Origin of the sequence: Winogradskyella sp. 3972H.M.0a.05, assembly GCF_040493455.1 — a bacterium.
Taxonomy (GTDB): Bacteria; Bacteroidota; Bacteroidia; order Flavobacteriales; family Flavobacteriaceae; genus Microcosmobacter.
Map to the genome: position 1 here is coordinate 1 of NZ_JANFDA010000002.1, position 115,343 is coordinate 115,343.

General features: G+C 35.5%; 102 protein-coding genes (1 of these 102 running past the window's edge). 40 read left to right on the forward strand and 62 right to left on the reverse strand.

Going from position 1 to position 115,343, the window contains the following annotated elements:
* Both NCE97_RS03465 and NCE97_RS03470 read left to right on the forward strand, forming a co-directional pair.
* Positions 1-134 (forward strand): T9SS type B sorting domain-containing protein (locus NCE97_RS03465; protein WP_353778257.1); only part of this gene is annotated, 134 nt, incomplete at its 5' end.
* Between the two features lie 175 nt (positions 135-309).
* Positions 310-2,439, forward strand: coding sequence for a tetratricopeptide repeat protein (locus tag NCE97_RS03470; protein ID WP_353777487.1), 2,130 nt, complete (start codon positions 310-312; stop codon positions 2,437-2,439).
* Between the two features lie 33 nt (positions 2,440-2,472).
* On the opposite strand, the gene NCE97_RS03475 is transcribed toward NCE97_RS03470, so the two are convergent.
* The 19 genes from NCE97_RS03475 to NCE97_RS03565 all read right to left on the reverse strand — a co-directional run bounded on the left by NCE97_RS03475 (position 2,473) and on the right by NCE97_RS03565 (position 28,533).
* A complete protein-coding gene (locus NCE97_RS03475) occupies positions 2,473-3,114 on the reverse strand; it encodes a CAP domain-containing protein (protein WP_353777488.1) in 642 nt (213 codons plus the stop codon).
* Between the two features lie 89 nt (positions 3,115-3,203).
* Positions 3,204-4,742 carry a YifB family Mg chelatase-like AAA ATPase gene (locus NCE97_RS03480; RefSeq protein WP_353777489.1) on the reverse strand — a complete coding sequence of 513 codons (1,539 nt, stop codon included), beginning with the start codon at positions 4,740-4,742 and terminating at the stop codon, positions 3,204-3,206.
* Between the two features lie 67 nt (positions 4,743-4,809).
* Complete coding sequence (locus NCE97_RS03485; protein ID WP_353777490.1) at positions 4,810-5,493, reverse strand: alpha/beta fold hydrolase; 684 nt, start codon at positions 5,491-5,493, stop codon at positions 4,810-4,812.
* Positions 5,494-5,533: 40 nt separating this feature from the next.
* Positions 5,534-9,106 (reverse strand): T9SS type A sorting domain-containing protein, encoded by a 3,573-nt coding sequence (locus NCE97_RS03490; RefSeq protein WP_353777491.1) that lies wholly within the window; start codon positions 9,104-9,106, stop codon positions 5,534-5,536.
* Between the two features lie 36 nt (positions 9,107-9,142).
* The gene (locus NCE97_RS03495) at positions 9,143-10,105 is read right to left on the reverse strand and encodes a YheT family hydrolase (protein ID WP_353777492.1); all 963 of its coding nucleotides are present in this window, start codon (positions 10,103-10,105) and stop codon (positions 9,143-9,145) included.
* Positions 10,105-11,439 carry an NAD-dependent dihydropyrimidine dehydrogenase subunit PreA gene (gene preA / locus NCE97_RS03500; RefSeq protein ID WP_353777493.1) on the reverse strand — a complete coding sequence of 445 codons (1,335 nt, stop codon included), beginning with the start codon at positions 11,437-11,439 and terminating at the stop codon, positions 10,105-10,107. Before preA ends, NCE97_RS03495 begins: the two co-directional genes overlap by 1 nt.
* A 105-nt stretch (positions 11,440-11,544) precedes the next feature.
* Positions 11,545-12,867: an FAD-dependent oxidoreductase gene (locus tag NCE97_RS03505; RefSeq protein ID WP_353777494.1), complete on the reverse strand. Its 1,323-nt coding sequence runs from the start codon at positions 12,865-12,867 to the stop codon at positions 11,545-11,547.
* 1 nt (position 12,868) lies between these two features.
* Positions 12,869-13,735 carry a nitrilase-related carbon-nitrogen hydrolase gene (locus tag NCE97_RS03510; protein ID WP_353777495.1) on the reverse strand — a complete coding sequence of 289 codons (867 nt, stop codon included), beginning with the start codon at positions 13,733-13,735 and terminating at the stop codon, positions 12,869-12,871.
* Positions 13,736-13,842: 107 nt separating this feature from the next.
* Positions 13,843-15,228: a dihydropyrimidinase gene (gene hydA / locus NCE97_RS03515; protein WP_353777496.1), complete on the reverse strand. Its 1,386-nt coding sequence runs from the start codon at positions 15,226-15,228 to the stop codon at positions 13,843-13,845.
* Between the two features lie 38 nt (positions 15,229-15,266).
* Positions 15,267-16,763: a sodium/proline symporter gene (locus NCE97_RS03520; protein ID WP_353777497.1), complete on the reverse strand. Its 1,497-nt coding sequence runs from the start codon at positions 16,761-16,763 to the stop codon at positions 15,267-15,269.
* Between the two features lies 1 nt (position 16,764).
* Positions 16,765-18,438 carry an NCS1 family nucleobase:cation symporter-1 gene (locus NCE97_RS03525; protein ID WP_353777498.1) on the reverse strand — a complete coding sequence of 558 codons (1,674 nt, stop codon included), beginning with the start codon at positions 18,436-18,438 and terminating at the stop codon, positions 16,765-16,767.
* A gap of 19 nt (positions 18,439-18,457) precedes the next feature.
* Entirely contained in the window at positions 18,458-20,419 is a 1,962-nt protein-coding gene (locus tag NCE97_RS03530; RefSeq protein WP_353777499.1) for a serine hydrolase domain-containing protein, read from the reverse strand.
* A 39-nt stretch (positions 20,420-20,458) separates the two neighbouring features.
* Complete coding sequence (locus NCE97_RS03535; RefSeq protein WP_353777500.1) at positions 20,459-21,790, reverse strand: aminotransferase class III-fold pyridoxal phosphate-dependent enzyme; 1,332 nt, start codon at positions 21,788-21,790, stop codon at positions 20,459-20,461.
* 1 nt (position 21,791) lies between these two features.
* Positions 21,792-22,190, reverse strand: a complete 399-nt coding sequence (locus tag NCE97_RS03540) for a four helix bundle protein (RefSeq protein WP_353777501.1) — start codon at positions 22,188-22,190, stop codon at positions 21,792-21,794.
* A gap of 48 nt (positions 22,191-22,238) precedes the next feature.
* Complete coding sequence (locus tag NCE97_RS03545; RefSeq protein WP_353777502.1) at positions 22,239-23,708, reverse strand: CoA-acylating methylmalonate-semialdehyde dehydrogenase; 1,470 nt, start codon at positions 23,706-23,708, stop codon at positions 22,239-22,241.
* 177 nt (positions 23,709-23,885) lie between these two features.
* On the reverse strand, positions 23,886-25,502 hold the full coding sequence (gene ade, locus NCE97_RS03550) for an adenine deaminase (protein WP_353777503.1): 1,617 nt from the start codon (positions 25,500-25,502) through the stop codon (positions 23,886-23,888).
* Positions 25,499-26,812, reverse strand: coding sequence for a tRNA lysidine(34) synthetase TilS (gene tilS / locus NCE97_RS03555; protein WP_353777504.1), 1,314 nt, complete (start codon positions 26,810-26,812; stop codon positions 25,499-25,501). The genes ade and tilS overlap by 4 nt, the downstream gene beginning before the upstream one ends.
* A gap of 18 nt (positions 26,813-26,830) precedes the next feature.
* A complete protein-coding gene (locus NCE97_RS03560; protein ID WP_353777505.1) occupies positions 26,831-27,190 on the reverse strand; it encodes a four helix bundle protein in 360 nt (119 codons plus the stop codon).
* A gap of 53 nt (positions 27,191-27,243) precedes the next feature.
* Positions 27,244-28,533, reverse strand: coding sequence for an anthranilate synthase component I family protein (locus tag NCE97_RS03565; RefSeq protein WP_353777506.1), 1,290 nt, complete (start codon positions 28,531-28,533; stop codon positions 27,244-27,246).
* A gap of 65 nt (positions 28,534-28,598) precedes the next feature.
* Between NCE97_RS03565 and NCE97_RS03570 the strand changes: the two genes are divergently transcribed.
* The gene (locus NCE97_RS03570; RefSeq protein WP_353777507.1) at positions 28,599-29,948 is read left to right on the forward strand and encodes a DEAD/DEAH box helicase; all 1,350 of its coding nucleotides are present in this window, start codon (positions 28,599-28,601) and stop codon (positions 29,946-29,948) included.
* A 140-nt stretch (positions 29,949-30,088) separates the two neighbouring features.
* Here NCE97_RS03570 and NCE97_RS03575 read toward each other — a convergent pair whose 3' ends face one another.
* The 8 genes from NCE97_RS03575 to NCE97_RS03610 form a co-directional block, all read right to left on the reverse strand.
* Positions 30,089-30,916, reverse strand: coding sequence for a mechanosensitive ion channel family protein (locus NCE97_RS03575; protein WP_353777509.1), 828 nt, complete (start codon positions 30,914-30,916; stop codon positions 30,089-30,091).
* A 22-nt stretch (positions 30,917-30,938) separates the two neighbouring features.
* Entirely contained in the window at positions 30,939-31,118 is a 180-nt protein-coding gene (locus NCE97_RS03580; protein ID WP_353777510.1) for a hypothetical protein, read from the reverse strand.
* The gene (locus NCE97_RS03585) at positions 31,102-31,692 is read right to left on the reverse strand and encodes an RNA polymerase sigma factor (protein ID WP_353777511.1); all 591 of its coding nucleotides are present in this window, start codon (positions 31,690-31,692) and stop codon (positions 31,102-31,104) included. Before NCE97_RS03585 ends, NCE97_RS03580 begins: the two co-directional genes overlap by 17 nt.
* Positions 31,693-31,873: 181 nt before the next feature.
* Entirely contained in the window at positions 31,874-32,725 is an 852-nt protein-coding gene (locus NCE97_RS03590; RefSeq protein WP_353777512.1) for a hypothetical protein, read from the reverse strand.
* 140 nt (positions 32,726-32,865) lie between these two features.
* The gene (lpdA, locus tag NCE97_RS03595) at positions 32,866-34,266 is read right to left on the reverse strand and encodes a dihydrolipoyl dehydrogenase (RefSeq protein ID WP_353777513.1); all 1,401 of its coding nucleotides are present in this window, start codon (positions 34,264-34,266) and stop codon (positions 32,866-32,868) included.
* Positions 34,267-34,369: 103 nt separating this feature from the next.
* A complete protein-coding gene (locus tag NCE97_RS03600; RefSeq protein ID WP_353777514.1) occupies positions 34,370-35,230 on the reverse strand; it encodes a hypothetical protein in 861 nt (286 codons plus the stop codon).
* A gap of 75 nt (positions 35,231-35,305) precedes the next feature.
* A complete protein-coding gene (locus NCE97_RS03605) occupies positions 35,306-35,932 on the reverse strand; it encodes a CPBP family intramembrane glutamic endopeptidase (RefSeq protein WP_353777515.1) in 627 nt (208 codons plus the stop codon).
* Positions 35,932-36,393 carry an Lrp/AsnC family transcriptional regulator gene (locus NCE97_RS03610; RefSeq protein ID WP_353777516.1) on the reverse strand — a complete coding sequence of 154 codons (462 nt, stop codon included), beginning with the start codon at positions 36,391-36,393 and terminating at the stop codon, positions 35,932-35,934. The genes NCE97_RS03605 and NCE97_RS03610 overlap by 1 nt, the downstream gene beginning before the upstream one ends.
* A 160-nt stretch (positions 36,394-36,553) precedes the next feature.
* Here NCE97_RS03610 and NCE97_RS03615 point away from each other — a divergent pair, with 160 nt between their 5' ends.
* Complete coding sequence (locus tag NCE97_RS03615; RefSeq protein WP_353777517.1) at positions 36,554-37,780, forward strand: aminotransferase class I/II-fold pyridoxal phosphate-dependent enzyme; 1,227 nt, start codon at positions 36,554-36,556, stop codon at positions 37,778-37,780.
* Here NCE97_RS03615 and NCE97_RS03620 read toward each other — a convergent pair.
* Complete coding sequence (locus NCE97_RS03620) at positions 37,777-38,796, reverse strand: metal-dependent hydrolase (protein ID WP_353777518.1); 1,020 nt, start codon at positions 38,794-38,796, stop codon at positions 37,777-37,779. The two genes, NCE97_RS03615 and NCE97_RS03620, sit on opposite strands and share 4 nt — an antisense overlap.
* Before the next feature lie 84 nt (positions 38,797-38,880).
* Between NCE97_RS03620 and nhaC the strand changes: the two genes are divergently transcribed.
* The gene (gene nhaC, locus NCE97_RS03625) at positions 38,881-40,368 is read left to right on the forward strand and encodes a Na+/H+ antiporter NhaC (RefSeq protein ID WP_353777520.1); all 1,488 of its coding nucleotides are present in this window, start codon (positions 38,881-38,883) and stop codon (positions 40,366-40,368) included.
* Between the two features lie 106 nt (positions 40,369-40,474).
* Complete coding sequence (locus NCE97_RS03630) at positions 40,475-41,113, forward strand: peroxiredoxin (protein WP_353777521.1); 639 nt, start codon at positions 40,475-40,477, stop codon at positions 41,111-41,113.
* 68 nt (positions 41,114-41,181) lie between these two features.
* Here the strand turns inward: NCE97_RS03630 and katG are convergent, their stop codons facing one another.
* Positions 41,182-43,380, reverse strand: coding sequence for a catalase/peroxidase HPI (gene katG / locus NCE97_RS03635; RefSeq protein WP_353777522.1), 2,199 nt, complete (start codon positions 43,378-43,380; stop codon positions 41,182-41,184).
* A 133-nt stretch (positions 43,381-43,513) separates the two neighbouring features.
* On the reverse strand, positions 43,514-44,461 hold the full coding sequence (locus tag NCE97_RS03640; RefSeq protein WP_353777523.1) for an NAD(P)H-dependent flavin oxidoreductase: 948 nt from the start codon (positions 44,459-44,461) through the stop codon (positions 43,514-43,516).
* A 215-nt stretch (positions 44,462-44,676) separates the two neighbouring features.
* Here NCE97_RS03640 and NCE97_RS03645 point away from each other — a divergent pair, with 215 nt between their 5' ends.
* Complete coding sequence (locus NCE97_RS03645) at positions 44,677-46,329, forward strand: HYR domain-containing protein (protein WP_353777524.1); 1,653 nt, start codon at positions 44,677-44,679, stop codon at positions 46,327-46,329.
* A 105-nt stretch (positions 46,330-46,434) separates the two neighbouring features.
* Here the strand turns inward: NCE97_RS03645 and NCE97_RS03650 are convergent, their stop codons facing one another.
* Both NCE97_RS03650 and dnaK read right to left on the reverse strand, forming a co-directional pair.
* Positions 46,435-49,164 (reverse strand): DUF7619 domain-containing protein, encoded by a 2,730-nt coding sequence (locus NCE97_RS03650; RefSeq protein ID WP_353777525.1) that lies wholly within the window; start codon positions 49,162-49,164, stop codon positions 46,435-46,437.
* Positions 49,165-49,384: 220 nt separating this feature from the next.
* Positions 49,385-51,289 (reverse strand): molecular chaperone DnaK, encoded by a 1,905-nt coding sequence (gene dnaK / locus NCE97_RS03655; RefSeq protein ID WP_353777526.1) that lies wholly within the window; start codon positions 51,287-51,289, stop codon positions 49,385-49,387.
* Between the two features lie 168 nt (positions 51,290-51,457).
* On the opposite strand from dnaK, the gene NCE97_RS03660 reads away from it, so the two are divergent.
* Together NCE97_RS03660 and NCE97_RS03665 are read left to right on the forward strand one after the other, a co-directional pair.
* A complete protein-coding gene (locus NCE97_RS03660; RefSeq protein ID WP_353777527.1) occupies positions 51,458-52,879 on the forward strand; it encodes an L-serine ammonia-lyase in 1,422 nt (473 codons plus the stop codon).
* Between the two features lie 143 nt (positions 52,880-53,022).
* On the forward strand, positions 53,023-53,652 hold the full coding sequence (locus NCE97_RS03665; protein WP_353777528.1) for a hypothetical protein: 630 nt from the start codon (positions 53,023-53,025) through the stop codon (positions 53,650-53,652).
* On the opposite strand, the gene NCE97_RS03670 is transcribed toward NCE97_RS03665, so the two are convergent.
* Together NCE97_RS03670 and NCE97_RS03675 are read right to left on the reverse strand one after the other, a co-directional pair.
* Positions 53,649-54,122, reverse strand: coding sequence for a nuclear transport factor 2 family protein (locus NCE97_RS03670; RefSeq protein WP_353777529.1), 474 nt, complete (start codon positions 54,120-54,122; stop codon positions 53,649-53,651). The genes NCE97_RS03665 and NCE97_RS03670 overlap by 4 nt on opposite strands.
* Positions 54,123-54,221: 99 nt before the next feature.
* Complete coding sequence (locus NCE97_RS03675) at positions 54,222-58,298, reverse strand: T9SS type A sorting domain-containing protein (protein WP_353777530.1); 4,077 nt, start codon at positions 58,296-58,298, stop codon at positions 54,222-54,224.
* Between the two features lie 266 nt (positions 58,299-58,564).
* Between NCE97_RS03675 and NCE97_RS03680 the strand changes: the two genes are divergently transcribed.
* The 7 genes from NCE97_RS03680 (at position 58,565) to NCE97_RS03710 (ending at position 65,572) form a co-directional block, all read left to right on the forward strand.
* Positions 58,565-59,800, forward strand: a complete 1,236-nt coding sequence (locus tag NCE97_RS03680) for an oligosaccharide flippase family protein (protein WP_353777531.1) — start codon at positions 58,565-58,567, stop codon at positions 59,798-59,800.
* Positions 59,790-60,881: an O-antigen ligase family protein gene (locus NCE97_RS03685; RefSeq protein ID WP_353777532.1), complete on the forward strand. Its 1,092-nt coding sequence runs from the start codon at positions 59,790-59,792 to the stop codon at positions 60,879-60,881. The genes NCE97_RS03680 and NCE97_RS03685 overlap by 11 nt, the downstream gene beginning before the upstream one ends.
* Entirely contained in the window at positions 60,882-61,976 is a 1,095-nt protein-coding gene (locus tag NCE97_RS03690; protein WP_353777533.1) for a glycosyltransferase family 4 protein, read from the forward strand.
* 5 nt (positions 61,977-61,981) lie between these two features.
* Positions 61,982-63,187, forward strand: coding sequence for a DegT/DnrJ/EryC1/StrS family aminotransferase (locus NCE97_RS03695; RefSeq protein ID WP_353777534.1), 1,206 nt, complete (start codon positions 61,982-61,984; stop codon positions 63,185-63,187).
* On the forward strand, positions 63,187-63,774 hold the full coding sequence (locus NCE97_RS03700) for a sugar transferase (RefSeq protein WP_353777535.1): 588 nt from the start codon (positions 63,187-63,189) through the stop codon (positions 63,772-63,774). Before NCE97_RS03695 ends, NCE97_RS03700 begins: the two co-directional genes overlap by 1 nt.
* 13 nt (positions 63,775-63,787) lie before the next feature.
* A complete protein-coding gene (locus NCE97_RS03705) occupies positions 63,788-64,765 on the forward strand; it encodes a polysaccharide deacetylase family protein (RefSeq protein WP_353777536.1) in 978 nt (325 codons plus the stop codon).
* Between the two features lie 105 nt (positions 64,766-64,870).
* Positions 64,871-65,572: a hypothetical protein gene (locus NCE97_RS03710; RefSeq protein ID WP_353777537.1), complete on the forward strand. Its 702-nt coding sequence runs from the start codon at positions 64,871-64,873 to the stop codon at positions 65,570-65,572.
* Positions 65,573-65,574: 2 nt separating this feature from the next.
* Here the strand turns inward: NCE97_RS03710 and NCE97_RS03715 are convergent, their stop codons facing one another.
* Entirely contained in the window at positions 65,575-66,795 is a 1,221-nt protein-coding gene (locus tag NCE97_RS03715; RefSeq protein ID WP_353777538.1) for a GNAT family N-acetyltransferase, read from the reverse strand.
* A gap of 189 nt (positions 66,796-66,984) precedes the next feature.
* Between NCE97_RS03715 and NCE97_RS03720 the strand changes: the two genes are divergently transcribed.
* The 4 genes from NCE97_RS03720 to NCE97_RS03735 are packed head-to-tail and all read left to right on the forward strand — an operon-like array spanning position 66,985 to position 73,193.
* The gene (locus tag NCE97_RS03720) at positions 66,985-68,112 is read left to right on the forward strand and encodes a DegT/DnrJ/EryC1/StrS family aminotransferase (protein ID WP_353777540.1); all 1,128 of its coding nucleotides are present in this window, start codon (positions 66,985-66,987) and stop codon (positions 68,110-68,112) included.
* Positions 68,106-70,019 carry a polysaccharide biosynthesis protein gene (locus tag NCE97_RS03725; protein ID WP_353777541.1) on the forward strand — a complete coding sequence of 638 codons (1,914 nt, stop codon included), beginning with the start codon at positions 68,106-68,108 and terminating at the stop codon, positions 70,017-70,019. Before NCE97_RS03720 ends, NCE97_RS03725 begins: the two co-directional genes overlap by 7 nt.
* A gap of 11 nt (positions 70,020-70,030) precedes the next feature.
* Positions 70,031-70,810, forward strand: a complete 780-nt coding sequence (locus NCE97_RS03730) for a polysaccharide biosynthesis/export family protein (RefSeq protein WP_353777542.1) — start codon at positions 70,031-70,033, stop codon at positions 70,808-70,810.
* Positions 70,811-70,826: 16 nt separating this feature from the next.
* Positions 70,827-73,193: a GumC family protein gene (locus NCE97_RS03735; protein ID WP_353777543.1), complete on the forward strand. Its 2,367-nt coding sequence runs from the start codon at positions 70,827-70,829 to the stop codon at positions 73,191-73,193.
* Between the two features lie 3 nt (positions 73,194-73,196).
* Here NCE97_RS03735 and NCE97_RS03740 read toward each other — a convergent pair whose 3' ends face one another.
* Positions 73,197-74,366 (reverse strand): proline dehydrogenase family protein, encoded by a 1,170-nt coding sequence (locus NCE97_RS03740; RefSeq protein ID WP_353777544.1) that lies wholly within the window; start codon positions 74,364-74,366, stop codon positions 73,197-73,199.
* Between the two features lie 94 nt (positions 74,367-74,460).
* Here NCE97_RS03740 and aroB point away from each other — a divergent pair, with 94 nt between their 5' ends.
* Both aroB and NCE97_RS03750 read left to right on the forward strand, forming a co-directional pair.
* Complete coding sequence (gene aroB / locus NCE97_RS03745) at positions 74,461-75,528, forward strand: 3-dehydroquinate synthase (RefSeq protein WP_353777545.1); 1,068 nt, start codon at positions 74,461-74,463, stop codon at positions 75,526-75,528.
* A gap of 8 nt (positions 75,529-75,536) precedes the next feature.
* Positions 75,537-75,881, forward strand: coding sequence for a hypothetical protein (locus tag NCE97_RS03750; RefSeq protein ID WP_353777546.1), 345 nt, complete (start codon positions 75,537-75,539; stop codon positions 75,879-75,881).
* Here NCE97_RS03750 and NCE97_RS03755 read toward each other — a convergent pair whose 3' ends face one another.
* The 3 genes from NCE97_RS03755 to NCE97_RS03765 all read right to left on the reverse strand — a co-directional run bounded on the left by NCE97_RS03755 (position 75,882) and on the right by NCE97_RS03765 (position 78,131).
* Complete coding sequence (locus NCE97_RS03755) at positions 75,882-76,397, reverse strand: DinB family protein (protein WP_353777547.1); 516 nt, start codon at positions 76,395-76,397, stop codon at positions 75,882-75,884. It lies immediately after the preceding gene.
* 88 nt (positions 76,398-76,485) lie between these two features.
* Entirely contained in the window at positions 76,486-76,965 is a 480-nt protein-coding gene (locus NCE97_RS03760; protein WP_353777548.1) for an Lrp/AsnC family transcriptional regulator, read from the reverse strand.
* Between the two features lie 74 nt (positions 76,966-77,039).
* Positions 77,040-78,131: a M14 family metallopeptidase gene (locus tag NCE97_RS03765; RefSeq protein WP_353777549.1), complete on the reverse strand. Its 1,092-nt coding sequence runs from the start codon at positions 78,129-78,131 to the stop codon at positions 77,040-77,042.
* A 353-nt stretch (positions 78,132-78,484) separates the two neighbouring features.
* Here NCE97_RS03765 and NCE97_RS03770 point away from each other — a divergent pair, with 353 nt between their 5' ends.
* Positions 78,485-78,871 (forward strand): helix-turn-helix domain-containing protein, encoded by a 387-nt coding sequence (locus tag NCE97_RS03770; protein WP_353777551.1) that lies wholly within the window; start codon positions 78,485-78,487, stop codon positions 78,869-78,871.
* Here NCE97_RS03770 and NCE97_RS03775 read toward each other — a convergent pair whose 3' ends face one another.
* Positions 78,872-80,059, reverse strand: a complete 1,188-nt coding sequence (locus tag NCE97_RS03775; RefSeq protein ID WP_353777552.1) for an NAD-dependent epimerase/dehydratase family protein — start codon at positions 80,057-80,059, stop codon at positions 78,872-78,874. It lies immediately after the preceding gene.
* 29 nt (positions 80,060-80,088) lie between these two features.
* Entirely contained in the window at positions 80,089-81,414 is a 1,326-nt protein-coding gene (locus tag NCE97_RS03780; RefSeq protein WP_353777553.1) for a hypothetical protein, read from the reverse strand.
* A gap of 133 nt (positions 81,415-81,547) precedes the next feature.
* Between NCE97_RS03780 and NCE97_RS03785 the strand changes: the two genes are divergently transcribed.
* Entirely contained in the window at positions 81,548-82,321 is a 774-nt protein-coding gene (locus NCE97_RS03785; protein WP_353777554.1) for a TIGR02757 family protein, read from the forward strand.
* 54 nt (positions 82,322-82,375) lie between these two features.
* Here NCE97_RS03785 and NCE97_RS03790 read toward each other — a convergent pair whose 3' ends face one another.
* On the reverse strand, positions 82,376-84,265 hold the full coding sequence (locus NCE97_RS03790) for a M61 family metallopeptidase (RefSeq protein WP_353777555.1): 1,890 nt from the start codon (positions 84,263-84,265) through the stop codon (positions 82,376-82,378).
* A 98-nt stretch (positions 84,266-84,363) separates the two neighbouring features.
* Between NCE97_RS03790 and NCE97_RS03795 the strand changes: the two genes are divergently transcribed.
* The 5 genes from NCE97_RS03795 to NCE97_RS03815 all read left to right on the forward strand — a co-directional run bounded on the left by NCE97_RS03795 (position 84,364) and on the right by NCE97_RS03815 (position 89,610).
* Positions 84,364-85,371 carry a glycosyltransferase family 2 protein gene (locus NCE97_RS03795; RefSeq protein ID WP_353777556.1) on the forward strand — a complete coding sequence of 336 codons (1,008 nt, stop codon included), beginning with the start codon at positions 84,364-84,366 and terminating at the stop codon, positions 85,369-85,371.
* A 79-nt stretch (positions 85,372-85,450) separates the two neighbouring features.
* Positions 85,451-87,376 carry a BatA domain-containing protein gene (locus tag NCE97_RS03800; RefSeq protein ID WP_353777557.1) on the forward strand — a complete coding sequence of 642 codons (1,926 nt, stop codon included), beginning with the start codon at positions 85,451-85,453 and terminating at the stop codon, positions 87,374-87,376.
* Complete coding sequence (locus NCE97_RS03805) at positions 87,373-88,626, forward strand: dihydroorotase (protein ID WP_353777558.1); 1,254 nt, start codon at positions 87,373-87,375, stop codon at positions 88,624-88,626. Before NCE97_RS03800 ends, NCE97_RS03805 begins: the two co-directional genes overlap by 4 nt.
* A complete protein-coding gene (locus NCE97_RS03810; RefSeq protein WP_353777559.1) occupies positions 88,589-88,960 on the forward strand; it encodes a hypothetical protein in 372 nt (123 codons plus the stop codon). The genes NCE97_RS03805 and NCE97_RS03810 overlap by 38 nt, the downstream gene beginning before the upstream one ends.
* Entirely contained in the window at positions 88,957-89,610 is a 654-nt protein-coding gene (locus NCE97_RS03815; protein WP_353777561.1) for an alpha/beta hydrolase, read from the forward strand. The genes NCE97_RS03810 and NCE97_RS03815 overlap by 4 nt, the downstream gene beginning before the upstream one ends.
* Before the next feature lie 62 nt (positions 89,611-89,672).
* Here NCE97_RS03815 and NCE97_RS03820 read toward each other — a convergent pair whose 3' ends face one another.
* From NCE97_RS03820 to NCE97_RS03830, 3 genes are read right to left on the reverse strand one after another with little or no spacing between them, the layout of a single operon-like run.
* Entirely contained in the window at positions 89,673-90,305 is a 633-nt protein-coding gene (locus NCE97_RS03820) for a hypothetical protein (protein ID WP_353777562.1), read from the reverse strand.
* A 44-nt stretch (positions 90,306-90,349) separates the two neighbouring features.
* On the reverse strand, positions 90,350-90,859 hold the full coding sequence (locus NCE97_RS03825; protein ID WP_353777564.1) for a hydrolase: 510 nt from the start codon (positions 90,857-90,859) through the stop codon (positions 90,350-90,352).
* A gap of 10 nt (positions 90,860-90,869) precedes the next feature.
* Entirely contained in the window at positions 90,870-91,631 is a 762-nt protein-coding gene (locus tag NCE97_RS03830) for an MBL fold metallo-hydrolase (RefSeq protein WP_353777565.1), read from the reverse strand.
* Between the two features lie 94 nt (positions 91,632-91,725).
* On the opposite strand from NCE97_RS03830, the gene NCE97_RS03835 reads away from it, so the two are divergent.
* A complete protein-coding gene (locus tag NCE97_RS03835) occupies positions 91,726-93,177 on the forward strand; it encodes a TonB-dependent receptor (RefSeq protein WP_353777566.1) in 1,452 nt (483 codons plus the stop codon).
* A gap of 31 nt (positions 93,178-93,208) precedes the next feature.
* Here NCE97_RS03835 and bcp read toward each other — a convergent pair whose 3' ends face one another.
* Positions 93,209-93,667, reverse strand: coding sequence for a thioredoxin-dependent thiol peroxidase (bcp, locus tag NCE97_RS03840; protein WP_353777567.1), 459 nt, complete (start codon positions 93,665-93,667; stop codon positions 93,209-93,211).
* 34 nt (positions 93,668-93,701) lie between these two features.
* On the opposite strand from bcp, the gene NCE97_RS03845 reads away from it, so the two are divergent.
* From NCE97_RS03845 to NCE97_RS03855, 3 genes are all read left to right on the forward strand, one after another.
* A complete protein-coding gene (locus tag NCE97_RS03845; protein ID WP_353777568.1) occupies positions 93,702-94,361 on the forward strand; it encodes an endonuclease III domain-containing protein in 660 nt (219 codons plus the stop codon).
* A 110-nt stretch (positions 94,362-94,471) separates the two neighbouring features.
* Positions 94,472-95,230 (forward strand): DUF481 domain-containing protein, encoded by a 759-nt coding sequence (locus NCE97_RS03850; RefSeq protein WP_353777569.1) that lies wholly within the window; start codon positions 94,472-94,474, stop codon positions 95,228-95,230.
* Positions 95,231-95,233: 3 nt separating this feature from the next.
* Positions 95,234-95,536 (forward strand): hypothetical protein, encoded by a 303-nt coding sequence (locus tag NCE97_RS03855; protein ID WP_353777570.1) that lies wholly within the window; start codon positions 95,234-95,236, stop codon positions 95,534-95,536.
* A gap of 241 nt (positions 95,537-95,777) precedes the next feature.
* Here the strand turns inward: NCE97_RS03855 and NCE97_RS03860 are convergent, their stop codons facing one another.
* The gene (locus NCE97_RS03860) at positions 95,778-96,362 is read right to left on the reverse strand and encodes an RNA polymerase sigma factor (protein WP_353777572.1); all 585 of its coding nucleotides are present in this window, start codon (positions 96,360-96,362) and stop codon (positions 95,778-95,780) included.
* A gap of 226 nt (positions 96,363-96,588) precedes the next feature.
* Here NCE97_RS03860 and uvrA point away from each other — a divergent pair, with 226 nt between their 5' ends.
* Entirely contained in the window at positions 96,589-99,384 is a 2,796-nt protein-coding gene (uvrA, locus tag NCE97_RS03865; RefSeq protein ID WP_353777573.1) for an excinuclease ABC subunit UvrA, read from the forward strand.
* On the opposite strand, the gene NCE97_RS03870 is transcribed toward uvrA, so the two are convergent.
* Positions 99,367-99,762 carry an acyl-CoA thioesterase gene (locus tag NCE97_RS03870; protein ID WP_353777574.1) on the reverse strand — a complete coding sequence of 132 codons (396 nt, stop codon included), beginning with the start codon at positions 99,760-99,762 and terminating at the stop codon, positions 99,367-99,369. The two genes, uvrA and NCE97_RS03870, sit on opposite strands and share 18 nt — an antisense overlap.
* Before the next feature lie 142 nt (positions 99,763-99,904).
* On the opposite strand from NCE97_RS03870, the gene NCE97_RS03875 reads away from it, so the two are divergent.
* Positions 99,905-100,534 (forward strand): dioxygenase family protein, encoded by a 630-nt coding sequence (locus tag NCE97_RS03875; protein ID WP_353777575.1) that lies wholly within the window; start codon positions 99,905-99,907, stop codon positions 100,532-100,534.
* Here the strand turns inward: NCE97_RS03875 and NCE97_RS03880 are convergent.
* A complete protein-coding gene (locus NCE97_RS03880; RefSeq protein ID WP_353777576.1) occupies positions 100,531-101,424 on the reverse strand; it encodes a DUF72 domain-containing protein in 894 nt (297 codons plus the stop codon). The genes NCE97_RS03875 and NCE97_RS03880 overlap by 4 nt on opposite strands.
* A gap of 122 nt (positions 101,425-101,546) precedes the next feature.
* Here NCE97_RS03880 and NCE97_RS03885 point away from each other — a divergent pair, with 122 nt between their 5' ends.
* The 3 genes from NCE97_RS03885 (at position 101,547) to NCE97_RS03895 (ending at position 103,412) form a co-directional block, all read left to right on the forward strand.
* Complete coding sequence (locus NCE97_RS03885) at positions 101,547-101,960, forward strand: glyoxalase (protein ID WP_353777577.1); 414 nt, start codon at positions 101,547-101,549, stop codon at positions 101,958-101,960.
* Between the two features lie 68 nt (positions 101,961-102,028).
* Entirely contained in the window at positions 102,029-102,610 is a 582-nt protein-coding gene (locus NCE97_RS03890) for a TetR/AcrR family transcriptional regulator (protein WP_353777578.1), read from the forward strand.
* 52 nt (positions 102,611-102,662) lie between these two features.
* Positions 102,663-103,412: an SDR family NAD(P)-dependent oxidoreductase gene (locus NCE97_RS03895; RefSeq protein ID WP_353777579.1), complete on the forward strand. Its 750-nt coding sequence runs from the start codon at positions 102,663-102,665 to the stop codon at positions 103,410-103,412.
* Between the two features lie 19 nt (positions 103,413-103,431).
* Here NCE97_RS03895 and NCE97_RS03900 read toward each other — a convergent pair whose 3' ends face one another.
* The 3 genes from NCE97_RS03900 to NCE97_RS03910 are packed head-to-tail and all read right to left on the reverse strand — an operon-like array spanning position 103,432 to position 105,400.
* Entirely contained in the window at positions 103,432-103,908 is a 477-nt protein-coding gene (locus tag NCE97_RS03900; protein ID WP_353777580.1) for a DinB family protein, read from the reverse strand.
* Between the two features lie 21 nt (positions 103,909-103,929).
* A complete protein-coding gene (locus NCE97_RS03905; RefSeq protein WP_353777581.1) occupies positions 103,930-104,697 on the reverse strand; it encodes a YwqG family protein in 768 nt (255 codons plus the stop codon).
* Between the two features lie 25 nt (positions 104,698-104,722).
* On the reverse strand, positions 104,723-105,400 hold the full coding sequence (locus tag NCE97_RS03910) for a DUF2461 domain-containing protein (RefSeq protein ID WP_353777582.1): 678 nt from the start codon (positions 105,398-105,400) through the stop codon (positions 104,723-104,725).
* Between the two features lie 99 nt (positions 105,401-105,499).
* On the opposite strand from NCE97_RS03910, the gene NCE97_RS03915 reads away from it, so the two are divergent.
* Positions 105,500-105,724, forward strand: a complete 225-nt coding sequence (locus tag NCE97_RS03915; protein WP_353777583.1) for a hypothetical protein — start codon at positions 105,500-105,502, stop codon at positions 105,722-105,724.
* Positions 105,725-105,783: 59 nt separating this feature from the next.
* Here the strand turns inward: NCE97_RS03915 and NCE97_RS03920 are convergent, their stop codons facing one another.
* Complete coding sequence (locus NCE97_RS03920) at positions 105,784-106,563, reverse strand: tRNA pseudouridine synthase A (protein ID WP_353777584.1); 780 nt, start codon at positions 106,561-106,563, stop codon at positions 105,784-105,786.
* Between the two features lie 91 nt (positions 106,564-106,654).
* On the opposite strand from NCE97_RS03920, the gene NCE97_RS03925 reads away from it, so the two are divergent.
* The gene (locus tag NCE97_RS03925; RefSeq protein ID WP_353777585.1) at positions 106,655-107,086 is read left to right on the forward strand and encodes a hypothetical protein; all 432 of its coding nucleotides are present in this window, start codon (positions 106,655-106,657) and stop codon (positions 107,084-107,086) included.
* Positions 107,087-107,135: 49 nt separating this feature from the next.
* Here NCE97_RS03925 and hisIE read toward each other — a convergent pair whose 3' ends face one another.
* The 9 genes from hisIE to NCE97_RS03970 form a co-directional block, all read right to left on the reverse strand.
* Positions 107,136-107,732 carry a bifunctional phosphoribosyl-AMP cyclohydrolase/phosphoribosyl-ATP diphosphatase HisIE gene (hisIE, locus tag NCE97_RS03930; RefSeq protein ID WP_353777586.1) on the reverse strand — a complete coding sequence of 199 codons (597 nt, stop codon included), beginning with the start codon at positions 107,730-107,732 and terminating at the stop codon, positions 107,136-107,138.
* A gap of 85 nt (positions 107,733-107,817) precedes the next feature.
* Positions 107,818-108,573: an imidazole glycerol phosphate synthase subunit HisF gene (gene hisF, locus NCE97_RS03935; RefSeq protein WP_353777588.1), complete on the reverse strand. Its 756-nt coding sequence runs from the start codon at positions 108,571-108,573 to the stop codon at positions 107,818-107,820.
* A gap of 1 nt (position 108,574) precedes the next feature.
* Entirely contained in the window at positions 108,575-109,318 is a 744-nt protein-coding gene (gene hisA / locus NCE97_RS03940; protein WP_353777589.1) for a 1-(5-phosphoribosyl)-5-[(5-phosphoribosylamino)methylideneamino]imidazole-4-carboxamide isomerase, read from the reverse strand.
* Positions 109,319-109,335: 17 nt separating this feature from the next.
* Entirely contained in the window at positions 109,336-109,929 is a 594-nt protein-coding gene (hisH, locus tag NCE97_RS03945; protein WP_353778258.1) for an imidazole glycerol phosphate synthase subunit HisH, read from the reverse strand.
* Between the two features lie 86 nt (positions 109,930-110,015).
* Positions 110,016-111,149: a bifunctional histidinol-phosphatase/imidazoleglycerol-phosphate dehydratase HisB gene (gene hisB / locus NCE97_RS03950; RefSeq protein ID WP_353777590.1), complete on the reverse strand. Its 1,134-nt coding sequence runs from the start codon at positions 111,147-111,149 to the stop codon at positions 110,016-110,018.
* Complete coding sequence (gene hisC / locus NCE97_RS03955) at positions 111,146-112,183, reverse strand: histidinol-phosphate transaminase (RefSeq protein WP_353777591.1); 1,038 nt, start codon at positions 112,181-112,183, stop codon at positions 111,146-111,148. The genes hisB and hisC overlap by 4 nt, the downstream gene beginning before the upstream one ends.
* Entirely contained in the window at positions 112,180-113,466 is a 1,287-nt protein-coding gene (hisD, locus tag NCE97_RS03960; RefSeq protein WP_353777592.1) for a histidinol dehydrogenase, read from the reverse strand. The genes hisC and hisD overlap by 4 nt, the downstream gene beginning before the upstream one ends.
* On the reverse strand, positions 113,466-114,323 hold the full coding sequence (gene hisG / locus NCE97_RS03965) for an ATP phosphoribosyltransferase (RefSeq protein ID WP_353777593.1): 858 nt from the start codon (positions 114,321-114,323) through the stop codon (positions 113,466-113,468). Before hisG ends, hisD begins: the two co-directional genes overlap by 1 nt.
* A gap of 242 nt (positions 114,324-114,565) precedes the next feature.
* Positions 114,566-115,343, reverse strand: the 3' portion of a protein-coding gene (locus NCE97_RS03970; protein WP_353777594.1) for a prohibitin family protein. It continues 38 nt past the right edge of the window; only the last 778 of its 816 coding nucleotides appear in the window; its start codon lies beyond the right edge, outside the window; its stop codon occupies positions 114,566-114,568.

Consider the following 115,343-nt stretch of genomic DNA (forward strand, 5'->3'; position numbering starts at 1 on the left):
AGGGGTCTGGCTGGGACGGTACCTACAATGGGGAGTTGATGCCCACCAATGACTATTGGTTCCTGGTGGAGTACGACGACCCCAACTCAGAGCAAAGAACAGAATTTAAAGCCCATTTTGCACTCAAACGATAATGGTGCTGAACATATACAAACAAAAAGTCCTTCAATAGTGAAGGACTTTTTTATTGCTTCTTATATAATTCACAAGTAACTTTAATTATGCAATAGCTACAAATATTTAAATAGTATTATATTCGTATGACATTCGAAAAGGCTATTATTTAATCACAAAGTCCTCTTATTTTAGATGAACAAGAAAAAATGGATCAAAACCTTTCAGTTTCTAGCTGCTTATTTGGTAGCAGCATGGACTTTTTTGCAGTTCATTGATTGGATTCTTAACCGTTATGGAATTTCTCCTTATTGGGTAGATATATTACTTTGGGCTTTTATTGGAATTATTCCATCGCTTCTGATTTACCTGTATCATCAGGATCGTATAAATAAGCGCATATTTAAGCTGAGAGAAAAAATCATTATTCCTCTAAACTTTATCGTATTGGCTGTTGCACTCTATTTTGGCTTTGGAAATAGCGATCTTGGTGCTACAACAAAAGAGGTTGAATTCACTAATGAAGAAGGTCTACTTGAACGCAAATTGATTACAAAAGAGGAGTTTAGAGTTGGTGTACCTATTTATGGTTTCAAACAGCTCAATACAGATAGCACTACTACATGGATGCAGTATGGCATTGGCGCTTTATTGGCTTATGACCTTAGCCAAAATAAGAGTCTAAGTCCAGATTTTACGGATATACATTCAACTTCAGATAAAATTAGAGAGGCTTCATTATTCAACGATTTTTATATTGATGGCTCCTACAAGAAAGATAATGGTGTTTATGAAGTAGTTGCAACCAAAAGAAAAGCTAGTAATGGAAAGATTACCGACACACGGACTTTCACAGGGCCAGATATTTTAGACCTTATAGATGAAGTAAGTGTGTTTGTCACTTCTAAAGCTGGATTTACTGAAGGAAATGAGATTCATTATATAGATTTACCTGTTAAGGAGTTTACCAGTAACAACCTTGAAGCATTGAAATATTTTGTTCAAGGTAAATATAGAAAAGCTATTGAGTTAGATTCTACATTTGCTTTAGCGTTTTTGCGCCAAGCAAAAAAATCTATTGGTTATAATGTTAGCAAGCTTCAGGAGCAAGATGACATAAACAATGCTTTTTCATACAAGAAAAAATTGCCGAGTCAATTACAGGTAGATGTACTAATTCAGAGGAATCTAGCTTACGATCAATTAGAGGAAGCCGAAAAACTAGTCAAGCAACAGCTAGAAATCGATCCCAACAATGGTTATTACAACAATGTTTTGTACAGCATATATGGTGAAACCAAACAGGTACAGCCATATTTTAATGAAACTAAGCGCATATTTGAGAATGATCCAAACCCAGATAATGGGATAAAGTTTGCAGATGCTTCTTTGGTTATTGGTGCTGAGGACAAAATTCTCAAAACAATGAACAAACTAGAAGTGATCAATCCCATAATCACGACCTACAAGATTGAACCTTTATTGTTTAAAGGAGATATCGTTGAAGCTGAGAAAGTTCTTGAAGAAATAAAGCTTCAATATCCTGATAATGACAATAGAAACAAAGTCTATGAGGATGCCATCAACTACTTAATGAATCATAAGGCAACTACAAAAGAATTAGAAGATTTTGTTGGAACCTACCGAGCCACCAGAAATGAGCAAACGTTTACGTATTGGATTGAAAATGACAGGTTAATAAAGCATGTAAAGAGCCAAAGGATGCGTGCTTATATTCTATCTGGTCCAAGCTCATCATCTAGCGGTCATATTTTAAGTAGAACATTCAAGGATTCTCTGGTAAGAAATAAAGACGAAAAAGTAATAGGTATTTATCTTGGGCAGTATGATAAGTATTCTACATACAGAGAATTATACTGGAAATTAGATGAAAGTATCACAGCAGCCAATGCTGCTTTTAACAATGGAAATTTAGATGAAGCTGAACAACTATATATTGAAGCTATTTCAAAAAACCCTGAACACCATTATCTCAAAAATATCTTATCCCATATTCAATACATAAAGGATAAGGAAGAATCTCAACTAATAGAAGAATTCAATGAGGTTTCGGGAAATTATGGTCCAAGATTATTCTGGGTTGAAAACGGTAAATTTTATTATAAAAGAGATACTTTAAATAAGGTTGAACTTCTACCTTTAGGTAATAATAAATTTATGGATCTTACTAGATTGAGTACTGTAATGTCTTTTGAACTTGATAAAACTGGGAAAATGGCTTCCCTAAGTTATTCATACGATATCTTCAAAGATGAATGGGCAAGAGCAACAGACAGTACTAATTACTTACTAAAGAGTGATTGATTTGTAAGCTCTCGAGCATTCTTGTTTGACAACTCAAAGTTCATTATAATAATTAATTATTATCCCATGACTGTCACGGTCAATGGCATAGTAACCACAAGTTACGAATCGACTATTTTCTTGCATCATAGCCTGATAGTGTCCACCGTTAGGTCCTTCTTCATAAAATAGCTTAGGTACCCACCATACTGACTTTTCAACTGTTCCGTCTGAATCATCTCCTCCTCGACCACCACCTGCAGCTCCTTGTGATACCCATCCACATCCATCATTCCAATGGAATGTTCCGTTTTCTAATGCTAATCGAGCTTCTCGAGCTGCACATAATTCATATTCAACAGCTCTTACATAAGGTGGTAAACCATGCATTGCTCTATACATATTGATTTGATTAACACAATACTCTCCTACATCGACATATCCACAATACGGATCGTCTGACATTAGCTGCATTTCTCCATTTGCACATAAGTCTTCTGGATTTCCTGGACCATCTGGAAGTTCTCCAACAAGCGATGTAGTTAACCTAATCTCAACTTCTTCTGGACTTAATCCCAAATCTACAAGAGGACCATACAAAGCTTCATCAGATTTTGAACAAGTAGATAGCAGAAATAAATAGGAAAACAAAAAGGCACGAATTGAAATATCAAATTTGGGGCTTCGATTTTTCATGATTAGAATGTTTTAGTGGGCAAATTTATAACGTCTTTATTGCTTTTCTTATTGCTTAAATACTTTTCCTCTAACTTATTCTAACGCTTTTAGCCCAGCCATCCTTCTCTATCTAAACTTCTATATTGAATGGCTTCACTAATATGATTACCTTCTACTTGAGATGAATTATCTAAATCTGCAATAGTTCTGGCTACTTTTAAAATGCGATCATAAGCTCTAGCTGATAAATTAAGACGCTCCATAGCTGACTTTAGTAAATCTAGTGACGCATTATCTAGTTGACAATATTCACGAATTTGCTTCGTGTTCATTTGCACATTATAATGAACATTTTCAAGTTCTTTGAAACGTTCTGTTTGAATTTCCCTAGCAACAGTCACGCGTTTTCTAATATCTATTGAAGATTCACCTTTATGATTATCCGCAAGCTTTTCAAAAGGCACTGGGGTCACTTCTATATGAATATCAATCCTATCCAGAAGTGGTCCAGAAATTTTACTTAGATAACGCTGCATTTCTGCAGGTGAAGATGTCACTGGCGCATTAGGGTCATTAAAATAGCCTCCTGGACTTGGGTTCATGCTCGCAACCAGCATAAAAGACGAAGGATAGGTTACGGTGAATTTTGCTCGAGATATTGTGACTTCTCTATCTTCCAGTGGTTGGCGCATTACTTCTAAGACACTACGCTTAAACTCTGGTAATTCATCTAAAAACAAAACACCGTTATGTGACAACGAAATTTCCCCTGGCTGTGGATAGGCTCCTCCTCCAACCAATGCGACATCACTAATGGTATGGTGCGGACTCCTGAAAGGGCGTTGTGCCATGAGTCCAGCATGTTCTTTTATTCGTCCAACAACGGAATGGATTTTAGTCGTTTCTAAAGCTTCGTGCAAGGTCATTGGTGGTAATATGCTTGGTAATCGTTTTGCCAGCATTGTTTTACCTGAACCTGGTGGACCAATAAGAATAATGTTGTGTCCTCCTGCTGCGGCAATTTCCATGCAACGTTTTATACTCTCCTGACCTTTTACATCTGCAAAATCGAACTCAGGGAAATCTAGATTTTTATAAAACTCTTCTCTGGTATCCAATATTGTTTGCTCTAGAGCTTCTCCTTTATCAAAATAGTTAATGACCTGCTTTATGTTATCAATACCATAAACTTTCAAATCATTGACTATTGCAGCTTCTTTGGCGTTCTGACTTGGCAACATAAATCCTTTATAGCCTTCTTCCCTAGCCTTTATAGCTATAGGTAAGGCACCTTTTATAGGTTGCAAACTTCCATCTAAAGATAGCTCTCCCATGATCAAAAAATCATCAAGATTTTCGGCTTGTATTTGTTTGGATGCTGCTAAGATTCCAACTGCCAAAGTGAGGTCATAAGCACTTCCCTCCTTTCGTAAATCGGCTGGTGCCATATTGATAGTAATCTTCTTACCAGGGATTTTATAACCGTTATTCTGGAGTGCTGCTGCGATTCGGTAATTACTCTCCTTTATTGCATTATCGGGAAGACCAACAAGATGATATCCTATTCCATTATCAACATTAACTTCCACAGTAATGGTAGTGGCTTCAACGCCAAAGACAGCGCTGCCATAAACTTTTTTGAGCATAGGTAGATTTGTTTGAGTAAATGTAGGAAAATTCTACTTAAAACAAATCTTTATTTTCTTTTGAAGACTATAAATTAGAAATTATATAATCTACTATTGTTTGAGACTCAATTTTATTAATTGGATGCTCTACTCCCTCGAGTGTGATTAATTTTGAATTGGGTAAAAGCTCTGAAACAATCTCAGATTCTTCGTAGCTTACCATAGTATCCAAACTCCCAACTCCTATAACTACGTTTTGATTAATTCTTCCGAAGTCATTATCATTAAGTTTAGCGCCTTTTCCCATGTCGAGCATCATTGCTGCCGTTTTCTCCATAATAATCTTCCAATCTAGAGGGTAATGCTCTTTCTCCAACATTTTAGCAAAGTGAGGAACTTTTTCTTCAATCTTTAATGGGTTTAGCATTCTTGTTTCTTTTTCTGCTGAATCTAAATCCCATTCGAATTTGGTGCCTAATGTGATTATTTTTTTGATCTTATATGGAACCTTTAATGCTGTGTGTAATGCTACATAGCCTCCCATACTATATCCAAAAATGTTGATTTGATTAATTGAATTTGTCTCTAAAAAATCAATCACATTCTCACTAAAAACCTCAATAGAATAATCTCTCTGTGATTCAGCACCTCCATGTCCTTCAAAGTTCATATCATATACATCATATGTATTTCCAAGAACCTCTTTAATAGAATCAAATTGTTTTTTGCTTCCTAAGGCGCCGTGTAATAGTAAAAGTTTTTCTTTCATTCTATTAGTTTACTAATATATTGGCCTTAGTCCTACGGTATTAGTCCTTAAGGAACTTTACATTTTGTTGATAGTTACCGGCTTCAATGTTTAAAAAATACATACCATCTTGTAGATAAGAGACATCTAACTTTATAGTATTATCAGTAATGTTTTCTATTGTTTTTAAGACTCTTCCATTGATGTCTATAATTTTTAGTTCTGATATGATAACGTTTCCTGATATCGTCAACTCAGAATCTGTAGGATTTGGATAGACTGAAAAAATATTACTTTCAAACTCCCCTATACCAAGCACATCAACTATTTCAGTAGCAACAGTATTTGTAGTTATTGGCGGATTGAAATCAAAATAGATATCAGCAGTATTATAGAATATGTTTCCAACTACAACATTATCCTTGGGTTTTATCTTATAGGCTATATAGCCATGCGAATTAGGTTCGTCATTTGTACTATCTGGTAGGTAGATATTATTAAAAATAAATTCAACTTGATTTCCATTTTCAATTTCTACTCTACCATCATGGCTCAAGCTTTCTAATTGCATTGTAGTCCAATCCAATTTATCGTCTAAAACATTTTCTACTCTGACATTTATGGCACTTGCAGTTCCTGTATTCTGAAATCTTATGATGTAGTGCAAGTATTCATTTGCTTCTTCTAATATGATTTCTTCTCCTTCCAACACCTGAATATCATTGGGATCATAAGATCCTATAACCACTTGTTGGAACTCAAAAGTATTATCAACCTCGGTTTCATCTCCCGTAACTGGATTAATTGTTGCAGAGAAATTTAGAATGTCATCAATATTTGTCGTTGGTGGTGGGTACACATTGAAGTACAAATTAATAGTTCTTACTTCAAAAGGATGTAAGTCTTCATAATCAAAAGTTATCGTATTACTAGTTTGGGAGCTAACTGTTTCATCAGCATTAAGAAACTGCAACTTGTTTTCATCAAACTCAAAGGAAACATTTCCGCTCAGTTGTACTGTTCCCACATTTCTATAAACTAACTGATAATTTGCATCGAAGCCAGGCCTAGCTTCATTGATAGGATAAACACTCACATTTAAATCATTTATTTCTATTGAGGGCTCTAGACAAAAGTCAGCTACATTTGTATTTCCTAGTCCAAAAAAATCTGCAGAATAAGATTCGGGGCTAGGTTGGTAATAATTTGGTAAGTTAGAAATAGAAACAACAAAGTTTCCTTCATTCACAGGTAACTGATAATTACCGTTTTGTAACGTAAAAGTTGAAAAGCTATCTGCACCATTGTCTGCCACAACCATAATATTACTTGCAGCTATATCGGTATTAGTACATCCATCAGAGTTAGAATCTATTCTAATTGTACCAGTTATTTCATTACCAAGAACCCCTAAGTTTTTGTACCAAGCAATTTCATCAGCAATACTAGACGAAGAAAATATATCAATATCTCCATCATTATTTATATCTGCTATTTTCAAATCATTAAAAACTTCAGATCCAACTCTAATTACTTGCTGAGTTCCAAAGTTTCCTTGCCCATCCAAGTTTTCAAACCAAATTACCTTATTGGAAATGGAAATAATATCTTTGTCCCCATCATTATCCAAATCAGCAGCATAAACTTTCTCGGCTGAATCTACATTCTCAGCAACAACTTGTTTCTCGCCAAATGTACCCATACCATCTATATTTTCAAACCAAGAAACTTGAGCATCACCAAATGAATCAGCTACAAGTATGTCTAAATCTCCATCCGTATCCATATCTCCAGCTTGCACCCATTGCGGACTATTTAAATCGGCATTAGTAATAAAAAAACCATTACTAAAATTACCTAGTCCATCCATATTTTTGAACCATTTAATATTATCGTTAAAAAAATCTGACACTAGAACATCATTATCCCCATCTCCATCAATATCGCTTACATCAATTGAAATAGAAAGTACGAGATTACCAGCAATAAGCTGTTTAGGGCTGTATGTTCCTTCTCCATCTACATTTTCGTACCAAACCAACTGATCATCTTCTGCTGTAGTCATAAGTAAGTCCATATCATCATCACCATCTACATCTGCAGCAACAACCGCAGAAATATGTTCTACAGTATCAATAATAATAGGAGAACTAAAATCACCTACTCCATTTACATTCTCATACCAAACTATCCTATCATCAGTATTATTATTTTCAATACTTACTGCAGAAAGTAAGTCCATATCTCCATCTCCATCTATATCTACAGCGCTTATTGAATATGCTTCATCAATATCATTGACTATATGAGGCAAACAAAAATTGCATTGCTGATCTTGAATATTCTCAAACCATATTATCCTTCCTCTATCATCAGAACCAAAGTTGTTGGAGGCAGAAATAATATCCATATCACCATCTCCATCCAGATCAGCTATGTCAATCGAATTGACATCACGTGTACTAATCGAAACTACTTTTTTGTCATCAAACTCCCCTGATCCATCATTGTTTTTGTACCAACTTACTTCTGCTAAATGCTCCATTGAAGAAACAACATCCATATAACCATCATTATCAATGTCAGCTGCTATTGCAGAAATTGCTGTATCTGCTGTGGTTGAAATAGTTTGTTGTGTTCCAAAATCACCAAGTCCATTGGTGTTTTCATACCAAGCAATTTTATCATCAGTATATGATGAAGACAAAACATCCATATCTCCATCATTATCAAAATCTGCAGCGTAAATTGAATTCACTCCTACAACATTATTTGCAATAAGTTGCTCAGTTCCAAAACTTCCTAATCCATTGGTGTTTTCAAACCAAGTAATTCTATTATAGTTAGATGAAGCAGATAATACATCCATATCATTATCCCCATCTATATCTACCGTATAAATGTATCGAGCGCCAATTGTATGATTAGAAATAAATTGTTGCTGAGGACCAAAATTACCAAGTCCATCAGTATTTTCATACCAAACAATATTACACCCATTGTATGATGAGGATAAAACATCTATATCGCCATCGCCATCTACATCTGCTGTCTTTACATCATTTGCGTCAACAAAATTGTTATCAATGGTCAATATAGAACTAAATGTACCTTGACCATCAGTATTTTCAAACCAAGCTACTATATTTTGTCCAAGAGAAGTCATGAGCACATCCATATCTCCATCGTTATCTAAATCATCCGCAAACACGTTTCTTGTACCCTGAACAGTAACAAGAACTTGTTGCCCTCCAAAATTTCCCTGACCATCCAAATTCTCATACCAAGCTATTTTGCCATCTATACCAGAAGCAGAGAGTACATCTAAATCACCATCACTATCTAAATCGGCTGTAAAAACAGAGTGAGGTCCGTTTACCGAAGTACTTATGTTCTTCATTATACTAAAGGTTCCCTGACCGTCTAAATTTTCTTGCCAACCTATAATATCAGTAGTGTATGATGTAGATATAACATCCATATCACCATCACCATCTATGTCAGCTGAGTGAATCAATCTTGCTTGATAGATAAAATTACTTCTACCAATAATAATATCTTCTTGGAAGCTAATTTGAGCAAAAGTTGTACTGAAAAACAATAAGGCTAGAACTAGTAAATAATTCTTTTTCATAGGAGTTTAATTTATAGTCCAAATGTAAGAAAAACTTTAGCTATGTAAATCATTAAGAAAATGCAAACTTCTCTTTTCATTATAATACACATTATCGCCTTCAAAGAAACCAACATGACCTCCATACTTAGGCATTTCTAGAAAAAAATTATCATTCTCTTTAGCTTCTTTAATTGGGAAACATTCAGGGCCTAAAAACGAATCATTTAATGCATTAATAACTAAGGTCGGAATTTTAATATTTGGAAGAAATTGAAGACTGCTGCTCTTTTCATAATAATCCATAGCATCTATAAATCCATGAGCTTTGGATGTATAAGCATCATCAAATTCTTTTAAGGTTTTAATGGCATTGATTTCTTTAATCGAAATATTTTCAGGAAAAAGCTTTTGTTTCAATCTCAAACGTCCAATAAGATGTCTTTTGAAACGATCTGCATACAACACATTTTTCATCTTATGCAATTCAACACATGAGCTATACAAACTACATGGTACCGAAATCGCCACAGCACCTTTAATCTCTGAGGGCAATTGCCGTTCTTCTCCTAGATACTTTAGTGTTACATTTCCGCCTAAGCTAAAGCCTTTGATATAAACTTCAGAATAGCCCTTGTCAATACAAAGCTTGACAACAGCATCCAAATCATTAGTTTCACCAGAATGATAACTACGCCACAAACGATTTTCTTCGCCACTACAGCCTCTAAAATTTACGCTACAGGTATCATAGCCATCACTATTAAATAATTTTGCTGTTCCTGTTATGTAAGGTCGTTGTGCATTGCCTTCTAACCCGTGAAGAATAATAATTACCTTCTCTGCTTTCTGTACAGAGTAACTCCAATCCAAATCTATAAAGTCTCCATCATCTAATTCTAAGCGTTCACGTTTTTGAACGACTCCTTTTACGCTTCTGAATAACCCTGAATATACTGTAGAGAAGTGTCCTTTCTTAAAGAGAAATTTTGGTTGGTAGGTCGATTCTATTAGCGGCATTATTTTCTGTGCTTCAAAGCGTCTGAAGGTGAAGGTACATAATGGTGCTTCCCTCCAGCTAAATCATCATCAAAAGTTGTTGGAATAGTTCCTGCTTGACTGCGTTCATCCCAAGTCACATGCTGAGTACCATCATCACGTTTTACCATGGTTATACAATCTTCAACAGGACAGACTAGAGAACATAAATTGCAGCCTACACAGTTTTCTTCAATGATACTTGGAATTCTATTGACAGGGTCATCAGATAAGGCAATAGCTTGATGTGCTCCATCATCACAAGCAATGTAACACAATTCACAACCCACACATTTGCCCGAATTGATTTCAGCGACAACTTTATGTTTTAGGTTAAGATGCTTCCATTCGGTAACATTTGGCAATGCCTTTCCAGCAAAATCGTAAATACTAGTATATCCTTTTTCTTGCATAAACTGACGCAAGCCTGCTTCCATTTCGCGAACAATTCCAAAGCCATAATGCATCACAGCAGTACATACCTGAACTGAAGTTGCTCCTAAAAGAATAAACTCTACTACATCTCTCCAAGTTTCAACACCTCCAATACCAGAAATTGGAACTTTAGAAATTTCTGGGTGCTGTGCTAATTCTCTAATCATGTGCATCGCAATAGGCTTCACTGCTGGTCCGCAGTAACCTCCATTAGTGCCTTTTCCATCTACAATTGGTAGTGGTGCATAGGTGTCTAAATCGATACCAACAATACTCTTGATAGTGTTTATCAATGAAATAGCATCAGTACCACCTTGATAAGCAGCTAATCCTGGTTCAGTGATTTCAGAGATATTTGGTGTGAGTTTAGTAATCACAGGAATATTTGCAGCGTCCATGACCCAGCCTACAATAGTCTTTAACACTTCTGGTTCTTGCCCTACAGCTGAACCCATTCCGCGTTCGCACATGCCATGAGGACAACCAAAATTGAGCTCTATACCATCTGCTCCCGCGTTTTCTACATCTTTAATAATTTGCTCCCATTCTGCCTTGCTTTCAACCATCAAGGAAGCAATCACTGCATGATTTGGAAAGTATTTCTTTACTTCTTCAATTTCACGAAGGTTATCAGCCAGTGGCCTATCTGTGATAAGTTCGATGTTATTGAAACCCATCATTCGGGTGTTTCTATAGTTAACCGAACCATAACGACTCGATACGTTAACTACCGGAACTCCAAGTGTTTTCCAAACAGCGCCTCCCCAACCTGCATCAAATGCTTTCATGATTTGATAACCTGAATTGGTTGGTGGTGCTGATGCCAACCAAAACGGATTTGGTGCTTTTATACCTGCAAAATCTATGGATAAATCTATCATTTCTTTATGTTTTGTCATTCCGTACTTGATACGGAATCCATTACTTTTAAATCTATATTATGAGATCCTGAATCAACCCTTCGACTGCGCTCAGGGAGACACATACTAACTCAATAACCAATTATGAATTCCTCTTGCCGCCATCTTTCCATCGTAAGCTGCATTTACGACCTCTGCGCCTCCATTAATAGCGTCGCCTCCAGCAAAGTATTTAGGGTTAGATGTTTGGAATTCAGTATTAGTCTTAATTCTTGTTTTATTATCTAAGTCTAAATTGTCAATCAACTTATAAAATTCTCCTTGCTTGGCTTGACCAGTAGCTTTAATCACCATCTCACAAGCAACAGTGAACTCACTGCCTTCAATTGTTTTTAATTGATCATCTACGACTTCAGTCTTCAAAAATTTCACACCTTCTACTTTGCCATTCCCAATGATTTCAATAGGTGTGGCATTGAACAAACTATCTACTCCAGAGCTAATGGCAAGATCGTATTCAAAGCCATAGGCTCCCATTTTTTCTTTGGAGTTTCTATAGGCCAAAACAGTCTTCTTCGCTCCCATTCTTGCCGATTCTGAAGCGGCATCCATAGCAGTGTTTCCACCTCCGATCACAACTACATTATCTGGAACAGAAATCTCATGTTGCTTCATGCGTAACTCTTCAATAAACTCTACTGCACCGACAACACCTTCTTTATCTTCTCCCTCTAAGCCAAGTACTCGTGTTTGTCCTAGACCAACTCCGATAAAAATCGCATCGTATTTGTTTTCAATGTCTTTGAGTTGTTCTTTAGTGTTGATTGCTGAATTATATATGATATTGAATTGAAGTTGTTTCTGAAGATATTCTATTTCATCCAGAACTTCTTCATTTGTTATTTTATAAGGTGCAATACCATATACCGTTAATCCTGAAGGCTTGTCTTTTGCTTCATATATATCAACTTCAAAACCTAGCGTTCTAGCTTCACAAGCGCAAGCAATTCCTGCTGGACCAGCACCAATGACTGCAATCTTCTTACCATTAGGCTCTCCAATTGTAAATAGCTTTTTATCGGCAGCTATAGTTTTATTTGTAGCATAATTTTGAAGGCGACCGATTTGAATAGGTGTTACATCTTGATGATTATACACACAAGCGCCTTCACACAAAACTCCTGTTGGACAAACGACACCACATGCATTTCCAAGCCAATTGGAATCGAAAATAGTTTTTGAAGCTCCAGTAACATTATCTGTATGAATTTGTTTTATGAATAACGGAATGTCTATGTGAGTAGGACATGCCTGAACACACGGTGCATCATAGCAAAACAAACAGCGTGAACTTTCGTAATACGCTTCCGTATCATTCATCAATGGTTTTTTCTGCTTGAAATTCTTTTCAAATTCTTCAGCAGTTGTTGGTCTTTTGTATTCTGCCATACTATAATTCTGTTAATCTACCATAAGTTTCTGGTCGTCTATCTCTGAAGAACTGCCACGTAGAACGTACTTCTTCAATTAAATCTAAATCGAATTCAGCCACTAATAATTCATCATCATCTCTTGAAGCTTGCGCAAATATTTGCCCTCTAGGATCTACAAAGTAAGATTGTCCGTAGAATTTGCCTAAGTTCCATGGCTTCTCCTCGCCTACGCGGTTAATACAGCCCATAAAATAACCATTCGCTGCTGCATGTGCTGGTTGTTCTAGCTTCCATAAGTATTCGCTCAATCCAGCTACTGTAGCTGAAGGGTTGTAAACGATTTCGGCGCCATTCAAGCCTAATGCTCTTGCGCCATCTGGGAAATGCCTATCGTAACAGATGTAAACACCTACTTTGGCATATTTAGTTTGAAATACTGGATAGCCTAAATTCCCTGGCTTGAAGAAGAATTTTTCCCAAAACCCTGTGGTATGTGGAATGTGATTCTTTCTATACTTTCCAAGATAAGTACCATCGGCATCTATAACTGCTGCAGTATTGTACAAAACTCCTGGTTGTTCTTTCTCATAAACTGGAACGATAATAACCATATCATATTTCTTAGCCAGAACTTGTAACTTCTCAGTAGTTGGCCCTGGAACACTTTCAGCAGAAGCATACCATTTTCTATCTTGACCTGGACAGAAATAAGGTGTATTGAATATTTCTTGTAAACAAAGAATTTGCACGCCTTGCTTTCCTGCTTCTTCTATATATGGAATATGTTTATCATACATCGCATCCATAATCTCCTGGATGGTGCCCTCTCCTTCTGTCATTGGAAGGCTCATTTGTATCAATCCTGATTTTACTTTTCTTGGCATATATTTTAGTTTTTATGTCATTCTGAGCTTAGCGAAGAATCTCTAAGCTTTTATCAGATTCCTCATCGTTCGTTCCTCACTCCCTCGGAATGACAAATTATTAATATTTATATAACTGTTTTACTTGTTTTTCCTCTCTTTATGAATTGTCCGTAACCAGCATCTAGCTTGCATTCCTCATTTTCAATAGCTATCTGCCCTCTTAATATTACGGTTTCTGTTTTTCCTGTTACTTTTTGTCCTTCATATGCTGAATAATCGCAATTCATATGATGGGTTTCTACTGAAATTGTATGCTCCTTATTAGGATCAAAAATTACTATATCGGCATCACTCCCAACGGCCAGCGTTCCTTTTCTCGGATACATTCCGAAAATCTTAGCTGCATTGGTGCACGCAACTTCAACATACTTGGTCAATGAAATCTTTCCTGTATGAACACCTTCAGAATACAATAACTCCATACGATGCTCAATACCTGGATGACCATTTGGAATTTTTGAGAAATCATCCTTTCCCATTTTCTTCTGTTCCCACATAAACGGACAATGGTCTGTACCCACTACTTGCACCAATCCTTGATTGATACCAGACCATAATGCGTCTTGATCTTTAGGTTCTCTTAGGGGTGGACTCATAACCCATTTTGCTCCATCAAAGTCTTTTTCATAAAGTGATGCATCTAGCATTAAATACTGAGTACATGTTTCTACAAATACTTTTTGGTTACGTTGAGTCGCCTTTCTAACTGCATTTAAAGCGCCTTCACAAGTCATGTGTACAATATAACCTGGGCAATCTGTATAATGCAACATATCTGCAAAACGAGCAGATGCCTCAGCTTCCGTAACTTCAGGTTGGGATAGATAATGATATAAAGGTGATAGATTTCCTTTTGCTCTATTCTTGGCAATTAGTGAATCTATCATATCACCATTTGTAGCATGAACAGTGACCAAACCACCATGCTTCTTTACAACTTTCATGAGTTGAACCATTTGACCATCATCAATCATTAAAGCACCTTTATACGCCATAAATGTTTTGAATGATGAAATGCCTTCTTCTTCAATCATCTCTATGACTTCTTTGGCAACTTCATTATTAAAATCTGTTACTGCCATGTGATATGAATAATCACCTATGGCTTTACCTCTTGACTTTTCTTGCCAAGTCTTTAATGCATTATGTAGCGTATCACCTTGGGTTTGCAATATGAAATCGATAACCATCGTGGTTCCGCCATGAAGCGCAGCTCGTGTTCCAGTTTCATAGTCATCACTAGAATAAGTCCCCATAAAAGGCATATCTAGATGCACATGAGGATCTATGCCTCCAGGAAAAACTAATCGCCCTGTAGCATCTATTACCTTATCAGCTTTATAATCCAAGTCTTTTCCAATGGCTACTATCTTATCGCCTTCAGTATAGACATCCGCTATATAGCTTTCTGAAGCTGTAACTACATGACCGTTTTTTATTAAGATTGACATTTTATTTAAAGTTTTATCTCTTTTAAATTTACAAGATTTTATTCAGAATCAATTACTACTGATTTTCTATACATCTTACTCACAATAACGCCTACTATAATTGCCATAGCAAAGGATGGCCCCAACTCTCCAAGTTTTTCAAAATAAATACCATATCCTTCTATTGCTGTAAATCCAAATTTGAACAATGGAACTGATAAGAAGCCTGTAATCATAGATGCTATGGCTCCTTTTTCGTTGAAACCTTTCCAGAATAATGACAAGATTATCGTTGGACAAAAGGTTGCCGCAATACCTGACCACCCAAAGATCACAAACCAGAAAATAGTTCGCTCAGGAGTCGTTACAGCAACAATCATAGCAATGGCTAAAGCAAAGATTGCTAGTACTACTGTAATAACTCTAGAAATCCTAGCCATGTCTTTTTCAGACTTGTTTGGATTATAGATTTGCTGATAAAAATCTCTGGATATTGCACTAGACGCAACTACCAATAGCGAATCTATTGTGGACATTATCGCTGCTAAAACGGCTGCTATATAAAGCCCAACTAAGGTAAGCGGCATCACTCTTTCCACTAGTAAAGGCAATACATTTTGAGCTCCATTACCTAATACTGTTTCTGGGTCTACATCCATTGATGTCAATAAATAGCGTCCAAATATTCCTATCAATACAGCACAAGAATCTGTGAGTATTGTAAATACAAAAGCTACCCAACGTCCTTTTTTAATTTCGGAAGTGTCTTTTATAGACATAAAGCGTACAAAGAGTTGTGGTGAGCCCATAAATCCTAATCCGATAAACACAAAGCCTAAAATGGTAAACAGGTTAATGGTATTGAAACCGCCTTCTCCCCAAATATTAAGGAAATAGGGATCGATCTTGGTTAATTCATCGGAAACTGATACGTTAGAGCTTATTGCGAAATAGGCTACTATAGGCAATCCTACTAAGCCGATGAGCATGATTAGTCCTTGAAATAAATCTGACCATGCTACAGCCACAAAACCTCCAGAAAATATATATGCCAATACGATAAAGAAGCCTACTAGTGCGCCTGTGTAATAGTTCCAGCCCAAAAATGATTCGAAGGCAGAACCTGTGGCATCGATCTGTGCACTAACATAAATGACTACAAACAGCGACAATGCTGTTGCTGCAATAATTCTTAAGGTGTGCGTTGACGACCTGAAGCGACTTACCAAGTAATCTGGAATGGTAATGGAATTATATTTATCTGAAAGTTGTTTAAACTTTTCAGCCATAAAAAACCAGGACACACTAACACCTATGACTTCTCCTAAAACGACCCAAAATGCTGATGCACCAACCATTGCCCCTAGACCTGTAAGTCCCAATAGCAACCATGCTGATTCGCCTGTGGCTCTTGCTGAAAATGCTACTACCCAAAAGTTGAGTTTCTTTCCTCCTACATAATAGTCCTTAATATTTTTGATACGCTTTGAAGCGAAATACCCAATTAGAAAAAGGATAGAAAAATAAAGTACTAATATGATGTATTTGGTAATCATATTAGCTTGGTTTTTTCATTAGAAGACAATACAATACGAATGATATAATGAATCCTGTAAACCATGACAAGGAATACAAGAAGCTTACGGCTGATACCCAATAACCTATCAGTGCTGTAGCTACTCCTACAAATAATGAAATCATTGCGGCTCTATTAAAACCTGTCTTACCATATGAATACTCTCCATCTACTTTGAATAACTCCGCAAGATTCATTTGCTTTTTCCTAATTAAAAAGTAGTCAGCAATCATAATACCTAAAACTGGTCCAAGCAAACCACTAACAATAATCAGAAAGGTAGAAATGATATCTAGCAGCCACCATGGCATAATAATGATACCTATAATACCTGTAATTGTTCCACCCATTTTGAAGTTTATTTTCTTTGGCCATAAGTTTGAAAAGGCGTTTGATGGTGCTATAACATTGGCAGCAATGTTTGTACTCAACGTTGCAATAATCATAAATACTTGAGCAATGACCACCACTACTGGATTCTGAAACTTTGCAATTAATGATACTGGATCCCAAGGTGCATCATCAGCAATTAAAACATCTTTGAAATTAATTACTGCTGCACATGTCACGAAGATTCCGACAAAGGAATAGAGCATCATCGTGAGTGGTAATCCTGTAAACTGTCCGACGACTTGATCTTTTTGAGTTGCAGCATATCGCGTAATATCTGCAATACTAATTGACATTGTTGCCCAGAAGCCTACCATGGCTGTAAGCCATAGTAAATAGCTCCACAACTTACTTCCTGAGCTTTCAGTTTCAACAACACTTGCAGTAACTACACTCGATAACACTTCTTTACCTTCATCTGTATTTCTAAATTGCACCTGAACATTTTCTGTATTTGCGATTAGAATTGGTGCTTCTGTATAAGTTTGCCAAGTTGTATTGTCATCAGAAACTATATTGTATTCCATGACTTTGACATTTCCTTCCTTATCTTTTAGAGAATTCAAATTGAGATAATAATCACCTTCTTTTGAAGTAATGGTTGCAGCAGTTTTTTCTAATTGGACACTCTGATCCAACACTACTGAAAAGCCATCAGCTTTGGCATAACTCCAATAAATCAAGATGAGTCCAATGATAATTAATATTGGTGCTGAATAGGTTTCGAGCCACTTAATGCTTTCAGTACCTTTCCATATGAAATACATATTGATAAACCAGAAAATAACGAAGCCAACAAACTTACCGAAGGAAAGCCCTAACTCTCCTGTAGAACCTGTAACTGCATTAAAAATCGCATAAATCGCTAAACCACCAATCCACGTTTGAACACCAAACCAACCACAAGCAATGATACCTCTAGTTACTGAGGCTAAGTGCACACCTTTGGTACCAAATGCTGCACGACCAATGACTGGAAATGGAATGCCATATTTTACACCAGCATGTCCATTGAGCACCATAGGTACAGTGATGATTAAATTGGCTAAGCCAATAATGATTAAGGCTTCATACCAATTCAATCCGGTTTTAATCATGTAAGATGCTAGAAGATACGTAGGGATGCAAACAGCCATTCCAACCCAAATTGCAGCCAAATGCCATTTACTCCAAGTCCGTTGACTTGGTGGCACAGGTGCTAAATCTTCACTATAAAGGGGAGAATCTGATACATCTTCGTATAACTCTACTATATCTTTACTCATCTAAAAATGAAATTTGTTTTTAATATTCTTTCTTAAACCAAAGGTTTCTAACACGACCATTGGTTACAAAGAATCCTTCAATATTATCCTGAGAATTTCGCTTTAATTTTATAACAACTCCAGGTATCATTTGCAAAATATCTTTTCCAATAAATTGAACTGGGAATTCACCATGTCGAATATGCCTCCACTTAAGCTGATCTCCTTCTACATAAAATCGATATTGGGTTTCTAATTCAGGACTGAAATAAGTCCCTACATACTTATTGTAATCATTTACAGAGGGAGTGAAAGCTTCAAAAGCATCCATAACTATAGGAGCGTCATCGTTAATCTTCACCAACATTCTTTCAGGCTTGTTATTCTTGAATTCAAATTCTGTTACCAGATCGACTTGAACATCTATCATTTTAAATTTAGACTTTCCTATAGGAACTAGCTTGCTTACATTACCAGGAGTGCGATGGTACCTAAGTGTATCATTTTCAACATAAATTTTTCTAGCATAGCTTTCTTTGTTGTTCCAAAATTGACCTTCGAATTTTTTTAAATCTTTCGAGCTAAGAGAAATAGCATCGGGAAGCTTAGATGTAAATTCCGTATTCTGATTCCCATCATCTTTTATTAATAATCGAGTTACTGCATTGTTTTTCTGACCTACATTGGCAGCAGAAAAATTTGAAAGAATCACAATACTTAACTTTTCTTCTGGAAACGTTACAGCTGAAGCTCTAAATCCGCCAACTGCACCATTATGCTGTATTCTTTTCTTGCCATTAAACTCATCTACTATAACACCAAAAGCATAACTGTTATGGCTTCCATCGTTAAAGGTGTCTAGGGTTTCTAACATTTTAAAGGCGTTTTCCCAACCCTCTTTAGGTGCGTAAAAATTAGTCAGCCAGTTTAGAAGTTCGCTAATATTTGAATGCACATTTCCAGAACCTACATATCCCCAATATTCTACAGCACGTTCAAAAGTTCCTGCATTATAATGATACGATGTTGCATTATTAGGTACGATTCTGTTGTACTTATCTTCTGCATAAGAATTGGTCATTCCTAAAGGATCAAAAACCGACTTTTTCATCCAATCGGTAAATTTCTCTCCAGTGACTTTCTCAATAATATCAGCCATAAACATGTAGCCAGTATTACAATACAAATACTCTTCTCCAGGTTTAAAGTTGAGATCTTTTTGATACTTCATTACGCGTCTCAAATCTGCATTTGTTCTAGTATCATCACCACGCCAACCAGCTATACCAAAAAGTGCATGTAAGCTCCTTAAACCACTAGTATGGTGTAATAAATGCCTAATGGTGATTTCATGTCCAAAGTCAGGTAAATCGGTTAAATACTTTCTAATATCATCATCTACTGATAATTTACCCTGCTCATGTAATAGGACAATACCCATTGCTGTAAATTGCTTGGATACTGAACCAATATTGAATATGGTCTCGGTTGCGTTAGGAACATCATATTCTAAGCTAGCCATACCAAATGCTTTAGAATAGATTACTTCTCCATTTTTCATCACGCCAATAGTACCTCCTGGTGTTTTTGGATTATCCCAAGACGCAAAAATCTCATCTATCTTTCCCTCAATTGTTTCAGGTGATTGTTTTACTTTTTCTGACCTCCTAAAGATTAATGGTAAGTTATTTCTTGATTGAGTGAATGTTCCATGTATTTCTTTGTCCTTTAATTCTCCTTTGTAAGCAGCTCCAAGACTAGAAATTTCAATTGTTATATTGGGAGCTTCAAAAGAAAATTTAGATGCATCAATTACTGTATTGCCTTGATCAGGGCTCAATAATTTGGCTGAATATTCGCCATCATTTTCAGTAATTGTAAGATGTATCCTTAGTGAATTACCCGGTATTTCTAAAACACCATACCACTTACCTGTAATTTCTTGAGCCTGTAGTGTGGTAACAATGAACAAAAAGATCAGGGCGTTGATTAGTGTTTTCATAATTATTACTTTTTACTTTTAATATTATCTGAATATCATTTAAATACAATATTCGTCAGCAATTGCAATAGCCTGAGATACAATCTCTAAACCTTGATCTACTTCAGTTTTACTTATATTTAAAGGTGGGGCAATAAAAATCCAATTCCAACGCACAAAAGTGAACATTCCAAGTTCTCTAATCTTAGCAGCCATTCTAACTGTGGCTTCCATTTCGGATGGCTTTGCATTCCAAGGAACGGTTGGTTCTTTAGTCTTTCTATTCTTGACTAATTCAATGCATCCTAGTAAACCAGTATTTCTAAAATCTCCTATAGATGGATGCTTTGCTTTTAGTTTTTCGACTTCAGCTTCAATATACTGACCCATTTCTGCTGCTCGTTCAACCAAGTTATCTTCTTCAATAATCTTGATATTCTCTAAGGCTGCTGCACATAGTGTTGGATGCGCAGAATAGGTTAATCCTATGGTCATGGGATTATCGTTAAAGTATTCTGCAATTTCATCTGTTACTACTACGCCTCCAAGAGGTAAATATCCAGAAGTCAAGCCTTTTGCAAGGCACATAATATCTGGCGTAACGTCGTGATGATCTACTCCAAACATTTTACCTGTACGTCCAAAACCACTCATAACTTCATCTACAATCATCATGATGCCATACTTATCACATAGCGCTCTTACATGCTTTAGATACATTGGTGGATACTTAATACACCCTGATGAACCCGATTCGCCTTCAAACAAAATAGCAGCGACACTATCAGAGTTTTCGAACTTAATGACGCGTTCTAAATGTGCCAATGCTAATTCTCCACATTCTTCAATAGACGAAGAATTCCAAGGGCAACGATATGCATACGGATTTTCAACATGCACTACATTTGGCATTGCCTGACTATCTACAGGAAAGCGTCTTGGATCTCCACCTGCAGTTATGGCGCCATAGGTAGCACCATGATAGGCTCTGTAATGGGTTATAATTTTGTGACGCCCAGTATACATTCTTGCTAGTTTAATGCCATTTTCAATAGCTTCTGCACCTCCGAGTGTAAAGAATGTTTTAGTTAAATTTCCTGGTGTAATTTCTGCAAGCTTTTTTCCTAATCGGCCTCTGACATCTGTTGCCATTCCTGGATAAGCGTAACTCATCTCTTTCATCTGTCTTGCAACTGCTTCAGTAATGCGCTGATTTCCATGACCAATATTCACGTTCATTAATTGTGAAGAGAAGTCTAAATATTGTTTACCATCTCTGTCATAGAAATAGGAACCTTCGGCATATGATGCATTAATTGGGTTTAATCCGCCTTGTTTACCCCAAGAAAACAGTGTGTAATCGAGGTTATTTTTTATGATTTCATCATTCATATTAATTGTTTGATGCTTGGTGTTTGATGTCTGAGGATTGATTGATTTTGTTTCTAAAAGCTATCATCATATTCATTAAATGAAATGATTCATCATAGAATACTTTGAAGTCTTGTTGTGTTATATATTTTCGCCTTATTGCTTTATGTAAACAAGTCACAACTTCAGCTAAAGATCTAATTGCATAGCCAATGAATTTATTAAACTCAGAAATAGATTGACCTATTGAACCTTCAGAAATATTCAAAGCAATAGAATCAACCGCTCTCAACATTTGCGATGATAAATTATAATTTTCTTTTTTAGGAAAATTATCTATTAAAGCATTTACATCTTCTCCCAAATCCATTGCTTTACTCCAAATGTGTAAATTCTCAAACTTAAATCGACTTTCTTTCATTAATATTTTTTAAATAATGTACTTCATTCATCTAGCATCAAACACCTATTAACTCATCCAATTTGTTCTAGCTTCAGGATTCCATTTGATGGTTGTTTTTTTGTTTTGTGTCCAGAATTCAATAGAGCTTCTTCCCGTAATATCTCCTACTCCAAACTTGGATTCGTTCCAACCACCAAAAGAAAAAGGTTCTCTCGGTACAGGAACTCCAATATTTACACCTATCATTCCTGCACTAGCACGTTCCATTACTTGTTTAGCTAAGCCCCCACTTTGTGTAAAGACTGCTGCTGCATTACCATAGTTTGATCCATTCTCAATATTTATAGCTTCATCCAAATCTTTGGCTCTGATGATTGAAATTACTGGTCCAAAAATCTCTTCTCTAGCTACCGACATATCTGTAGTGACATAATCTATAATTGTTGGTCCGACATAGTATCCATCTTCTTTGCCTGGAACTGTCGCATTTCGTCCATCAACTAAAATTTTTGCGCCATTGCGTTCTGCTTCATCAATATAACCTTCTATACGTGCTTTGGCTTCAGCGGTAATTACTGATCCAAGATTATCTCCAGGAACTATGCTTTTGGCTTCTTCTACCATACGATCTATAATATGTTGTACTTTATCGACACCTACCATTACTGAAGCTGCCATACAACGTTGACCAGCACAGCCAGACATTGATGCCACAACATTAGATGCAGTCATTTCTGGATTAGCATCTGGTAGCACTAACAAATGGTTTTTTGCACCACCTAAAGCCACACAGCGCTTCAAACTTGCTGTAGCTCTTTGATATACGATTTTGGCAACCTTGGTAGAGCCAACAAACGACACAGCTTCAATACCTGGATGATCGCATATGGCTTCTACTACTTCTTTGCCTCCATTGACAATATTGAAAACGCCATCTGGTAGTCCAGCTTCTTTGAGCAATTCTGCCATACGTACTGTACTCAATGGCACGACTTCTGAAGGTTTCATAACCATAGTGTTTCCTAAGACCAGTGCATTTGGCATTGTCCAATGCGGAACCATATTTGGGAAGTTGAAAGGTGTTATTGATGCAACTACTCCAAGAGGTTTGCGCTCAATTCTACATTCTACACCTTTACTCACTTCTTGTACTTCATTAACAATAATTTGTGGCATGGATACCGCAAATTCGCAGAGTTCCATACTCTTTTCTACTTCGGCTTTTGCTTCACCATATGTTTTGCCATTTTCTATATGCACAAGGTTTGTAAGTTCTTCTATGTGTTTCTCGAGTAATGATCTGTATCTAAAAAATATTTGAACTCGCTCTTTAAAGGTCATTGCTGACCAGGTTGGAAAGGCTTTTTTTGCGGCTTGTACGGCACTATCAACATCGTTGTGTGTAGACAAAGGCAAAGAGGATATCTTACTACCATCTAATGGACTGTAAACATCCATAGTCTCTTGACCATTTTTTTCGAATTTGCCGTCTATATAATTTTTTACTTCGGAAAGTGTATCACTAGCATTCATCATCAAAATCGTTTATTAACATTTGAACAAAAAATAAGAATGCTTTAGAAGTTTTGTCACAAGTATTGACTAATTCTAATCGCACTCTAATCAAATATAAGAAATATATATATAAACGATGTTATTATTGAGAAATCAATAATAGAAATAATAAAATATTGAATGATTCTTAATAAAGAATTAAACCTCTAATGATGTAAACTTAAAGCTGGTTCCGTCAAACAATCCTTTATCACTAAGTTTTAAGGATGGTATTACTAACAAAGCCATAAAGGATAGGGTCATATATGGTGCATGCAATTGGCTTCCGAATTGTTTTGCCATGGTGTCGAGTTCTGCGTATGCCCTACCAATGGTTTCACCATCCTGATGACTCATAATGCCTGCTACTGGTAGCGGTACAACTTTTTCTTCTGATTCGGACACAGCACAAATTCCTCCTTTATGCTCTATAAGCAGGTTTACTGCTTTGCAGATCATTTCATCTGAAACGCCAACAGCGATTATATTGTGGGAGTCATGCCCTACTGAGGAAGCAATTGCACCTTCCTTTAATCCAAAGTTGTTTATAAATGCTATAGATGGTTTTTGATCTTGGTAGCGGTTAACTACTGTCATTTTCAAAATATCTTTATCGACATTAGATACTAGGTTACCATCGGCAATTAAAGACTCTGAAATAATTTCATTAGTAACCAATTCGCCATCTAGAGCTTCAATGACTCTTATGCTTTCAGCTTCAGAATTAAACCTAAAATCATTTACTGATTTTGGTTCACAATTAAAATTATTTAAAACCTCAAATGGTACTGATTGTATCTTGGATTGACTATCGAAAACAACTTCTCCATCTATAACTGTTTTTAGGGTTTTGAAATGTTTTAAGTCTTCTACGACTATAAAATCTGCTGCATCACCAATATTGAGTTGCCCAACATCCAAGTTATAATGCGCTACAGGATTTACACATGCTGCTTGTAAAACTTTAAAAACATCAATGCCTTTTGTAACTGCTCTTTCACAGAGTTCATTAATGTGACCAACTATTAAATCGTCTGGATGTTTATCATCACTACAGAACATCATATTTTCGTAATGCTCAGGAAGCAAATCTATTAAGGCTTCAAAATTTTTGGCAGCACTACCTTCTCGTATAATCACCTTCATACCTTTTTGAAGTTTCTCCAGACCTTCTTCAAAGGTGAAACATTCATGATCTGTGGATATCCCAGCAGAGATATATTTTGAAAGGTCATCTCCTCTGAGCCCTGGAGCATGACCATCTACAGGTTTATTGTAATGTTGAGCCCAAGCGATTTTTTTCATGACTTCTTCATCATCGAAAAGCACACCTGGATAGTTCATCATCTCAGCTAAATACTTTATTTCAGGTTTTTGTAAGAGTTGCTTAATTCCCTCAGAATCAATCACAGCTCCTGCGGATTCGAAAGTTGTTGCTGGCACACAAGATGGCGCTCCAAAATTGAACTTAAGTGGTACCTTATTACCGTTTTCAATCATAAACTCTACACCTTCTACTCCGAGCACATTGGCTATTTCGTGCGGATCTGAAACTGTTGCTACAGTCCCATGACATACTGCTAATCTTGCAAACTCACTTGGTACTAACATGGAGCTTTCAATATGTATATGTGCGTCTACAAAGCCAGGTAAAATGTAGTGGTTTATATCATGCTCTTTTTGTATAATAGATTTTATCTTTCCATGTTCTACATGAACTTCACCTTTGTATATGCGCTTATTTTGAATATCTACGATTTGGCCTCTTACTATCATTTTTGAAGTTCAATTTTTAAAATTACTGAAGTATTAGTAGTAACTCCATAACGATTATCTAATCGTCTACCGATAACCCAAACAATATCATCTCCTGAGCATAATACTAGCTGCTTCTCTTTATCCAATAGTGACAGCTTTTCATCTTTAAAATATTTACTCAATTTTTTCTTACCAGTCATTCCGAATGGATAAAACCAGTTACCTTCTCTCCAATGACGAATCTCCAATGGGTATTGCAGCTTACTTTTATCAACATATACCAATGTCTCTGAATGATCTTTGACTGCATCAGCTTCATCAAAAAACAGAATACCAGATGGCGTGTCTATTTTGACACTTTCAGCGTTAACTAAAACAGAAAAGTTATTGTCTGATTCTCTTTCAGCTAAAAGCAAGAATTCTCTATGCTTTATAAGTCGGTGTGTTTCTGAAACTACTTGCTTGCCAGATTGCGCTTCGAGTAAATGCAATACGTCATTCCACTCGGAGAATCCATATTTCTTGAATATCTCGAATAAGTATGCTTGTGGATTATTTACATTCTTAAATTCTGAGATATGATACGCTGTTTCATTTTCATTGCTATAAGCAACCGCAGTATCTTTAAAAGCATTGAGTCTATCTTCAGTTATACTTGAAATATCCTTAAGATTAGACAATGTTTTCTTGAAGGTCTCTAAGAGCTCAGGATTAATTTCTTTAAGAATAGGAACTAGGTCGTGTCTCAATTTATTTCTCAAATACTTTCGAGAACTATTACTACTGTCTTCTCGCCATTGAATGGCATTCGCTTTTGCATATTGTTCAATCTCCTTTCTTGAGAATTCTAACAAAGGGCGAACATATTTACCTTGGATCTTAGGAATTCCTGTAAGTCCATTAAGTCCTGTCCCTCGTAAAAAGTTAATAAGAAATGTCTCTAAATTATCATCAGCATGATGAGCCGTTAGAATATAATCGTAATCTAATTGCTCAGCCAAGTCTTGGAACCAGTTGTAACGTAGTTCGCGCGCTGCCATTTGAATCGACAGTTTATTCTTTTTGGCGTAAGCTTTAGTATCAAAACTTTGCGTAAAGATTTCTAGTTGTAATGTTTTAGCCAACTCTTCTACAAAAGCTTCATCTAGGTCGCTCTCTTCTTCTCTAAGCTTAAAGTTGCAATGTGCCAAAGCTACATTTAAACCAACCTCATGACTAAGGTATGTCAATACCACACTATCTACACCTCCAGAAATAGCAATGAGGAGTTTTTTCTCTTTTAAGAAAGAGAGTTCATTATCAATTATTGTTTTAAATATATCTTGCAAGGCAATAGATAAAAGGGATTAGTTACTAGGTATTAGCTTCTTAATTAATGTATTAAGCATTTTTTCAATTTCTATAGAAATATTTTTTATTTCAAGAACATCCTTTTCATTGGCAAACTTCAAATTTACAGCTATTTGTAATTGTGTTTGAAGTTCAAACAATGATCCTCTAGCTACCTGCAAAAACCTATTATATTCTTTAGTATATTTTCTCCCATAGCCTTCAGCTATATTAGATGGAATTGATATTGAACTCCTTTTTATTTGAGAGGTTAAACCAAATTTTTCATCATCAGGAAATTGCTTAAGCAAAGTATAAACTAAAGTAACCATCAGCATTGACTTCTGCCAAACAATTAAATCGCGATAACTCTTCATGAAACAAACATACAATATTTAACTTTTCATTTCCTATGCCTTATTACTTATCCCTAATTTTCCAATACAGTTCGCATAGCTTTTGCTTTAATTAAGCATTCTTCATACTCCTTGAAAGGATCACTCTTTGCTGTAATCGCGCCTCCAACCGAATACGACACATACTTTTTACTTTCGCTATATAGGATACTTCTAATGACTACATTAAAATCAAAATCGCCTTCTGGAGAAAAATAACCCACTGCTCCAGAATACAAACCTCGTTTTGCATCTTCTAATTCTTCTATGATTTTCATAGCAGAAATTTTAGGTGCTCCTGTCATACTTCCCATAGGAAATGTTGTTTTAATCACATCTATAGGATGTGTAGTTATATCAACTTCAGAAGTAACTGTAGAAATCATTTGATGGACTTGCGGAAATGAATACACTCTGCATAGCTCCTTTACTTCTACACTACCCTTTAGGGCCGTTTGTGACAAATCATTTCTTACCAAATCAACAATCATAATGTTTTCACTTCGTTCCTTTTCGTCGGAGGCTAAGTGTGCTTTTAGCTGATCGTCTTCAATTTTATTCTCAGAACGCTTGGCTGTTCCTTTGATGGGTTGAGATATGATCGTAGTTCCCGTCTTCTTTAAATAGCGCTCTGGTGACGCTGACAACAAATAATTATCTTCTAATTTTAAGAATGTAGCGAACGGTGGCTTAGAAATGGCATTTAGTTTTTCGTAAGTCTCCAAGGGATCTATGGTAGTGTCTTCAGCATAAAACTCCTGGCAAAAATTAGCTTCATAGATATCTCCTCTATGAATGTGTGCTAACATGTGATTCACCTTTTCGAAATAAGCATCTTTATGAGTACGCAGCTTTATTTTTATGGATTCCTTCTCAATTAACTTATAGTCTTCTATAGCTTCAATCTCACATAAATCTTGCTCCACTTCATCATCAACTAGCTTTAAATAGTGTAATTCGACTTTATCGTCTTTTATTAAGAATAATTTTTTTGGTTGAAAAAAGTAAAGCTCCGGGAACTGTAAACCGTCATGATTATTAGATTCCAAGCTTTCTACTGCATTTTTAAGATCGTAAGTAAGATATCCAAACAACCAATCTTGTGTTGCAGACTGATATTCCTTTAACTTCTCAAATGCATCGACATAATCTGTTTTAATTAAAGTAATTGCATCTACAGCTAATACAGCATCAAAATTTGAAAAACTTTGTGGGTAATCATTAGAATCGAGCCACACAACATCATCAAATTGCTGAGCCCAAACTAGCAATTGCTTTTTGAAGTCTTTAGGATGCTTTATATGATGCGAATGATGTGTTCTCAAAAGGATTGCAAATTACTGAATTTTAAATATGTTAAAAAACTATCTTTGCCACAGAATTTAATAATGTGACTTTTCAAGATCTCAACTTAAACACGCCTTTACGTAATGCCCTAGACGACTTAGGGTTTACGCATCCTACTCCAATACAAGAACAATCGTTTAATGTCGTAAGTTCTGGTAAAGATGTTGTAGGTATTGCGCAAACTGGTACGGGGAAAACTTTTGCGTATATGCTACCAATACTGAAGAATCTTGCATACTCCCGACAAGAAAACCCTCGTGTTTTGGTTTTGGTACCTACAAGAGAGCTTGTTGTACAAGTAGTTGAAGAAATAGAAAAGCTTTCTAAGTATATAAATAATAGAGTCTTGGGTGTTTATGGTGGTACTAATATTAATACTCAAAAACAAGCTGTTGCTCAAGGAATAGATATTTTAGTAGCTACTCCAGGACGTCTTTACGATTTAGCCATGAGTCGTGTTTTACAGCTAAAGTCGATACAGAAGTTGGTTATTGATGAAGTCGACGTTATGTTAGACTTAGGTTTTAGACATCAACTGATGAATATATTTGACATTCTTCCAGAGCGTAGACAAAATATTATGTTCTCTGCTACGATGACTGAAGATGTTGATGCTTTGATTACGGATTTCTTCATCAATCCAACAAAGATCTCAATTGCTGTTTCTGGTACACCGTTAGACAATATCAAACAGGCACATTATGATGTTCCTAATTTTTATTCTAAAGTTAACCTACTAGAGCATTTATTAAGTGGCAGAGACATTTTTAATAAGGTCTTGATTTTTGTAGCTTATAAGCGTATGGCTGATCGCTTGTTTGAACAACTTGAGGAACGTTTTTATGGTGAGAGTTGTGTAATTCATTCTAATAAAACTCAAAACTACAGGCTAAGAAGTATAGAACAGTTTGTAAGTGGTGAGCAGCGCATAATGATTGCTACAGATGTTATGGCACGCGGATTGGATATTGATGATATCTCGCATGTTATTAATTTTGATACACCAATCTATCCTGAAAACTATATGCACAGAATAGGAAGAACTGGTCGTGCAGAAAAAGAAGGTGTTGCTTTAGTGTTTTCTACTGAAAAAGAGCAGGAAGCTATTGAACGCATAGAGGCATTAATGCAGATGCAAATTCCTATGCTAGAATTACCAGAATCTGTTGAAATCTCTAAAGAACTTATCGAAGAGGAACGCCCACAAATAAAGGAGCGACACAACCCTCTAAAGCAACATGATGATAGTGCTGGTGAGGCATTTCATGAAAAGAAGGACAAGAATAAGAAAACCAATCAAGGAGGTTCTTATCGACGTACTATGGCTAAAAAGTACAAGAAACCTAAAACGCGTGGTGATAAAAAGGCCAATCGCAGGAAGAGACGCAGATAGCCCTTCATTAACCAGTTAGAGTTTATTTATCAAAAAAACCCTTCTCAAATACATGAGAAGGGCAAGCAGAAATCAGTAATACTTGGTTACGAACTTGGGTATAGCCCAAATCCCTATAAATCTATAACCCTAAATTTTAGTTAACCCTGTATCTTAACCTGACTTTCTACTAAATCTTTAATAGGGACTACTAATTTTCCGTTATCGGTTTTAATAACTATTGATATGTTATCGATAGCTTCAACTTCGCCTTTTATATCATTGAACTCTATCTTTTGTCCAATTTCATATGTTTTTCTAGCGTAAAATGTACGAAGTAAATCGCCAACTACCTTTTGGGCTCCAAACCCGAAGGCTAAGGCAAAAGCCAATAAAAAGGCAGCGAGAATCATTGTGATATTACTCGTGATAATATCTGTGTCCACTCCTGCTTGATTCAACGCCGTAATGGAGATGAATATCAATAGTAACATAAATACTATCTGGCTGATAATTTTTGCACCAGATAGCTCCATGGATTCAAAAAAGGACTTTATCGCATTCTTTACAGCATTGGCTAATAACAAACCAAGTGTAAAGATGACTAACGCAGTAAATAGTTTTGGTAAGTAGCGTAAGATGTTTGAAATCTCTTCAGAGATAATCGTGAGACCCAATATATCTGAAACCATTATAATAATGATGATATACATGATCCACTTTACAAACTTTGTAACGATCTTTATAATATTGAAATTAAGCTTCTTATCGCCAAAAAGTTCAATCTCATTGATCTTGTCATCTAGCTTATCTGCTTTTGCTAATTTTAAAGCTTTTCGCAAAATACCAACGATAATTTTGGTTAATAACCAACCTATTATGAGTATGGCTATAGCGCCCAAAATATTGGGAACAATATTACCGACTTCGGTACTAATTGCATTTAGAGAATCTGACATCATTTGTGTCCATTTATTTATCTTTTCCATTGTATATGAGGGTTATAGAATTCTAATTTTTATCTTTTCGTTTGCTAATCGTTGTCTCTATGACTTTAACTACGTCTATAGAGAATAAGGCTGCTAATTCCATCAACAGTTTTGCTGTGGCTATATCGCTCATTACCTTTGCCTTCAACTCTTCAGGCACTGGTTTCAAAGGCTTGTCTATATGCTTAAAAGGATTCTCCATTGGCGTATTTTTCAGTATAAACAGTAATGAGTTTTTCTTTAGCACGTTTAAGTCTCATCTTAACAGCGCTTTCACCTAAATCTAAAGCTTCGGCTATTTCCTTAATAGATAAATAATCCTGATACTTTAGTAATAAAATCATTTTCTCGTTTGGAGAAATAAGGTTCAACACAGACTTAAGTTTTTCAACTTTCATCTGATGGATACTGTAATCCGTTTCTTCGGTATCTGAAATGCTTTCTATTTCTTTAACCTCTATGGATTGTTTTTGTATCTTTTTTTCTTTGTTTCGCGTTACGTAATTAACACAGTGGTTATACGTGAATGCATACAACCAAGTGGAGAATTTGGATCTACCTTTGAAGCTTGCAAGTTTTACAAAAAGCTTCAAAAATACATCCTGAGTAAGATCTTTGGCCTCATCATGGTCTTTAGCAAACCCAAGGCATTTATTAAATACCATGAGTGCATACCGATCGTATAAAACCTCGAACAACAGTGTGTCATTGGTCTTAACAATCCGGGATACCAAATCTTCGTCAGATAGCTTACTTGTCTTTGTTTTGGTTTCCAATTAGTGTTAGTTAGTAGCGGTTGTTACTGTTTTGACACTATTCTAAAAATAAAGTCACATTTTTTTCTACTTTTTAAGATACAAATTAATTTTTGTCAAAATTGAAATCACTTAACAAGAAATTATTGCATTAAAAAAGCAGCCGTTATAGAGGCTGCTTTTAATATTTTATGAGGTATATCTATTCAGATTTTTTTGATTTCTTTTTATCAAAATTCCTGAATCTTACTTTTAAATATCTTGAGTTACTGTTTTTATTTTGAATCCTGATATCGTCAGCTTTTGTAGGCTTTACTTCATAGCACTTATCGAAATAAGGAGACGATCTTAGTAAAAAACATTCATATTTGTCTTCAAAAGTGAGGCAAACTTTAGTATCGCTATTCGTAGGAATCTCCAATTCTACTTTTTCATTTGGACCCAGTTGCAATTCTTTATTTCTGAACTCGATCAATACTTTCGACGCATTTGAGTTTTCTTTATCCCTAAAAAGTATTAGCTTTTTAACTTTCCCGTTTTCAAATGGACTATCGATATGATGCTTCAAATTATAGTCACTAACTACTTTAAAGATATTTTTCAAATTATACCTTTCCTCTTCAAAAATAGAATCATAAACTTTGTCATCTTTCGTGAAAAGTGATTTAAAATTTTCTTTCCCTTTTCTTCTTCCAAAGCGTATAACTCTTCCATTGGAAAATATCTCAACGAAATTGTCTTCGTTTTCTGCAAACCATGTATAAACACTACTTATGTTTGCAGTAATTGTCCCAGTAGTGCCATTTAGCATTTCGTCTGAACTAGAATGGTGATCTACATAAATTTTTATTTCTCCCTCTAACTCCCTGAAATAAAATCCATACTTCGCTTTAGACAAAGAGTCTTCTTTTACTTTTTTCAAGTAGTAAAAACGATTTTTATCTAATGAATAATACCCTATAACCTCATTTGCATTGATCCTGATTTTTTTCTTCTTACCCTTAACCTTAAGAAAAACACTGTCGTTTTTAATGCTATACCAATCATACAGCATCTCTTCACCATTGTGTTTAACTAGGTAAGTTTGAGTATGGGAAAGATTATAGCACAAAAAAGCGAACAAGAGTAACGCAATAGAGTAAGGCGCTTTTTCAGAAGTTCGCTTAAGCATATTTAGAAAATCTTTTCTAGTTTTTAAACATGTAATGCAATGTCATCAGTAGCCGCTAAGGCAGCTTCTTTGATAGCCTCGGTAAATGTTGGATGTGCATGAGACATACGTGCTATGTCCTCTGCGGATGCTCTGTATTCCATAGCAACTACAGCTTCAGCAATCATATCTGCAGCTCTTGCTCCTATCATGTGGACACCTAGAATTTCATCTGTATTTTTGTCTGCCAATATTTTTACAAAACCATCTATATCCATACTCGCACGGCTACGTCCAAGAGCACGCATTGGGAATTGTCCTGATTTGTACTCAACACCAGCTTCTTTAAGTTCTTCTTCGGTTTTACCAACTGCAGCAACTTCAGGCCAAGTATACACTACTCCTGGGATTAAGTTATAATCGATGTGTGGCTTTTGTCCAGCAATAGTTTCAGCAACTAACACACCTTCTTCAGATGCTTTGTGAGCTAACATTGCACCTTTTACAACATCTCCAATAGCATAGATATTTGAAACACTAGTCTGTAAATGATCATTAACTTCTACTCTACCTCTTTCATCTATTTTCACACCTGCAGCTTCAGCATTTAACCCATCAGTATATGGACGACGCCCAACAGAAACTAAACAATAATCACCTCTAAATTCTACTTCTTCTCCTTTCTTGTTATTTGCCTTTACAACGACTTCATCACCTTCGCGCTCAACAGATTTAACTTGGTGAGACGTGTTCACTTTGAATTTAGCTTTCTTGAAAACTTTAGTCAACTCTTTAGACAATCCAGCATCCATAGTTGGAATAAGACGGTCCATATATTCTACTATAGTTACTTCTGAACCTAGTCTTCTATATACTTGTCCAAGTTCCAAACCAATAACACCACCACCAATAACAATCATATGTTTTGGCACTTCTTTCAATTCTAAAGCTTCGGTAGATGTTATAATACGTTCTTTGTCAAGATTGATGAACGGTAAGTTGGATGGCTTACTCCCAGTTGCAATAATGGTATACTTTGCTTCAATCTCAGTCTTATCTTTTCCTTCAACTAAGATATGTGTTGCATCTTTAAAACTACCTACACCTTCATACACATCGATCTTATTCTTTTTCATTAAGAAATCAATACCTCCAGTAGTTTGGTCTACAACTGCTTGCTTACGCGCAATCATCTTTTCTAAATTCACTTTTACTTCACCAGGAACCTCAATACCATGGTCTTCAAAATGCTTTACGGCATGCTCATAATGATGCGAAGAATCTAGTAATGCCTTACTTGGAATACAGCCCACATTGAGGCATGTCCCACCAAGTGTTGAATATTTTTCAATGATAGCTGTTTTCATGCCTAATTGTGCACAGCGAATAGCTGCTACATATCCTCCAGGGCCTGAACCTATAACTGCAACGTCGTATGTACTCATAATGTAGTTTTAGTCGTAATTTTTATTAAAAATTGACTACAAAAGTACAAATGTTTTATGGGAAGACAATGGTAATTTGAAACTCTTAATATTGAGGTAATTTCTACACTTTTTTTGCGGTTAGAATGAGGTCTGGCTCCTCAACTGTAAGTGATTTAACAATATTGTTTTCAACCTGAAAGGTAACCGTAACAGATGACACACCATTATATAAAAACTTATGCTCTCCAATCTTGTTTAAACCTCCTCCAAACTTGCCGAGCTTTCCTAAAGAAATCATTTTTCGCATATTCAATTTCACAGAGAATCCATCATTCTCTCCTTCTCCATACCTGTAATCACCCAAGTACTTCTCTTTTTCCTCTTCTTTTAAGGCTTCATATTTCTTGGGGCCAGCATTCCCTAATCCGTTTAAATAGTCCACGAGCATTTCCGAGTTTTTAATTTCTTTAGCAGTCATAGCATCTTTCATACGTAACCCAGCCTTAGCATGTTGTAATAAACTAATCCCGTGTGGCCCTTCTGTTTTTTGTATATCTGGTATTGCTTCAATCATTGATTTAACTGCTGTATAAGCACCAAGCGTTGCCAAAGTAAAAATGTTTGGTCTTGCGCCTTTGCTCAACAAGTAGTTTACTATATCCCTCCTACCAACATGAGCAGCCGCTCCAATTGCTGATTCCCAATCACCAAAACTCCAGTCCCATGTAGCTCTTGCTAATTCTGGTCGTTTGTCAACTAGAGATTTTACTGTATCTAAATCGAAATGAGATTTACCCACTACTTCATTGACAATCTCATCATCAATAGATGGATAGCGATAAAATAGTTTGTCATTTTTGAAGTTTGAATTTTCTAAACTGAAAATAGATTTTGAATAAGAAATACTAGGTATTGACACTGCCAATAGTCCGAATACTGAACTTTTTACAGCAGCTCTTCTTGATATTGAATTTGATTCCATGATTGGTTATTTTCTATCAAGGTATTTAATATTGATTAGACTAAACAGATGTTTAACAAAGGATTATGTTAAACTTTAAGAAGGAAATCCTAGCATATTTCCCATCCCCACGGTAAACAACCAACAACCATAAATAGCGTGCTCTATAGAGACTAACAGAGTAGATTTTGTGGTTTTATAGGTCAAGGCGAATAAGATGCCTCCAATGAATGTTAGGAACATCACTAAAGTATTTCTAAAGAAAATATGAGCTAGAGAAAACAACGCTGCATTGACTATAATGAATACCCATTGATTTTTGAATAAGGATTCGTATCGTTGAAAGAAAAACGTTCTGTAAATCAATTCTTGTGGATATACCGAAAACAGACTATAGAAAAACAGAATAAATAACCATAGTTTAGAGTTACTGAGCATTACATTAAACAATTGAGACTTGTCAGTAAACCAAACATAAGTTGTTGTTATAGCTGCAATAATGAGTAAGTGTAAAAAGGTACGTTTCCAAAATGCTTTCCAATTTAGATTTGGTGCAATCTTGAATTTATTCTTTTCTATTCGGAGCAATACAACGATAATATATATAAACCCAACTAAGCCTATGGTGCCCTTTATCCAGATCGGATAATTGATTGCAAAACTCACTGGTAATACAACAAAGATTATGAAAAATTCGACAAGTTTATAGGACACACTTTTCATTAAGCAATAGGAATTACAGTTGTATGTTTTACTTCATTAATTACAAATGTGGTATGAGTACTTCCGATATGACTTATTGCAGTAAGTTTATTTACCATAAACTCTCTATAGGTCTCCATATCTTCAACCACGACTTTGAGAATATAATCGTAATCTCCACTCACATGATAGCACTCTAATACCTCCTGCAATTTAGTAATTTCGCGTTCAAATTTGGTGACAAACTCTTTTGAATGTTGTATTAATTTGATGTGACAGAATGCAACAAAATCTTGACCTACAACTTCTTTATTGACTAATGCAGCGTAATGATCAATAATACCTTCGCGTTCTAACTTTTTGATGCGTTCATAAACTGCTGTTACCGATAAGTTGAGTTTACCTGAAAGTTCTTTATTGGTCTGCTTACTATCGCTTTGTAAAAGCTTTAAAAGTTGTTTGTCAATTACATCTAAATCCATGGTGAAAAATTTTCGGTTTCATAGAATTCAAGCTCAATACCGAATTAAAAATAATCTACAATAAATCACAAATTTAGATTTATTTTCTTAAATAATTGATTTGTATTGATAATTAATCTAATAAGAGTAATTTTTGCAGTAATCATCAAAACTCAACACCATGGCTTTCAAACCTGCAAATAACATTCAAGATCTTCAATATTTTGGAGAATTCGGAGGTGTAAATCCTTCAATTTCAGACTCATCTACATATACTTTTTTATCTGCAAAAACTATGTTCGACACGTTCGAAGGTAATGCAGATGGTTGTTATTTATATTCTAGACATACATCCCCTTCAAACTTATATTTAGGTGAAGCCCTTGCTGCTATGGAAGGTACAGAAACTGCAAATGTTGCAGCATCTGGAATGGGAGCAATAACTCCAGTTTTATTACAACTTTGCCAAACTGGTGACCATATTGTAAGTAGCAGAACTATATATGGCGGAACCTATGCCTTCTTAAAGAACTTTGCACCACGATTGGGTGTAGATACATCATTTGTAGATATTACAAAGTTAGATGTTGTTGAAGCGTCAATTACTGAAAACACTAAGGTCTTGTATTGTGAATCTGTTAGCAATCCACTTTTAGAAGTTGCAGACATCGAAGGACTAGCAGAAATCGCTAAGCGTCACAATTTAAAATTAGTTGTGGACAATACCTTCTCGCCATTATCAATTTCACCTGCAAAGCTTGGTGCTGATGTTGTAATTCATAGTTTAACGAAGTTTATAAACGGATCTTCTGACACTGTAGGTGGTGTTATTTGTGGTACTCAAGAATTTATTGATCAGTTGCGAAATGTCAATGATGGTGCTTCAATGCTTCTTGGCTCTACAATGGATAGCTTCAGATCTGCTTCCATCTTGAAGAACTTAAGAACCTTACATATCCGTATGCAACAACACAGCAAGAATGCCATGTTCTTGGCTGAACGTTTTGAAGAAGACGGATTAAAAACAGTTTATCCTGGTCTAGCTTCTCACCCATCGCATGAGTTATTCAAATCGATGATGAATCCTCAATATGGTTTTGGAGGCATGTTGACTATCGATGTTGGTTCTCTAGAAAAGGCCAATGAGCTTATGGAATTAATGCAAGAACGTAACCTTGGTTATTTGGCTGTGAGTCTAGGATTCTATAAAACATTATTCTCTGCTCCTGGTAGTTCTACATCATCTGAGATTCCAGAAGATGAGCAAATAGAAATGGGACTTAGCGATGGACTAATTCGTTTCTCAATTGGACTCGATGCTGATGTCCAACGTACTTACGAAATGATGAGAACTTGTATGGAAGAACTCGATATTCTTAGTTCAGTAAAAGAAGAAGTGCTTGTTTAGTTTCCTTTAATTCTGTCTATAAATAATTGTAAATCGCCTTCTTTTGGTGGGGCTGGCTCAAAGTCTGCCATGTCATAACGGTCGCCTTTTTTATATAGATACAGAGAGAAGACAGAAGAATTTGGATCATCGGCATTAAGCAAAGGATATCTTAAATCGTTAAAGCGAATAGTGTCACCTTCTTGCTTGGATAAATTATAATATCCATTGCTAAACCAGTCTAGAGTTTTCATATCCTGAATGGTTTTAGGTAACAACTCATGGTTTTTTTCTAGCGTTTGCCAGTTGGAAAACTGGCGTTCCGAATCTAGAAGCGAGTAAAATCCAACACGATAATCCGTTTCAGTTTCAGCAATGCCATACCACAAAATATTATTTAGTATTGTGGGTTGTGTACTGAATCGCTTGAAGTCTATATTCTTCCCTTTTAGTGAAGATTTAAATACTGAATCTACATAAAATTTATTCCCGATTGTGAATAGCATATAGGCTGAACTCACGCCAACTGCCAGTTTGAACCATAGTTTTCGTCGTTTAGAAGTTCGTCGAAAAAACATCATGACGATCATCAACAGTAAAAATGGTACCGTATAAAAAGGGTCGGCTACAGAAATATTGTTGAACGCTACTCTATATTCTGAAAACGGTAAGAACCACTGCGTACCATAAGGTGTAAAGGCATCTAAAACGATATGCGTAAACAATGACCAGAAAAATAGTTTTATCCAATCGGATCGTGAAGTTGTCCATTGCGCTTTACCTCTATCGTATAACTTATGGACCAGCCAACCAAAGAGATAGGCTCCAAGAATAGAAAACACAATAGAATGGCTAAACCCTCTGTGCGCAGCCATGATGTCTATTTCATTTCCATATAGCCAACGCGATGTAAAAACATCTAAATCTGGAATTGTACCACCAATAGCACCAAACAATAGGGCTTTATTTCCTATCTTCTTTCCTAGTACAGCTTCTCCACAAGCAGCACCTAAAACGATCTGTGTAATTGAATCCATAAACGATTGGCAAAATTACGGAACTAAATCGATTTGCAAATCGATTAACAAAATCGTAACATTACAAAACAAAATTTCTAAGCAATGCAAGACGATAATATTTCTGAAATTAAAGTAGATGATCAAAAAATCATAGACAACAAAGAGTTGAATATATGGGAAGCTCTAATCCCTCTTGTTGTATTAGTAGGTCTTTTGGCATACAATGTTCTTGTAGCATTTGGAGATTATTCAATTGAAGGTCCAAATCAATTTGCCTTGATTTTTGCCGCTGCTGTTGCAGCAATTGTAGGCTTTAGAAACAAAGTGTCCTATAAGAGAATGCTAGAAGAAGTAGCAGAAAATGTAAGATCAACAACTAGTGCGCTTTTGATTTTGCTAATGGTTGGAGCTCTTGCTGGAACTTGGTTAATAAGTGGTGTTATACCGACTATGATTTATTATGGAATACAAATATTAAATCCGTCTATATTTCTGGGAGCATGCGTAATTATTTGCGCTGTCATTTCTATAGCAACCGGTAGTTCTTGGACTACTTCAGCTACTGTAGGTATTGCTTTAGTTGGTATTGGAGATGCACTTGGTATTTCATTAGGAATGACGGCTGGAGCAGTGTTATCTGGTGCATATTTTGGTGATAAAATGTCTCCACTTAGTGACACGACCAATCTCGCTCCAGCAATGGCCGGAACAGATTTATTTACGCATATCAGATACATGGCTTTCACTACCGTGCCAACAATTATAGTTACACTAATCGTTTTTATCATTATTGGTTTCACGCAAACTACTGTAGGGAGTACTGATACTTCAGAAATTACAAATCTGATAAGTTCAAAATTCAATACTTCGCCATTAATTTTTATAGTTCCTCTTGTTGTTGTTGTCTTAATCGTAAAAAAAGTACGTCCACTAGTCGCATTATTTATTGGAACTATGTTAGGTGGTGTTTTTGCAATTATTTTTCAACCAGAAATTATTAAGGCAGTATCAGGTTCAGATGTTGTTGATTTTAAATCATCTTATCAGGCTATCATAAATGCTATAACTATTGAAACAAAGTTAGAATCGCCTGAAGCTTATGAAAAACTATTTAAAGCTAAAGGAATGTTCGGAATGTTAAATACTGTTTGGCTTATTGTCTGTGCAATGGTATTTGGCGGTGTCATGGATGCTATTGGAGCTTTAGCTAGAATCACCAAATCATTATTGAAGATGGCAAAATCTGTCTTCGGATTATTTGCAAGCACAGTCGCAAGTTGCTTAGCTTTGAATGTTACTGCATCAGATCAATATTTAGCAATTGTAGTTCCTGGAAAAATGTTCAAGAAGGCCTATGAAGATAGAGGCTTAGCACCTGAAAACTTGAGCAGAACACTTGAAGATTCGGGAACTGTGACTTCAGTACTCATTCCATGGAATACTTGTGGAGCTTACCAGTCTGGAGTTTTAGGGGTTGGTGTAGCTGAGTATTTCTTCTATGCAATTTTCAATTGGTTAAGTCCGTTTACAACACTTTTATTTGCTGCTTTCAGAATAAAAATCAGACAACTTCAAGGTAAATTGGCTTAGTCAATAACTTCATAAATTTTAGAGATAATTCTTCATTGCCATTAACTGGGTGATGTCTATATTTGCGCCCAATTAAAAAAATATTCTAACAATATAAATTAAAAATATGGCAGTATTAGTCGGAAAAAAAGCACCTCAATTTAGTGCTCAAGCAGTAGTAAATGGTGGTGAGTTTGTAGAAAACTTTTCTCTTGAACAATTCACAGGAGACAAGCATGTAGTGTTATTCTTTTACCCAAAAGATTTCACGTTTGTTTGTCCTACAGAATTACATGCGTTTCAAGAAAAACTTGAAGAGTTTAAAACTAGAAACACAGAGGTAATCGCTGTATCAACAGATACTGAGCAGTCTCACTTTGGTTGGTTACAATTAGAAAAGAATAAAGGTGGTATCAAAGGAATTACATATCCATTAGTTGCCGACACTAACAAAACCATCGCAAAAAACTACGATGTTTTAGCTGGTGATTACTATTTCGATGAAAATGATATGCTTCAAGCTACAGGTGAATTAGTAGCGTATAGAGGTTTATTCTTAATTGACAAAGAAGGTGTAGTACGTCATCAAATCGTAAACGATCTTCCTCTTGGAAGAAATGTTGATGAAGCTTTAAGAATGGTTGACGCTTTACAATTCGTTGAAGAAAATGGTGAAGTTTGTCCTGCAAACTGGAACAAAGGAAAAACTGGAATGCAAGCAACTCATGAAGGTGTTGCTGAATTCTTAGAAAAGCATATGAACTAATCCTATTAGTTCTCCAATAAAAAAGCCTGCTTATTTGAGCAGGCTTTTTTATTTCAATCAATTATCAATTATTTTAAATCATATCGATCTAAATTCATCACTTTAGCCCAAGCTGCAACAAAGTCATTGACAAAACGATCTTCACCATCGTCTGCTCCATAAACTTCTGCAACAGCTCTTAATTCAGTATTAGAACCAAAAATAAGATCAGCTCTTGTTCCAGTAAACTTCACATTTCCAGTTCGTCTATCTCTACCTTCAAATAACGTATCATCATTATTAGCTGCGCTCCATGTATAAGTAAAGTCTAGAATATTACTAAAGAAATCATTAGTAAGATGTCCTACATTATCTGTAAAGACTCCATGATTTGAACCATCATAGTTTGCTCCCAATACACGTAACCCTCCAACCAATGCAGTCATTTCTGGAATAGATAGTGTCAATAAGTTTGCACGGTCGACTAATGTATCTTCAGCAGCTACATTAAGTCCTGATTTCATATAATTTCTAAAGCCATCAGCAATAGGCTTCAAGTAGTTGAAAGACTCAATATCTGTTTGTTCTTGTGAAGCATCTCCTCTACCTTGGGTAAATGGTACTGAAACATTGCGTCCAGCATTTCTAGCGGCTTCTTCAACGGCAGCATTTCCAGCTAAAACAATTAAATCTGCCATAGAAATCGTTCCACTAAAATCTGCTTGAATGCCTTCTAGAACTGTCAATACTTTATTTAATTCTGTTGGGTTATTCACTTCCCAACTTCTTTGCGGCTCTAAACGAATACGCGCTCCATTTGCACCACCTCGCATATCAGAACCTCTAAATGTTGAGGCTGAAGCCCAAGCAGTGCTTACCAATTGAGATATTGAAAGTCCAGATGCTAAAATCATCTTCTTTAACGCATCAATATCACCATCACTAAGTGAGTAGCTTACTTTTGGAATTGGATCTTGCCATAATAATTCTTCTTGTGGTACTTCCGGACCTAAGTATCTATCTATAGGCCCCATGTCTCTGTGCGTTAATTTATACCAAGCACGAGCAAAAGCGTCTTCAAATGCTGCGTGATCTTTGTGGAAACGTTCAGATATTTCTCTGTACGTTGGATCCATTTTAAGTGCCATATCTGCAGTAGACATCATTAATGCCTGCTTTCCATTAGGATCTCCAGCTTTAGGAGCCATTCTCGCATTCGAATCTGCAGTTGGTGTCCATTGGTGGGCTCCCGCTGGACTCTTAGTTAATTCCCAATCATAATTTAAAAGCACATCAAAATAGTCATGATCCCACTGAATTGGGTTTGGTGTCCAGGCTCCTTCAAGTCCACTTGTAATGGCATCGTCTAATACACCAGATTGATATGTGTTCTTCCATCCTGTACTCATTTCTTCTATTGAGGCACCATGCGGTTCCACACCAACATATTTATCTGGATCTGCTGCACCATGCGCTTTTCCAAAAGTATGTCCCCCAGCAACCAAAGCAACAGTTTCTTCATCATTCATTGCCATACGTCCAAATGTGATTTTAATATCGTGTGCAGATTTTAAAGGATCTGGATTTCCATTTGGTCCTTCTGGATTTACATAAATAAGTCCCATATGTACTGCTCCAAGATGTCCTTCTAAATCACCATCACTAGTATCATAACGATCATCATTATCTAACCAACCTGTCTCTGAACCCCAATACACATCTTGCTCTGGTTCCCAAACATCCTCGCGTCCTCCTGCAAATCCAAAAGTCTTAAAGCCCATAGATTCTAAAGCACAGTTTCCTGCGAGAATCATTAAATCTGCCCAAGAGATCTTATTACCATATTTCTTTTTTATTGGCCAAAGCAATAGTCTGGCTTTATCTAAGTTTCCATTATCTGGCCAACTATTTAAAGGTGCAAAACGATGTGTTCCAGTTCCAGCACCACCACGTCCATCACCTACTCTATAGGTTCCTGCACTATGCCAAGCCATACGAATCATTAGTCCTCCGTAATGACCATAATCAGCTGGCCACCAATCTTGAGAATCTGTCATAAGATCCACAAGGTCTTTCTTTAATTCGTTATAATTAATACTGTTGAATGCTTTTGCGTAGTCAAAACCTTCACCCATTGGGTCAGATTTTGTAGCATGTTGTCTAAGAATGTTAAGCTTTAATTCATTTGGCCACCAGTCGCGATTACTTGTGCCTCCACCAGCAGCTTTTTTCTGGGCTCCACTGTGGAAAGGACATTTACTGATGTCCCCATTGCCATTATGTTCCATGTACTAAATTTTTAAGTTTAATTGATTGCTTAAAGTTACTGAATTATGCACTTAGTACACAGCGAAGAAATATTTTAAACTTATATTTTAATAGATAAAATTTATAGTGAGTGAAGTTTTGTATAATTTTTAACTATTCAACCAAATTAACAACAATTGCTTTTACTGGTAAAATAGCATTGGTATGTTCTATACTAGGACCTGCTACCCAAACCGTTTTATAGGTCGCTTTTTTTGCTGCTCTTTCTGTGGCTTTCATACCTATTGAAAAGCGAATCATCTTTACCCATTTTTTGAGTTTACGATTCTTATTTAATAATCGCTCTATCCAAGGAGAACGTGTTCCTATTTTTTGAACATAAGGTGTATTAATAACTGTACATGGTGTACCAGAAATACGTTCAGTTACGACAATATCATCTGCGCCATAATCGACACAAGCCTGTTTATACTCTTGTGTTACATTAGCTTCTTCTGATGCTATAAAAGGGCTTCCTACAGAAACGCCTTCAGCGCCATAGCCCAGCATTTCATCTATATCCGCCTTACAGCCTACACCTCCAGCTGAAATCACAGGAATGCTACAATGCTCATTTAATGTTTTAATTAAATCTTCAGGAGATAAATTTCCTCTATGTCCTCCTGCTTCATTATTAACTGCAATAATTGCATCTGCTCCAAGGTCTTCAACCTTCTTTGCAAACTTAAGGTCTGTAACATCACAAAAGACTTTTATACCAGCTTTATGTGCTTGTCTAATAGTTTCTTCTGGACTTCCTAATGAGGTAATGATAAAATCGCAACCTTCTTCGCATAACACTTCTAATTGTCCCTTATACTTAATATTAGATTTGTTGACAATCAAATTAAAACCGAACGAACCTCCTTCTACTTTACTCTTTTTAAGCTCTTGAATAGCAGATCTTAATTCAGGTAATGTTCTATAGTTTAGTGCAGGAATACAGCCAGCAATACCAGATTTCATGGCTTCGGTTACCATAGCAACATTAGATACCAAGAACATTGGTGCCTGGATAATTGGGTATTTAATATTGAGAAGTTCGGTTAGTTTAGTTTGCATAGATTTTCGAATTAGGTTTCAACTAGTCTCAACCTGAAATTGATTCAACAAATATAATTAAATTTATTATGCGTGCATAATAACCTATTCTCTCTTCATGCTAATTGTATGCTCTAAAAAGAAATACATATTATAAAAACACAATCAATAGTTTGAAATCTTGAGCGCATTGCCCTAACTTTAAGACATCTTTTGTTTAACTCAATCAACCAAATATGAGAAAAAAACTACTTTTTTCTATACTATTTTTGTTTAGTATAGTGCTAACTTTTGCCCAAGGTATCTTTGACGACTCAATACATACTGCAGTGGGTTTTGGAAGTGTTAATTCACCAGGTGGTGAAGGGGTTCAAAATGTAATCGATCAAAATTCTGCTACTAAATTCTTAGACTTCAATGCTTTTGATGGTATTGGGTTTGAGGTAGATTTACTTGGAGATCCTAAAATTGCTGTAGCCATTGAAATTGTCACAGCCAATGATGCTCCAGAACGAGACCCTACGGACTATGAGATATTTGGATCTAATAACGGTACTGATTATACCAGTATTGCTACTGGAAGTATCCCTTGTATATCTGATCGTTTTTTCTCAAGAACATTCTCGTTTGCTAATTCAACGTCCTATACATACTATAGGGTAAACTTTACAGGTACGTGTGCTGCAAGTACTATAAATCAGATTGCAGATGTACAGCTTTTTGAAACCATTGGTACTGCTCCAACCATTGATTGCCCAGCAAATATTAGTGTTGATAACGATCCTGGAGAATGTGGCGCAATAGTAAATTATTCAATAACAGCGAATGATGCTGAAGATGGTGCTTTAACGCCTGTAATTACTTCTGGTCTTGCTTCTGGAGAATTATTCCCAGTTGGAGTTACTGAAGTTTTTGCAAGCGCTACAGATAGTGATGCTAATACTGTAAGCTGTAGCTTTACTGTGACCGTAACTGATATTGAAACTCCTGTTGGTGGTTGTCCAAGTGATATCACTCAAATGGCTGCAAACCCTGGAGACATGGACGCAGTTGTTAACTACAGTTTAAGTCCAACTGATAATTGTGATCTTATTAATCCTCTCACTGGATTTACACCTCTAGCTAATATTAATAACAAAGCTTATTATTTATCTGATGCTGCCTTTACTCCTCAAGATGCTTTTACTGATGCATTAGCTCAAGGCGGATTTGTTGGTACTATTAGAAATGATTCTGAAAACACGCAGTTGAACAGTGCAATAGCTTCTATTGGTGCTGCAGGTAATATACTTATAGGCTTTAATGATGTTGACACTGAAGGTAATTTCGTTTGGCATAGTGGTGATACGTCTACTTATGACAACTGGAACGCTGGTGAACCTAATAATGCAGGAAATGAGGATTATACTGTAATACAATCTACTGGTGGATGGAATGATGTTAATAATACTCTGACCTATCGTTATTTACTAGAATTAGATTACTTACCAGAACAAACAGCAGGACTGCCAAGTGGTAGTGCTTTCCCAATAGGAACTACTACTAATACATTTCTAATTACAGATATCTCTGGCAACTTTGTTACTTGTTCTTTTGATGTCACTGTTGAGGAAAACTTGAGTGTGGATGACTTTACACTTTCTAGCAGTTTATCAGTATTTCCAAATCCGTCACATTCTATTATTACATTACAAGGTAGTAATGGTATACGTATTAATTCGGTGAATATTATAGACCTAAATGGGAGAATACTTCAATCAATTTCTGATGTTGAATTGATAGATTCTCAAAAACATATAGACGTGTCTATTCTATCTTCAGGAATTTACTTCATGAAAGTTGAAGATCTAGAAGGTCGAGTTGCTTTAAAACGATTTATTAAAAAGTAATCTTCATCCTGAGTGTTCTCTTTGACTCTGATCAAGGAACATTCTTATAGATATAAAAAAACGCAATCGTTCAGATTGCGTTTTTTATTTGATTTCCTTATTTATTTACCTAACAATTAGTTTCTTGGTAATCACTCCTCTATCTGTTTCTAAATTCAAAATATAGATTCCTGAAGGAAGCATGCTTATATCAATTATATCCAGACTTTGATTTAGGTTCAATAACCTGCTCCCTCGCAAATCATATAATGAAAAAGATTCTATCAAAATCGAAGATGACACATCTAAGAAAATTTTATCATTAGCTGGATTTGGATAAACAGAAATTAAATTATCTAAATTGAACTCGTCTATACTTAATGGGTCTATAACCTCAGTAGTTACCATGTTTGTAATAATCGGTGCGTTAAAATCAAAATAAATTTCTGCGTTGTTACTAAAACTATCACCAACTAGCAATGTATTTAATGTTTTTATTTTGAACAACACATAGCCGTCATTATGATCGTCATCAAAAGGTAATTGTATGTTTTCAAAAATAAATTCTACTTCATTTTCATTAGTAATTCTGGTATAAAAATCATGGCTAGCATTTAATGGTACTAAAGACGATATATCATATTTAGTTGTATCAATGACATCTTTAACAACTACATTTATTGCACTTGCAGTACCTGTATTTTCAAATCGTATTAGATAATGTACATACTCTCCCACTAAATCTATTGTAACCGTTTGTCCTTCTAAACAGGTTTTATCATTAGGGTCGAATGAATTTACTATTTCCTGATTTAAAACTGCCGTATTATCATTTGGCGTTTCGTCTACATCGGAAGGCGTTATAGTTGCTGTATAATTTAAAATGTCGCCTCCGTTTAGTGGAAAGTTCGGATCTACTGGTGTATTTAATGTCATGGTAAAGTCAATCTCTCTGGATTCAAATGGTAAGAGATTTGAATAATCCCATGATAAGTTGCCAGTCGTCTGATTATCTGCTGCTGGTGAAACCGAAAACAAATCCATGTAATCGTCATTAAATACAAACTCTACACTACCTGATAGCACTGTGTTTCCTTTATTTTTGTAGCTAATCTTATAATCGGTCTCAAAACCTGGTCGAGCTTCTTCCAGAGGTATTATAGAAATTTCTAAATCGTTGTGAACACCATTTGGCGTTATACAAAAATCTTGCACGTTTGGACTTGCATCTTGTGGGAAATCAATAGATACATTATTCGGCGATACTATAAAATAATCTGGATTCTCTAATTGAGGTGTCAATGTATAATTGCCTTCTTGGATTGGCATAAAATATTCTCCATCATCAGTACTGTAAAACATACTGTTTAAAGATCCGTCTGTAATCTGCATTGCCAAATTTGAATAATCAATATCTGCCAAGCTACATCCATTATTATCACTATCGAAAATAGTATTTCCAGTTACTGTATAATATTCACCTCCAGGCGTAAAAGAACAGTATTCTGTGAATACAACCTCCTGATCTGTCATAAATTGAATATCGTCAGCTAAATAGGAATTAACATCATCAACACAAATAGCTTCTATAAGCGGTAAGCTGTTTAGATTGAAATTATCCAATACAAAACCCCAATCGTAATTTTCGTTATTCCCGTTTTTAAGGTTTATATAAACAAGATTAGGGTTGTGTGTAAAGAGTAATTCATCTGAACTGTTATTCCATAGGTTAGTTAGTACACTGAAATCCAATTCAGTAAATTGATTATATGAAAAATCCATCTGCCTTACGCCATCATGAAGCCCAATAATTTCAGTAAGGTTATTATTGGATACAAGCAATTGATCAACATTTGGATTATTACTTATATCTATGCTTGTAAGTGCATTATTATTGAGCTCTATCCAATTTAGAGTAGATGCGCCATTTAAATTAATTGAGGAAATATTATTATCATCTGCATACAAATAGTAGAGCAGAGTATTTGACGAAAGGTCTAAGTTTGTGATTTGATTATTATCAATATCAATCGAAGTCAAATCGCTTAACATACTTATGTCTAGCAAAGTAATCGCATTATCATTTACAGATAGCGTTAGTAAATCTGTAGCGCCACTAAGATTGATTGAACTAATTTGATTATTTCCTATACTTAAAAACTTCAATGGCGTTGTACTACTTAAATCTAAACCGGTAAACTGATTATAGCCTAAGTACAAGCTTTCGAGACTTGTTGCTCCATTAATATTGATACTAGATAATTGATTTTCTGCAGCACCTAAATGGTATAACGCAGTATTGTTACTAATATCAAGACTTGTCAATGCATTATTATTTAGGTATACACTTTGAAGTGATGAATTAGTACTTAGGTCCAGGCTAGCTATTTGATTGTAATCTGCTTGAAGTTGTTCTAAAAGAGTTAGCCCTGTAATATTAAGATTTACAATTGAACCTTCTTCTCCAAATTCACCAACTATAGTTAAATAACGAAGAGCTGTATTATTAGATAAATCTATTGTATCCGCTGAGCAATAAGACGCATCCAGATTCGTCAAAGCTACATTAGCACTTAAATCTATTGTTGTTATGGGGTTACTGGCAATATTTAATGTTTGAAGATTAATAAAGGCTTCTATACCTGTTAAATCCGATATATTTTTATGAGACAATGATAAAGAAGTCACCTGTAGTGCTTCTGATTCCTGTATTTCACCATCATTATTAGAATCTATTGTTGTGGAATTATTAAGCAGTGCATTTTTAAAATTTGCATCTGGTATATTAACAATTTGAGTAAATCCAAATTGAAAACTAAAACATATGATAGTAGTAAATAGTAGTTTTAATTTCATAGTAAACTTTTCTTATTAATTGAGAGCAATAGTCACGTAAAGCTACACGATTTTATTAATTAAACTACTAATTATCTTACATTTATTAGTATATAAATTTCATTATCAAATATTTAACAGCATAAATTAGCACTAAATAAAAAACGCAACCCTATTGGATTGCGTTTTTAGTTATGTTTATGAGAGTGAGATCCTGAATCAAGTTCAGGATGACAAGTCATTACTTTACTTCTTCGAAGTCTACGTCTTCAACATCGCTACCTTCTTCTGCTTGCCCTCCAGCATTAGCTTCTGGTCCAGCAGCTCCTCCAGCTTGTGCATCTTGCTGAGCTTTGTACATTTCCTCAGAAGCAACTTTCCAAGCTTCGTTGATTTTCTCTAAAGCTGGATCGATTACTGAAACATCTTTAGTTTCATAAGCTTTCTTCAACTCTTCAAGTGCATCTTCGATTGGCTTTTTCTTATCATCAGATAATTTATCACCAAACTCACTTAATTGTTTTTCCGTTTGGAAAATCATTGCGTCAGCACTATTTAGTTTGTCAGCAGTCTCTTTTGCTTTAGCATCTGCTTCTGCATTTGCTTCTGCTTCAGCTTTCATCTTTTCGATTTCTTCATCTGTTAATCCAGAAGATGCTTCAATTCTGATATTTTGAGACTTACCAGTAGCTTTATCTGCTGCAGATACGTTGATAATTCCGTTTGCATCAATATCGAATGTTACTTCAATTTGAGGCACACCTCTTGGTGCTGGTGGAATACCGTCTAAATGGAAACGACCAATTGTTTTGTTATCAGCCGCCATTGGACGCTCTCCTTGCAGTACATGAATTTCTACTGAAGGCTGATTGTCAGCCGCTGTAGAGAATACTTGTGATTTCTTAGTTGGGATTGTTGTATTAGCATCAATCAACTTCGTCATTACATTCCCCATAGTTTCGATACCTAGAGATAATGGTGTTACATCTAGAAGTAATACATCTTTCACATCTCCTGTTAATACACCTCCTTGGATACCTGCTCCAACTGCTACAACTTCATCTGGGTTTACACCTTTACTTGGTGCTTTTCCGAAGAATTTCTCAACTGCAGCTTGTACAGCAGGAATACGTGTAGAACCACCAACTAAAATAACTTCGTCGATATCTCCTGTAGACAATCCAGCAGCTTTTAATGCTGTTTGGCAAGGCTCAATCGTACGTTTTACTAAATCGTCAATTAATTGCTCAAACTTAGAACGAGTCAAAGTTCTTACTAAGTGCTTAGGCCCACTAGCTGTTGCAGTGATATATGGTAAGTTGATTTCAGTTTGCGCAGAAGATGATAACTCAATCTTCGCTTTTTCTGAAGCTTCTTTAAGACGCTGTAAAGCCATAGGGTCTTTACGTAAATCCATACCTTCTTCGGCATTAAACTCATCAGCTAACCAATTGATGATCTTTTCATCTACATCATCACCACCTAAGTGTGTATCACCATCAGTAGATAATACTTCGAATACACCATCTCCTAATTCAAGGATAGATACATCGTGCGTACCACCACCAAAATCGAATACAACAATCTTTTGGTCTGTACCTTTCTTATCCAAACCATATGCTAAAGCGGCAGCAGTTGGTTCGTTGATAATTCTACGAACTTTTAAACCTGCAATTTCTCCAGCTTCTTTAGTTGCTTGTCTTTGCGCATCGTTAAAGTATGCTGGTACAGTAATTACTGCTTCACTTACTGAAGCTCCTAAATAATCTTCAGCAGTTTTTTTCATTTTTTGAAGTACCATAGCAGATAATTCTTGTGGTGTATACAAACGACCATCGATATCTACTCTTGGTGTATCGTTATCTCCTTTTACAACTTTATAAGGTACACGTTCTGCTTCTTTTTTAGATTCAGAATACTTATTACCCATAAAACGTTTTATAGAGTATACAGTTTTTGTAGGATTGGTTACTGCTTGACGTTTAGCAGGATCACCAACCTTGATTTCACCGCCTTCAACGAAAGCAATAACAGAAGGTGTTGTTCTTTTTCCTTCTGCATTAGGGATCACAACTGGCTCATTACCTTCCATTACAGAAACGCAAGAGTTTGTTGTTCCTAAGTCAATTCCTATAATCTTACTCATTGTATTATTGTTAATGTTATGTTGTACAAATTAATTTCGAACTGTTTAAGTCAATCTTTATGCCAATGAAAAAATGCTGACATGATGTCATTATTTTTCTGTTCTGAAAAAAAACGCACGACATAACAGTCAAAACTCCTATTTTTATGCCTAAATAAAATCAACTGCATGGAATGTATTTCAGTTTTTGACATGCTGAAAATTGGTGTAGGTCCTTCTAGTTCGCATACACTTGGACCATGGCGTGCTGCAGAACGTTGGATACAAGAACTCAAAGACTCCAATAGTTTTGACAGCATAGACAGTGTGACTGTAGACTTGTATGGTTCTTTATCGCTTACTGGAAGAGGTCACGCAACGGATTTGGCTGTGATGCTTGGACTGCTGGGCAAAGATCCTGAAACCATTCCTACGAAAGAGATTTCTAGTTTAATTGATGCTATTAAAACGCATAAGATCCTCAATTTTAATGGTGAATTGCAATTAGATTTTGATCCAGAGAAGGATATCGTTTTCAATAAAACATTTTTACCATTTCATGCCAATGGACTCACGTTTACAGCTATTTCTAAAGCAGGCACAATAACATCTACGTTTTATTCGATTGGTGGTGGATTTGTTGTGAAGGAAGATCAGGATAACTCAAAGAAGAATTTTGAAATAAAATGCTCCTTCCCATATCCTATCGAAAAAGGCGAAGATCTTCTGAGAAATTGTAAAGCCTGGGATAAGTCTGTTTCTGAAGTGGTTTTAGATAATGAAAAGTCTATTCGTACAGAAGAAGACATAGATTATGAGTTAAAGCGTATTTGGGATACGATGCTCGAGTGTATGTATATAGGCTGTCATACCGAAGGTTATCTTCCTGGAGGCTTAAACGTGAAGCGTCGTGCTTTTGATATGCACAACAATCTTAAAGGTGAAGAACCTTATAAGAATCCTGTTGAATGGATTTATGCCATTAGAAATACCGAGGTAAGATTCCGTCAAATCATAAAATGGGTAAGTTGTTTTGCACTGGCTGTCAATGAAGTTAATGCTTCTCTAGGTCGTGTGGTCACAGCACCTACCAATGGAAGTGCTGGTGTAATCCCAGCTGTGCTGATGTATTATTTGGTTATTGAAAATCATGATGGGAATTTTGAAGACATCAAAAAGTTTCTTCTGGTTGCTGGTGAAATCGGCAGTATCTTTAAGAAAGGTGCTACGATTAGTGCTGCAATGGGTGGCTGTCAAGCAGAAATAGGTGTCTCTTCAGCTATGGCTGCCGCTGGTTTGTGTGAACTATTAGGCGGTACACCTGAACAGGTTTTAGCTTCTGCTGAAATTGCAATGGAGCATCATCTTGGACTAACTTGTGACCCTGTTGGTGGCTTGGTACAAGTACCTTGTATAGAACGCAATGCTATGGGCGCCATAAAAGCTATTAATGCTGCTGAATTGGCTCTGGATGCTAATCCTGAGGATCTAAAAGTACCACTCGACAAAGTTGTTGACACCATGTGGGAAACTGCCCAGAATATGAACACCAAATACAAAGAAACTAGTGAAGGCGGCTTAGCCGTACGTGTAAATATGGCGGATTGTTAGTCTACTTAACGATAAATTAAATTACTTAACTTTTATATAGGGTTAATTTAAACTTAGAGTCAATAAGTTTATAAAAAGGTAAATTTCAGTTATCCTTTACTTCATATTTAATATGGATTTTTGATTGATTCAAATCCTCAAGTGTGAAAGATTTCAAATTCATTATTATTCCTGTAATTATTCTTGTTTATTTTTTGATTAGTAGCCAAAATTCAATTTCGAAAATAGACACAGGAGATATCGTATTTACCTCTTTTAATTTCAAAGGAGCTGATCAATTTTCAATAATAACATTAAGCGATATTCAGCCAAATACTACTATTTATTTTTCAGATTCTGAATGGAATGGAAATAGATTCGGAATTGATGAAGGATGCATGACCTGGAATTCTGGTCACAGAGTAATAAAATCTGGGACAAAGATATTTTTTAAAAACATCTCTACTTTTCCAGTCGCAACTATTGGAAAAGTAACTAGCACTCTAAAATTATCCACTGATAATGATGCCCTATTTGCTTACACTGGAAATCCTAGATTACCAACGACTTTCTTAGCAGCAATTTCTAATTCTAAGAAAAGTTATGGCACATTAATAAATACTGGGTTAATAGAAGGACAAAGTGCAATCACATTCCCGAAAGGAACATATAAGGCCTATATAAAAGATGAAAACTTTTCCTTTTTAGCCAAAAATCGAACAGAGGCAAAATTAAACTCAAGTATTTTCATCTTTTTTAAAGACAGCATAAATGCTTTAGCTCAAGGAAATTAGCCTTTATCACAAGTAGAACGTCTTCTTGAATCGATTAAGTAAATTATTCTCCACTTCCCTTCTGTTTTTACGAGTTGAAAAGAATTTACGCCGCAATGACTGAACTGGTCATTATACCAAAACTCATAATCAACCCAAGCATTTGCCATATTAGCATCTACTTGAATACTAAAGTCAGTTAGGCGCTCATCCCATTTTTGGTCTGCAGGTCTATTAGCTATGGCATTTAGTAAATTGTCTGGACCTCCATCATCTTTTAAAACCCCTTCCCCTTCTTTATTGATAAATGCTGTCTGCATAACGACCTTGTCGATCATTACAGATTTCATCATGGTAGTGTCACCTTTGTGAAATCCGTCAAAAAAAGTTTCGATAGTCTTCTTTACCTCTATCTGTTGTGGAGACATAGATGATTGTGAAGAAACAGTACTGGCGATTAAAAAAGCTAGATAAGTAAAAATACGATACATGATTGATAAGTTTTCCTCAAAGTAATTGAAAACAAATCAACGAATAAGGGAAGTAAAGAAAACTTTAACAAAAAACCCAGCAAAACTGCTGGGTTATAATTAGTTGACGATTACTTTTTCAATAATCTCTTGATTGTCATATTCTATCCTTACGAAATATATTCCGGAATTTAGATTATTTAAATTGAGTTGTTTAGTAAACGGATCTCCTGATAAGGTATCTTCAATATCACTACTTATTAATACTTTTCCTGAAAGATCATATAAATACAATTTAGATGTATTATAAAGTCCAGTCATTTTCACATTCAAAATATCTGAAGTTGGGTTTGGATATACTCTAAATTCAAACTCAGGATTCTCAACAATTATTTCTTCTTCGCAATTGACATCGACTTCTACCATTACAGTAGCTTCGTCGAAATCGAGTTCATTAAACACCGTAACTGTATACTCAGTAGTTTGCTGAGGAGCAACTGTAATACTCTGTGTGGTTTCTCCTGTACTCCAAAGATACTCGTCACCTCCAGATGCTGTTAACGTGGCGCTTTCGTCTAAACAAATCATGACATCATCACCAGCATTTGCTTGAACTTGAGGCACTACATTTACAGTAATTTCTTTAGTGTCATAACAGTTGTTAATATAACCGATGACTTCATAAGTGGTTGTTACACTTGGATTGACAGCAATATTCGGTTGCGTTGCACCATTACTCCATTCATATTCATTAGCTCCTGAAGCGGATAATGTTACGAAATCACCATCCAATATTGTTACATCATCACCATTACTAATCACTACGCTTGGATTTGGATCCACAAATACAGTGACTTCAGCTTCATCTTGAAAATTCCCTTGGTATACTATAACGGTATAGGTAGTCGTAGATAAAGGGGTTACTGTTATACTCTGAGTAGTTTCTCCTGTACTCCATAAATAGGTATCTCCTCCTGATGCCGTTAGTACAACTTCATAATCATAACCATCACAGACACGTTGATTGGCTCCAGCACTGGCTTGTACTGAGCTCTCCACAAAGACTGTTACTGTAGCTTCACTTGAACAACCATTTGTAATTCCTACAACCGTGTATGTCGTTGTCTCTGTCGGGCTAACATCTATACTTTGACCTGTAGCTCCTGTATTCCATTGGTATTCATTAGCTCCTGAAGCAGTCAGTGTGGCACTTTCTCCAAACAGTATTGTTATATCTGGTCCTGCACTTACTTCTGGTAATGGGTTTACGGTCACAGTCACTTCATCAGTATCACTACAATCGTTTGAAAAAACTTCAACTGAATATGTTGTTGTGGAATTTGGAGATACTTCTATACTTTGTGTGGTGGCTCCTGTATTCCAAAGATAGTCTGTTCCGCCTGAGGCTGTTAAGGTTACAGTTTCTCCTTCACAGATTTCTTGATCGTTTCCTGCATCAGCAATTGGGGTTTCATTTACAAATACTATAACTTCATCAGTATCTTCGCTACCAAGGCTGTTAGAGACTGTAACGCTATATGTCGTGGTTTGGTTTGGTGATACGGTGATACTTGCAGTAGTAGCACCTGTATTCCATAAGTAGTTAGTTCCTCCAGAAGCTGTTAAGGTTACACTTTCACCTTCACAAATCTCTTGATCATCTCCTGCATTGGCTGTAACTTCAACAGTTTCAACCGTTACGGTCACAGTAGCTTCATCTGAGCATCCATTTGTGGTTCCTGTTACTGTATATGTTGTCGTCTCAGTTGGACTTACGTCAATACTTTCATCTGTAGCTCCTGTATTCCATTGATACGTAGTAGCTCCAGAAGCGGTTAATGTAGTGCTTTCACCTTGTAATATGGTTACATTATTTCCTGCACTAACATTTGGTGACGGATTTACTGTCACGATTACTTCATCTGTATCGCTACAATCATTTGTAGAAACTTCAACGGAATATGTTGTTGTGGAATTTGGAGATACTTCAATACTTTGTGTAGTGGCTCCTGTATTCCATAGATAGTCTGTTCCGCCAGAGGCTGTCAATGTGATACTTTCTCCATCACAGATTGTTTCGTCTGAGCCTGCATTAGCAACTGGTATCTCAGTGACTGTCACTGTGACTTCATCTGTGTCTTCTCCTCCATTGTCGTTTGAAACTGTTACACTGTATGTTGTCGTCTGGTTTGGTGATACGGTGATACTTGCTGTAGTTGCACCTGTATTCCATAAGTAGTCCGTTCCTCCTGAAGCTGTTAAGGTTACACTTTCACCTTCACAAATCTCTTGATCATCTCCTGCATTGGCTGTAACTTCAACAGTTTCAACCGTTACGGTCACAGTAGCTTCATCTGAGCATCCATTTGTGGTTCCTGTTACTGTATATGTTGTCGTCTCAGTTGGACTTACGTCAATACTTTCATCTGTCGAACCTGTATTCCATTGATACGTAGTAGCTCCAGAAGCTGTTAATGTGGTGCTTTCACCATACAATATAGTGACATTATTTCCTGCACTTACATTTGGTGACGGGTTTACTGTCACAGTTACTTCATCTGTATCGCTACAATCATTTGTAGAGACTTCAACTGAATATGTTGTTGTGGAACTTGGTGATACTTCAATACTTTGTGTGGTGGCTCCTGTATTCCATAGATAGTCTGTTCCTCCTGATGCTGTCAGTGTAACACTTTCTCCATCACAAATCGTTTCATCTGAGCCTGCATTGGCTATCGGCAAGGGATTAACAGTAACGGTTACATCGTCAGTGTCCTCCGCGCCACTACTTGAAGTTACAGTCACTGTATACGTTGTAGTTGTAGTTGGAGATACAGTAATACTTGCTGTTGTTGCTCCTGTATTCCATACATAATCTGTTCCTCCAGATGCTGTTAACGTAACACTATCACCTATACATATTTCTTCATCTTGTCCAGCATTAGCAAACTCATCACTATCAATTATTCTGTCTCTAAAATCAACCACGAATGTGCTAATAGGTAAGTCGTCATTAGCCCAATCGGATGCAAATAGTATTCTTCCTCCTGATGGAGATGGAACTGCATGGGCTTCATTTAAGTACGCATCAAAAACATTTCTACAATGTGCAATACGCTCTACTCTAGAGCCGTCTAATTTTACAGCAATAAGCTCATTAAGGTAAGGTTGATATCCTAGTGATGAAGCAGTCCAAGCATAAACCCATCCTGGTCTTCCGAGGGCACGTGCCGATGTATGTGGAGGCCATCCTCCTACTGTAAGTTCTGTAATCTGACCATCGGATAATCTACGCTTTATCATTTTTCCTTTGTGAGGTTCAGATTTTGATACACCAACTGCTACTTCATCTCCATTTGTATCTGTAGCTAAATCGTAATGTGTTGGCATTGCATAATCATCCCAGAAACCGACTAGTGTTCCTTCTGCAGTATATACTTTGGTTCTATCGCCTCCTGATGGATATGTTCCTACTGAAATGATATAGTTTCCTTTAGAAGATAAGGATATATGTCCAAGGTTAACGACATCAGAAATATCAATATCTGGACCTTTTGTCTGGGTTTCTAAATCTAAATAGAACACCACTAGTGTGTTATCCGAATCTCTTGTTGCAGATACTGCGACTCTAGTACCATCATCTGAAAAGTTTCCTGTACCACCAGTGTCTACGTCTGAATACCCGGAGAAACTCATAATTTGTGTTACTTGCTCTGTCGAATAACTCCAGGTAACTAATTCATCATCTCTGATAATCCACATAAGGTCTGGATCATTGTGATGCCATCTAAATTCGTTTCCACTTGGCAGATCTACTTCTTTAATAACTTCATAAGTCTGACCATCTAGGAATAGGTCGAAACCTCCACCAGTAAAATTCTGGTGTCTTTCTAGCATTAATATCGATTCATCTGAATTCCAAGGCTGTCTTGTAGAATACCCATGTCTTGCAACATTTCTCCAATTTTGCCCAGATATATTTGGTATTGGCGTGCCAACATCTCCTGTAATACGAATCACATTGGTATTGAAAGTAGGGTCGACAACAGTTTCTAGGTAACCAGGTACCTCGACTGTAGGTACTGGCCAATATAAGTTTAAACTAGTATCAAGATCATATTCCTGACCTGACAATGTATTTGTTGTAAGTAATATAACAGCAACTAGCTGTATAAGCCGTAATGTAGTTCTTAGCATGGTAATCAATTTGGGGCTTGATGCAACGAATAAAAAAAATAATAGCCTGAGAATAAACTAATTAACTAATTATTCGATGAACTGCATCAAATTTGTAGGGTTAATCTTTCCTTTTTTAGCTTTTTATAAGGGTTTTTTTGTTTTTTGTCGATAAATCATCAACATTTCTATTATATACGTCCATACAACGAGTTTGGATCACGTTATTGGAGAATTTTAACAATCTTTACGAAAAATTTTTATTCGCCTATATCCTTTTTTAGATTTTGAAGCTCAAAAAATATTATGGCTTAATTGAAAACTTCATCTCTTTTTCCTTGTTTAAGGTTATTGATGCAGTTATCCCATTGATTGTTATTCCGTATTTAATCGTTGTAGTTGGTAAGGACAATTATGGTATCTATGCTTTTGCTTATGCACTAGTATTTTATCTCCTAAACATTGTTCAATATGGGTTTTCACTTTCTGCTGTTAGGTTAATAGCACTAAACAGGGATAATAAAAAAGAACTGGATAAAATTTATAGTAGCGTATTTACTACTCAGCTTTATTTGGCTATAGTGGTTTTGTCTATTTTGTTTGGGCTTACAGCGTTAATAGATAAGTTCAACGCGAATGCACAAGTTTACTATTATTTTAGCTTTATAATCATTGGGGAGCTACTCTTCCCTATTTGGTTCTTTTTAGGCATGGAGCGCATGCGCTTTATCACTGTTGTGAATTTGGTGTCTAAGTCTTCTTTTGCTGTGCTCACGTTTTTACTTATTAAGGAAGCTTCAGATTTCGTGTATATATCACTATATCAGTCTGTTGGATTTTTGTTTGCTGGACTAACTGCTCAAATATTTATCTTTTATAATTTCAAGATAAAGCTAAAACTGGCTGCAATAAGCGAAGTGAAGACGATGCTAAAAGACGGATTAAGTTCATTTTTAACTTTGGTAACACCGACCATATATTCTAACACGTCTATCTTCTTAGTTGGTGTATTTGGTATACCATCGTATGTTACATTTATGGAAATTGGATCTAAAGTTTCTGGGGCTTTTGGTGTGTTGGTAAAGACGCTTACTCATGTTCTTTATCCTTTTATCAATAGGAATCAAGCGGCAATGAAGAAATTTAGTTATGTCTTCTTAAGTGTCGGATTCAGCTTATCACTACTCATGTATTTTGCTTCAGAATACTTGATTACACTATGGCTTGGACAATCTGCTCCTGAGGTTGTAAAAGTTGTAAAGTACCTGAGTCCAAGTCCATTTTTAGTCTCTGTGATTTCAGCATTTGGAGTAAATGGATTAATGGTGAAAAAGAAAGACACCTTGTATTTAAAGGCTGTAGCCATAGGATCGATTGCTGGATTTACAGCTTGCCTAATATTAATCCCTAAATATTTCTATATTGGAGGTGCTATCGCTATCATACTTGCAAGAAGTATAAAGGCTATACTTTCATATTATTATAACAGTAAAATAGAAATACCTAGCCAACATGAAGCTTAAGTATATTTTGTTCATCATATATATTGTGGTTTTCCCTTTCTATTTTTTTGAAAGAGGAAATCCCCAAATTGCTGATGCATTTGGAGCTTTACTGGTACTTTTTCATTTTAAATCTATTGTAAATTCATTAGGCGCCCATCGTTTCTTTAAGAGCCTGTTATTATTTGTAGTTTACACGATTATTGTTAATTGTGCATGGATGATCATTCTTGATGAAATTCTGTTGCTTAAAAGCAGTCTCTACTACATATATAGCTTTATGATCATCTTGGTGTTTTATTCCAAAATGAAAGATGAAGGCTTCCTAAGGACTATTGCTTATGCCTTACTAATGAGCTTGTGTTTACAATTCGTCCTTTGGCCTTTCATTCCTAATCAAGGTGTAAGAACAATGATGTTCTTTAAAGATCCTAACCAATTATCGTTTTGGTCGTTTAGTATGTTAATCATTAGCTACCTGGTCTATAAGCTTGCTGAAATCAAAGGTATCCTACTCTATGCAGTTTTATTACTTTCTACATTCTTCATTTTTATTTCAGCTTCTAAATCTGGTGTGGCCGTAGCCATTATATTCTGGTTATATTTCTTTACTAAGACCAAGAGACAAATCATGATTCTGAGTATGGTATCTGTGATTGGCTTTAGCATTTTCCTCTTCACAGGTAAATTGGATTCAAAGAATTTCACATTTGCAGATAATGCTATTGAGAGACTTTCAGAGAAAAAGAGAGGTCAAGGTAACACACTAAATGACAGAGGCTATGATAGAATTCTTAATTATCCTCAATACACCATTCTTGGTGCTGGCGAAGGGAAATACAAACGATTCGGCTATCGAATAGAGTTACACTCTACCTTTTTCAATATTCTGTTTAGCTATGGTGTTTTAGGATTATTCCTTTTTGGAACTGCTATCACTATAATTTTAAAGAACTCTAATTGGACGATAAAGCTAATTCTCTTGCTCATTGTGTTATATACTTTAGCGCACATGACGTTGCGCTCACCTTTCTTTTGGCTATCTCTCTTATTGCTATTCTATCTTAACTATACTAACAATAACACCATAAAGGCAGAATAGATGGAACCTATAAAAATCTGTATCGTTGGTGGTGAAGATGTTCACAAAAGGATAAAACTCTCAAAATATCTTAGAGATAGTCATTTTGATGTCACAATTCTTGGCACTAGTGAGAAAACGTTTCCGGATTTTATCAATTATGTTCCCTATAACCTAGTGAGGAGTTTTTCTTTTTCGAAAGACTATAAAACCATAGAATTCTTAAAGCGCTTTTTTAAAGACAATGAATTTGATGTTATTCAAACATTTGATACTAAACCCGCTTTTTTAGTGCCCTTGGCTCTTATGAGAACTAAGACGCCTATCATTCGTACCATTACAGGATTGGGCACAGTGTTTATGTCTAATACTCCAAAGTTTCTCATCCTAAGAAGAGTTTATTTTTTAATTCATAGATTCATTAGAAAGCGAGTCTCAATGACAGTTTTTCAAAATAAAGATGATAAAGCTTTATTTCTGAAACACAAGCTTATTACTGAAACTAATAGTACATTGATTCAAAGCAGTGGTATAGAATTAAAAGATATTAGTATAAGGGCTGAACGAGAAGGAAACCCTTTTACATTTATATGTGTGGCACGTTTAGTCTATGAGAAAGGTATAATTAATCTTATAGAAGCAGCAAGAATATGTCACGATAAAGGTTATGACTTTAAGTATCAAATTGTAGGCCCACTAGAAGAAAACTCAAAGCGCCTAAATGAAGATATCCTAAAGCAATATGACGATATTGTAGACAGACTTGGTACACGAAATGATGTTCTAGAACTTCTTACTAAGGCTGATGCTTTTATACTTCCAACATTTAGAGAAGGCTTTTCCAGAGTATTACTGGAGGCCGCAGCTGTAGGTCTACCGTCTATCACTACCAATGTACCAGGTGTAGGAGAAATTGTTAGAGACGGTAAAGAAGGATTAATTGCTGAAGTGAGAAATTCTGAATCTTTGGCCAACGCCATGATAAAATTAGGCACTAACAAACCACTTGCCGATGAATTTGCACAGAACGCCTTAAAACGGGTTAATTTGTTTAGTTTAGAGACTGTTGCAAAACAATATATCTCTATATTTACTCAATTAATCAACCCAAATTAGCTATAATGCAAATACCGTTTTCACCCCCTTTTATCGATGAAAATGTTTTAGAAGAAGTCAAAGATTCTTTGGTTTCTGGATGGATTACAACGGGTCCAAAGGTCAAGAAACTCGAAGACCTTGTTTGCCAATATACTTCAGCTCAAAAAACACTTTGTGTCAATTCAGCCACTTCTGGATTACTATTATCCTTAGCATGGTATGATATCGGTCAAGGTGACGAAGTGATTATCCCTGCTTACACATATGCCGCTACTGCTCTTGCAGTAATGCATGTTGGAGCAACACCAGTTATGGTAGATACCGAAGCGGATTTTAATATCTCAGTAAGTGCTATTGAAAATGCTATAACAGAGCGTACTAAAGCGGTTATTCCTGTAGACATTGCTGGGTGGCCTTGTGATTATGATGCCATTATGAAGGTTATTGAAGCTAAGAAAAGTATTTTTAAGCCAAATAGTAAGAATCAAGAGAAGCTTGGTAGAATTTTGTGCCTATCCGATTCTGCACATTCTATAGGCGCTGAATATGATGGAAAGAAAATAGGGTGTATAAGCGACATAACAGTCTTTTCGTTTCATGCTGTAAAGAATGTAACTACTGCTGAAGGAGGTGCAATTTGTATTAATCTACCTCTGCCCTTTAATAATGAGGAAGAATATCAATTCTTAAGGTGTAATGCGCTTAACGGCCAGACCAAAGATGCTTTTACAAAATCTAAAGCGGGTTCTTGGCGATACGATATTATCTATCAAGGCTATAAAATTAATATGCCAGACGTATTAGCTGCAATTGGTGTAGCACAAATGCCTACTTATTTTGAAGAGGTATTACCTCAAAGAAAAGACATATATGAATTTTATAGGTCTTTTTTTCAAAATAAATCATGGGCTATTTTACCTCCATATGTGAGTGAAGATAAAATTTCCTCGTGTCATTTGTATGCTTTGCGTATTAAGGATGCAACCGAAGCTCAAAGAGATGAAATTATAGAAAAGATATCTGCTAAAGGCGTAGCTGTGAATGTACATTTTCAACCACTACCCTTACTATCCTTATTCAAGCAAAAAGGATTTGATATCGCTGATTACCCGGTGGCTTACAATAACTATAAGTCCGAAATCTCTTTACCTATATACCCTCAATTATCTAAAGAGGAATTACAGTATATAGTAGATAGTGTATCTTCTGCTGTGGAATCTACATTATGATGAAACGATTATTTGATATTGTTTTTTCAAGTATAGGATTGATTTTAACTGCACCTATCCTACTCATTATTGCTATACTTATTAAGCTCGACTCTAAAGGCCCTGTGTTCTATAAGCAAGTAAGAGTTGGGAAACATGACAAGGATTTCAAGATATTTAAGTTCCGGACAATGCATGTAGACTCTGATCGGTTGGGATTATTGACCGTTGGTGATAGAGATCCAAGAGTCACTAAAGTTGGTTATACATTGAGAAAATATAAACTTGATGAGCTACCTCAACTGATAAATGTTTTTTTAGGAAATATGAGTTTTGTTGGACCTAGACCAGAAGTAAGAAAGTATGTTGATATGTATTCTGAATCTGATAAGGAAATACTAAATGTGAAGCCAGGTATTACAGATTATGCTTCTATAAAGTATAGAGACGAAGCTGAAGTAATGAAAGCATCGGATAATCCTGAAGAAACCTACATCAATGATATCATGCCAGAGAAAATAAAGCTAAATAAGGTTTATATTGAAAACTACAGTCTTGTTACAGATATAAAGATTATTTTATTGACGTTCAAAGCAATTCTATCTTAATTGAATACATAGTATGAATGGACAATTTGTAATATCATTAGACTTTGAAAAGTTTTGGGGCATTTTCGATAGCAAGTCTCTAGAAAGCTACGAACAGAACCTAAATGCTGTAGATGCTATTGTGGATAGGTTAATAACACTATCTGATAAGTATAATGTAAAGTTGACTTTTGCCACCGTCGGCTTTTTGTTTCACGATTCAAAAAAGGCACTCTTAGAGCATATCCCAAATATAAAACCAGAATACAAAAACCCTAAGCACAGTCCTTATAGTTTAATTGATGAGGTTCCTGATACTGCTGGTTCTAATAGTGTATATTTTGCTTTAGATTCAATAAAGAACATCAGAGATAATGGTAATCATGAAATAGGCACACACACTTATTGTCATTACTACTGTTTAGAGGAAGATCAGACTCTATCTCAATTTGAAGCTGATATAAAGATGGCTGTTAAGGCTGGAAACGATTTAGGCATCCCAATTAAGAGTATAGTATTTCCAAGAAATCAGATCAATGTGTCCTATCTGGATATATGTAAGACACACGGAATTATTGCTTATAGAGGTTATGAAAATCATACTATTTATGAGCCACGACCTTACAAAGAGTCTAAGAAGACTTTGCATAGGATAATGCGTATAATTGATGCTTACTTCAATATTACTGGTAATCATATCTACGAGCTATCACAACTGGCTGATGATAATATTGTAAATATTCCTTCTAGTTATTTCTTAAGACCATATTCTGCAAAATTCGGTTTCCGAGAACCATTCAAGTTAAGACGAGTCAAGAATGGTATGGCCCAAGCAGCAAAGGAAAGAAAGTTATATCATCTTTGGTTTCATCCTCATAATTTTGGAAATAACATTGATGAGAACTTTAAAAATTTTGAAAGCATTTTAAAAACATATAAAATGCTACAAAGCAAATACAATTTTGAAAGCAGCACGATGTCATCCTTAGCTGAGAAAATAAGTGCACAATAGTTTTAGCTTATCATCGACTTAAGCGTAAGGCTTATCGAAAAGATTAGTGATTATATACGATAGATACATATTAGTTATACATTTATATCATCAAATAACCACCCAATGTTCAAAAAAGAAAACCTCAATTATATCATTCTTTTTGCCTTAGGCTTATTATCAATATTGTTTATAGCCTTTAGTACAGAAGCGTTTGCTTATAAAATAACTCGAGAAGATGGCGTCATAGAAAATATCACTGCAATATTTTATCTGGCAGGATTTATTGTTGGTGTTATTACAATCTTTAAGACCAAAAAGATGTTGTTACCAATAGCTTGGACATTAATGTGCTTCATTTTTCTTGGTGAAGAAACTAGCTGGTTTCAGAGGATTTTTAACTATTCTGTAGAATCTGTAGAAAGTGTAAACGCTCAGAATGAATTCAATCTGCACAACCTTTCAATCTTTGAAGGTGATGATTTATTTGTAGATGGAAAGATTAGCAGACAAGGTGTTATTAACTTTTTAAAGTCCACTCAGAATATCTTTAGGATTTTCTTCTTTGGTTATTTCTTAATCATTCCGATACTAATGTCATTGTCTGGAAAAATAAAACGACTAGTGGAGAAATTGGGTTACATTAAACCCTCTCCTCTATTCATTTTTTCAATTATCGTAGTATTTGGATTGTCATTCATTCTTGCAATCTATTCTGACTTAGATAAGAAAATGTCTTTTGCAGAAACCAGAGAAATGCTTTATGCATTCTTCATCTTTATGTATATATGGATATATGTAAGAGTTCTAAGACCTAAAACTGCTTAAGGTTAATCAGCTTTAGTAAGCATTAGTTTATTCACTTCGCCTATAGCATAATATGCACCAGATGCATTATCCTTATAGCAGGTAATAGCATCTACCTTTTCGGGATTTAAGTATAGGTACTGATACAATGCATATCTTAAGCTTGCGTAACCTTCATCTTGTAAATTGATTATTTCCTTGTTATTGCTATCAAATTTGGACTCAAGCTTTTCAATATTATAGGCTTGTATTGTGAAATCCTGCTTGTTCTTCAGCTTAAACTTCAACTGTGTATACAAACGATTCACCTTTTTATCTCTCAAATATTGCTTCAGCTTAAAATACTTGGCATAGTAGTTAGCCGTTAAAGATGCTTTAAGCGATTTAGAATCGTACAAAATATGACACTGATAATCATAATCATGGTTGGTCCATCTGTCCTTATAAATATATTCTCCTTTTGAAAAATCGTAAACATTGTAGCCATTCTCAAAACACCATTGCATTAACTTAATAATACTCGTATGTCCTAGATTATAGCGCATGTAATCAATATCGAAAGAAGTAATTGCGAAAAGTAATATTGAATCGCTCAAGAAACTAAATGATATCCCAATAGGCATATCCTTATTATAAATGGCAGTCATAACAGCTTCCTTGTTAACTACCATCTTATACATAAGATCATAATAATAATCCCATTTAGAAACGATATTATTATCCAAGCCCAGAGAGCCAAAACGTCTCTGCAGGTTCTTCTTTAAAAATTTGCAAAGTGTCTCATACTCATCCGTAGAAATATCGCCATGGAATATTTTATAGCTTATATCGAAGTTGGCCTCTAGCCTACTTATGTTTCTCCTATACTTATAGCGGCTTTTGGACTTAAACTGTGCACTAAAAAAAGCATCAAAAGTTTCAAATTCGGCTAGTTGAGACGTAAACCCCTTATATTGTCGTACCGTTTTGGTCTTTAAGGCATTATTATTCCCCGCTTCTATTTCGAAGTAACTAGGAACATCATAGATTATAAAGGTCTTTCCTTTATAGTCTTTCTCATCAGCATTAATACTATAGTAGTTACCATTGGTAATATTCTTACCAATGTTCACCAAAGTACTATTTGACTTTTTGTAAAACTTAACACCCTGAATACTTTTATAGTTAACAGATGATTTAGAGCCATTAAAATGCTCGGACCAAACGTCCTGAAATGTAGGTTGGTTAAAAGGGTGTTTATTCATGAAATACTTTTCGATAAAAGTAAAAAAATAATACTATGGGAATTGTCAAAACCGACTAAATACACTATAAAATAGATTAAACTTTATATTTTTAATCCGTAAAATTAAAGAACGTAGAAATGAGCTATTTATCGTATTTATTTGAATTTTTAGATTAAATAAATCATTTTTACCATTAATCAAACTTGGATGAAAGAAAGAATATGGTTGTCGCCTCCTGATATTACAGGGAAAGAGTTAGACTATATAAAGGATGCTTTTTCATCGAATTGGATTGCCCCAATAGGACCTCACCTTAATAAGTTCGAAGAAACTTTTGAGTCCCTCTTAGGGCACAACAAATATACCGTGGCATTAAACTCTGGCACTGCTGCTATACATATAGCCTTGCGATTGCTTAATGTCGGTAACGATGATGAGGTAATCTGCCAGACCAAGACGTTTATAGGATCTGTGAATCCTGTATTATATGTTGGTGCAAAACCAATATTTGTAGATAGTGAATTAGAAAGTTGGAACATGTGTCCAGAATTATTAGATAACGCTATAAAAGACCGATTGCAAAAAACTGGCAAATTGCCTAAAGCCATTATTATGGTTTGCATCTACGGTATGCCTTATAAGGTTGAAGACATTCACGCTGTTGCAGAATCATACGGTATTCCTGTGATTGAAGATAGTGCTGAAGCCTTAGGTAGTACCTATAACAATAGACAATGTGGCACTTTTGGCGATATGTCTATATTCTCATTCAATGGTAATAAAATAATTACGACTTCTGGTGGTGGATTGCTTATTGTGAATTCCGAAGCTGAAAAAACAGAAGCAATCAAACTTTCTACACAGTACAATTCTAATCCTAAGGATTACACTCATGATAAGATTGGGTACAACTACAGGCTATCTAATGTATTAGCTGGTATAGGATTAGGACAACTAGAACAACTTGACGAAAAAGTCGCCAAAAAACAAAACAATTATAAAGCTTACCGAGATGCCTTTGAGGAAATTGAAGCAATACATTTGCAACCAGAGTTAAAGGGTTCTTTTTCAAATAGATGGCTAAATTGTATATTAGTGGACAGTGCTAAGAGCAAATCAGAGCTTATGCAGCTATTTGAAGACAATAATATAGAAGTAAAAAGCGCATGGAAACCTATGCATTTACAACCTGTATTTAAGGATTATCCGAACTACACAAATGGCATTTCAGAAGACTTATACAACAGAGGTATATGCCTCCCAAGCGGTACTTCTCTTTCCGAAGAAGATTTAAATAGAATAACCAATTTAGTAACCAACTATTATCAATGCTAGACAAGTACTTAAATAAAACACTACACAAATATGCTTCGAAGTGGCTAATATTAGCCATCGATGTCGCTATTGTTTTATTTAGTTTCTTCCTGGCTTATGTTATTCGATATAACTTCAAACTAGATTTCGATCCTGTTCAGGTATTGAAGCAGATACCGTTGGTAATTGTAGTGTCAGTGTTATGCTTCATGCTGGTTGGCACTCACAAAACAGTAGTCAGATATATTGGGTTTAGAGATGTAGTCAATATTTTCATAGGTGCAAACCTAATAGGTACTGTACTTATTCTATTTACATACTTAAGTAGAAAGTTTGGCTTTGATAAAAGCTTTGAGATTTCAGGGTCTATTATATACATCAACCTATTGCTCAACCTGCTCTTCTTAACAGGTTTCAAATTCTTTATCAAGTCTTACTACAGAAAGCTAATGTTGGAAGGCGTTGGAACCAGTGAAATAGAGAACGTACTAATCTATGGTGCCGGAGATTCAGGAATGATTACTTATGAAGCCCTTAGCGGTGACTTAAAGAGTAACCTCAAAGTTGTAGGCTTTGTAGATGATAATGAAGTAAAAGTTGGAAAGAAAATCGATCTTCTTAGAGTTTATAGCCCTAAGGAAATAGATGAAGCATTTGTAAAGAACAAAAAGATAAAACAGGTCATTATTTCTATTCAGAATATTGAACCTATCCTCCTACTTTCTATCATTAATGGTCTTTTTGAGCTTAAAGTCAAAGTTAAGATTGTACCACCAGTAAAAACCTGGATAGATGGTGATCTTAGCGTTGGGCAAATCAAAGATGTAAATATAGAAGACCTTCTAGGTAGAGAACCAATAGTCATCAACAACCCTGCAGTAATCGATGAATATGACAACAAAGTCATACTAATCACTGGAGCAGCTGGTTCTATAGGTAGTGAAATTGCTAGGAAAATTGCTAAGCTTAATTTTAAGAAGCTTGTACTTATTGATAATGCAGAATCCCCTCTGTATGACATTCAACAAGAATTAAAACAAAAGAATATTGATAATGTTACTTGTATTATAGCAGATGTAAGAAGAAAGAAGTCAAGACTAGATGAAATATTCTCTAAGTACAAGCCAGAGATTGTGTTCCATGCAGCAGCTTACAAGCATGTACCTTTAATGGAGACCTATCCACACGAAGCAGTAAGCGTTAATGTCTTTGGAACCGCTAATATTGCTAACCTGTCGATAAGACATGGTGTAGAAAAGTTTGTACTCATCTCTACGGACAAAGCCGTAAACCCAACCAATGTTATGGGAGCTACCAAGCGTATTGCCGAGCTCTATGTGAATTGCGTAAAAGGAATGGGTAAAACCAAATTTATTACGACACGATTTGGGAATGTACTCGGTTCTAATGGTTCTGTGATTCCTTTGTTCAAAAAACAAATAGAAGCTGGTGGTCCTCTTACAGTTACACACAAGGATGTAACACGCTACTTTATGACAATCCCAGAAGCTTGCCAGTTAGTATTAGAAGCAGCAACCATGGGGAATGGTGGTGAAATCTTTGTATTTGATATGGGTAAATCCGTAAAAATCTTTGACTTAGCCAAGAATATGATCATACTCTCAGGCTTGAGATATCCTGAAGACATTAAGATAAAAATCACTGGTTTAAGACCTGGTGAAAAAATCTACGAAGAGTTACTGGCAAATGAAGAAAACACCAAGCCAACATATCATGAAAAAATCATGATTGCAAAATCAAAACATGTAGATATCAGTTCCACGATATCAAAAATTAATGTTTTGTGTGAAAAAAGTAGCAAATCTCAATTATTCGAATTGGTAGCCTTAATCAAGGATTTAGTTCCTGAGTATGTATCCAACAATTCGAAATTTGAAATATTAGACAAAAAATCAAATCAACCTTAAAATAACCACATATGAAACCTTATATCTTTAAAAGAATAGCTTTTTTATTGCTTATAACATCCCTAGCATCTTGTGCGAGTAGAAAGGAAATTGCTTATTTCCAGGATGAGCCAATAAGTAGTATGAATGTGGAAAATTTGGACACAGAAATAACATACAGAAGCGATGACTTACTTACAATAGATGTATCTGCTTTAGATCCAGACGCAGTAAGACCATTCAATCTTCCGGCTGTATCCTATAATGCCTCTAACATTGTAAGTGCTCAAGGAAATTTGAGAATGCAAACATATCTTATTGATGTCAATGGTAATATTGAGTTTCCTGTACTAGGAACATTAAGTATTGGTGGCAAAACCAGGACTGAAGCTACTAATTATCTTAAAGATCTTCTGAAAGAATATGTCAAAGATCCTATTGTGAACATAAGGTTGACCAATTTTACAATCTCTGTTTTAGGTGAAGTTACCAGACCAGGCACATTTACAGTCCTTGATGAACGCATCAGTATTCCTGAAGCCTTAGGTTTGGCTGGAGATCTTACTATCTATGGAAGGCGTGATAATGTCTTCCTGATTCGGGATGTAGATGGGAAAAAATCGTATGCTAAGATTGACCTTACCTCAATAAACATGGTCAATTCTCCTGTATATTATTTAAAACAAAACGATGTTATTTATGTCGAACCAAATAAAACCAAGGTGAGGCAATCTAACTTCAACCCTAATAATGCCCAAATAATTTCTGCTGTGGGTATTGTCGCAACAATTGTTGCCATACTAATACGATAATTTAAGCTATTAATCAATGAGCCAAAATAAAAATACCCCTTTTGCAGTAGACATCAGAGAGCGTGTTGAGCTTTTTCTCTCTAAATGGAAGTTCATTCTTGTCTGTTTAGTTTTGGCATTAATCGCTGCCTTTCTATATCTTAGATACGCTACATATCAGTACCAGGCGACTGCAACAATAAAAATAAAGGAAGACGATCAAAAAAATAATTCTTTAAAAGAAATTACTGCGCTTCAAAATTTTGGGCCCTTTTCATCAAACTTCAATAAAGTTACAGATGAGATAGAAATTATTCGATCGCGTAACCTCATTAAACAAGTAGCAGATGATCTTAATCTGAACATCAGATACTATAACAGAGGACGAATTATGGAGCAAGAAGTATTTGAGAATCCTCCAGTAAGGATAAACTTCTTTGCATCCGACTCTATTATAAATACGATAGACACAACGCTTTACTTGAGCATTCAATCACCAGAAAAGTTCATGCTTACCAGTGAGGAAAACAAAGGCTTTATGGATATGGATAACTCTAATGGAACAGGTTATTCGTTTGGAGATCGTATTAGTTCAAGTTTTGGAGATTTTATTATTACGCCAAATATCGTTCCTTCTGTAAATGATGAAAATTCTATAGTAGGAAAGAGTATCAAAATAGATCTAATTACGTTAGAAGCTGCTACAGAGCAGTATCAAGAAAAGATTAGTGTAGATGCTACTAATGAAACTTCAAACATTGTTAAGCTTACGGTTAATGAGAATATAGCTCCAAAGGCCAAACTCATCCTCGACAAGTTAATTGAGAAGTATAATGACGACGTCGTTAACGACAAGCAGAAAATAGTTGAAGCCACTTCAGAATTCATAAATAACCGTTTAAACATAGTTTCCAACGAATTGGAACAAGTGGATTATACGGCGGAAACCTTACAGAAAAATAACCGTCTTACAGCATTATCATCCCAGTCTAATATCTTTTTACAAAGCGAAAAAGAAAATGAAGCAAAGTTGATAGCCACGAGCAATCAAATACAGCTTATAGACTATATGAAAGACCACCTCTCCGAAAATGGTGATAATTCGGATTTGTTACCAGCAGATGTAGGTATCGCAGATAATTCTGTCGCTCAGATTACGAAGAGCCACAATGAGTTGGTACTGCAACGCAATCGTATACTAAAAAATTCCAGCGAAAAGAACCCAACAGTTATCAATCTAAACAATCAGATTAGTGCCCTTAAGGCTAACTTAAATCAGAGTTTAGAAAACATAAAATCTGCAAATGAAATTACTCTAAACAATTTGAATCGCGAAGATCAACGCATTAGAGCGCAAATTTATTCGGCTCCAACCAAAGAGCGAAAGTTTAGAGATATTACAAGACAGCAAAGCATTAAGGAATCACTGTACCTTTATTTATTGCAAAAGCGAGAAGAAACAGCAATCACTTTGGGAATGTCCTCCCCTAACGCTAAGATTGTAGATGCTGCTTATGCCACAACCATTCCTGTGTCACCAAAGAAACCTGTAGTGTATCTTGGTGCATTATTACTAGGGCTTATCTTACCGCTGACTTATATCTATCTAAAAGATACTTTAGATACCAAAATAAGAACCAAGAAAGATCTTGAGGCCGTGGTAAGTGTTCCTTTTATAGGTGACATACCAAGATCACCAAAGAAGCAACGTTTGATAAAAAAGGTAGACTACTCACCAAAAGCTGAAGCTTTCAGGATAGTTCGATCTAATATCGACTTTTTACTTAAGAGTGTAAGAACGAAATCCAAAGTAGTATTTGTGACATCCACTACCAGTCAGGAAGGAAAATCGCATACATCAATTAACCTTGCATCTTCTATTTCATTTTCAAACAAGAAAACACTAATTATTGAAACTGATATTAGAGTTCCTAGAGTAAATGAATATCTAAATGTAAAGTCAGATAAAGGACTTACAGATTATATTTCTGATGACTCCATTAAGGTTGAAGATATCATCACACCAGTAAAAGGTAATGATAACTTAAATATTATTCCTTCCGGAACCATACCTCCAAACCCCGCTGAACTGCTGATGAGCGATCGTGTAGATACGCTATTCCAAGCAGTAAGGAAATCGTATGATTATATTATAGTAGATACAGCAGCTGTAGGATTAGTAACAGATACACTGCTTATTAGTCATCATGCAGATATGGTAGTTTATGTGGTGAGTGCAGATAATATTGATAAAAGAGAACTTCATATAGCGCAAACCATGTATGATGAAAAACGCTTACCAAACATGGTAACGTTACTTAATAGTGCCAAAAAGAGAAGAGGTTACGGCTATGGCTATGGTGCAGAACCTCAAAAGAAGAAAAAGTGGTATCAGTTTAGCTAATCTCTATAGCTTACGTCTCTGCTTTTCGTGCTTCAATAGATTTAACTCTCTATTGGTTTGTCCAGCAACCGAAGTGTTTTCTTCAGCACGTCTTATAAGGTAAGGCATAACGTCTTTTACAGGCCCAAAAGGAACGTACTTAGCTACATTATAGCCTTCTGCAGCTAAATTGAAAGATATGTGATCACTCATGCCATAGAGTTGTCCAAACCAAACGTCATTGTCGCTTTTTGAGATTCCTAATTCATCCATAAGCCTCATAGCTAGATATGAACTCTCTTCATTATGAGTACCAATAAAAACAGAAATATCCTTCAGGTTATTTAAAATAAAGGTCAAGGTATTATTAAAGTTATCATCAGTAGCCTGTTTGTTTTCACATATGGGTGATTTGTAACTTCTGTCATCAGCTCTATCTCGTTCCTTTTCCATATAAGCACCACGAACAATCTTAATACCAATTTTGAAGTTATTTGCCTTAGCACGCTCGTGTAATCCTTTGAGGTAGTCTAAGCGATCCCATCTATAAGTTTGTAGCGTATTATATACGATTGGTTTGTCTGTATTGTAAATACGCATCATTTCTTCAACCAAATCGTCTGCTGCATCTTGCATCCAGCTTTCTTCAGCATCAATAAGCACTTCCACATCTCTTTCTTTTGCCAAAGTACAAACCTTATGATATCTCGCTACCACTCTATCCCATTCTTGCTGTTCTTCATCAGTAAACGATTTTCCTTCACCCTTTTTCTCATACAAATAAAAGCGTCCAAATCCTGTAGGCTTAAACACTGCTATAGGCATTGCATCTTTTTCATCAGCAAATCGAATAATCTTCAAGGTCTTTTCCATAGCAGCATCAAACTGCTCCTCAGTCTCCTTGCCTTCTACAGAGTAATCTAAAACAGAACTTACGCCCTTTTGATACATTTTATCAATAACATCCAGACAATCTTCTTCATTGATGCCACCGCAAAAATGATCAAAAACCGTAGAGCGTATAAGCCCCTCAACTGGTAAGTTGGCCTTTAACGCAAAGTTGGTTGCAGCTGTTCCAATCCTAACTAGGGGTTGAACAGATATCATTTTAAAAAGGAAATAAGCACGCTCTAATTCAGAATCGGATTTAAGCTGAAAAGCGATTTCGGTATTCTCAAAAAGTTGGTTAGACATAGTAAAAATGCATTTCTACAAATATATTTATTAGGAAACGAATTTTAATTAAAATCTAAGTATTTTCACAGTCTTAAACCGTAGTGAATTTAAAATGAATTCTATACAAACTCAAGATTGCCCAATACATTTCAATTCAGTTGGTTACGATCATTTGAATGCGCATCTGGCTGACGCTAACTATTCAAAAATAGTTGTTATTGTAGATGAAAATACGCATGAACATTGCCTTCCTCTGTTTTTATCTAAAGTTCAAACAACAGTAGAAATAGATATCATAGAAATTGAAGCAGGTGAAATTTCTAAAACGATAGATGTATGCACAGGTGTTTGGGAAGCTTTGTCAGATTTAGGCTTAGATCGCAAAAGTCTAGTGCTTAACCTTGGTGGTGGTGTAGTTACAGATCTTGGAGGTTTTGTAGCCTGCACTTTCAAGCGTGGTATAGATTACATTAATATTCCGACATCACTTTTAGCTATGGTAGATGCCTCTGTTGGTGGCAAGACAGGTGTGGATTTGGGACCTTTAAAAAACCAAATTGGTGTCATTGCCGTTGGGAAAATGGTGATCATAGATACTGAATTTCTTGCAACATTACCTCAAAATCATGTTCGTTCTGGACTAGCAGAAATGTTGAAGCATGGCTTAATCCAGGATCGTGACTACTGGAACACACTTACCAATACAACTGAATTGAATTTTGAAGATTTTGACCAATTGATTTATGATTCGGTTATTATCAAAAACAATATTGTTGAATCCGATCCTAATGAAGATGGCATTAGAAAATTCCTGAATTTTGGGCACACACTTGGACATGCTATAGAATCCTATTTCTTAGATAGTGATGCGAAAGCTGAACTCCTCCATGGAGAAGCCATAGCTATAGGCATGATTTTAGAATCGTATATATCAGCTAAATTACTTGGTTTAGCAACCGATGATTTGGAAGCTATAAAAACATCAATTCTCAACATTTTTGGACAAGTAGAGATTCTAGAAGAAGATTATGAAGAGATTATAGAGCTTCTGAAGTACGATAAGAAGAATTCTCATGGCAACATCAACTTTGTGCTTTTGGAAGCCATAGGACAGCCTAAATTCGACTGCTTAGTGGAAAACGATCTCATTATTGAATCATTTAAGTATTACAGTGCATAAATAACGACATGAGTCAAAAACTAGCTCAAATAGTGTTTCAGATTATTTTAACCTTAACACTATTCTCTTTTTGGGCTGCATTTGCTTTACTTGTCGTCAACAAATTGTTTTACAAAGACTTACCAGGTTACACAATAGGAAGATTATGTATTTGGGAACTTGTTGCTATTCTAGTTGCAGCAATACTTGCTAGATTAATGATTAAAAAGTGGGGAAATATCACACTACAAAATGTAGGTGACAAAACGATGCTCTCACTAAATCCAAAATATGGTGTGTATTTTGTTTTGTACTTCTTAGTTGCCGTAGTTATTGCAATATGGCAATTCTGGTTATTCAGCCAACAGTTTTGACTAAAGGTATCTTTCCTTTATAATATCACAATGATGTGTTTCGTGACCAATAATAATGAATCCAAGCGCTCTGGTCGAAACTGGACTGCCACTCGCCTCTCCAATAGCTTTTAAATCTTCATCCGAAAAGTTTTCAAACAACAACTCTGTAGATTTTCGTACGGTAACAAACTCTTCAATAATAGAATCCATAGAACGTTTTCCCGCTCCAGAAGCTTCAACATAAGAATTTTGTTCAAAGCCTGCTAAAGGTGTAGTATCTCGTCTTGCAATACGAAGCGCTCTATAAGCAAACACGCGTTCTGCATCAATAATGTGCAACACCAGCTCTTTTAGAGTCCATTTGCCTTCAGCATAATTATAGTCAGCTTTGTCGGATGGAATCGAACGTAAAAAAGCAGTAGTTAAGCTTCCACTTTGCTTTAAGCCATCAATTAAGGATAATCCTTCAGCTTTATCAATATAACTTTTGTAATAAGGGTGAAATTCTTCAGCAGATAAATCTTGAATAGTCATAGCTTTTTTTTGGTCGACTAAAGGTATAAAAAAACCTTTCGACAAGAAATGATCGAAAGGTTTTTATAAATATATTAAGATAGTTAGTTTACAATTCGTTAAAGATCGTATGCATTAAGCGTTTTTTATCATTAATGCTCTCCTCTAGTGAGATCATAGTCTCAGTTCTGTAAATGCCCTCTATATCATCTATTTGAAAGATAATCTCTTTAGCATGAGTAGTATCTTTTGCTCTAATCTTACAGAAAATATTGAATTTACCAGTAGTAATGTGAGCCACAGTAACATAAGGTATTTCTGCGATACGCTCTAATACAAACTTTGTTTGTGATGTATTTTGAAGAAATACCCCTACATAAGCGATAAAAGAGTATCCCAATTTTTTATAATCTAATGTCAACGAAGATCCTTTAATAATACCTGCTTCTTCCATTTTCTTTACACGTACATGAACAGTACCAGCAGAGATGACTAATTTTTTTGCGATATCGGTAAAAGGGATTCGAGTATTATCGATCAACATATCCAAAATTTGGTGATCGATTTCGTCTAATTTAAATTTTGCCATTGTCAGTTGTTTGTTGAATTATATGCAAAATTAAGGCAATTTTATTACAAATAATACATCAAAAGCTTAAAAAACTAAACAATCAGTGTTAATTTTTCATTATTTTTCAATACGAAATCGTTTTCGTATCCCACAAATAACGTCTCATTATCATGAGTTAATATAGGATGCTTATTGGCCTCAATAGACTTATGCGCATAAAAACGGCTTAGATCACCAATTTTTTCAATTTTTGGTTGAAATATTATCTCATTATTGACCAAAACTTCCTGATACTGAACAGCTACGTCCACTAAATTGCCATCTACCAACCCATTCCGTACAATTATATCAAAGAAGAGTTTTTCATTTTCCGGGATATTAAAATATGATTTGTAAGCATTCCCGTCTATAGTCTCGTTAGCAATAGTATTTAATGATAACAATAAAGATTGAAAGATGTAAAAACGTGTTGTATCTCGCTCATAATCATCAGTATAATGACCAGCTTCAAATAATATTGTTGGTACACCAAGCCCTTGAAACGTATCCCCTACGCAATTAGGATGATAAGCATCGTCATAACGCCCTACTTGATCTGGAATCTGATTTTGTAAGTTATCATTGAGTTTTGCAATGAGCTGCATAGCTACTTTCCTAGTCTTAGTTAACGATCGTTTTTGGTCTTCTGCTGGTGCCAAAAACGATACTGTAGCGGGTTTATTAGCTTTACCTGCACTAAAAATAGTTCGCTGACCATGTAGATTAAAGCAAAAATCTGGCTCAATCTCTTCAAAAAGTTTACGCAGTAAGCGACTTTCACGTTGAGTCAGAGCTGCTGCATCTCTATTTAAGTCGATATCATTAGTGTTAACACGTGTATAGACTCTGGCACCGTCTGGGTTTAGTATAGGGATAACTGTAATCGTTGTATTGGATAAGATCGTATCAAAATGCGGTTTTGCTTGTTCAATACAATTAAAAAGATCAAAAAGAGCTTTTGTAGTTGTGCTTTCATTACCATGCATTTGTGACCACAACAATATTTTCTTTGAGCCATTACCAAATTGAACAGAAAAGATTGGCTCATCATTTTCTGAGTCTCCAATTTTTTTCACTTTGAAATCTGAAGAAAGTTGTTCTAAAAGTGGCTCGATATGATCATTACAAATGTAACGATGAGACAACTTTTTTTGTTGGCATTTTTTATAGTTCGATTGAAAAAATTCTAAATCCATATGCGCTATTAGTGACAAAGGTAAACAAATGTAAATTTACATTTGTAAACACATTTTTTAGACCATATTGAATACAATTGTAACCAAATTGATACTTTGACCCTTAGCCGTACACCCAACACATTGAAAATTATTCAATGAATTATAAAATTTAAATTTAATATACTTAATTTCAGATATTTATAATTAATTATATAAAGTTTAAAATTAATACATAATTAGATTTAACACATTGTATACATTATTATACAGTGACTTTGTTTACTTTTGTAACAGAATAATTCAAGATTACTCTGTTTACAATGATAAACACTTCGGAATTTGCAAAACGACTACAAAAAGTCATCGATTTTTACGGTGAAAGCGGTTCATCTTTTGCTGAAAAAATTGGTGTGCAACGCTCCTCTATTTCGCATATTTTGAGTGGTAGAAATAAGCCTAGTTTGGACTTCGTCATGAAGGTACTTTCCTCCTATCCTGAAGTAGAATTATATTGGTTGATGAATGGCAAGGGGAAATTTCCTAGCACAGTTGAAGCCGAAAAAAAATCTGAAACTCTAAAACAACCTCAGCTCTCTTTTTCAGAAAATGTACCTCAAGTATCTTCAGAATTAAAAAAAACAGAAAAAACTATCGAACGTATCGTAATTTTCTATTCGGATGGAAGTTTTAAAAGTTTTGAGGGATAATTAACGATTCTTCCAAGCTTCTAGTAAGGATGCTTCACGGTTATGCAATGAATTTGGGTTCGTCAAATAATTTTTCCGTCTCGTTTCGCTCACAGCATCAGATACCCACCAATCTTTGGTATCTTTTACAGTTTGTTTTAGCGGCCTATAAGTAAGACCATTTGCTTTTGCTTTACTATTGTTTATTCTTGCAGTCCCATAATGATCGTCAGTTGGCATAATCCAAGGGATGCTATAGTAAATTTCGTTTTTTTCTAGAAAATCATAATCGTCGATTGAAACAATCTTGTGATCTACACCGAAAGCAGCAGCGGTCTCATTTACAAAATCAAGCATGCCTTGAGGTTGGCTTGGACCAACAACATTATAAGTTCCAGCGTTTTCATCTTCAATCAAGCGAATCATAAATTCAGCGGCATCCCTTACATCTACGTATTGCACAGGGTCATCTGGTTTTCCTGGAACTAAAACTTCTTTAGAAAAATACATTGCACCAGCCACACTCAATCGAATCGGCCAATGTACAAATCTATCTGTCCTATCAGCTGGACCTAGCATATAGGTTGGCCTTACCACTATGGTTCTACTTGGCCCAAAATATTCTGCTGCTATAAGTTCAGAGTTTGCCTTCATAACACCATAGTCATATTCGTATCGCTCATTGTCCGTAGCATCATCAGGTACTGTAAGTGCAACTTTGCTTGTCTCTGTAAAATCACTATTTACATAAGGGTAAAACACGCCTGTAGAAGAAACATACAGATATAATTTACAACTATGATTGAGTAGTTCGGCAGTTTTTCGAGTCCACTCAACCTTGCGCCCTGAGTTATCAATCACTGCGTCCCATTTACGGTTTTCTAAGGCCTTGAGGTCATTTTCTCTATCTCCAACCAACGATTCTACATTATCAAATAACTCAGTATAAATTGTAGGTTTAGTTTTCCCTCTTGTAAATGTAGTAATAGAATGACCTCTACCTAGAGCATATGCTATTTGATGAGGTCCTAAAAAGCTAGTTCCTCCAAGAATTAAGATGTTGAGTTTCTTTTTTTTAGCTTTTGCAACCTCTTTCTTCTCACCTGATTTAGAGTTGCATGAATAAAACCCTGTAGATAATAAAGGCAAAGCCATACTGGCTTTAGCACTTACTTTGAGAAACTCACGACGTGTTTTTTTGATAGACATTTTGGTTTATTTTAGAACCAGACAGTAGCCTAAACCTTTTTTTCTAGGGCTGTTATCAATTGACTTATCAGACTATTAATATCGATAAGCTTAGCATCCGTTTTTGCTTTACCTGTTATAGGCAAATTCTTCTTAAAGTCTAGTAGTGAATTTAAAACAATTTTTCTGGATTCATCATTGTTGATATTTTTGAAGGCAATATACAGCCTTCTAATCTCAAGCTCTAAACTTTGAGTATGAGCCATCTGATTATAATTGTCTCTGTATAAATTAGCCGAGAACTTTAAGATAGCCAAGAAAAAAGTAGCTATTATCAAACCAATAGATAATCGCTTAAAAAAATCCGTTAAGGGCGACTTTCCAATTAGTGTGTCAAATTTATCTTTTAAATCATCAGAATCTAAACGAAGTTGAGTAATTAATACCTCATAGTCTGATATTAACTGCACTACATCTGTTCTTTCTTTAATTAGTTTCTTCTTATTAGATTCAATATTTTTTATTTTAAGGTCTATGCTTTTCTTCAGTTCTTCAACATCTTGTTCTTTTCCTGTTAATTTTTTAACTCCTTTTTTGCTTCTATTAATAAGAGTATCTAAATCTTTAAAGTTATTGGGAATGTCGTAAACCGTAGCTGGAATTTTTAATTCTAAATCAATATCATTCTTCTTTATCAGACTATCTAAAGCACTTTCTAAAAACAAAACATCACTATTAATGGTATTAATTAAAGTTATGGCATTAGAATTACTCGCTAAAGTTTCCTTTTCTTTTAAATCATCTAATTTACTTGCTAAGCCAGGCACTTCAGCATGAATAAATTCCATTGATTTATTTAACCCAACTGAATCGTCTTTTATAAGAATATTTCCATAATAAATAAGTATCCCAGAGAATACCATTGCTAACATAATTGTACTAACCAAAAATATATTAGAAGTGCTTTTAAAGCTCTTTTTCTGTAGTCTTAAGTTATCCAACATGAACGGTATATAATCAATACCATGTTCTTCATCATTCTTCCCTTTGGGTAAAGTTGTTGAAATATACGTGTAATAATCATCTGAGTTGAATAATTTCTCCAAAAATGTTGATATTTCATTCTTTTTTAATTTTATAATCTCATCAACCTTAACGTTTAACTCCGACTGATCTCTAGACTTCAATACTGTGATATAAATTATATAAATGACAAGAATATTAATAAGAAAAACATACAGAAGGGTTTCATATATTTCTTTATCAGGGACACTATACCTGTCTAGAATCTTAGAGATAGGATATATATAAATGAATGTTGCAACAAATGCAGCAAAAATTATTAACAGAAAAATTTTAGTCCATGTTTTACTCATAATTCTTATAATGATAAAATGATTTGTATTGATATCTCTTATAGCTAATTTATCATTTAATTCTTACAATTAAAGTATCTTCAACAATTTAATAACAAAGTACTTATGCTTAATTTTACTCAAAACTTAATCCTTGACAAAACTTACCAAATCTCAACTCAAAGACTTTCTAGATAGTAAAGCACTACTCTACAACAACCCTAAGTTTATTGAAAGTGACCCTATACAAATACCTCATAAATTCCATAAGAAAGAAGATATTGAAATTGCTGGCTTCTTAACAGCTACTATAGCTTGGGGAAACCGTAAGAGCATTATTAATAACGCCTCACAAATGATGCAGCTGCTTGATAATACACCTTATGATTTCGTAATAAACCATACTGATGCTGATCTGGAGCAACTCAACGGTTTTGTTCACAGAACCTTTAACGGTGAAGACTTCAAACAGTTTATTAAGAGTTTAAAATACATCTACACTGAACATAATGGGTTAGAAAATATATTCGCTAAATATTCTGAAGCACATAACCTACAATTCGCTATTCACAAACTCAAACAACATTTCTTCGAAATATCGCATTCTCAGAGAACTCAAAAACATGTTAGTGATCCTTTAAAAGGTTCTGCGGCTAAGCGTATCAATATGTATTTGCGCTGGATGGTTCGCAACGACAATGTTGGTGTTGACTTCGGAATTTGGGACTTGATCTCACCCTCACAGCTATCTTGTCCTTTAGATGTGCATTCTGGCAATGTGGCTAGAAAGCTTGGCCTTTTGGATCGAAAGCAAAACGATGCTAAAGCTTTAAAGGAACTGGATGACAGTCTAAGAAAACTAGACCCAGTGGATCCTGTAAAATATGACTTCGCACTTTTTGGTTTAGGCGTGTTTGAAGGATTTTAAACAAAAAAAAGACTTCAATAATTGAAGTCTTTTTTAGATATGTTCGTTTTTTGATTATCCTTTTAACCAAGCATCTCGCAACGCTATTTGTGCATCTGTAGCATCTTCAACCTCCATAATAGTTTCACTGGTTGTGTAGGCTTGAGTCAATTCAGTCTTAATAACTACTTCCTCTCCATTACGTGTCAGCTTCACTTCAACTTCTTGTCCTGGCTGCCACTGGAATACTTTCTGTAAAACAGTTTGTGCATTTTGAAGTGTCATCGCTTCACCATTTACCTCTTTTATAACATCTTTTGGCTGTACGCCTTGCTCGTTCCAGAAACTATTCTCAGTTACACCTTCACTAAAATAAATTTCTCCTTTTGCCTGATCCGCACCAAAAATGAATCCTTTTCCATTCTGAACGTATGATGTAGGTACTTCTCCTGTGCCAAACTTAAGCCCAACACGATTCAATATTGCATTATAGTCTATTGGTGTAGTTCCTTCAACATTAGTAGTCAAGAATTCTGCTACACTCGGATAAGTCATGGCTGAGATTTCAGATACTATTGAGTCATCGTTAAATGGTTTTGTAACACCATATTTATTAGACAATTCTTTCATAAGCGATAGCATACTTCTGTTTCCGTCACTACCTTCACGCATTAAGATGTCGATACACATGCCTATCAAAGCACCTTTTTGGTACACGTTATAATAGTTATTAGAATAAGGAGCGTCTAATACATTTTCACTCATAACTGTAAAGCTCATTGTATCATCCATACGTTGTGAGGTTTTGATTTTACCCATCACAGTATTATAAAACTCCTCTGGGGTTACCAAACCTTTATAAACTTGGAAATGTTGTGCAAAATATTCTGTAACCCCTTCGTACATCCATAAATGCTTTGAGAATGTAGGTTGCGCATAATCGAAATAATGCACGTCTTCAGAATGCACACTCAATGGTGTTACGATATGAAAGAACTCATGTGCTACAACGTCTGTCATTGATTTCTTAAGACTTTCCGCTGGTGAATTTTCAGGAAGCACAACTACTGTAGATGTATGGTGCTCTAATGCTCCCATACCTTTTGGAGAGTCTTCCTTACCTTCGGATAAGTACAAATAAATATCGTAACGTGCAGTACTGTTGATATCTCCCAAATATGCTTTTTGAGCTTCCATCATTTTGTACATAGTCTCCTTAAGACTAGCTGCTGAGTGTACTTTATTTGGCGAATACACACTCAATACAATTTTGATATCGCCAACCATAAACTCTTCTACATCTAGTTTCCCATACATCATTGGGTTATCTGTGATATCAAAATAGCGTGGCGCAAAATAGCTTGTCGTTTTTGATTGACCATCTTTGCTAGTGGTTTCCTTAGTTTTTTCTAACGCAGAAGTGCGTTCAAAATCTGCAGGAGCAGTAACATCTAAACTGTATTGATTTGATTTTAAGGAATCAAAATATCCTATAAAACCATGTAAGTTAAGTACGTAGTTATCTGGCTCTATATTTGTCCCTGCAGGAGAAAATGGCACATCACCTCCAATACCTCCGGTTTTCTCAATGTCGTAAGTATCGTTAACATAATACATTACCTTATCTAGTTTTGTAGCATCAGAAATTGTCCAGGTATTTGTATCTACTTTTTCTACTTGTAATTCGTTACCGTCGTAGTCAATAGCTTTAAAGTCATCTATATATTTACCAAAATCACTCACAGAATACGTTCCTTGTACAATTCGTGGCAATCTATAGGTTACTGTTTCTTGCGTAAAACGTCCTGGGTTAATGATTACAGGAACTTTGTCATCTTTTACTTCGGTAAGGTCCAATGCCGTGGCTATTGGATTACTAACAGCTAAGTCGTTTACTTTGGCAGTCTTTGGACCACACGAAAATGCTAAAACACTTAGCGTTAATACAATTGATAGTCGTTTCATGTTATAATATTTATTTTGCTACAAGACGCACAAAACTACAATCTGTTACTAGCAATTTCCTAAAGGTTTTGTTAAAAGATGAATTGTATATTAGCACAATGCATTCACCATTAATAAGTATCCTTACACCTTTTAAAAATACTGAGCAGTATTTGCCCGAATGCTTAGACTCTATACTAAACCAATCTTATGCGCATTGGGAATTACTTATTGTTGATGATCACTCTGAAGATAGGAGCGCAACCATTGTTTCTAAATATGCTGAAAGTGATCCCAGAATAAAGCTTTTAAAGAACTCTGGACAAGGCATCATTGAAGCACTGAATACTGCGTTTAGTCATTCTGAAGGCGATTATCTCACCAGAATGGATAGTGATGACATTATGCATCCAGATAAGCTAAGTTTAATGCTGAAAGATTTACAACAGCACGGTAAAGGACATATTGCCTTAGGCTTAGTAGAATATTTTAGCAATGAAGGCATTAGCGATGGTTATGCACGTTACGAACGTTGGTTGAATACACTAACCAAAACCGGAAGCAACTATTCCGAAATTTATAAGGAATGTGTGATTGCTTCACCTTGTTGGATGATTCATAAGGATGATTTCCTGAAATGTGATGCTTTCAACCCTAACCTATATCCTGAAGATTATGACCTAACCTTCAGGTTTTACAAACACAACATCAAATGTATTCCTAGTAGTAATCTGCTTCACTATTGGAGAGATTATAGCACTCGAACTTCCCGAACTCATGAACACTATGCGCAAAACTACTTCCTCGACATAAAACTTCGCTATTTCTTAGAGCTAGACCATGATAATACCAGACCCTTAACGGTTTGGGGAGCTGGTTTTAAAGGCAAAACTATCGCAAAGCAGTTAGTAGATAATAACATTCCGTTCTACTGGATTTGTGATAACCCAAAAAAAATAGGGAAATCCATCTATGGTCAGCTGCTGTATAATTTTGACTATTTGCGTGAATTAGAGCAGCCTCAAAGCATTGTAACCGTGGCTAATGAAGGTGCTCAGAGCGAAATAAGGGCTTATTTCAAAGCTCAAAACATGAAGCCAATGACAGACTATTTCTTTTTTTGCTAGAAACAAACGTTAAAATTCTCAAAATCTAAAAGTCGATATCTAAGCGCATTTTCTATATTTGAGAAATCATTTTTTTGGAATGCAGTTTAAACACCCAGAACTTCTTTACGGCTTACTATTACTACTTATTCCAATCATAGTTCATTTATTTCAGTTAAGACGTTTTCAAAAGGAAGCATTCACTAATGTTAAGTTCTTAAAAGAGGTTACGCTTCAAACCAGAAAAAGCTCACAACTAAAAAAGTGGTTGACCCTAATTACCAGACTTGGTATCATAGCTTGCGCTGTAATTGCTTTTGCCCAGCCTTATTTTTCGAACTCGGATAGCTTTAGCACCAAGAGTGAAACGGTTATATATCTAGATAATTCCTTTAGCATGCAAGCAAAAGGAGGCAATGGAACGCTGCTGAATGAAGCCATTCAAGATATCATTTCATACATTCCTGAAGATGATAAAATAACGCTATTCACCAATAATGCTAACTTCTATAATACCACAACCAAGGCGATACAAAACGACCTAATACAATTAAAGCATTCACCAAAACAATTGCCTTATGAATCAGTAATTCTCAAAGGCAAACAAGCGTTTAGTAATGATGGAAGTACCTTGAAGAATCTTGTGCTAATTTCAGATTTTCAGCAAAAAGAAACTGCCTCAAAGATTGAAAGCGATAGTACCATTAATATTAGTGTAGTACCATTGCAGCCATCTGTGAGAACTAATATTACTATTGATAGTGTTTATATATCTAAAACCACAGTTGAAAACTTTGAAGTCACTGTACTACTGAAGAATCAAGGCCCAAGGATAGACAATGTATCTGTATCACTCTACAATGATGAAAATCTAGTCGCGAAAAGTTCGGTTTCCATTGAGGATAAAGCTTCAACACTTTTTACAATTCCTAATAATACTATTTTCAAGGGAAGAATCGATATTGAAGATCCAAGTCTCACTTATGATAACACAATTTATTTCAATATCGATAAAAGTGATCTCATTAATGTACTTGCTATAAATGATGAAAGTGATGATTTCCTGAAACGAATATTTACGAGTGACGAATTCAATTATACAGCTACAGATTTTAATGCTCTAAACTATAATCTGATTTCTGACCAAAATCTAATTATCGTTAATGAATTAAAGACCATACCTGTTGCTCTGTCTACAGCACTAAAAGCATTTAGCGACAATGGTGGATATGTATTAATTATCCCTTCAAATGAATCTAACTTAGATTCTTACAATCAATTATTTATAAATTTAGGAATTTCTAATTTTGATTCTCAAAATGTTCAAGAAAAGCGAATTACTTCGATCAACTTTTCGCATCCATTACTAGCTAATGTTTTCGACAAGAAGGTTGATAATTTTCAGTATCCAAAAGTCAATTCATACTATCCACAAAACGGAGTTACGAGTCCTTCTATTTTAGGTTATGAAGATGGTACTCCATTTTTATCTCAAACTCAAAATACTTTTGCTTTCACAGCTTCACTAAGTGACGATAATTCGAATTTTAAAAACTCTCCGTTGATTGTCCCAGTTCTCTATAATATCGGAAAGAACAGTTTGAAGTTGCCAAAACTTTATTACGCTATTGGATTGGAGAACAAAATCGATATCGACACGCGATTATCTCAAGATGATATCTTAACGCTGAGTTCGCAAGAAACATCAGTAATCCCATTACAGCGGAATTACACTAATAAGGTAGAGCTAACTACTAATGAGTTTCCTACTGATAACGGCTGGATTACTGTAAAAAACAAAGAAACTGACCTAAAAACATTAAGTTTCAATTACGATAGAACTGAGAGCCAACTAACTTACTTAGATGTAGCAGCTTTGAGCGGAGTTACAGTAAATAATTCTGTAGCATCGGCAATTAATGATATAAAAAGTGCAACAAACGTTAATGAGCTATGGAAATGGTTTGTTATTTTTGCACTGGCTTTTTTAGTTATAGAAATGCTGCTCTTAAAATTTCTTAGATGAATTTACTCCTAAAATCGGCAACAGTAATAGATTCTAAAAGCGAATTCCATAACGAGACTGTTGACATTTTAATTGAAAAGGGAATTATTTCTAAAATCTCAAAACGTATTCCCAATCCCAAGAATTACAATGAAATACGATTAGACAACCTCCATGTTTCACAAGGCTGGTTCGATAGTAGTGTGAGTTTTGGTGAACCAGGTTTTGAGGAACGCGAAACCATCTCTAATGGATTAAAGACTGCTGCACTATCTGGATTTACTTCTGTTGCTGTAAATGCCAATACCAACCCAGTTGTAGACACCAATGCCAATGTGGCATTTATGCTTTCAAAAGCAAATGGAAGCACAACGACACTCTACCCTCTTGGAGCATTAACTAAAGGCTGTGAAGGTGAGGATTTAGCTGAGTTATACGATATGAGTCAGGCTGGTGCCATAGCCTTTTATGATTACCAAAAGCCGATAAGCAATCCGAACTTATTAAAGATTGCATTACTATATGCCAGTAATTTCGATGGTCTAGTGTGTTCCTTTCCTCAAGAATCTAAAATCTCTGGAAAAGGTGTTATGAATGAGCATATCACAAGTACTTCTATTGGTTTAAAAGGAAATCCTAGTCTAGCGGAAGAGCTACAAGTTGCTCGAGATTTGTTTTTATTGGAGTATACTGGAGGAAAATTACACATCCCAACTATCTCTACGGCTAAGTCTGTAGAATTGATAAGAGCCGCTAAACAAAAGAAACTGGACGTTAGTTGTAGTGTCGCTATTCATAATATCATGTTTACAGACGATGCTTTAACATCTTTTGACACTAATTACAAAGTTTCTCCGCCTCTGAGAACAGATTCGGATGCTGAAGCTTTGATAGAAGGGCTTAAAGATGGTACAATAGACATGATAACTAGTGATCATAATCCTATAGATGTAGAACACAAAAAAGTTGAGTTCGACCATGCTATGTATGGGTCATTAGGTCTAGAATCGGCATTCGGAGCTTTGAATACTATCTTTACTCTGAAGAAGACCATAGATCTCCTAACCAAAGGTAAGACGAGATTTGGGATAGAGGCCTCTACGATTTCTGTTGGGTCCGATGCCAACTTAGCATTATTCAATCCTCAAGGAAACTATACATTCTCTGAGAGTGATATAACTTCAACATCAAAAAACTCTATGTATCTGAACACGACACTAAAAGGACGTGTTTATGGCACTATTGCAAATAACAGTACAGCATTACACTAACATGGATAACAACACTATAGAACAAGGCAAAACACTTGCCTTTGTAAGCTATTTAACGCTCATCGGAACCTTAATAGCCTTCTTTCTAAATCAGGATAAAAGAAATTCTTTTACAGCTTTTCACACTAGGCAAGCTTTAGGTTTGTGGTTATTATATATGCTTTTGGGTTACTTCATTAGTAGTTTTAATAGCTGGATGATAACCATGTCATTCTGGGTATTTATAGGCACACTAATATTATATGGAATTTTTGGTGCGCTTTCTGGAAAATTGACCAAAGTGCCTTTTTTGGGTGACTTCTTTCAAAAAACATTTCAAAGTTTAGGTAAATGACAAATTTGTCTTTAGAATACGTGAGCAGGCCTTCTAGTCTGAATGAGAATGCTCCATTATTGATTATGTGCCATGGCTATGGTAGCGATGAAAACGATTTATTTTCTTTTGCTTCTGAATTGCCAAGCGAATTTTTCATTATCTCTTTAAAAGCACCAATACCTATGCAACCATTTGGTAACGCATGGTATGCTATTAATTTTGATGCTGAACAAGGCAAATGGAGCGATAATGAGCAAGCTATAACTTCAAGAGATTTGATTGCCAAAGTCATAGATGAAGCTTGTGGCCGCTTTCCAGTTAATAAAGACAATGTTACCTTACTCGGGTTTAGCCAAGGTACTATTTTGAGTTACGCTGTAGCACTCACCTACCCAGAGAAAGTCAATAATATTATAGCCTTGAGTGGTTATGTTAATGTGGATATTATTCCCGAACAATTAAATGACAAGGATTATAATCATCTCGACTTTTACTGTTCTCATGGAAGTGTTGATCAAGTTATTCCTGTAGAATGGGCACGCATGGCGCCAAAGTTTTTGGATAGCTTAAGCATAAAACATAGCTATTCTGAATTTCCAGTTGGCCATGGTGTGGCGCCACAGAATTTTTATGAGTTTAGAAGTTGGCTGGAGTCTAAAATAAATTGAAGATTAGAAGATTTCATAAACTAGGAAGTTTTTTGAATACTTACTTTTAATTGATGTACTGATTAATTCCAAAACTCTTCAGCTTGCGCTTCTAATTCTTTCACTCTTCTTTCAACGAAAGATTTTTCTTTTTCGTCCCTTAAGTAATATTCAGGGTAATATAAATACCATTGATTTTCTACTTTAATAATTTGAGGAATTTCAAAATAATATTTTTCGCTCTTATAGCTCATTTCAACAGTCAAATCAGCCCAATCACCAATAATAGTCCTTCCAAAACTACCGTAACTTTTTATTTTCTTTAACTCAAAATACATTGTATCAATAGTCGCGTCCACTATCTCAAATCCCTTATCTCTACTCATTATTTCTAATATAAAACCCGCTCTAACTAAAAAATTCTCCATTCTATCATCATACTTGTTTTTTAGCTTCCTATAAATAGCCATTGTGTCATTTTCTTTTGGATTATATTTAATATTATCCAAAAAGAGTTTTTTCTGCTTTTCTAATGGAATAGCTATATCTAAGTATTTTGTAGTATCTCTTTCTCTAAGAAACTTTATGACTGACTTGGCAATATCGAGAGGCGTATTTTCTGGCTCATCAACTATATTTATTAAATCGGATGATTCTTTCTTATCATTACAATTAATTAATGACAAGAAGCAAAAGAATAATAATATCTTCTTCATTGATTATTTAAATTCACCTAATGAGTACAATCAAGAAATGTAGCCTAGTACTGATTAATAGGATACATAAAGTACTCCACTAACTTATACTTCAGATCATTGGCTTCATTAATCTCGTAAGTCAAGAAGATTTCTCCCCAATGCTTTCCGTCGGTAAAATTAGCAACAATCCATTTGTGATTTAGCAATCGTATCTGGTTAATGAGCATCTTACTATCTGTCATAGATACAAAAGGCACGATAGGATGATCATCTCCCTCATAATTATTGAGCTTCATGAGCTCATCCTTAATTACAGGGATTAACTGATCTGTCTTATAGCCTTGGCTTTCAAAATAACTCAATGCATCTTCATTATTGTCTATGTTGAAGTTAGACATTTCCAAAGCCAAATCGGCCATTTGCATGATAGAGTCTTGGTAAGCTCCTTCTCGCTCTTCAAGTTTAGCAATCTTCTTTTCATATCCTTCTAAGATATTCTTTGAGTTTACAAACTGAAAGATGATGAGAAGTAATGCAAAAATGAACAGATACATAAAGATTCTACTTTTCATAAGCTATAATTTAAATTTTGATTTGAAGGTTATCGTAGGCTAAAAAAACGTTTTCAGGAAGCTTTTGTTGTACGTCATCATGAAAACCTAGTAAATGAGAGATGTGTGTTAGGTAAGCTTTTTCGGGTTTTACTTTATCAATAAATGCTAGAGCTTCTTCTAGATTAAAGTGAGATATGTGAGGTTCTTCGCGAAGCGCATTCACAACTAGCACTTTTAGATTACTCAATTTAGCAGCTTCAATATCGGATACAGTTTTCATATCCGTGAGATATGCAAAGTCACCGAATCTAAATCCCAATACTGGTAATAAGTGATGCAGTCCTTCAACAGGAATCACTTCAAGATTCCCTAAAGTAAAGGGCATATTCTCTATTTCATTCTGAATGATTTCAGGAACTCCAGGATACTTAGGCTCAGAAGTAAAGATATAGTCGAAACGACGTTCCAATGCCCTGAGCACTCTTTTATGTGCATAGATTGGAAAATCTCCCTGACGGAAGAAAAAAGGCCGTATATCGTCTAATCCTGCCGTATGGTCTGCATGTTCATGAGTAAATACAATCCCATCTAATCGCGAGCATTTGGCATTGAGCATTTGTTGTCTAAAATCCGGACCGCAATCTACCACAAAAGCATAGTTATCCCATTCTATCAAAACAGATACCCTTAGTCGTTTATCCTTCGGGTTATCACTTAAACAAACAGGATGATCACTTCCAATAATTGGAATGCCTTGAGATGTTCCAGTACCAAGAAAAGTAACTTTCAAAAGCATGTTAAGTTTACCACAAAAGTAAGTTTATTTTTTTGTTTGCTTACCTAATTTAATACCTTTGTAATAGGGATTAATAACTAAATCTATCATGGAGATTACGCTTAAAGGCGACAAGGAAATTATAAACATTCCATCACTGAAGGATAAAGCACTTCGTATAAACCTTAACGAAAATATTTATGGAACCTTTGCAGAAATAGGCGCAGGACAAGAAACTGTACGTCAGTTCTTTAGAGCTGGTGGCGCTTCTGGAACTATCGCAAAGACCATGTCAGCTTACGATAAAGACTTTAGTGATGCTATATATGGTATTGAAGATGATAAGCGTTATGTGACCGAAGCTAGGTTGCGTAAAATGCTCAATCATGAAATGAGTCTGATTGAAAAACGAATCACTCGAGACAAGCATCCAAATAAAATATTCTTCACCTATGCCAACACTGTGGCTACGATTGATTTCGCAAAGAAATTTAAAGGTCATGGTTGGGTCGGTATTAAATATCAGATAGAACCAGATCAGGATTATAATGATATTGTACTGCATATTCGCTTTAAGGAGAATGATGCGAGATTACAGCAAGAGACCTTAGGTAAGCTAGGTACTAACCTAATCTATGGTGCATTTTATAAGTATAATGAGCCAAGAAAACTATTACGTTACCTATACGATCATTTAGATAAAGATCAATTAGAGATTGATACCATTAACTTCTCTGGACCAGTATTCGAGGATGTTGACAATCGTTTAATGAGCTTACAGCTTGTAAAGAACAACATGACTGATGCCGTAATGTTTGCACCAGATGGTAATAACGTACTACCTGCACGTGTACTTTACAAAAAGAATATTTTAGCGCTTAGAGGAAGTTTTAGACCAGTTACTAAAGTAAATATGAACATGTTCCAAAAATCTTTTGACATGTTCGTAAAGGAAAATAGAGTTGATCCTGAGAAAACACAAGTAGTATTTGAGATTACGCTTTCTAATTTGAGAGCTGAAGGTGAAATCGATGAACAAGACTTTATGGATAGAGCGGAATTGCTTTGTTCTTTAGGTCAAACTGTTTTGATTTCTAACTTCCAGGAGTATTACAAACTCGTTGAATACTTCTCACAATATACTAAGAGCAGAATGGGATTGTCTATGGGAGTCAATAACCTCGTAGATATATTCGATGAAAAATACTATCGTCATCTTAGTGGTGGTATCTTAGAAGCTTTCGGGAAACTATTCTTTAAGGATTTGAGAGTATACCTCTATCCTATGCAAAACGATGATGGTACATTAACTACCAGTGAAAACCTGAAGGTACACCCAAGAATGAAAGAGCTTTATAAGTTCTTTAAATACAATGGTAAGGTAGTTGACATCAATGAGTTCGATGACACTATTCTCAATATCTTCTCAAGAACCGTATTAAAGATGATTGCCAATGGCGAAGATGGTTGGGAAGATATGCTGCCAGAAGGTGTGGCTAAACTAATTAAACAGAAGAGTCTCTTTGGTTGCGAAACCGAAGAAGTGATTCATAAAGAATAAAAAAAGCGACTTAAAAAGTCGCTTTTTTTAATCAAACAGTTTCAAGTATTTGATCTGTATGTATTTTTGATTTTACTTTATCAATAACGCGATCAATGATCCCCTCTTCATTTATGATAAAAGTGAAACGATGAATCCCGTCAAACTCTCTTCCCATAAATTTTTTAGGCCCCCAAACTCCAAAAGCATTGATTACTGCTTTATCAACATCTGCAATAAGCGGATATGGAAAATTGAACTTCTTTTTAAAATTTGATTGTTTTCTTTGAGTATCTGCACTAACTCCAATGATTTCATAACCTGCCTTTTGTAACGTGCTATAGTTATCACTTAAGTTACACGCTTCTACTGTACAAGTAGGCGTATTTGCTGCAGGGTAAAAGAAAACAACAAGTTTCTTCCCTTTATAGTCAGCCATTTTAATAGTATTTCCTTGCTCATCTAAGGCGATAAAATCTGGAGCTTTGTCACCTGCTTTTAATGTATTCATATTCGCTATTTTTGTTTCTGCAAAGATACAACCTATGACCAAGTTAGAAAAAGTAGATTTTGTTATAAAAACCTTAAACGAGATTTATCCTGAAATTCCTATTCCTTTAGATCATAAAGATCCTTATACATTACTTATTGCGGTGCTAATGTCTGCGCAAAGTACAGATGTAAGAGTGAATCAAATTACACCGCTCCTCTTCGAAAAAGCCGATAACCCTTATGATATGATAAAGCTTTCGGTTGAAGAAATTAGAGAAATCATAAAACCAGTTGGGCTTTCACCTATGAAAAGTAAAGGCATACATGGACTCTCCCATATCCTCATTGACAAATATAATGGTGAAGTTCCAAGGACTTATGAAGCCCTTGAAGCCTTACCGGCCGTTGGTCACAAGACAGCCGCTGTAGTGTTATCACAAGCTTTTGGAATTCCAGCATTTCCTGTTGACACACATATTCATAGACTGATGTATCGTTGGAATCTTAGTAATGGCAAAAATGTTGTTCAAACTGAAAAAGACGCCAAGCGATTATTCCCAGAAGAACTTTGGAACGACTTACATCTTCAAATCATATGGTATGGTAGAGAGTATTCTCCTGCCAGAGGTTGGGATTTAGATAAAGATATTATCACAAAAACTATAGGAAGAAAATCTGTAATTGATGATTATTACAGAAAACGAAATAAATAGTGTATTTATTGAAATATCAACAATAATTACATTCAATTTTTACGGTTTATAAACTCCCTAGAATAGAGATGATGTGTATATTTCGGGCATCTAACAAAAGGTAACATAGAATGAAAAAGGTTTTATTTTGGTTCTTACTTTTTCCAATGTTTCTTTCTGCTCAAATTAATGAGAGTGATACGCTAAGCCTTAAAGCCAGACTTTCGCTTACAGGTTTTTGGCAAGGTGGCAATGTGGACACCTTCATATTCAGAGCAAATTCGGATTTGAGTTTTATTCCATGGAAAAAATGGGTGTTCAAAACTAAAAATTCATATGTCTATCAGGAGTTTGGAAAGGAAAAAGCAGACGAGGACATTCTAAGTCTTAACTTTCTATACATTAATCCACAGAAAAGATTTTACCCGCAACTATTAGGATTTGTAAGCACCAATTTTAGGCGAGAAATAGACTTGAGGTATTTGGTAGGTGCCGGAGTTACTTATCAAGTTCTTAATAAAGAAAAGAATTGGCTTAAGTTTTCGCTTACTAGTGAATACGAACAGACGGACTTCAAACAAGCTAGCTTTAACCGAACTGAATACAACGGGGATTCATCCATTAATACATTTAGGGCTACACTTTGGATTAATGGGAAATATCATGTATTCAAAAACAAAGTGATTCTGAGTCATGAGAGTTACTTTCAACCTTCATTAGAGCAGAGTAATAATTTCCGTTGGCAAGCAGATCTGAGTTTAGAACTACCTGTTTGGAAGTTTTTAAACTTTAAAATCAATTACCTACATACTTTTGAAAGTATCGTAATTCTGGGACAAGAGCGAGAGGATCAGTTTTTGACCTTTGGATTTACTATAAAGAACTATTAAGAGATGAAGTATAAAAAGCTCATTAAATGTATTCTTGCACTATCATTTCTTATAATGATGGGGTGCAAAAACTACTACAATGACTCAATTGCATGGATGGATAACCTTGAACCAGGTTTAAGTGTTGAAGATACTCAAAGATTACAGCCCAATTACTTAGAAATAGATTGGAAAACACCATTAAAATTCGAAGATGAAATATGGTATATGGTTACTGATATTAAAGGCAGTAATGATCCTTTAGGGATGTCACACTTCTTGGTGTTTGAAAACAATCAATATAAATACAGAGAATCAAAGAAATAAAAAGAAAAAAGTCCTGATGGGCTATATCAGGACTTTTCTACTTAATTTAGAAGTGCTTCAAACTTCAATTTATTACAATGTATAACACTTAAAGCCTTAGAGTAATTCAAAAGAAAATCTACAGTTTCTTTTTTTGGGTTCAGTTGTTTTTTCGATTTTGGGGGTTGAGAGTAAAGTTTTGCCATTTCAATTATTTATGGGTTAGATATTATTGAAACGACAACTTTATTACTTTATTGCATCAGTTTGTCAAAATTATATTATTCTGCTCTATAACCTTACGCAAATTAATCAACGCATAACGCATTCTACCCAATGCTGTATTAATACTAACTCCCGTTCTTTCAGAGATTTCCTTAAAGCTCATATCCTGGTACATACGCATAGTTAGTACCATCTTCTGGTCTTCAGGCAATTCTTCAATTAAGCGTCTTACGTCATGTTCAACCTGAGACTTAATAATCTTTTTTTCAGCATTTAAGGAAGAATCACTTAGCACAGAAAAAATACTAAACTCACCAGAGTTATCGAACTTTGGCATCCTGCTATTTCTTCTGAAGTGGTCAATAACCAAGTTGTGGGCAATACGCATAACCCAAGGCAAAAACTTACCTTCTTCATTATACTTCCCTCCTTTTAAGGTTCTGATAACTTTAATGAAAGTGTCTTGAAAAATATCTTCAGTAATATCCTTATCAAAGACTTTAGAATAAATAAAACTGAATATCTTTTGCTTGTGTCTGTGGATTAAAACAGATAAAGCATTTTCGTCGCCATTGATGTAGTTTGAAACCAACACTGCATCTGTGATAAGTTCTTTTTTCATAATCATTACTTTAGGGCCAACGCTCCAAACGTTGTAGGGGTTAATAATCTAAAGTAATGTTACTGTATACGCAGTGTTTTTTAATTGAATATGTCTCAAATATAACAACAATCATTCCGAAAAAACAAAATTTCGACTAAAATTTTAACATTTTTTTCTGTAGAAAACCATTTTTTCAGCTGAAATTCAAATGGTATCTTTGCTGAATTATTTCTTTAAAACATCAATGAAAATCAACGTTTTAAACGCTAACCCAAAGCAAAATATTATCATTAAAGGTGCAAACCTTCATAATTTGAAGAATGTAGACACTGTTATTCCCAGAAATAAACTCGTTGTAATTACTGGATTATCGGGTTCTGGAAAGTCTAGTCTTGCTTTTGACACCTTATATGCTGAAGGGCAACGACGCTATGTAGAAAGCTTGTCGAGTTATGCACGTCAGTTCTTGGGAAGGCTCAATAAACCAAAAGTTGAATTCATTAAGGGGATAGCTCCAGCTATAGCCATAGAACAAAAAGTAAACTCAACCAATCCGCGTTCTACAGTTGGGACTACCACAGAAATTTACGATTATTTAAAACTTCTTTTCGCAAGAATTGGTAAGACCTACTCTCCTATCTCTGGAGAATTAGTGAAAAAACATCGTGTTACTGATGTCTTAGATTACATAAAGTCTTTTGACGAAAACGAAAAGTTACTCCTGCTTTCTCCTATAATTCTTGAAGAAGGTAGAAGCATGGAAGATAAACTCAAAGTCTTATTACAGCAAGGTTATGCAAGGGTAAAACAAGGAGACACCGTTTACAGAATTGAACAAAGCATAGAACACTTGGATGGTTCTGAAGTGTTTTTGGTGGTTGATAGAGTTGTAGTAAAGAAAGATGAAGACTTTTTCAATCGGTTAGCAGATGCTATTGAGACTTCTTTTTTTGAAGGCAAAGGCTCTTGTATTGTAGAATCGCTTTCAAATAGTAAACAGCAGCAATTCAATAATAAGTTTGAATTGGACGATATGGTTTTTCTGGAGCCCAATGTGCATTTATTCAGCTTTAATAATCCTTATGGTGCTTGTCCTAAGTGTGAAGGCTACGGTGATGTTATTGGTATCGATGAAGATTTAGTAATCCCTAACACTGGCCTGTCTATTTATGAAAATGCTATTTTTCCCTGGAGAGGCGAAAGCATGAGTTGGTATAGAGATCAGTTGGTTAACAATTCACATAAATTTGACTTTCCAATTCACAAACCTTTCTTTGAGCTTACGGATGAGCAAAAACAATTGGTTTGGGATGGTAATGAATATTTTGAAGGGCTAAACGGCTTCTTTGCTGAGTTAGAAAGTAAGGCATATAAGATTCAGAATAGAGTAATGCTGTCTCGCTACAGAGGTAAAACCAGATGTAATGTCTGTAACGGGAAACGCTTACGAGAAGAAGCTAATTATGTAAAAATTGGTGGTGTCACCATTACAGATTTGGTAGAGATGCCACTAAAGAATCTTGCTAGTTTCTTTAAGCAATTAGAGCTTAATGACTATGATACAAAAATCGCAGATAGACTTCTCAAAGAAATTAATAACCGTTTGAGTTTCTTATCCAATGTAGGTCTAAGTTACCTTACGTTAAATAGACGTTCTAACACCCTTTCGGGAGGTGAAAGCCAACGTATCAACTTAGCGACATCGCTTGGTAGTAGTTTGGTTGGCTCCATGTATATTCTAGATGAGCCAAGTATAGGCTTACATCCAAAGGATACCGAAAAGCTTATAAAAGTGCTCAAATCTTTAAGAGACTTAGGAAATACTGTCATTGTAGTTGAGCATGATGAAGACATCATGAAAGCAGCTGATGAGATTATTGATATAGGTCCTGAAGCAGGAACATTTGGTGGTGAAATTGTTGCTACAGGTAGTTTTGATGATATCTTAAAATCGGATTCGCTCACAGCACAATATCTAAATGGCAATCTAGAAATTGAAGTTCCTCAAAACAGAAGATCTTCTAAATATCATATTGACATTGTTGGTGCACGAGAAAATAACCTCAAGAATATCGATGTTACGTTTCCATTGGAAATGCTGACAGTGATTACTGGTGTTTCAGGAAGTGGGAAAAGTACATTGGTAAAAAAGATACTGTTTCCAGCGATTCAAAAGAAACTAACTGGTTTTGGAGATAAAGCAGGTCAGTTTACGGAGTTAAAAGGAAACTTCTCTAATATCAAACACGTAGAGTTTGTCGATCAAAATCCAATAGGTAGATCGTCACGTTCCAATCCTGTAACCTATGTTAAAGCTTATGATGATATCAGAGCTTTATTTGCTTCTCAAAAGCTTAGTAAGATTAGAAATTACCAAGCCAAGCATTTTAGCTTTAATGTCGATGGTGGTCGTTGTGAGACGTGTAAAGGTGAAGGTGTGGTCACTATAGAAATGCAGTTTATGGCTGATGTTCATCTTACTTGTGAGACGTGTAATGGTAAACGCTTCAAAAAGGAAGTTCTAGAGGTTAATTTTGAAGGAAAAAATATAGACGACATTCTTAATCTTACTATTGATGAAGCCATCGCATTCTTTGACGCATTCAAGCAAACAAAGATCAAAAACAAATTACAGCCACTACAAGATGTTGGTTTAGGGTATGTCACGTTAGGACAAAGTTCTTCTACTCTTTCTGGTGGTGAAGCGCAACGTATAAAATTAGCATCTTTCTTAGGAAAGGGTAGCAAAAGCGAAAATGCCTTATTCATCTTTGATGAACCTACAACTGGCTTGCATTTTCATGATATCAAAAAGCTGCTAAAATCTTTTGAAGCACTCATAAACAAAGGGCATTCAATTATTGTCATAGAACACAACCTCGAACTTATAAAGTGTGCCGATCATATTATAGATCTTGGGCCCGATGGTGGTGAAGATGGAGGTCAGCTAATTGCTTTTGGGACTCCAGAAGAGATTGTAACAAATGATGATTCTGTCACTGGGACGTATTTGAAAGAGAAGTTACCTGCCTCGCTCTAACCTATCTTTTACAAATTCAACTTTTGTCTTGCCATGAGGGCTTGGTAAACCTTCCTCATTGAGATTTACCATCGTTACATTCTCAACCGTAAGTATAGTTTCCCTTGTCATCATGTTACGTGCTTCACAACGCATTGTTAATGAGGTTCTACCAAACTTGGTCACTTCCATACCCAACTCTACGATATCCCCTTTTTTTGCAGAGCTCATGAAGTTAATCTCAGATATAAACTTAGTTACAATCTTAGAGTTTTCAAGTTGAACTATGGTGTATAAAGCAGCTTCTTCGTCTATCCATTCTAGGAGTCTTCCTCCAAATAACGTTCCGTTTGGGTTTAAATCTTCAGGCTTAACCCATTTTCTGGTATGAAATCTCATAGTTTCCGTTTTTGTAAAGATTATCAATTCTCACGAAATACAAAAGTCCGTTAATCTTTTTGTAAAGTTTTCTTAATCAAGAAGCTAGTAAAATCATTCTGGTTTAACTTTAAGCTAAACTCAATCAAATCAGTCAATCCAAATGAAAACTGTTGCGCTTTTATTATTATCCCTTATTACCACTTCCTGTATAGAATCCCAAAACAGAACTAACGACACTGCCAGAGTTGGAGATCCCTGTGAAAGTTGTGAAGCCATCTATGAATATGGTGATAAATACCTTAATGCTGTTGATACGATTCAAAGCTTTAGAAAGCTTGGAACTCCTATAAAAGTTAGTGGTAGAGTCCTCAAAAAAGATGGAAAGACACCTGTTAGTGATGTAATCTTATATATCTATCACACAGACGACAAGGGTATTTATCCAAAATCTAGCTCACCTAGAGGCTGGGAACGACAACATGGCTATCTAAGAACCTGGTTAAAAACTGATAAAGACGGTAACTATACACTCTATACATCGAGACCTGCATCTTATCCTAACTCTTCGGTACCACAGCATATTCACATCACTGTAAAAGAACCAAACTTGAATGAATACTATGTCGAGGATTTCTATTTTGCTGATGATCCTAACATCACAAGAAATATCTTAAACAGAACCAATGCTAGAGGCGGTTCTGGGGTAATCCAACTTAAGCAAAATGGTGACTTATGGGAAGCAGAACGAGATATTATTCTTGGGTTGAATATTCCTAACTATCCAAATTAGAACAAAGTATCTTGTTTAGGGTTACCCATTTGAGGTATCGTTAATTCACATCCCAAGGCTAGATTGAGCTTTTTTATAAAATGAGCCGACAACAAAGGTGATGCTTTCTCAATATTTTGGTGTACAAAGAAGTCAATTTCTTTAATGCCTTGCTCCTTCCACTCTTTTAGTCGCTCCACCCAATCGTCTAGACGATCGTAATCACTTTGATGATTAGCACCAACATAGCGCACAAAGGCAGTAGCATTGGTTAATCGCATGTGCATTATATCTCTTCTACCAGCTGTATCCACAATAACATTAGAAATATTGTTCGCCTCTAAAAGCGCATACAATTCCTCAGCAACTGTAGGATCATTGTACCAATTAGTATGTCTAAACTCAATAGCCAGAGGCACTTCTTTTGGCCACTGTTCTACAAAAGTTACAACGCGATTAAAGTCCTTGGGTGCAAAGTTATTATGCATCTGCAAGAACAATGTTCCCAGTTTTTCTTGGAGGTTAGACGCATTGTACAAATAATGCTCAACAACTTCCTTAGTTTCGTTTAATCGCTTCCAATGGCTAATCTCTTGATTGAGCTTAGGAAAGAACTTAAATCCCTCAGGAGTTTTCTCATTCCATTTTGAAAATTGTTCAGCAGGGAAAATTCTGTAAAACGTAGCGTTCAACTCAATAGAGTTAAACTGCGTAGCATAATGCTCTAATTCGTCTTTAGTTCCTCTTGGGTAGAATCCCTTTAGATCTGCCCTATTCCATTTGGCACAACCAACAAAGACTTCAGGCTCATTGTCATCTTTTACTTTATTCAATACGCGTTTGGTGTCCGGATGGTCAGCAGGCAACGTAAAATCTATTTCTTCAGGATTATCTACACTTCCAAATTTCATGTTCTAAGTTTTCAATAAATATAAGTAATAAAAGTATTGTTAATAATGCAGTTGATAAGTAAAGTCCGACAGATTGATATAAGATAATGAAATCGATAAATTTAATCTCAAATCTAATTCACATGAACCGCGAAAACGACCTCAAACGTATTCGTCCAGACTATTTAACAACTTCCATTAATGAGTATATGTCTGACGATGAACGCTTTCAAAATTTAGTTCTTAGACCAATCATAAAACTTCAACACGAATTATTAGTTGAGGTTTTCAGAAACTATATCAGAAAGCATAAGAATGTCTTTTACGATTTGACTCTAGAGAAGCGCATTTCATACATTGAGAATGCTATTCATAAGGACATGAAATTCCGTAACTCCCTAAAAGGAATGGTTATCGGCATGTTTACTGTTGAAGAATATGTTACGTATATAGAGAACTCTTCAGCATTAAACAAGCGTATGATGACCATCGTCAAAGAACGATTACTGAGTCACATTCAATTGTTTGAACGCCCTGAAGTTCTAAAAGCCGTTTAAATTTTAATACCACTTTAACATTAACGTAAAATAATTGAATTAATTTTGAAACGTTCATTTCAAATAAAATGCCAAAAGTAGAAGTTTTCGATAGAGCGTTAGTATTAAACCAGGTGACTGAGGTATTCCACCTCAAAGGTTACAATGCGACCTCTATGCAAGATATTGTAGATAGCACTGGTCTTAATCGATCTAGCATATACAATTCATTTGGGAATAAAATGAATCTATTTTTGGAGTGCTTAAAGACCTACAGAGATGATCATAATCGTTCGATGTCTAAATTATTTCTAAAAGCTGAAAACCCATTAGATGCTATCAATATACTCTTTGAGTTTTACATTAATGAAATTTCTAAAGACACTGACAATAAAGGCTGCTTAATTTGCAATTGTATTTCTGAGATGGCCAATCAGGATGAAGCAATTGTGAGTTTCTTGATGCAAAATCAAGTACAAATGCTTAATATTCTTGAAGACCTTATCAATGAAGGACAAACTCAAGGTGTTATAAATAAAAAGCAACAACCAAGAGATTATGCTTATTATCTTCTATCTTCTTTACAAGGTATGAGAACTACTGGTGTTCTATTAGAAAAGGACGCGCAGTTAAAGACAATAAAAACTGCGATTATTCAAACTATATGTTAATTTTTTTTAATTCATTTTGAAACGATTGTTTCAAATAAAAAACAAAAAGACAATGAGCAAATTAAAAGACAAAGTTGCAGTGATCACAGGTGCAAATAGTGGTATTGGGCTTGCAACAGCAAAACGATTCTTGGCAGAAGGTGCTAAAGTAGTTATCTCTGGACGTAGAGCTTCTGCTTTGGAAGAAGCTACTAAAGATTTAGAAGGTGATTTTATAACAGTAGTAGCAGATGTTTCAAAACCTGAAGACAACGTAAACCTTATAAAATCTAGTGTTGAGAAATATGGAAATATAGATGTGCTGTTCCTAAATGCAGGTGTAGCGCCAATGGCACCAATTGATGCAGTTACTGAAGCACACTATGACGAGGTATTCAATATTAACGTAAAAGGTCCAATACTCGCTACTAAAGAAGCGCTGCCTTACATTAATGAAGGAGGAACCATACTCTTTACAAACTCAATAGTACATCAAAAAGGTTTTGATAATCTTGGTGTGTATTCAGCAAGTAAAGGCGCATTGAGAGCTTACTCGAGAGTATTGACCAGCGAATTGAAGCCTAGAGGTATCCGAGTGAATTCTATAGCTCCTGGACCAATAGAAACACCTCTTTACAATAAAATGGGCTTGAGCGAAGAACAAATAAATGAGCTAGGCTCTGGATTTGCACAACAAGTTCCACTTGGTCGATTTGGGACTTCCGAAGAAATTGCCAATACAGCTTTATTCTTGGCGTCAGACGAAGCTTCTTATGTCAATGGTATTGAAATAGAAGTAGATGGCGGACTTAGCCAAGTATAATTGGTGCGTTTTTGATTGATTAAAGCTGGTCTTGCAAGACCAGCTTTTTTATTAGGGATACTTGACCTAAGTGATAGTAACTATGCTCTATGATGCCTTCTATGTTTCTTTGATAAGTTCCATATTTTTCATCTACAAAAACAGCATTAAGCTGTTCTGTTGACATCTGTTCTACATGCGATGCAAATGCTTTGGAATTATTGAATAGCCTAGTTTTCAAGGCTTCCCAGTCAAATTCGGAGGTTAATTCTGGAAAGTCAAAACTATATTTATCCCTAATCTCTAAATCACCACCTTTGAATACATTCAGAACGCCTTCAATATAGTAGTTGATATGGAACGTTAGCGCAGCAATAGTATTTAGATTGCCTACTTTTTTTGTAGCCTGTTCTAGATTTATATCTTCAAGTAGATGTTTGTAATTGGTATTGGCTATCCATCTCCCATTGAGAATCACTTCTCTAAAGCGGTTAGCTAGTTCAACAGAGGTTTTCATCTTAGCACATGATTATTTTTATCAACAACAGTCCCAGTAAAAATATGCTTTTGAAAAATCTTTCTTAATCAAATTATCTTTACTAATGAAAATATGCGCAAGTCCACTATCTCCGAACATAATATGATCATCAACATCTATTTGTAAAACTTGGATATCATCCTGACTTTCTTTGCCATAACCTCTTGGGTCATACTGAGTAAATTCTGCGTAACCACCTATTTTATGACCCATTGCATTAAAATACTCACTGAACTGCTCTTCTTGATCGTCACTTAAACCTTCAATAAAGTCCCAATAGTCATTCTCATCAAATAAATAATCAAATTGTGAATCTTCAGATCCACCCTTATCGATTACTTTTTCAAAAGAAAGCTGGTGTAGCTTATAAATGGGAATGTCTTCGTAGTCTTCCATTTTTAGGAATGAAAAATCTTCTATATACTCATTAGTTAGTTCTTCTTCTGAATGATAGATCACCGCAACATCCTCTTCATACCAATCAGTAGGGGATAAAAAAAGCTGCAGAATACCTTTTTCTGGAAAAAATTCAAGATGTGGTACTTGTTCAAAATTTATTTGAGCAACCATTATCATTGCTTTTCCGTTCTTGTCCTTAGGATATTCTCTGTCTTTAGGGAAAAAAGGGAATCCTAGAAACTTACTTTCCTTCAAACTCAAATTATCTTCAAGTAGCTTTTCCTTTCTTGGTTTAGCATTTATACGAACACTCTCTCTTTCATACTTCTTCAAGTCTGATGCGTACTTCATCAAAAACTCTGGAATCATAGTAATTAAATTTAGAACTTTAAAGCTATATCAACGACTCACCATTCAGGTTTGTTGTGAGTACATCACTCATATAATCGAAATAAGGTCTAATGGCTTTAAACGATTTATCTACCTCTTTCAAGAAACCATCGGATAGAATCTCTTTATCGGTATACTTTTTTGTGAAGATGAATTGCTTCTTTTTAATAAGATCAATCGCAGAATGCTCCTTATTAAAGCCTTTTGGAGCCGTTTTCACCTCGTCGCCCACTAAGTCTCCCCAAACAGATTTAAAGGATTTATTGTTGATGATATCTCTAAACTCTTTGTCATCCATTTCAAATTCCTTTCTAATTCGCAGTAAATCATCTTTATGTGGTTCCCAAAATCCTGTAGCTAAAAAGCTTCCATTATCTGGTGCAATATGCAAGTAATATCCGCCTCTCAATTCTGGTTTTTTGCGATGAAAAGACCCTCCAAAATGCGTCTTGTATGGGGTCTTATCTTTAGAAAACCTAACATCTCTGTATATTCTAAACAACTTGAACTTATCAATTACATCGTGTTTGTTTAAGTCCTCAAACATAGCATTATAGAACTGTTTTACTTCAGCTTCAACAGCTTTAAATTCCTTCTTGTGGTCGTTAAACCAGTCTCTATTATTATTTTTTGATAGTTGTTTAAAAAACGTCAGGGTCTCTTTTGGAATCGTATTTGGCATTATTTTGTCATTAAGTTATTGCATAAAATTACAAAAACAGGTTTGGTTATTGAAAGAATTTTCACTATAATGCAGAACTTTTAAAATTCAAAATTATATATGGGTAGACCAGCAACAAAACCAACTAAACTTAAAGACGGATACTATATAGAGATTAGAAACAAAGGCGCTAAGTCTGGTATTAAGCTATATAGTCAGAATAAATTGCAGATGCATCGTGCTATAAAAATGTACGAGCGTTCTAAAGAAGTTTTGATCCTTGGAGAGTCAGTGAACGGGAAATTTGTAGATAAGGAACCAAAACTGCATGTTGTTACAAATTAGAAAACTAATTAACTAACCAACCAGATAGGAAGAGCATTGACTAAGGTCATTGCTCTTTTTTATTGGAATTCTATTTTATTCAAAATCAGCCCAGAGGCTGGCGCTATATAGTCTTGATGCGATACCACTCCAGGTTGCAAGCTCTCTGTAATAAAATCTAGCGTCACCTCCCCTTTCCCTAGCTTTATCAAGGTTCCCATCATAAGTCGAATTTGATTTCTGCCAAAACCTTTCCCTCTAACTCTTAGCATATAAGTTCTCTCAGGGAAAAAGTTAGCAGTAAACTGATCGTTATCTACTAATTCGCATACATCAACTGTTCTATCGTATTGCCCATTATCAGTAGCTTTATAACAATAGTTCTTGAAATTATGAGAGCCTTCAAAAAGTTTGGCGCCTGTTTTCATAAGTTCAATATTCAAATCATCAAGTATAGTAGTCAATATAGGCGCACAAAATGGATGAAATTTTCCACCATAAGCAAAGAGATAGATATATTCCTTAGTTTTTGAATGCTGGATAATATTGAAGGTTTCATCAACTTCTCTTATGGCTAACGCTCTAATATCTTGTGGTAAATTATAGTTGAACCAATCTAAGAACTCATTCATATCTTCTAAGGGCTCTTCTAGGAATAGTTCAAACGCCGTTTCATTGGCAGAAACCATGGCATCTGTACGCCCAGATACCAATGTCTTAAATGGTTTATCCTGAAGCACATACTTAAAGGTACGATCTATCATTAGGTGAAGTGTTTTTAGATTGGGTTGCTTTTGCCAACCATGAAATCTATATCCTAAATACTGAATTGTAAAAACGTAGAAATGCTTCTTTTTCAAGGTGTTGATTTAAAGCCCGAAAATAGCTGAATAAAAGGCATCTATCAAATTTTTTATACCTTGTTTATCTATTAACTAAAAAAACCAACCTATGACTACATCAACTAAACCACCTATTTGGTTCTGGATAATAAGCGTTATTGGCTTAATATGGAATGGAATGGGTGTTATGAACTATTTGCAACAGGCGTATCGCACTGAAGGTTTTCTAGAGCAAGTAACTCCAGAGCAGTTAGCGATTCTCGATGCAAGACCAGCCTGGGCGACAGCTTTATTTGCCATCGCTGTATTTACAGGTGTTTTAGGCTGTATACTTTTAATTTTCAGAAAAAAGTTTGCATCACCTCTGCTAATGATTTCTTTATTGGGAGCCATAATCACACAAATATGGTGGTTTACAACAGACGGCCCTTCCATTAGCGAAGAATCTGGGGGTACCATTATTCCAATCTTAGTGATTGTTTTTGCACTTCTTTTGGTCTGGATGGCTAGAAAAGGGGTTTCTAAATCCTGGTTAACGTAATTAACAAAATATATCATAAGTAAAAAGCACCAGGAAACTGGTGCTTTTTTTAATGCCGTTTCTTCAAGATGTCCACTACATCATTAAGAGCGTAACCTTTTGCCTGAAGCAGAATAAGGTAATGGAACAGTAAATCTGCACTTTCATTGAGAAACAGTTCGTCATTGGTGTCTTTGGCTTCGATAACAGTTTCTACAGCCTCCTCGCCTACTTTCTGAGCTATTTTATTGATTCCTTTTCTGAATAATGATGCTACGTAAGAATCTGGGTTTTGAGAATCAGTCTTTCTGTCTTGGATAATATCTTCTAATTGAGACAGGAAACCATAAGTCTGATTGTTTTCTTCATTCCAGCAGGTATCTGAGCCTTTATGGCAAGTTGGCCCAGATGGGTTAACTTCGACTAGTAATGTATCATTATCGCAATCTAGTTTTATACCTTCAAGGTTTAGAACATTACCACTCTCTTCTCCCTTTGTCCATAAGCGTTGTTTAGTACGACTGTAAAATGTCACTTGTTTTGTATCTATTGTTTTTTGATACGCTGCTTCATTCATATAGCCTAGCATTAGTACATTTTTGGTTTGTACATCTTGAATAATTGCTGGTACTAATCCATTTTTATTTTTATTGAAATCTATGTTCATAATTTGTCCTTTGTTGTCATTTCGACAGAGCGTAGCGATGAGAAATCTTTAATCTTTAGATTCATCACTTCGTTCTGAATGACAGTTATAGTCTCACAGTAATTCCTTGATTTTTTAATTCTCTTTTTAAATCCATGACTCTTATTTCTCCGAAATGAAATACACTAGCTGCCAAAGCAGCATCTGCTTTCCCTTCTTTAAAGGCATCTACAAAATGCTGTATAGTTCCCGCGCCACCTGAAGCTATCACAGGTATATTAACTAATTCTGAAAGCTTGGCTAAAGCTTCATTAGCAAAACCATTTTTAGTTCCATCATGGTTCATCGAGGTAAATAGTATCTCTCCTGCACCTCTCTCTTCAACTTCCTTAACCCAATCGAATAGTTTTATATCTGTCGGAATCGTACCTCCTGCCAAATGTACATACCATTCCCCATTAACTTGTTTTGCATCTACAGCAACCACAATACATTGACTTCCAAACTTGTTTGAAAGCTCATTGATAAGCTCTGGACGTTTTACAGCTGCAGAATTAATAGATACTTTATCTGCACCACAATGCAAAAGATCATCTACATCTTCAACAGAGCTAATGCCACCTCCAACAGTAAATGGGATGTTTACTTGTTCTGCTACCTTGAGTACCATATTGTGCATGGTTTTACGGTTCTCTTGGGTCGCAGAGATATCTAAAAACACCAATTCATCTGCGCCGAGTTCAGCATATTGTTTTGCCAACACAACTGGGTCGCCAGCATCTCTTAGGTTAACAAAATTTACACCTTTTACAGTACGACCATCTTTTATATCTAAACAAGGTACAATTCGTTTTGTAAGCATGTTACTTATTGTTTATATAGCATTCTAGTTCTTTTAATGTAATTCTATTCTCGTAAATGGCTTTACCAATAATGACCCCCTCGCATCCTAATGCTTCAAGCCTTGGTAATTCGTCAAATTCTGAGATGCCTCCAGAAGCTATTAGTTTGATAGATTCTTCGCTGTGCTCTGAATGACATTCATTAATTATTTTTCTGTATAAATCAAATGAAGGGCCTTGCAACATGCCGTCTTTGGATATATCTGTGCATATTACATAACTGACTCCTTCGGCTTGATACTTCTTAATGAATGGAACGACACGTTCATTGCTTTCTTCTAGCCATCCGCTAACTGCAATAGTTTCATCTTTACAATCGGCTCCTAAAATGATTTTATCGCTTCCATAATACTGAATCCATTGCTTGAACGTTTCCGGGTTTTTCACAGCAATACTACCTCCTGTGATTTGATTTGCACCACTTTCGAATGCAATTTTAAGGTCTTCGTTAGACTTCAATCCGCCTCCAAAATCAATCTTCAGATTAGTTTTACCTGCAATCAGTTCCAATACTTTATAATTCACTATATGACTGGCTTTTGCACCGTCTAAATCCACCACATGTACGTACTCAATCCCTGAATCCTGAAATTGCTTTGCTACCTCTAGTGGGTTTTCATTATATACGATTTTGGTATTATAGTCTCCTTTGGAAAGTCTTACACACTTCCCCTCAATAATATCTATTGCTGGAATAATTCTCATGATTTAGGTTTTAGGTATTAGGTGTTTGGTGTTAGGTCTAAAAAATTCTTTAAAATTTGTGTTCCTACTTTACCACTTTTCTCTGGGTGAAATTGCACGCCATAGAAATTGTTGTTCTGTAATGCTGAAGCGTATTCGCGTTCGTAATTGGTTGCGGCAATCATGCTGCTACATGATTCGGCATAAAAACTATGCACCAAATACATATAACTTTCATCTTCAATATTTTTGAATAATTGTGATTTCAAACTTCCTATAGTGTTCCAACCCATTTGAGGCACTTTTACTGTATTGGAAAATCGCTTCACGTTTACATCAAAAATCCCTAACCCTTTGGTATTGCCTTCTTCTGTATGATTACACATCAACTGCATTCCTAAGCAAATCCCTAAAACTGGTTGTTTCAGGTTTGGAATCAAAGTATCCAAACCTGACTGTTTTAGTTTTGTCATCGCTGAACTTGCTTGACCTACTCCAGGGAAAATCACTCTATCAGAATTTTGGATTTCTTCACTATCATCAGATAACTTAGCTTCTATTCCTAATCGATGAAATGCAAATTGAATACTCTTTATATTCCCTGCTCCGTAATTAATAATGGTAACTTTCATTTTCCTTGTCATCCTGAACTTGATTCAGGATCTATTGTAATTAATTTCTATTTATGGATTCCGCATCAAGTGCGGAATGACACTATTTATAAAACACCTTTAGTAGAAGGCAAAATCATTTTTTCAACATCACGTTTTACAGCCATTTTTATCGCCTTTGCAAAAGCTTTGAATATGGCTTCTATTTTGTGATGCTCGTTAGTTCCTTCAGCTTTAATATTCAAATTACATTTTGCGCCATCCGTGAAGGATTTAAAGAAATGAACAAACATCTCTGTTGGCATCTTCCCTATCATTTCGCGTTTAAATTCTGCATCCCAAACCAGCCAATTTCTACCTCCAAAGTCAATAGCTACTTGCGCTAAGCAATCGTCCATTGGCAAACAAAAACCATAGCGCTCTATGCCAAGTTTATTTCCTAAAGTTTTGGCAAAGACTTCACCTAGTGCTATAGCTGTGTCTTCGATAGTGTGGTGCTCATCCACTTCTAAATCGCCTTCAACCTTAACATCTAAATCTAACTGTCCATGACGCGATAATTGATCTAACATGTGATCGAAAAAAGCTATTCCTGTATCAATATTGCTTTTGCCAATTCCATCTAAGTTCAAGTCAATCTTGATTTTGGTTTCATTAGTGTTACGCTCTATAGAACCCACTCGTTCTGTGGCTTTCAAAAACTTGTAAATTGCTTTCCAGTCATTGGATTCTAAGGCAATGTACTGTTCTAATTCACCACTAGAAACTGTAACTTCATCGGTTCCTAAATTGGTATTGTCATTAATGAAAATTCCTTTAGCACCTAGATTTTTTGCCAACTCAATATCTGTAAGACGGTCTCCGATTACAAAAGAGTTTGCGAGATCATATGCTCCTGAAAAATATTGGGTCAATAGTCCTGTGTTAGGTTTTCTTGTGGGCGCATTGTCCTTAGCAAATGTTCTGTCAATGAATTGCTCTTTGAACTCCACACCTTCTTGTTGAAACGTTTTGATTACAAAATTGTGAACTGGCCAAAACGTGTCCTCAGGATATACTTCGGTTCCCAGTCCATCTTGATTGGTGATCATTACAATTTCAAAATTCAATTCTTTGGCAATCTTGCTTAGATATTGAAAGACTTTTGGGTAAAACTCCAGTTTTTCAAAAGCATCTATTTGCTCGTCTACTGGTTCTCGTATTAGAGTTCCGTCTCTATCTATAAATAAAACACGCTTCATTTGAGTAATTTTAAAGTATTAATTAGTGCTTTGTTTTCGGTTTCTGTGCCTACTGTAAATCGTAAGCAGTTCTCACAAAGTGGTTGATTTGTTCTATTTCTAACTACAATTTTATTTGTAATTAATTGCTGATAGCGTTTGTTAGCATTATCTACTCTTACAAAAAGAAAGTTCGCATCAGATGGAAATACAGCTTCAACAAAACTTATTGCTTTTAGTGCTTCCACAAGGACTTTTCGTTCACTAAGAATTGTATTTATTCTGTTGCTTATAACATCACTATTCGTCAAAACCTCTAATGCTTTTTGTTGGGACAACTGATTGACATTATAAGGTGGTTTTATTTTGTTGAGTATTGTTATGATAGCGCTAGAAGCGTAACAAACGCCTAACCGGATTCCTGCCATACCATAGGCTTTAGACAGGGTTTGGGTTACAATTAAATTCGGAAACTCATTGAGTCTATTCAGCCAGCTTTCTTGAGTTGAAAAATCAATATAAGCTTCGTCAATAACCACTATACCCTTGAATTCTTTTAAAAGCCTTTCTATACTATTTGCTTCAAAACTATTCGCTGTTGGATTATTTGGCGAACATAAGAACAGGAGTTTAGAATTTTGATCAACGGTTTCTAATATCTCTTCTACATCTGGCTGAAAATTAGTTTTGAGCTGTACTTCTTTTATGTTTACTGCATTTGTATTTGCCAGTACACTATACATCCCATAAGTAGGCGGTAATATGATGATATTATCGTTATTGGGTTCGCAAAAGGCTCTGAAGATTAAATCCAGAACTTCATCGCTACCATTACCTACTAAAATTTGATTGGGGTCTACGCCCTTCAATTCTGAAAGTCTTTGTTTTAATGAAACCTGCTGAGGGTCTGGATAACGGTTAAGACCTGTTCCAAAAGGATTCTCATTGGCATCCAAAAAGATGAAGTCATTGGACGCATCCTTAAACTCATCTCTAGCTGATGAATATGGTTTTAAGGCTTTAATATTATCTCTAATTAGATTTTCTATGTTCATTGTTTTAGATTCTGAATTCTTAATGAGACTGCATTTTTGTGCGCTTGCAAACCTTCAGCTTCTGCCATAAGTTCTATTGCATTTCCTATGTTGAGTAATCCTACTTCAGAGATTTTCTGAAATGTGATGCTCTTCATAAAGCTATCTAAGTTCACACCAGAGTAGGCTTTGGCAAATCCATTTGTTGGTAGCGTATGATTAGTACCAGAGGCATAATCTCCTGCACTTTCTGGTGTGTAATTACCGATAAATACGGAACCTGCGTTTCTAACATTAGATGTAAAGAAATCTTCATCTTTTGTAGCAATTATAAGGTGTTCTGGCGCATACGCATTAATAATGTCGAGCATTGTGTTATTATCATCCACTTGAATCAACCTAGAGTTTTCAATCGCTTTTTTAGCAATCGTTTTTCTTGGTAATGTTTCAATTTGAGTTTCGATTTCTGCTTTGACCGATTCTAAAAGTTGACTTGATGTAGTGACCAAAATCACTTGACTATCCGTGCCATGTTCAGCTTGACTTAATAAGTCTGAAGCTACATAACTAGCATTAGCCGAATCATTAGCTGCAACCATTAACTCACTTGGCCCTGCTGGCATATCTATGGCTACACCAAATTTGGTTGCCAACTGTTTTGCTACTGTTACGAACTGATTCCCTGGGCCAAATATTTTGTATACGCTAGGGATCGATTCTGTCCCAAATGTCAGTCCTGCAATGGCCTGAATCCCTCCTACTTTATAGATTTCAGTAATACCACATTCAAAGGCTGTGTATAAGATTTCATCTGCGATGGAACCGTCTTTATTTGGTGGTGTGCACAGAACTATCTCGCTACACCCAGCAATCTTTGCAGGAACAGCCAGCATCAACACTGTAGAAAACAATGGTGCTGTTCCTCCCGGTATGTAAAGCCCTATCTTATCAATAGCGCGCTTTTCTTGCCAACAGGTCACGCCTTCCATAGTGTCAACAGAAATGACATCTGTTTTTTGTGCTTTATGGAATTTTTGAATATTTGACTTTGCTGTTGTAATAGCTGCTTTGAGTTTTTCTGAAACTCTAGATTTGGCTAATAATATCTCGTCATTCGTTACTTTTATTGTTTCGAGATTTACGCCATCAAATAGTTCTGTGTACTTTTTTATGGCTTTGTCACCTTTTCTCGATACTTCGTTGAATATTTCCTCTACGGTGTCTTCGATAGCTTCAAAAGACTGTGTTGGACGCTGAAGAAGTGTTGGCCACTCTGATCTTTCTGGATTGATTATTGTTTTCATTATACTACCATATTTTCGATTGGACATACTAAAATTCCTTGGGCACCATTAGCTTTAAGTTCATCTATGATTTCCCAAAACTGACCTTTATTGATGACTGAATGCAATGAACTCCACCCCTCTTTTGCTAATGGCAAAATTGTTGGACTTTTCATACCTGGTAACACTTTAATGATATCATCTAGCTTATCATTTGGCGCATTGAGCAATATGTACTTTGAGTTTCTACCATTCAATACGGACTGAATCCTAAATTGAATACGCTCAAGAACTGCTTGACTTTCAGAAGAAATACTTGGAGATACTGCTAATACAGCTTCAGATTTGAGCAGTACTTGAATCTCTTTCAAGTTGTTTTTGAAGAGTGTGCTTCCGCTAGACACGATATCACAAACTGCATCTGCTAGTCCTATATTTGGTGCAATTTCAACGGAGCCATTTATTATGTGTAGGTTAGCTGTAATATTTTCAGCATTCAAAAACTGATTTACGGTATTGGGATAGGATGTTGCGATTCGCATTCCTTCTAAATCTTGCAGTGTTTTTGCGACCGAATTCTTTGGTACTGCTATTGACACACGACATTTGGAAAACCCTAATTGCTCAGCAACTTGTATGTCTTTACCCTTTTCTACAAGAATATTTTCGCCAATAATAGCGGCATCTACAACACCGTCTCTCAGGTATTGAGGAATGTCGCCATTGCGCAAATAGAACACTTCTAAAGGGAAGTTGCGTGCAGAAGCTTTGAGTTGGTCTTTTCCATTGTCAATGGAAATGCCAATGTCTTTAAGCAATTTCATGGAATCATCGTGAAGACGACCCGATTTTTGTACAGCTATTTTTAATTTACTCATTTTAGTTTTTAAAGTGTCTGAGTAAATCTTTTTTGAGATATTCTTATTGATGGAAAGAAAAAACCCGTTTGATTTACTCAAACGGGTTTAAAATATATCTTGGCTTTATTCAATACATTTTCAGCTCGCTTGAGTGCAAGTATGAAAATGATGATGATGTAATTGAATAAAATTCATTTGTGTTTTGTTCTGAACAAATTTTCAGAAAAATATTTTACAATTCCAAGGGATTATAAAACTTTTTATTGGTTACCCAAAATTATTGGCATTCCAGACTCTCCTGAACCTATAACAATCACCTTACTATTCGGAGATTCTGATAGTTTCATAGTCGCTTCTATGCCCTTATCTTGAAGAATCTTATCCGTTAATGACGCACTAAGAATTCTATTGGCATCTGCTTTTCCTTGGGCTTCTACTCTTTTTCTATCAGCCTCCTTTTCTTCAGTTTGAAGTAAGTACTTATATTTTTCCAGTTCTTGTTCTTTGGTTTTTTTGTCTTCAATTGCGTCCGTAATTTTCTTTGGTAACTCAATTTTTTCAACAAGAACCTGAATTAAATCTATATTTACCTTAGCCAAATCTGTTTTTGTTTGGCTTTGAATTTCATTTTGAATCGTGTTCTTTTTAGAAGAATATAATTCCTCAGCCGTATATTGACCAATTATACTCCTAGCAACTGAATTTATGGCTGGTTTAACTTTCCTAGAATAATATTCTTGCCCTACATTTTGATGCAGTTTACCTAAGCTTTGACGATTTGGTTTGAACTGAATGCTTAAGTCCACCTCAATCGGTAATCCATCTACAGATAATAATTCTTGTAAACTCTCTGGTACTGTTTGCTCTCTTACCTCGTATATAATCATACGGTTCCAAGGGGCTACTATATGAAACCCTTCTCCATAGGTATTCTCTATATCAACACCGCCACCAAATTGCTTATATAAAACTCCAGCTTCTCCTGAGCCAATAGTTACTGCTGATTTAGTTAATAATATGACTAACACAACCAATCCG

What these genes read in the sequence shown, in the direction of transcription:
- NCE97_RS03615 (WP_353777517.1), top strand. Translation starts at nt 36,554, where the DNA reads ATGGCTTTCAAACCTGCAAATAACATTCAAGATCTTCAATATTTTGGA.
- katG (WP_353777522.1), bottom strand. Translation starts at nt 43,380, where the DNA reads ATGGAACATAATGGCAATGGGGACATCAGTAAATGTCCTTTCCACAGT.
- NCE97_RS03800 (WP_353777557.1), top strand. Translation starts at nt 85,451, where the DNA reads ATGCAGTTTAAACACCCAGAACTTCTTTACGGCTTACTATTACTACTT.
- NCE97_RS03495 (WP_353777492.1), bottom strand. Translation starts at nt 10,105, where the DNA reads ATGCCGCTAATAGAATCGACCTACCAACCAAAATTTCTCTTTAAGAAA.
- NCE97_RS03480 (WP_353777489.1), bottom strand. Translation starts at nt 4,742, where the DNA reads ATGCTCAAAAAAGTTTATGGCAGCGCTGTCTTTGGCGTTGAAGCCACT.
- NCE97_RS03895 (WP_353777579.1), top strand. Translation starts at nt 102,663, where the DNA reads ATGAGCAAATTAAAAGACAAAGTTGCAGTGATCACAGGTGCAAATAGT.
- nhaC (WP_353777520.1), top strand. Translation starts at nt 38,881, where the DNA reads ATGCAAGACGATAATATTTCTGAAATTAAAGTAGATGATCAAAAAATC.
- NCE97_RS03855 (WP_353777570.1), top strand. Translation starts at nt 95,234, where the DNA reads ATGAAGTATAAAAAGCTCATTAAATGTATTCTTGCACTATCATTTCTT.
- NCE97_RS03525 (WP_353777498.1), bottom strand. Translation starts at nt 18,438, where the DNA reads ATGAGTAAAGATATAGTAGAGTTATACGAAGATGTATCAGATTCTCCC.
- NCE97_RS03700 (WP_353777535.1), top strand. Translation starts at nt 63,187, where the DNA reads ATGAAACGATTATTTGATATTGTTTTTTCAAGTATAGGATTGATTTTA.
- NCE97_RS03720 (WP_353777540.1), top strand. Translation starts at nt 66,985, where the DNA reads ATGAAAGAAAGAATATGGTTGTCGCCTCCTGATATTACAGGGAAAGAG.
- dnaK (WP_353777526.1), bottom strand. Translation starts at nt 51,289, where the DNA reads ATGAGTAAGATTATAGGAATTGACTTAGGAACAACAAACTCTTGCGTT.
- hisD (WP_353777592.1), bottom strand. Translation starts at nt 113,466, where the DNA reads ATGAAAACAATAATCAATCCAGAAAGATCAGAGTGGCCAACACTTCTT.
- NCE97_RS03705 (WP_353777536.1), top strand. Translation starts at nt 63,788, where the DNA reads ATGAATGGACAATTTGTAATATCATTAGACTTTGAAAAGTTTTGGGGC.
- hisA (WP_353777589.1), bottom strand. Translation starts at nt 109,318, where the DNA reads ATGAGAATTATTCCAGCAATAGATATTATTGAGGGGAAGTGTGTAAGA.
- NCE97_RS03520 (WP_353777497.1), bottom strand. Translation starts at nt 16,763, where the DNA reads ATGATTACCAAATACATCATATTAGTACTTTATTTTTCTATCCTTTTT.
- NCE97_RS03755 (WP_353777547.1), bottom strand. Translation starts at nt 76,397, where the DNA reads ATGACTATTCAAGATTTATCTGCTGAAGAATTTCACCCTTATTACAAA.
- NCE97_RS03695 (WP_353777534.1), top strand. Translation starts at nt 61,982, where the DNA reads ATGCAAATACCGTTTTCACCCCCTTTTATCGATGAAAATGTTTTAGAA.
- NCE97_RS03610 (WP_353777516.1), bottom strand. Translation starts at nt 36,393, where the DNA reads ATGGATTTAGATGTAATTGACAAACAACTTTTAAAGCTTTTACAAAGC.
- NCE97_RS03870 (WP_353777574.1), bottom strand. Translation starts at nt 99,762, where the DNA reads ATGAGATTTCATACCAGAAAATGGGTTAAGCCTGAAGATTTAAACCCA.
- hisG (WP_353777593.1), bottom strand. Translation starts at nt 114,323, where the DNA reads ATGAGTAAATTAAAAATAGCTGTACAAAAATCGGGTCGTCTTCACGAT.
- NCE97_RS03750 (WP_353777546.1), top strand. Translation starts at nt 75,537, where the DNA reads ATGAGTCAAAAACTAGCTCAAATAGTGTTTCAGATTATTTTAACCTTA.
- NCE97_RS03795 (WP_353777556.1), top strand. Translation starts at nt 84,364, where the DNA reads ATGCATTCACCATTAATAAGTATCCTTACACCTTTTAAAAATACTGAG.
- NCE97_RS03915 (WP_353777583.1), top strand. Translation starts at nt 105,500, where the DNA reads ATGGGTAGACCAGCAACAAAACCAACTAAACTTAAAGACGGATACTAT.
- NCE97_RS03860 (WP_353777572.1), bottom strand. Translation starts at nt 96,362, where the DNA reads ATGAAAAAAGAACTTATCACAGATGCAGTGTTGGTTTCAAACTACATC.
- NCE97_RS03710 (WP_353777537.1), top strand. Translation starts at nt 64,871, where the DNA reads ATGTTCAAAAAAGAAAACCTCAATTATATCATTCTTTTTGCCTTAGGC.
- NCE97_RS03760 (WP_353777548.1), bottom strand. Translation starts at nt 76,965, where the DNA reads ATGGCAAAATTTAAATTAGACGAAATCGATCACCAAATTTTGGATATG.
- NCE97_RS03470 (WP_353777487.1), top strand. Translation starts at nt 310, where the DNA reads ATGAACAAGAAAAAATGGATCAAAACCTTTCAGTTTCTAGCTGCTTAT.
- bcp (WP_353777567.1), bottom strand. Translation starts at nt 93,667, where the DNA reads ATGAATACATTAAAAGCAGGTGACAAAGCTCCAGATTTTATCGCCTTA.
- NCE97_RS03905 (WP_353777581.1), bottom strand. Translation starts at nt 104,697, where the DNA reads ATGATTCCAGAGTTTTTGATGAAGTACGCATCAGACTTGAAGAAGTAT.
- NCE97_RS03605 (WP_353777515.1), bottom strand. Translation starts at nt 35,932, where the DNA reads ATGAAAAGTGTGTCCTATAAACTTGTCGAATTTTTCATAATCTTTGTT.
- NCE97_RS03880 (WP_353777576.1), bottom strand. Translation starts at nt 101,424, where the DNA reads ATGAAATTTGGAAGTGTAGATAATCCTGAAGAAATAGATTTTACGTTG.
- NCE97_RS03590 (WP_353777512.1), bottom strand. Translation starts at nt 32,725, where the DNA reads ATGCTGTATGATTGGTATAGCATTAAAAACGACAGTGTTTTTCTTAAG.
- NCE97_RS03850 (WP_353777569.1), top strand. Translation starts at nt 94,472, where the DNA reads ATGAAAAAGGTTTTATTTTGGTTCTTACTTTTTCCAATGTTTCTTTCT.
- NCE97_RS03715 (WP_353777538.1), bottom strand. Translation starts at nt 66,795, where the DNA reads ATGAATAAACACCCTTTTAACCAACCTACATTTCAGGACGTTTGGTCC.
- uvrA (WP_353777573.1), top strand. Translation starts at nt 96,589, where the DNA reads ATGAAAATCAACGTTTTAAACGCTAACCCAAAGCAAAATATTATCATT.
- hisH (WP_353778258.1), bottom strand. Translation starts at nt 109,929, where the DNA reads ATGAAAGTTACCATTATTAATTACGGAGCAGGGAATATAAAGAGTATT.
- NCE97_RS03475 (WP_353777488.1), bottom strand. Translation starts at nt 3,114, where the DNA reads ATGAAAAATCGAAGCCCCAAATTTGATATTTCAATTCGTGCCTTTTTG.
- NCE97_RS03545 (WP_353777502.1), bottom strand. Translation starts at nt 23,708, where the DNA reads ATGATGAATGCTAGTGATACACTTTCCGAAGTAAAAAATTATATAGAC.
- NCE97_RS03505 (WP_353777494.1), bottom strand. Translation starts at nt 12,867, where the DNA reads ATGGCAGAATACAAAAGACCAACAACTGCTGAAGAATTTGAAAAGAAT.
- NCE97_RS03660 (WP_353777527.1), top strand. Translation starts at nt 51,458, where the DNA reads ATGGAATGTATTTCAGTTTTTGACATGCTGAAAATTGGTGTAGGTCCT.
- NCE97_RS03490 (WP_353777491.1), bottom strand. Translation starts at nt 9,106, where the DNA reads ATGAAAAAGAATTATTTACTAGTTCTAGCCTTATTGTTTTTCAGTACA.
- NCE97_RS03670 (WP_353777529.1), bottom strand. Translation starts at nt 54,122, where the DNA reads ATGTATCGTATTTTTACTTATCTAGCTTTTTTAATCGCCAGTACTGTT.
- NCE97_RS03925 (WP_353777585.1), top strand. Translation starts at nt 106,655, where the DNA reads ATGACTACATCAACTAAACCACCTATTTGGTTCTGGATAATAAGCGTT.
- hisIE (WP_353777586.1), bottom strand. Translation starts at nt 107,732, where the DNA reads ATGAACATAGATTTCAATAAAAATAAAAATGGATTAGTACCAGCAATT.
- ade (WP_353777503.1), bottom strand. Translation starts at nt 25,502, where the DNA reads ATGATAGTAAGAGGCCAAATCGTAGATATTCAAAATAAGCGCATATAC.
- NCE97_RS03775 (WP_353777552.1), bottom strand. Translation starts at nt 80,059, where the DNA reads ATGTCTATCAAAAAAACACGTCGTGAGTTTCTCAAAGTAAGTGCTAAA.
- NCE97_RS03640 (WP_353777523.1), bottom strand. Translation starts at nt 44,461, where the DNA reads ATGCAAACTAAACTAACCGAACTTCTCAATATTAAATACCCAATTATC.
- NCE97_RS03560 (WP_353777505.1), bottom strand. Translation starts at nt 27,190, where the DNA reads ATGAAGAGTTATCGCGATTTAATTGTTTGGCAGAAGTCAATGCTGATG.
- NCE97_RS03630 (WP_353777521.1), top strand. Translation starts at nt 40,475, where the DNA reads ATGGCAGTATTAGTCGGAAAAAAAGCACCTCAATTTAGTGCTCAAGCA.
- NCE97_RS03810 (WP_353777559.1), top strand. Translation starts at nt 88,589, where the DNA reads ATGGCACTATTGCAAATAACAGTACAGCATTACACTAACATGGATAAC.
- NCE97_RS03620 (WP_353777518.1), bottom strand. Translation starts at nt 38,796, where the DNA reads ATGGATTCAATTACACAGATCGTTTTAGGTGCTGCTTGTGGAGAAGCT.
- NCE97_RS03825 (WP_353777564.1), bottom strand. Translation starts at nt 90,859, where the DNA reads ATGAAAAGTAGAATCTTTATGTATCTGTTCATTTTTGCATTACTTCTC.
- NCE97_RS03540 (WP_353777501.1), bottom strand. Translation starts at nt 22,190, where the DNA reads ATGAAAGAAAGTCGATTTAAGTTTGAGAATTTACACATTTGGAGTAAA.
- NCE97_RS03735 (WP_353777543.1), top strand. Translation starts at nt 70,827, where the DNA reads ATGAGCCAAAATAAAAATACCCCTTTTGCAGTAGACATCAGAGAGCGT.
- NCE97_RS03790 (WP_353777555.1), bottom strand. Translation starts at nt 84,265, where the DNA reads ATGAAACGACTATCAATTGTATTAACGCTAAGTGTTTTAGCATTTTCG.
- NCE97_RS03530 (WP_353777499.1), bottom strand. Translation starts at nt 20,419, where the DNA reads ATGAAAACACTAATCAACGCCCTGATCTTTTTGTTCATTGTTACCACA.
- NCE97_RS03580 (WP_353777510.1), bottom strand. Translation starts at nt 31,118, where the DNA reads ATGGAGAATCCTTTTAAGCATATAGACAAGCCTTTGAAACCAGTGCCT.
- aroB (WP_353777545.1), top strand. Translation starts at nt 74,461, where the DNA reads ATGAATTCTATACAAACTCAAGATTGCCCAATACATTTCAATTCAGTT.
- NCE97_RS03740 (WP_353777544.1), bottom strand. Translation starts at nt 74,366, where the DNA reads ATGTCTAACCAACTTTTTGAGAATACCGAAATCGCTTTTCAGCTTAAA.
- NCE97_RS03885 (WP_353777577.1), top strand. Translation starts at nt 101,547, where the DNA reads ATGAACCGCGAAAACGACCTCAAACGTATTCGTCCAGACTATTTAACA.
- hydA (WP_353777496.1), bottom strand. Translation starts at nt 15,228, where the DNA reads ATGTCAATCTTAATAAAAAACGGTCATGTAGTTACAGCTTCAGAAAGC.
- NCE97_RS03820 (WP_353777562.1), bottom strand. Translation starts at nt 90,305, where the DNA reads ATGAAGAAGATATTATTATTCTTTTGCTTCTTGTCATTAATTAATTGT.
- preA (WP_353777493.1), bottom strand. Translation starts at nt 11,439, where the DNA reads ATGATAGATTTATCCATAGATTTTGCAGGTATAAAAGCACCAAATCCG.
- NCE97_RS03815 (WP_353777561.1), top strand. Translation starts at nt 88,957, where the DNA reads ATGACAAATTTGTCTTTAGAATACGTGAGCAGGCCTTCTAGTCTGAAT.
- hisF (WP_353777588.1), bottom strand. Translation starts at nt 108,573, where the DNA reads ATGCTTACAAAACGAATTGTACCTTGTTTAGATATAAAAGATGGTCGT.
- hisC (WP_353777591.1), bottom strand. Translation starts at nt 112,183, where the DNA reads ATGAACATAGAAAATCTAATTAGAGATAATATTAAAGCCTTAAAACCA.
- NCE97_RS03535 (WP_353777500.1), bottom strand. Translation starts at nt 21,790, where the DNA reads ATGAATGATGAAATCATAAAAAATAACCTCGATTACACACTGTTTTCT.
- NCE97_RS03575 (WP_353777509.1), bottom strand. Translation starts at nt 30,916, where the DNA reads ATGGAAAAGATAAATAAATGGACACAAATGATGTCAGATTCTCTAAAT.
- lpdA (WP_353777513.1), bottom strand. Translation starts at nt 34,266, where the DNA reads ATGAGTACATACGACGTTGCAGTTATAGGTTCAGGCCCTGGAGGATAT.
- NCE97_RS03675 (WP_353777530.1), bottom strand. Translation starts at nt 58,298, where the DNA reads ATGCTAAGAACTACATTACGGCTTATACAGCTAGTTGCTGTTATATTA.
- NCE97_RS03835 (WP_353777566.1), top strand. Translation starts at nt 91,726, where the DNA reads ATGGAGATTACGCTTAAAGGCGACAAGGAAATTATAAACATTCCATCA.
- NCE97_RS03780 (WP_353777553.1), bottom strand. Translation starts at nt 81,414, where the DNA reads ATGAGTAAAACATGGACTAAAATTTTTCTGTTAATAATTTTTGCTGCA.
- NCE97_RS03485 (WP_353777490.1), bottom strand. Translation starts at nt 5,493, where the DNA reads ATGAAAGAAAAACTTTTACTATTACACGGCGCCTTAGGAAGCAAAAAA.
- NCE97_RS03600 (WP_353777514.1), bottom strand. Translation starts at nt 35,230, where the DNA reads ATGGAATCAAATTCAATATCAAGAAGAGCTGCTGTAAAAAGTTCAGTA.
- NCE97_RS03645 (WP_353777524.1), top strand. Translation starts at nt 44,677, where the DNA reads ATGAGAAAAAAACTACTTTTTTCTATACTATTTTTGTTTAGTATAGTG.
- NCE97_RS03510 (WP_353777495.1), bottom strand. Translation starts at nt 13,735, where the DNA reads ATGCCAAGAAAAGTAAAATCAGGATTGATACAAATGAGCCTTCCAATG.
- NCE97_RS03900 (WP_353777580.1), bottom strand. Translation starts at nt 103,908, where the DNA reads ATGAAAACCTCTGTTGAACTAGCTAACCGCTTTAGAGAAGTGATTCTC.
- NCE97_RS03690 (WP_353777533.1), top strand. Translation starts at nt 60,882, where the DNA reads ATGGAACCTATAAAAATCTGTATCGTTGGTGGTGAAGATGTTCACAAA.
- NCE97_RS03845 (WP_353777568.1), top strand. Translation starts at nt 93,702, where the DNA reads ATGACCAAGTTAGAAAAAGTAGATTTTGTTATAAAAACCTTAAACGAG.
- NCE97_RS03805 (WP_353777558.1), top strand. Translation starts at nt 87,373, where the DNA reads ATGAATTTACTCCTAAAATCGGCAACAGTAATAGATTCTAAAAGCGAA.
- NCE97_RS03910 (WP_353777582.1), bottom strand. Translation starts at nt 105,400, where the DNA reads ATGCCAAATACGATTCCAAAAGAGACCCTGACGTTTTTTAAACAACTA.
- NCE97_RS03650 (WP_353777525.1), bottom strand. Translation starts at nt 49,164, where the DNA reads ATGAAATTAAAACTACTATTTACTACTATCATATGTTTTAGTTTTCAA.
- hisB (WP_353777590.1), bottom strand. Translation starts at nt 111,149, where the DNA reads ATGAAGCGTGTTTTATTTATAGATAGAGACGGAACTCTAATACGAGAA.
- NCE97_RS03875 (WP_353777575.1), top strand. Translation starts at nt 99,905, where the DNA reads ATGAAAACTGTTGCGCTTTTATTATTATCCCTTATTACCACTTCCTGT.
- NCE97_RS03890 (WP_353777578.1), top strand. Translation starts at nt 102,029, where the DNA reads ATGCCAAAAGTAGAAGTTTTCGATAGAGCGTTAGTATTAAACCAGGTG.
- NCE97_RS03770 (WP_353777551.1), top strand. Translation starts at nt 78,485, where the DNA reads ATGATAAACACTTCGGAATTTGCAAAACGACTACAAAAAGTCATCGAT.
- NCE97_RS03685 (WP_353777532.1), top strand. Translation starts at nt 59,790, where the DNA reads ATGAAGCTTAAGTATATTTTGTTCATCATATATATTGTGGTTTTCCCT.
- NCE97_RS03730 (WP_353777542.1), top strand. Translation starts at nt 70,031, where the DNA reads ATGAAACCTTATATCTTTAAAAGAATAGCTTTTTTATTGCTTATAACA.
- NCE97_RS03725 (WP_353777541.1), top strand. Translation starts at nt 68,106, where the DNA reads ATGCTAGACAAGTACTTAAATAAAACACTACACAAATATGCTTCGAAG.